Source organism: Bradyrhizobium sp. JR4.1 (genome assembly GCF_040548605.1).
GTDB classification, from domain to species: Bacteria; Pseudomonadota; Alphaproteobacteria; order Rhizobiales; family Xanthobacteraceae; genus Bradyrhizobium; species Bradyrhizobium canariense.
In genome coordinates this window covers 1-112,477 of the sequence record NZ_JBEPRY010000024.1, presented here as the reverse complement: position 1 = coordinate 112,477, position 112,477 = coordinate 1, and the positions used below count along the sequence as shown (strand labels likewise).

General features: G+C 64.3%; 105 protein-coding genes and 2 pseudogenes. 50 read left to right on the top strand and 57 right to left on the bottom strand.

What is annotated here, in order from left to right:
- Positions 1-90: 90 nt before the first annotated feature.
- The 3 genes from ABIB90_RS33275 (at position 91) to ABIB90_RS33265 (ending at position 5,039) form a co-directional block, all read left to right on the top strand.
- Positions 91-1,677, top strand: coding sequence for a B12-binding domain-containing radical SAM protein (locus tag ABIB90_RS33275; RefSeq protein ID WP_354169557.1), 1,587 nt, complete (start codon positions 91-93; stop codon positions 1,675-1,677).
- 6 nt (positions 1,678-1,683) lie between these two features.
- Positions 1,684-2,469, top strand: a complete 786-nt coding sequence (eutC, locus tag ABIB90_RS33270) for an ethanolamine ammonia-lyase subunit EutC (protein ID WP_354202193.1) — start codon at positions 1,684-1,686, stop codon at positions 2,467-2,469.
- A 206-nt stretch (positions 2,470-2,675) separates the two neighbouring features.
- Positions 2,676-5,039, top strand: a complete 2,364-nt coding sequence (locus tag ABIB90_RS33265) for an efflux RND transporter permease subunit (protein WP_007593629.1) — start codon at positions 2,676-2,678, stop codon at positions 5,037-5,039.
- 123 nt (positions 5,040-5,162) lie between these two features.
- Here the strand turns inward: ABIB90_RS33265 and ABIB90_RS33260 are convergent, their stop codons facing one another.
- A complete protein-coding gene (locus ABIB90_RS33260) occupies positions 5,163-5,660 on the bottom strand; it encodes a hypothetical protein (protein WP_354169553.1) in 498 nt (165 codons plus the stop codon).
- Positions 5,661-6,122: 462 nt separating this feature from the next.
- Here ABIB90_RS33260 and ABIB90_RS33255 point away from each other — a divergent pair, with 462 nt between their 5' ends.
- The 6 genes from ABIB90_RS33255 to ABIB90_RS33230 all read left to right on the top strand — a co-directional run bounded on the left by ABIB90_RS33255 (position 6,123) and on the right by ABIB90_RS33230 (position 12,307).
- Entirely contained in the window at positions 6,123-6,356 is a 234-nt protein-coding gene (locus ABIB90_RS33255) for a hypothetical protein (protein ID WP_007593627.1), read from the top strand.
- Positions 6,357-6,550: 194 nt separating this feature from the next.
- Positions 6,551-7,435 (top strand): squalene synthase HpnC, encoded by an 885-nt coding sequence (gene hpnC / locus ABIB90_RS33250; RefSeq protein WP_354169551.1) that lies wholly within the window; start codon positions 6,551-6,553, stop codon positions 7,433-7,435.
- A complete protein-coding gene (gene hpnD, locus ABIB90_RS33245; RefSeq protein WP_354169549.1) occupies positions 7,425-8,264 on the top strand; it encodes a presqualene diphosphate synthase HpnD in 840 nt (279 codons plus the stop codon). The genes hpnC and hpnD overlap by 11 nt, the downstream gene beginning before the upstream one ends.
- A complete protein-coding gene (gene hpnE / locus ABIB90_RS33240; RefSeq protein ID WP_007593622.1) occupies positions 8,264-9,517 on the top strand; it encodes a hydroxysqualene dehydroxylase HpnE in 1,254 nt (417 codons plus the stop codon). The genes hpnD and hpnE overlap by 1 nt, the downstream gene beginning before the upstream one ends.
- Before the next feature lie 76 nt (positions 9,518-9,593).
- On the top strand, positions 9,594-11,561 hold the full coding sequence (gene shc / locus ABIB90_RS33235) for a squalene--hopene cyclase (protein ID WP_354169546.1): 1,968 nt from the start codon (positions 9,594-9,596) through the stop codon (positions 11,559-11,561).
- Positions 11,558-12,307, top strand: a complete 750-nt coding sequence (locus ABIB90_RS33230; RefSeq protein WP_007593620.1) for a phosphorylase — start codon at positions 11,558-11,560, stop codon at positions 12,305-12,307. Before shc ends, ABIB90_RS33230 begins: the two co-directional genes overlap by 4 nt.
- A gap of 170 nt (positions 12,308-12,477) precedes the next feature.
- On the opposite strand, the gene hpnH is transcribed toward ABIB90_RS33230, so the two are convergent.
- Both hpnH and ispH read right to left on the bottom strand, forming a co-directional pair.
- Complete coding sequence (gene hpnH, locus ABIB90_RS33225; RefSeq protein WP_007593619.1) at positions 12,478-13,638, bottom strand: adenosyl-hopene transferase HpnH; 1,161 nt, start codon at positions 13,636-13,638, stop codon at positions 12,478-12,480.
- A gap of 35 nt (positions 13,639-13,673) precedes the next feature.
- On the bottom strand, positions 13,674-14,600 hold the full coding sequence (gene ispH / locus ABIB90_RS33220; protein WP_354169544.1) for a 4-hydroxy-3-methylbut-2-enyl diphosphate reductase: 927 nt from the start codon (positions 14,598-14,600) through the stop codon (positions 13,674-13,676).
- Between the two features lie 461 nt (positions 14,601-15,061).
- Here ispH and hpnN point away from each other — a divergent pair, with 461 nt between their 5' ends.
- On the top strand, positions 15,062-17,650 hold the full coding sequence (gene hpnN, locus ABIB90_RS33215) for a hopanoid transporter HpnN (protein WP_354169541.1): 2,589 nt from the start codon (positions 15,062-15,064) through the stop codon (positions 17,648-17,650).
- Here the strand turns inward: hpnN and ABIB90_RS33210 are convergent.
- On the bottom strand, positions 17,618-18,250 hold the full coding sequence (locus tag ABIB90_RS33210) for a DUF2147 domain-containing protein (RefSeq protein WP_354169539.1): 633 nt from the start codon (positions 18,248-18,250) through the stop codon (positions 17,618-17,620). The two genes, hpnN and ABIB90_RS33210, sit on opposite strands and share 33 nt — an antisense overlap.
- A 141-nt stretch (positions 18,251-18,391) precedes the next feature.
- Between ABIB90_RS33210 and hpnO the strand changes: the two genes are divergently transcribed.
- The gene (gene hpnO, locus ABIB90_RS33205; protein WP_026233264.1) at positions 18,392-19,783 is read left to right on the top strand and encodes an aminobacteriohopanetriol synthase HpnO; all 1,392 of its coding nucleotides are present in this window, start codon (positions 18,392-18,394) and stop codon (positions 19,781-19,783) included.
- Positions 19,784-19,856: 73 nt separating this feature from the next.
- On the opposite strand, the gene ABIB90_RS33200 is transcribed toward hpnO, so the two are convergent.
- The 6 genes from ABIB90_RS33200 to ABIB90_RS33175 form a co-directional block, all read right to left on the bottom strand.
- Complete coding sequence (locus ABIB90_RS33200; protein ID WP_354202192.1) at positions 19,857-20,465, bottom strand: hypothetical protein; 609 nt, start codon at positions 20,463-20,465, stop codon at positions 19,857-19,859.
- A 71-nt stretch (positions 20,466-20,536) separates the two neighbouring features.
- Entirely contained in the window at positions 20,537-21,304 is a 768-nt protein-coding gene (locus tag ABIB90_RS33195) for an anti-sigma factor family protein (protein WP_354169535.1), read from the bottom strand.
- On the bottom strand, positions 21,301-21,849 hold the full coding sequence (locus ABIB90_RS33190; protein WP_007608103.1) for a sigma-70 family RNA polymerase sigma factor: 549 nt from the start codon (positions 21,847-21,849) through the stop codon (positions 21,301-21,303). Before ABIB90_RS33190 ends, ABIB90_RS33195 begins: the two co-directional genes overlap by 4 nt.
- Before the next feature lie 157 nt (positions 21,850-22,006).
- Positions 22,007-22,330, bottom strand: coding sequence for a cupredoxin domain-containing protein (locus tag ABIB90_RS33185; protein ID WP_354169532.1), 324 nt, complete (start codon positions 22,328-22,330; stop codon positions 22,007-22,009).
- A gap of 23 nt (positions 22,331-22,353) precedes the next feature.
- Complete coding sequence (locus ABIB90_RS33180; RefSeq protein ID WP_354169530.1) at positions 22,354-23,298, bottom strand: metallophosphoesterase family protein; 945 nt, start codon at positions 23,296-23,298, stop codon at positions 22,354-22,356.
- A 187-nt stretch (positions 23,299-23,485) separates the two neighbouring features.
- On the bottom strand, positions 23,486-25,105 hold the full coding sequence (locus ABIB90_RS33175) for a GMC family oxidoreductase (protein ID WP_354169528.1): 1,620 nt from the start codon (positions 25,103-25,105) through the stop codon (positions 23,486-23,488).
- A gap of 201 nt (positions 25,106-25,306) precedes the next feature.
- Here ABIB90_RS33175 and ABIB90_RS33170 point away from each other — a divergent pair, with 201 nt between their 5' ends.
- Both ABIB90_RS33170 and ABIB90_RS33165 read left to right on the top strand, forming a co-directional pair.
- Positions 25,307-26,476: a M20 aminoacylase family protein gene (locus ABIB90_RS33170; RefSeq protein WP_007593609.1), complete on the top strand. Its 1,170-nt coding sequence runs from the start codon at positions 25,307-25,309 to the stop codon at positions 26,474-26,476.
- Positions 26,477-26,703: 227 nt separating this feature from the next.
- Positions 26,704-27,876: a M20 aminoacylase family protein gene (locus ABIB90_RS33165; protein WP_354169526.1), complete on the top strand. Its 1,173-nt coding sequence runs from the start codon at positions 26,704-26,706 to the stop codon at positions 27,874-27,876.
- A gap of 170 nt (positions 27,877-28,046) precedes the next feature.
- On the opposite strand, the gene ABIB90_RS33160 is transcribed toward ABIB90_RS33165, so the two are convergent.
- From ABIB90_RS33160 to ABIB90_RS33150, 3 genes are all read right to left on the bottom strand, one after another.
- The gene (locus ABIB90_RS33160) at positions 28,047-29,675 is read right to left on the bottom strand and encodes an inorganic phosphate transporter (RefSeq protein WP_354202191.1); all 1,629 of its coding nucleotides are present in this window, start codon (positions 29,673-29,675) and stop codon (positions 28,047-28,049) included.
- Positions 29,676-29,773: 98 nt separating this feature from the next.
- Positions 29,774-31,216 (bottom strand): UdgX family uracil-DNA binding protein, encoded by a 1,443-nt coding sequence (locus ABIB90_RS33155; RefSeq protein ID WP_354202190.1) that lies wholly within the window; start codon positions 31,214-31,216, stop codon positions 29,774-29,776.
- Positions 31,216-32,451, bottom strand: a complete 1,236-nt coding sequence (locus tag ABIB90_RS33150) for a putative DNA modification/repair radical SAM protein (protein WP_354202189.1) — start codon at positions 32,449-32,451, stop codon at positions 31,216-31,218. The genes ABIB90_RS33155 and ABIB90_RS33150 overlap by 1 nt, the downstream gene beginning before the upstream one ends.
- Before the next feature lie 161 nt (positions 32,452-32,612).
- Between ABIB90_RS33150 and ABIB90_RS33145 the strand changes: the two genes are divergently transcribed.
- The 3 genes from ABIB90_RS33145 to ABIB90_RS33135 are packed head-to-tail and all read left to right on the top strand — an operon-like array spanning position 32,613 to position 38,255.
- The gene (locus ABIB90_RS33145) at positions 32,613-33,401 is read left to right on the top strand and encodes an ImuA family protein (protein WP_354202188.1); all 789 of its coding nucleotides are present in this window, start codon (positions 32,613-32,615) and stop codon (positions 33,399-33,401) included.
- Positions 33,298-34,890, top strand: coding sequence for a Y-family DNA polymerase (locus ABIB90_RS33140; RefSeq protein ID WP_035993090.1), 1,593 nt, complete (start codon positions 33,298-33,300; stop codon positions 34,888-34,890). The genes ABIB90_RS33145 and ABIB90_RS33140 overlap by 104 nt, the downstream gene beginning before the upstream one ends.
- On the top strand, positions 34,887-38,255 hold the full coding sequence (locus ABIB90_RS33135; protein ID WP_354202187.1) for an error-prone DNA polymerase: 3,369 nt from the start codon (positions 34,887-34,889) through the stop codon (positions 38,253-38,255). Before ABIB90_RS33140 ends, ABIB90_RS33135 begins: the two co-directional genes overlap by 4 nt.
- A gap of 171 nt (positions 38,256-38,426) precedes the next feature.
- On the opposite strand, the gene ABIB90_RS33130 is transcribed toward ABIB90_RS33135, so the two are convergent.
- Positions 38,427-39,197 (bottom strand): SDR family NAD(P)-dependent oxidoreductase, encoded by a 771-nt coding sequence (locus tag ABIB90_RS33130; protein ID WP_354169515.1) that lies wholly within the window; start codon positions 39,195-39,197, stop codon positions 38,427-38,429.
- A 106-nt stretch (positions 39,198-39,303) separates the two neighbouring features.
- Positions 39,304-39,591 carry a hypothetical protein gene (locus ABIB90_RS33125; protein ID WP_007593600.1) on the bottom strand — a complete coding sequence of 96 codons (288 nt, stop codon included), beginning with the start codon at positions 39,589-39,591 and terminating at the stop codon, positions 39,304-39,306.
- Positions 39,592-39,645: 54 nt separating this feature from the next.
- Here ABIB90_RS33125 and ABIB90_RS33120 point away from each other — a divergent pair, with 54 nt between their 5' ends.
- From ABIB90_RS33120 to ABIB90_RS33110, 3 genes are all read left to right on the top strand, one after another.
- Positions 39,646-41,058, top strand: a complete 1,413-nt coding sequence (locus ABIB90_RS33120; RefSeq protein ID WP_354202186.1) for a CoA transferase — start codon at positions 39,646-39,648, stop codon at positions 41,056-41,058.
- Between the two features lie 145 nt (positions 41,059-41,203).
- Positions 41,204-42,448, top strand: a complete 1,245-nt coding sequence (locus ABIB90_RS33115) for an efflux RND transporter periplasmic adaptor subunit (RefSeq protein WP_007593598.1) — start codon at positions 41,204-41,206, stop codon at positions 42,446-42,448.
- 35 nt (positions 42,449-42,483) lie between these two features.
- Positions 42,484-45,600, top strand: coding sequence for an efflux RND transporter permease subunit (locus ABIB90_RS33110; protein WP_354202185.1), 3,117 nt, complete (start codon positions 42,484-42,486; stop codon positions 45,598-45,600).
- A 6-nt stretch (positions 45,601-45,606) separates the two neighbouring features.
- Here the strand turns inward: ABIB90_RS33110 and ABIB90_RS33105 are convergent, their stop codons facing one another.
- The 8 genes from ABIB90_RS33105 to ABIB90_RS33070 all read right to left on the bottom strand — a co-directional run bounded on the left by ABIB90_RS33105 (position 45,607) and on the right by ABIB90_RS33070 (position 51,987).
- The gene (locus ABIB90_RS33105) at positions 45,607-46,233 is read right to left on the bottom strand and encodes a LysE family translocator (RefSeq protein ID WP_354202184.1); all 627 of its coding nucleotides are present in this window, start codon (positions 46,231-46,233) and stop codon (positions 45,607-45,609) included.
- Between the two features lie 201 nt (positions 46,234-46,434).
- Positions 46,435-47,397: an amidohydrolase family protein gene (locus tag ABIB90_RS33100; RefSeq protein ID WP_354202183.1), complete on the bottom strand. Its 963-nt coding sequence runs from the start codon at positions 47,395-47,397 to the stop codon at positions 46,435-46,437.
- Between the two features lie 51 nt (positions 47,398-47,448).
- Positions 47,449-48,006, bottom strand: coding sequence for a P-loop NTPase family protein (locus ABIB90_RS33095; protein ID WP_354202182.1), 558 nt, complete (start codon positions 48,004-48,006; stop codon positions 47,449-47,451).
- A gap of 51 nt (positions 48,007-48,057) precedes the next feature.
- Positions 48,058-48,408, bottom strand: a complete 351-nt coding sequence (locus ABIB90_RS33090) for an addiction module antidote protein (protein WP_354202181.1) — start codon at positions 48,406-48,408, stop codon at positions 48,058-48,060.
- Entirely contained in the window at positions 48,408-48,608 is a 201-nt protein-coding gene (locus ABIB90_RS33085; protein ID WP_354202180.1) for a type II toxin-antitoxin system RelE/ParE family toxin, read from the bottom strand. Before ABIB90_RS33085 ends, ABIB90_RS33090 begins: the two co-directional genes overlap by 1 nt.
- Before the next feature lie 153 nt (positions 48,609-48,761).
- On the bottom strand, positions 48,762-50,159 hold the full coding sequence (locus tag ABIB90_RS33080; protein ID WP_007593592.1) for a TolC family outer membrane protein: 1,398 nt from the start codon (positions 50,157-50,159) through the stop codon (positions 48,762-48,764).
- A gap of 220 nt (positions 50,160-50,379) precedes the next feature.
- Positions 50,380-51,159, bottom strand: a complete 780-nt coding sequence (locus ABIB90_RS33075; RefSeq protein ID WP_027516881.1) for an enoyl-CoA hydratase — start codon at positions 51,157-51,159, stop codon at positions 50,380-50,382.
- A 162-nt stretch (positions 51,160-51,321) separates the two neighbouring features.
- Positions 51,322-51,987 (bottom strand): hypothetical protein, encoded by a 666-nt coding sequence (locus tag ABIB90_RS33070; protein ID WP_219684885.1) that lies wholly within the window; start codon positions 51,985-51,987, stop codon positions 51,322-51,324.
- 290 nt (positions 51,988-52,277) lie between these two features.
- Between ABIB90_RS33070 and ABIB90_RS33065 the strand changes: the two genes are divergently transcribed.
- Together ABIB90_RS33065 and ABIB90_RS33060 are read left to right on the top strand one after the other, a co-directional pair.
- Positions 52,278-52,823 (top strand): sigma-70 family RNA polymerase sigma factor, encoded by a 546-nt coding sequence (locus ABIB90_RS33065; protein ID WP_354169500.1) that lies wholly within the window; start codon positions 52,278-52,280, stop codon positions 52,821-52,823.
- Between the two features lie 2 nt (positions 52,824-52,825).
- Entirely contained in the window at positions 52,826-53,464 is a 639-nt protein-coding gene (locus ABIB90_RS33060; RefSeq protein WP_354169498.1) for an NrsF family protein, read from the top strand.
- Between the two features lie 10 nt (positions 53,465-53,474).
- On the opposite strand, the gene ABIB90_RS33055 is transcribed toward ABIB90_RS33060, so the two are convergent.
- Positions 53,475-54,578 (bottom strand): DUF2336 domain-containing protein, encoded by a 1,104-nt coding sequence (locus ABIB90_RS33055; protein ID WP_354202179.1) that lies wholly within the window; start codon positions 54,576-54,578, stop codon positions 53,475-53,477.
- 63 nt (positions 54,579-54,641) lie between these two features.
- Positions 54,642-55,799: a GGDEF domain-containing protein gene (locus ABIB90_RS33050; RefSeq protein WP_007593584.1), complete on the bottom strand. Its 1,158-nt coding sequence runs from the start codon at positions 55,797-55,799 to the stop codon at positions 54,642-54,644.
- Between the two features lie 434 nt (positions 55,800-56,233).
- Here ABIB90_RS33050 and ABIB90_RS33045 point away from each other — a divergent pair, with 434 nt between their 5' ends.
- The 4 genes from ABIB90_RS33045 (at position 56,234) to ABIB90_RS33030 (ending at position 60,367) form a co-directional block, all read left to right on the top strand.
- Positions 56,234-56,803, top strand: a complete 570-nt coding sequence (locus tag ABIB90_RS33045; protein ID WP_007593582.1) for a sigma-70 family RNA polymerase sigma factor — start codon at positions 56,234-56,236, stop codon at positions 56,801-56,803.
- On the top strand, positions 56,800-57,495 hold the full coding sequence (locus tag ABIB90_RS33040; RefSeq protein ID WP_354202178.1) for a hypothetical protein: 696 nt from the start codon (positions 56,800-56,802) through the stop codon (positions 57,493-57,495). The genes ABIB90_RS33045 and ABIB90_RS33040 overlap by 4 nt, the downstream gene beginning before the upstream one ends.
- Before the next feature lie 15 nt (positions 57,496-57,510).
- Entirely contained in the window at positions 57,511-59,217 is a 1,707-nt protein-coding gene (locus ABIB90_RS33035; protein ID WP_354202177.1) for a S8 family serine peptidase, read from the top strand.
- Between the two features lie 508 nt (positions 59,218-59,725).
- Entirely contained in the window at positions 59,726-60,367 is a 642-nt protein-coding gene (locus ABIB90_RS33030) for a TIGR03809 family protein (RefSeq protein WP_354202176.1), read from the top strand.
- A gap of 30 nt (positions 60,368-60,397) precedes the next feature.
- Here the strand turns inward: ABIB90_RS33030 and ABIB90_RS33025 are convergent, their stop codons facing one another.
- From ABIB90_RS33025 to ABIB90_RS32955, 15 genes are all read right to left on the bottom strand, one after another.
- Positions 60,398-61,768, bottom strand: coding sequence for a TIGR03808 family TAT-translocated repetitive protein (locus tag ABIB90_RS33025; RefSeq protein WP_354202175.1), 1,371 nt, complete (start codon positions 61,766-61,768; stop codon positions 60,398-60,400).
- A 200-nt stretch (positions 61,769-61,968) separates the two neighbouring features.
- Complete coding sequence (locus ABIB90_RS33020; protein ID WP_354202174.1) at positions 61,969-62,625, bottom strand: pyroglutamyl-peptidase I; 657 nt, start codon at positions 62,623-62,625, stop codon at positions 61,969-61,971.
- A complete protein-coding gene (meaB, locus tag ABIB90_RS33015) occupies positions 62,622-63,611 on the bottom strand; it encodes a methylmalonyl Co-A mutase-associated GTPase MeaB (protein WP_354202173.1) in 990 nt (329 codons plus the stop codon). The genes ABIB90_RS33020 and meaB overlap by 4 nt, the downstream gene beginning before the upstream one ends.
- Positions 63,612-63,662: 51 nt before the next feature.
- Positions 63,663-65,177: a tripartite tricarboxylate transporter permease gene (locus tag ABIB90_RS33010; protein ID WP_354169482.1), complete on the bottom strand. Its 1,515-nt coding sequence runs from the start codon at positions 65,175-65,177 to the stop codon at positions 63,663-63,665.
- 4 nt (positions 65,178-65,181) lie between these two features.
- Complete coding sequence (locus tag ABIB90_RS33005) at positions 65,182-65,673, bottom strand: tripartite tricarboxylate transporter TctB family protein (RefSeq protein WP_354169480.1); 492 nt, start codon at positions 65,671-65,673, stop codon at positions 65,182-65,184.
- A 174-nt stretch (positions 65,674-65,847) separates the two neighbouring features.
- A complete protein-coding gene (locus ABIB90_RS33000) occupies positions 65,848-66,840 on the bottom strand; it encodes a tripartite tricarboxylate transporter substrate binding protein (RefSeq protein WP_354169478.1) in 993 nt (330 codons plus the stop codon).
- A 131-nt stretch (positions 66,841-66,971) separates the two neighbouring features.
- Positions 66,972-67,742: an RsiV family protein gene (locus ABIB90_RS32995; RefSeq protein ID WP_354202196.1), complete on the bottom strand. Its 771-nt coding sequence runs from the start codon at positions 67,740-67,742 to the stop codon at positions 66,972-66,974.
- A 53-nt stretch (positions 67,743-67,795) separates the two neighbouring features.
- Positions 67,796-69,952, bottom strand: coding sequence for a methylmalonyl-CoA mutase (gene scpA / locus ABIB90_RS32990; RefSeq protein WP_354169476.1), 2,157 nt, complete (start codon positions 69,950-69,952; stop codon positions 67,796-67,798).
- Positions 69,953-69,975: 23 nt separating this feature from the next.
- A complete protein-coding gene (locus tag ABIB90_RS32985; RefSeq protein WP_027516898.1) occupies positions 69,976-70,440 on the bottom strand; it encodes a GFA family protein in 465 nt (154 codons plus the stop codon).
- The gene (locus ABIB90_RS32980; RefSeq protein WP_354202172.1) at positions 70,437-72,308 is read right to left on the bottom strand and encodes a methylmalonyl-CoA mutase family protein; all 1,872 of its coding nucleotides are present in this window, start codon (positions 72,306-72,308) and stop codon (positions 70,437-70,439) included. Before ABIB90_RS32980 ends, ABIB90_RS32985 begins: the two co-directional genes overlap by 4 nt.
- An 81-nt stretch (positions 72,309-72,389) precedes the next feature.
- Positions 72,390-72,881: a 2-amino-4-hydroxy-6-hydroxymethyldihydropteridine diphosphokinase gene (folK, locus tag ABIB90_RS32975; protein WP_007593548.1), complete on the bottom strand. Its 492-nt coding sequence runs from the start codon at positions 72,879-72,881 to the stop codon at positions 72,390-72,392.
- Between the two features lies 1 nt (position 72,882).
- Positions 72,883-73,251 (bottom strand): dihydroneopterin aldolase, encoded by a 369-nt coding sequence (gene folB / locus ABIB90_RS32970; protein WP_007593547.1) that lies wholly within the window; start codon positions 73,249-73,251, stop codon positions 72,883-72,885.
- Positions 73,248-74,108: a dihydropteroate synthase gene (gene folP / locus ABIB90_RS32965; RefSeq protein ID WP_354202171.1), complete on the bottom strand. Its 861-nt coding sequence runs from the start codon at positions 74,106-74,108 to the stop codon at positions 73,248-73,250. Before folP ends, folB begins: the two co-directional genes overlap by 4 nt.
- Positions 74,109-74,381: 273 nt before the next feature.
- Positions 74,382-74,789, bottom strand: a complete 408-nt coding sequence (locus ABIB90_RS32960) for a DUF4332 domain-containing protein (RefSeq protein WP_007593543.1) — start codon at positions 74,787-74,789, stop codon at positions 74,382-74,384.
- Positions 74,790-74,815: 26 nt separating this feature from the next.
- On the bottom strand, positions 74,816-75,181 hold the full coding sequence (locus tag ABIB90_RS32955; protein WP_354169468.1) for a DUF2267 domain-containing protein: 366 nt from the start codon (positions 75,179-75,181) through the stop codon (positions 74,816-74,818).
- A 345-nt stretch (positions 75,182-75,526) separates the two neighbouring features.
- Here ABIB90_RS32955 and ABIB90_RS32950 point away from each other — a divergent pair, with 345 nt between their 5' ends.
- The 3 genes from ABIB90_RS32950 to ABIB90_RS32940 all read left to right on the top strand — a co-directional run bounded on the left by ABIB90_RS32950 (position 75,527) and on the right by ABIB90_RS32940 (position 80,060).
- Positions 75,527-77,149, top strand: a complete 1,623-nt coding sequence (locus tag ABIB90_RS32950; protein WP_354202170.1) for a helicase HerA-like domain-containing protein — start codon at positions 75,527-75,529, stop codon at positions 77,147-77,149.
- Between the two features lie 133 nt (positions 77,150-77,282).
- On the top strand, positions 77,283-78,611 hold the full coding sequence (locus tag ABIB90_RS32945) for a glycosyltransferase family 87 protein (RefSeq protein WP_007593538.1): 1,329 nt from the start codon (positions 77,283-77,285) through the stop codon (positions 78,609-78,611).
- A 54-nt stretch (positions 78,612-78,665) separates the two neighbouring features.
- On the top strand, positions 78,666-80,060 hold the full coding sequence (locus tag ABIB90_RS32940) for a M20/M25/M40 family metallo-hydrolase (protein ID WP_354202169.1): 1,395 nt from the start codon (positions 78,666-78,668) through the stop codon (positions 80,058-80,060).
- Between the two features lie 223 nt (positions 80,061-80,283).
- Here the strand turns inward: ABIB90_RS32940 and ABIB90_RS32935 are convergent, their stop codons facing one another.
- Both ABIB90_RS32935 and ABIB90_RS32930 read right to left on the bottom strand, forming a co-directional pair.
- Positions 80,284-81,063 carry a class II aldolase/adducin family protein gene (locus tag ABIB90_RS32935; RefSeq protein ID WP_007593534.1) on the bottom strand — a complete coding sequence of 260 codons (780 nt, stop codon included), beginning with the start codon at positions 81,061-81,063 and terminating at the stop codon, positions 80,284-80,286.
- A 180-nt stretch (positions 81,064-81,243) separates the two neighbouring features.
- The gene (locus tag ABIB90_RS32930; RefSeq protein ID WP_354169462.1) at positions 81,244-82,893 is read right to left on the bottom strand and encodes an ArnT family glycosyltransferase; all 1,650 of its coding nucleotides are present in this window, start codon (positions 82,891-82,893) and stop codon (positions 81,244-81,246) included.
- Positions 82,894-83,205: 312 nt separating this feature from the next.
- Here ABIB90_RS32930 and ABIB90_RS32925 point away from each other — a divergent pair, with 312 nt between their 5' ends.
- Together ABIB90_RS32925 and ABIB90_RS32920 are read left to right on the top strand one after the other, a co-directional pair.
- Positions 83,206-84,078, top strand: a complete 873-nt coding sequence (locus ABIB90_RS32925; protein WP_354202168.1) for a DUF308 domain-containing protein — start codon at positions 83,206-83,208, stop codon at positions 84,076-84,078.
- A gap of 161 nt (positions 84,079-84,239) precedes the next feature.
- Positions 84,240-84,656 (top strand): Ros/MucR family transcriptional regulator, encoded by a 417-nt coding sequence (locus ABIB90_RS32920; RefSeq protein WP_018456864.1) that lies wholly within the window; start codon positions 84,240-84,242, stop codon positions 84,654-84,656.
- Between the two features lie 5 nt (positions 84,657-84,661).
- Here ABIB90_RS32920 and ABIB90_RS32915 read toward each other — a convergent pair whose 3' ends face one another.
- A complete protein-coding gene (locus ABIB90_RS32915) occupies positions 84,662-85,093 on the bottom strand; it encodes a SufE family protein (protein ID WP_354169458.1) in 432 nt (143 codons plus the stop codon).
- 68 nt (positions 85,094-85,161) lie between these two features.
- The gene (locus tag ABIB90_RS32910) at positions 85,162-85,587 is read right to left on the bottom strand and encodes a DUF5330 domain-containing protein (protein WP_219684869.1); all 426 of its coding nucleotides are present in this window, start codon (positions 85,585-85,587) and stop codon (positions 85,162-85,164) included.
- A 385-nt stretch (positions 85,588-85,972) separates the two neighbouring features.
- Between ABIB90_RS32910 and ABIB90_RS32905 the strand changes: the two genes are divergently transcribed.
- From ABIB90_RS32905 to ABIB90_RS32895, 3 genes are read left to right on the top strand one after another with little or no spacing between them, the layout of a single operon-like run.
- Positions 85,973-87,919 carry a PAS domain-containing sensor histidine kinase gene (locus ABIB90_RS32905; RefSeq protein ID WP_354202167.1) on the top strand — a complete coding sequence of 649 codons (1,947 nt, stop codon included), beginning with the start codon at positions 85,973-85,975 and terminating at the stop codon, positions 87,917-87,919.
- Complete coding sequence (locus ABIB90_RS32900; RefSeq protein WP_354202166.1) at positions 87,912-88,607, top strand: peptidoglycan-binding protein; 696 nt, start codon at positions 87,912-87,914, stop codon at positions 88,605-88,607. The genes ABIB90_RS32905 and ABIB90_RS32900 overlap by 8 nt, the downstream gene beginning before the upstream one ends.
- 57 nt (positions 88,608-88,664) lie before the next feature.
- Complete coding sequence (locus ABIB90_RS32895) at positions 88,665-89,009, top strand: DUF1491 family protein (protein ID WP_007593522.1); 345 nt, start codon at positions 88,665-88,667, stop codon at positions 89,007-89,009.
- Here the strand turns inward: ABIB90_RS32895 and ABIB90_RS32890 are convergent.
- A complete protein-coding gene (locus tag ABIB90_RS32890; protein WP_354202165.1) occupies positions 89,006-89,992 on the bottom strand; it encodes a DUF2336 domain-containing protein in 987 nt (328 codons plus the stop codon). The genes ABIB90_RS32895 and ABIB90_RS32890 overlap by 4 nt on opposite strands.
- A gap of 253 nt (positions 89,993-90,245) precedes the next feature.
- Here ABIB90_RS32890 and ABIB90_RS32885 point away from each other — a divergent pair, with 253 nt between their 5' ends.
- Both ABIB90_RS32885 and ABIB90_RS32880 read left to right on the top strand, forming a co-directional pair.
- Positions 90,246-90,434: a hypothetical protein gene (locus ABIB90_RS32885; RefSeq protein WP_007593508.1), complete on the top strand. Its 189-nt coding sequence runs from the start codon at positions 90,246-90,248 to the stop codon at positions 90,432-90,434.
- Between the two features lie 15 nt (positions 90,435-90,449).
- Positions 90,450-91,211 carry a hypothetical protein gene (locus ABIB90_RS32880; protein WP_219684865.1) on the top strand — a complete coding sequence of 254 codons (762 nt, stop codon included), beginning with the start codon at positions 90,450-90,452 and terminating at the stop codon, positions 91,209-91,211.
- Between the two features lie 111 nt (positions 91,212-91,322).
- On the opposite strand, the gene ABIB90_RS32875 is transcribed toward ABIB90_RS32880, so the two are convergent.
- The 3 genes from ABIB90_RS32875 to ABIB90_RS32865 form a co-directional block, all read right to left on the bottom strand.
- The gene (locus tag ABIB90_RS32875; RefSeq protein WP_354202164.1) at positions 91,323-91,943 is read right to left on the bottom strand and encodes an amino acid synthesis family protein; all 621 of its coding nucleotides are present in this window, start codon (positions 91,941-91,943) and stop codon (positions 91,323-91,325) included.
- A 9-nt stretch (positions 91,944-91,952) separates the two neighbouring features.
- Complete coding sequence (locus ABIB90_RS32870) at positions 91,953-92,816, bottom strand: fumarylacetoacetate hydrolase family protein (RefSeq protein WP_035995055.1); 864 nt, start codon at positions 92,814-92,816, stop codon at positions 91,953-91,955.
- 94 nt (positions 92,817-92,910) lie between these two features.
- The gene (locus tag ABIB90_RS32865) at positions 92,911-93,612 is read right to left on the bottom strand and encodes a GntR family transcriptional regulator (RefSeq protein ID WP_219684863.1); all 702 of its coding nucleotides are present in this window, start codon (positions 93,610-93,612) and stop codon (positions 92,911-92,913) included.
- Between the two features lie 111 nt (positions 93,613-93,723).
- Between ABIB90_RS32865 and ABIB90_RS32860 the strand changes: the two genes are divergently transcribed.
- The 4 genes from ABIB90_RS32860 to ABIB90_RS32845 all read left to right on the top strand — a co-directional run bounded on the left by ABIB90_RS32860 (position 93,724) and on the right by ABIB90_RS32845 (position 98,250).
- Positions 93,724-94,716: a zinc-dependent alcohol dehydrogenase family protein gene (locus ABIB90_RS32860; RefSeq protein ID WP_354202163.1), complete on the top strand. Its 993-nt coding sequence runs from the start codon at positions 93,724-93,726 to the stop codon at positions 94,714-94,716.
- Between the two features lie 16 nt (positions 94,717-94,732).
- Positions 94,733-95,638: a VOC family protein gene (locus ABIB90_RS32855; protein WP_354202162.1), complete on the top strand. Its 906-nt coding sequence runs from the start codon at positions 94,733-94,735 to the stop codon at positions 95,636-95,638.
- A 76-nt stretch (positions 95,639-95,714) separates the two neighbouring features.
- Positions 95,715-96,692, top strand: coding sequence for a tripartite tricarboxylate transporter substrate binding protein (locus ABIB90_RS32850; protein WP_219684860.1), 978 nt, complete (start codon positions 95,715-95,717; stop codon positions 96,690-96,692).
- A gap of 151 nt (positions 96,693-96,843) precedes the next feature.
- A complete protein-coding gene (locus tag ABIB90_RS32845) occupies positions 96,844-98,250 on the top strand; it encodes a carbohydrate porin (protein WP_502917021.1) in 1,407 nt (468 codons plus the stop codon).
- Between the two features lie 34 nt (positions 98,251-98,284).
- Here the strand turns inward: ABIB90_RS32845 and arsC are convergent, their stop codons facing one another.
- The 3 genes from arsC to ABIB90_RS32830 are packed head-to-tail and all read right to left on the bottom strand — an operon-like array spanning position 98,285 to position 99,742.
- Positions 98,285-98,686, bottom strand: coding sequence for an arsenate reductase (glutaredoxin) (arsC, locus tag ABIB90_RS32840; RefSeq protein WP_354169443.1), 402 nt, complete (start codon positions 98,684-98,686; stop codon positions 98,285-98,287).
- On the bottom strand, positions 98,683-99,387 hold the full coding sequence (locus ABIB90_RS32835; protein WP_354202161.1) for an aquaporin: 705 nt from the start codon (positions 99,385-99,387) through the stop codon (positions 98,683-98,685). The genes arsC and ABIB90_RS32835 overlap by 4 nt, the downstream gene beginning before the upstream one ends.
- The gene (locus tag ABIB90_RS32830; protein WP_354169439.1) at positions 99,380-99,742 is read right to left on the bottom strand and encodes an ArsR/SmtB family transcription factor; all 363 of its coding nucleotides are present in this window, start codon (positions 99,740-99,742) and stop codon (positions 99,380-99,382) included. The genes ABIB90_RS32835 and ABIB90_RS32830 overlap by 8 nt, the downstream gene beginning before the upstream one ends.
- 129 nt (positions 99,743-99,871) lie before the next feature.
- On the opposite strand from ABIB90_RS32830, the gene ABIB90_RS32825 reads away from it, so the two are divergent.
- The 3 genes and pseudogenes from ABIB90_RS32825 (at position 99,872) to ABIB90_RS32815 (ending at position 102,899) form a co-directional block, all read left to right on the top strand.
- Entirely contained in the window at positions 99,872-100,189 is a 318-nt protein-coding gene (locus ABIB90_RS32825; RefSeq protein ID WP_007593490.1) for an ArsR/SmtB family transcription factor, read from the top strand.
- A 51-nt stretch (positions 100,190-100,240) separates the two neighbouring features.
- Positions 100,241-101,605, top strand: coding sequence for an NAD(P)-binding domain-containing protein (locus ABIB90_RS32820; RefSeq protein ID WP_354169437.1), 1,365 nt, complete (start codon positions 100,241-100,243; stop codon positions 101,603-101,605).
- Positions 101,606-101,717: 112 nt separating this feature from the next.
- A pseudogene (locus ABIB90_RS32815) lies at positions 101,718-102,899 on the top strand (MFS transporter).
- Positions 102,900-102,911: 12 nt separating this feature from the next.
- Here ABIB90_RS32815 and ABIB90_RS32810 read toward each other — a convergent pair.
- From ABIB90_RS32810 to ABIB90_RS32800, 3 genes are read right to left on the bottom strand one after another with little or no spacing between them, the layout of a single operon-like run.
- Positions 102,912-103,712 carry an ABC transporter permease gene (locus tag ABIB90_RS32810; RefSeq protein ID WP_007593487.1) on the bottom strand — a complete coding sequence of 267 codons (801 nt, stop codon included), beginning with the start codon at positions 103,710-103,712 and terminating at the stop codon, positions 102,912-102,914.
- Entirely contained in the window at positions 103,709-104,305 is a 597-nt protein-coding gene (locus ABIB90_RS32805) for an ABC transporter ATP-binding protein (protein ID WP_354127460.1), read from the bottom strand. The genes ABIB90_RS32810 and ABIB90_RS32805 overlap by 4 nt, the downstream gene beginning before the upstream one ends.
- A 3-nt stretch (positions 104,306-104,308) precedes the next feature.
- Positions 104,309-105,343 (bottom strand): Cj0069 family protein, encoded by a 1,035-nt coding sequence (locus ABIB90_RS32800; protein WP_354169434.1) that lies wholly within the window; start codon positions 105,341-105,343, stop codon positions 104,309-104,311.
- A 479-nt stretch (positions 105,344-105,822) separates the two neighbouring features.
- Between ABIB90_RS32800 and ABIB90_RS32795 the strand changes: the two genes are divergently transcribed.
- From ABIB90_RS32795 to ABIB90_RS32780, 4 genes and pseudogenes are all read left to right on the top strand, one after another.
- Positions 105,823-106,056 carry a hypothetical protein gene (locus tag ABIB90_RS32795; RefSeq protein WP_007593473.1) on the top strand — a complete coding sequence of 78 codons (234 nt, stop codon included), beginning with the start codon at positions 105,823-105,825 and terminating at the stop codon, positions 106,054-106,056.
- A gap of 17 nt (positions 106,057-106,073) precedes the next feature.
- Positions 106,074-106,982: a DUF1259 domain-containing protein gene (locus ABIB90_RS32790; RefSeq protein ID WP_354202160.1), complete on the top strand. Its 909-nt coding sequence runs from the start codon at positions 106,074-106,076 to the stop codon at positions 106,980-106,982.
- Positions 106,983-106,997: 15 nt separating this feature from the next.
- Positions 106,998-107,657 (top strand): hypothetical protein, encoded by a 660-nt coding sequence (locus ABIB90_RS32785; protein ID WP_354169430.1) that lies wholly within the window; start codon positions 106,998-107,000, stop codon positions 107,655-107,657.
- Positions 107,658-107,686: 29 nt separating this feature from the next.
- Positions 107,687-108,187, top strand: a pseudogene (locus tag ABIB90_RS32780) (GlcG/HbpS family heme-binding protein).
- Positions 108,188-108,317: 130 nt separating this feature from the next.
- On the opposite strand, the gene ABIB90_RS32775 reads toward ABIB90_RS32780, so the two are convergent.
- Positions 108,318-108,557 carry a YjiS-like domain-containing protein gene (locus ABIB90_RS32775; protein WP_219684855.1) on the bottom strand — a complete coding sequence of 80 codons (240 nt, stop codon included), beginning with the start codon at positions 108,555-108,557 and terminating at the stop codon, positions 108,318-108,320.
- Here ABIB90_RS32775 and ABIB90_RS32770 point away from each other — a divergent pair.
- Together ABIB90_RS32770 and ABIB90_RS32765 are read left to right on the top strand one after the other, a co-directional pair.
- A complete protein-coding gene (locus tag ABIB90_RS32770; protein WP_219684902.1) occupies positions 108,469-108,756 on the top strand; it encodes a hypothetical protein in 288 nt (95 codons plus the stop codon). The two genes, ABIB90_RS32775 and ABIB90_RS32770, sit on opposite strands and share 89 nt — an antisense overlap.
- Positions 108,743-109,129: a hypothetical protein gene (locus ABIB90_RS32765; protein ID WP_245285890.1), complete on the top strand. Its 387-nt coding sequence runs from the start codon at positions 108,743-108,745 to the stop codon at positions 109,127-109,129. The genes ABIB90_RS32770 and ABIB90_RS32765 overlap by 14 nt, the downstream gene beginning before the upstream one ends.
- 147 nt (positions 109,130-109,276) lie before the next feature.
- Here ABIB90_RS32765 and ABIB90_RS32760 read toward each other — a convergent pair whose 3' ends face one another.
- A complete protein-coding gene (locus ABIB90_RS32760) occupies positions 109,277-109,552 on the bottom strand; it encodes a hypothetical protein (protein WP_354169427.1) in 276 nt (91 codons plus the stop codon).
- Between the two features lie 494 nt (positions 109,553-110,046).
- Here ABIB90_RS32760 and ABIB90_RS32755 point away from each other — a divergent pair, with 494 nt between their 5' ends.
- On the top strand, positions 110,047-110,805 hold the full coding sequence (locus ABIB90_RS32755; RefSeq protein ID WP_354169425.1) for an alpha/beta fold hydrolase: 759 nt from the start codon (positions 110,047-110,049) through the stop codon (positions 110,803-110,805).
- A 632-nt stretch (positions 110,806-111,437) separates the two neighbouring features.
- On the opposite strand, the gene ABIB90_RS32750 is transcribed toward ABIB90_RS32755, so the two are convergent.
- Complete coding sequence (locus ABIB90_RS32750) at positions 111,438-111,632, bottom strand: hypothetical protein (protein WP_007593453.1); 195 nt, start codon at positions 111,630-111,632, stop codon at positions 111,438-111,440.
- A gap of 626 nt (positions 111,633-112,258) precedes the next feature.
- Here ABIB90_RS32750 and ABIB90_RS32745 point away from each other — a divergent pair.
- Positions 112,259-112,477, top strand: a 219-nt coding sequence (locus tag ABIB90_RS32745) for a transposase (protein WP_502918252.1), incomplete at its 3' end; no start/stop codon positions are given.

Here is a 112,477-nt window from a genome sequence, read left to right as displayed (position 1 = left end):
CACAATATTGAGAAATTCCGGCGGCAGCATTACGCTATGTGGCTGTCTGGCAATTTCCGCAGCTAAGTCGAGCGTGGCGGGGGAGCTTTGATGCGAGCTGAAAGTAACGGGACGTCCCGGCGGATTCTCTGCGTGTTTCCGCGATACACATCGTCTTTCGGGACGTTCGAGCATTCCTACCCCCTGACCGATGGCGTCCGCGCCTTCATGCCGCCGCAGGGACTTTTGCTGCTTGCCGCCTATCTGCCGGAGGAGTGGCAGGTCAAATTCGTCGATGAGAACCTTCGCCGTACGACAAGGGAAGAGTTCGAATGGGCGGAGGCGGTCTTCGTCAGCGGCATGCACATCCAGCGCCAGCAGATGAACGATATCTGCCGGCGCGCCCATGAGTTCGACCTACCGGTCGCGCTCGGCGGTCCTTCCGTCAGCGCCTGCCCGGATTACTATCCGTCGTTCGACTATCTCCATGTCGGTGAGCTCGGCGACGCCACCAATCAGCTGCTCGAAATACTGTCGCGCGACATCTCGCGTCCCGAGACCCAGGTGGTTCTGACCACCAAAGACCGCGTGCCGATGACGGAGTTTCCGATCCCGGCCTACGAGCTCGCCGACGTGAAGAAATACTTCCTCGGCAGCATCCAGTATTCCAGCGGCTGTCCGTATCAGTGCGAGTTCTGCGACATCCCCGGGCTGTACGGCCGCAATCCGCGCATCAAATCGCCGGAGCAGATCATCGCCGAACTCGACCGCCTGCGCGAATGCGGCATGACCGACACGGTCTATTTCGTCGACGACAATTTCATCGGCAACCGCAAGGCGGCGCTGGACCTCCTGCCGCATCTGATCGAATGGCAGAAGAGGACCGGCTACATGGTGCGGCTCGCCTGCGAGGCGACGCTCAACATCGCCAAGCGGCCGGAAATCCTCGAGAAGATGCGCGAGGCCTATTTCGTCACCATCTTCTGCGGCATCGAGACGCCCGATCCCGATGCGCTGAAGGCGATGCACAAGGACCACAACATGATGGTCCCGATCCTCGAGGGCGTGCAAACCATCAACTCCTACGGCATGGAGGTCGTGTCCGGCATCATCATGGGGCTCGACACCGATAAGCCGAACACTTCGGAGGCGCTGCTCGCCTTCGTCGAGGACTCCCGGATTCCGCTGCTCACGATCAACCTGCTTCAGGCGCTGCCGAAGACGCCGCTATGGGACCGTCTGGAGCGCGAGGGACGCCTGGTCGAGGACGACGGCCGCGATTCCAATGTCAACTTCCTGTTGCCCTACGACGACGTCGTCGCATCCTGGAAGCACGCCATGGCCGTCGCCTACGAGCCCGAAAAGGTCTACGCGCGCTTCCAGTATCAATGCGAGCACGTTTACGTGCACCGCCTGAAGATGCCGACGCCGGACGAGATGAAGACCTGGCCCAACATCAGGCGCGGCCTCGTCATGCTGCGAAACATCTTCTGGAAGGTCGGCGTGCTCGGCGACTACAAGCGCGTGTTCTGGAAGTTCGCGCTGGGCCGCATCAAGCGCGGCGACCTCGAAGGTCTGATCGGCTGCACTCTGATCGCGCACCATCTCATCACCTTTGCGCGGGCGGCCTCGACCGGCCAGCAGAACGCCTCGAACTATTCGATCCGGCTACGCGAGGCCTCCGTCCCCGCCGAATGACACAACATGTCTGATCCGGCCATCCCGCGTCGTCCGACCCTCGATCTGCGGTCGCTTACGCCCGCGCGCGTCGCGCTCGGGCGCAGCGGCGCGAGCCTGCCGACGCGGGCACTGCTCGATTTCACGCTGGACCATGCCCGCGCCCGCGATGCCGTACATGCCGTGTTCGATGCGCCGCGGCTGGTCGCGGATCTCCGCGCGCTCGGCCTCGTCGTCACCGAGGCGAACAGCCGGGCGGTCGACCGCAGGGACTATTTGCGGCGGCCCGATCTGGGCAGACTGCTGGATGCCGGATCAGTCGAGGCTCTGGCGCGGAGCGCCTCGGAGCCGTGCCAACTCGCGGTCGTGATTGGCGATGGGCTGTCGGCTGCCGCGGTCCACGCCCATGCGGCCGCGCTGGTGATGCGCCTGCTGCCGTTGCTCGCAGCCGATGATGGTGTCGCGATCGGCCATGTCGTCGTCGCCTCAGGCGCGCGCGTCGCGCTCGGCGACGAGATCGGCGCCATTCTCGGCGCGCGCATGGTCGTCACGCTGATCGGCGAGCGGCCGGGCCTGTCGGCGCCCGACAGTCTCGGCGCCTATCTGACTTTCGCCCCGAAGCCGGGCCGCACCGATGCCGAGCGCAATTGCGTGTCGAACATCCACAAGGCCGGGTTGAGCTATGACGAGGCTGCTTTCAAGATCGCCTGGCTGGTCCGCGAGGGGCTCGCGCGGGAAGTGAGCGGTGTGGCGCTGAAGGACGAGAGCGCGGACCGCGCGCCGCGTCGAATTGGCACGGCTTTGCCCGAATGAAGGGCATTAAGGCAAAATCGCCACATCTTGATCGATTCGGCCACACTCCGCCTGCTTGCGAGAAGGGCGATTGACCTGCTAAACCCCTCGCGGCGATTTTCTGCGCATTTTCAAAGGGCAAGCCTCCCATTGGTATGGCATTTTCAAGCCGTTCGCGGGGCGCGACAAGCTCACAGACCCGAGCCGATTTAGGAACTGGACAAGGCATGCTCGAAAAGCACAGCGAGAGTGAGGTTCATGTCGACAAGGTCGAGCAGGGACCTGCGTCCTCGATCGCCTTCGGGCTGGAGCGCATCGGGCTGTTCGCCGTCCGGGCGCCCATCGTCTCCTGCATCGTCCTGCTCGTCCTGATCGTCGGCGCCGTGTTCGGCATCCACCGGATCAAGATCGACGATTCGCTGTCGCAGCTGTTCCGGTCCAACACGCCGGAATTCCGCCAGTACGAAGCGGTGACCAAGAAGTTCCCGGCCGAGGAATTCGACGTCCTCGTCGTAGTCGAGGGCAAGACCCTGCTGGCGCGGAACAACCTCGAGAAGCTGCGCGACTTCGTCACCGACATGCAGCTGGTCGAGGGTACGCGCGGACTGGTCTCGCTGTTCTCCGCGCGTCAGGCGCCGGCGCCGGGCAAGCTTCCCGCCGCGCTGTTCCCGCCCGAGCTGCCCGAGGGCGCGGCCTATGACAAGTTCATCGAGGGCGTCAAAGCCAACGAGATCATCCGCGGCAAGCTGTTGTCCGAGGACGGCACGCTGGCGCTGATCGTGCTTTCGCTCGATCCGGAGGTGGTCGCCTCCAACAAGCTGACCAAGACCGTCGCCGATATCCGCGCGCTCATGAAGGAAGACCTCGGCGATACCGGCCTCAACGTGCAGCTTTCCGGCGTGCCGGTGATGCAGCTCGAGATCCGCAACGCGGTCGAGCGCGACGGGCTCACCTACAACATCCTCGGCATTCTCGCCGGCTGTGTCATCGCCATCATCTTCTTCCGCAAGATCTCGTTCATGGTGGCGGCGGCGTTCCCGCCGATGATTGCGATCCTGCTGGCGCTCGGCGCGCTCGGCTGGGCCAATTTCAACCTCAACATGTTCCTGAACGTGATGACGCCGCTCATCATGGTCATCAGCTTCTCGGACTCGATGCAGCTCACCTTCGCCGCGCGCGACCGGCTGATCGCGGGCCAGGACAAGTTCACCGCGTTCAAGAACGCGGTGCTGGTGGTGGGACCGGCCTGCGTGCTGACGCACGGCACCGCCGGCATTTCCTTCATCGCGCTCCAGTTCTCCGACTCCGATCTGATCCGCAAGTTTGGCGAGGCGGGTCTCGCCGCCACCATCATCGCGCTGGTCGCGGTGTTGTCGCTGGTGCCGGTGTTCGGCGTGCTGCTGGTGCGCAACGAGAAGGTCTTTGCGACCAAGTTCCAGAGCGCGGATGCCGGCGTGCAGGCGCTGCGTAATTTCTGCTACTGGATCGCGGTGCGCATGGTGGGCCGTCCTGGCCTGTTCAGCCTGATCGCGGTGGTGTTCGTGGCGGGCCTCGGCGTCATCTACGCAAATCTGGAGCCGCGCTACCGGCTCGCCGACCAGGTGCCGGACAAGCGCCAGGCGGTCGCCGCCAGCGACCGGCTCGACGCCAAGCTCACCGGCGCCAACCCGGTCAACGTTCTGATCCAGTTCCCCAAGGGTGAATCGCTCTATTCGCCGGAGACGCTGCAGACCATCGCGGATGTGCACGCGACGGTGGAGAAGGCAGCCGGTGTCGGCAATGTCTGGTCGGTCGAGACCCTGCGCCGCTGGCTCGCGGACAAGGCCGGCAGCGCCGACGTCGCGACCCTGAAGGAATATGTCAGCGTCATTCCGGAGCATCTGGTACGCCGGTTCATCGATGCCGAGCAGGACGCCGTGGTGGTCGCAGGTCGCGTGCCGGACAAGGATTCCAGCCAGCTCCTTCCGATCGTCGACAAGCTCGATACCGAGCTCGACGCCGTTCGCAAGAAGCATCCCGGCTATGAAGTGGCGGTCACGGGTCTTGCCGCGATTGCCGCGCGCAACTCGGCCGGCATGATCGAGAAGCTCAACCGCGGGCTGACCGTCGAATTCGCGCTGGTCGCGATCTTCATCGGCCTGGCCTTCCGCTCCTGGGTGGTGATGTTCGCCTGCATCCTGCCGGGCATCTTCCCCGTTGTGATGTCGGGAACGGTGCTGTGGGCGATGGGTGAGGGACTGCAATTCGCCAGCGTCGTGGCTCTGACCGTTTCGTTCGGCCTCGGCTTAAGCGCCACCATCCATTTCCTCAACCGCCTCAGGCTCGAGAGCAAGCCGGGCGTCGGCTCGGCGCTCGCGGTGGAGCGCGCCACCGTGCTGGTCGGCCCGGCCTTGATCCTGACCACGCTGGTGCTGGCCTGCGGTCTCGTCGTCACGGTGTTCTCCGACCTGCCGTCGCTACGGCTGTTCGGCTGGCTCAGCGCCTTCTCGATGGTGATGGCGCTCGTCGCCGACCTCTTCATCCTGCGGCCGACGGCGATGTGGTTGATCAATCTGCACGCCAAGCTTCAGGGCGACAAGCCGGCGATCTGAACGGCTTCGTTCATCAGACACTCGAATCGGCGCGGTCCGGGCGATTGCGCCGCGTCTCCCGAAAACAACAAAGCCCCGGTTCGCGAGAACCGGGGCTTGTTGCTTTCGAAGCGGTAAGAGCCGTCAGCCCTTCGTCATCGTGATGTTGACGCCGCGAATCTCGCCCTTGGATGAGATCTGCACCGTTTGCTTGGTGCCGTTGGTGCGCAGCGACAAATTGGCGGCAAAGCCGTTGGCCTCGACGAACACCTCGATCTGGCCGCCACCGGCGGTGCCTTGCAGATTGCCGAAGATGTTGCGGTTGGTCTCGCTCCAATTGCCGGAGATCCGCTCGCCCTGGCTGGTCACGTCGCTGGTGAGGTCGAACTTGTAGCTGTCGGACGCGCAGTGCAACGCCTGCTTGAGGCTGAGACCGGTGCCGGCAACTTTGTAATCGGCCTTGCAACGGATGCGCTCGGTGGAGCCGTCGGACAGCGACACCGTACCCGTGCCGGTCCATGCGCCCTCGAAACCTGCAAACGGTCCGGACGACTGAGCCTGACTTGTCGAAACCGAGAAGAGCAGCACAGCGCCGATGCCGGCCGCCTTGATTGCCAGTTCAGATCGCCCAAAAAAATTCATCTTCAAAATATCCCGTTTTGGAACGACGTCCGCTTGTCACCAAGGACGTCTCGCCACATCGAAGGTTTAGTGTTCCGAGCCTGTGTCAGGTTCAATGGCCGGCCGCCCACATGTCGGCATCGCGAAGCGCACTTGCCATGATCGGCCTCCGGATTCTCTGCGTTTCGGCATGTTTCTGGGGCCCATGGCGGGATGTAGAGATGCAGCTCTGCAACAGGTGCGCAGCAAAACGCGACGTACCTGAATTATGACGTAGTATCAGTCTCTTACATTTGTCACAGAAGGCGCAGGGAAGACCTCATTTGGTGGACGTGGCGCCAATTTGGCCGCATTTGCCAGTGCTTGTGCCTTCTCCGAGGCCGCTACTCCCGCGGCGACTTGCCCATCAGAACAATCCGCTCCGGTCGTCGCCCTGTGCTGTCCGGGATTGGTGCGATTCTGCCGTCAGAATGAAGGAATACAATGCGTAAGCTTCTCGTCGCTCTCACCCTGCTGTCGGCCTCCCTCTCGACCGCAGCGTTCGCCCAGCAAGGGCGCGGCACGGACGCCGAGCAGAAGGCCTGCTCGCGCGATGTGCAGAAGCTCTGCCGTCCGGTCATCGACCAGGGCGATTTCACCATCCTGGCCTGCCTCAAGGAGAACCGGGCCAAGATTTCGCAGGCCTGTGACCAGGTCCTGAAGAACCACAACCAGTAAGCTCGGCCACTGGCCCACAAAAGGCGGCCTTCGGGGCCGCCTTTTCGGGCCTGATCCGCAAAGGGCAGCCATCGAGAGACAGGATTGGTTTTGCGGCCGTATTCCCCTATATGGGGGCCGCGGCGGCATCGCCCGCACGGGCTAGCGCGAGCGAAAAAGCCCTTCCTGTCCAAACGATTGTAGACCAGCCCTCGATGACCTCTGCGAGCGAATTGCGATCCGGCAAGGGTGAGCGCGACGAGAATTTTCCCGTCGCGTCCTGGATCATTCATCCGCGTCATCGCGCGCTGATCCTGGCGTATTACAATTTCGTTCGCACCGCCGACGACATCGCCGACCACGCCACGCTGCCGCCGGACGAGAAGCTCGCTTATCTCGACCTGCTCGAGGCGGAATTGCTCGGCAAAGGCGACACCCAGGCCGAGGCCGTCAGCCTGCGGCACGCACTGGCCGAACGCGGTATGGCGCCGCGCCACGCGCTCGACGTGCTCATCGCGTTCCGCATGGACGTGACCAAGTTGCGCTACGAGAATTGGGACGAGGTCATCCATTATTGCCGCTACTCGGCGATGCCGGTCGGCCGCTTCATGCTCGACGTCCATGGTGAGAGCACCTCGACCTGGGCCGCGTCCGATGCGCTCTGTGCAGCGCTGCAGATCAACAACCATCTTCAGGATTGCGGCAAGGATTTCCGCGAGCTCAACCGCGTCTATCTGCCGCGCGATGCGCTGGCTGCGAGTGGCGCCTCGGTCGAGCAGCTCGGAGAGGCGCAATCGCCACCGGCGATGCTGGCCTGCCTTCAGGCTCTCGCCGTGCGCAACGAAGCGCTGCTCGACGAGGGCAGGTCGCTAGCTGTGGAGATCAGGGATTTCCGCCTCGGCATCGAGGTCTCGGTGATCCAGGCTTATGCCGACCGCATTGTGCGCCTGTTGAAGGTGCGCGATCCCCTGCGCGAGCGCGTGCACCTGAACAAGCTCGAGCTCCTCACCTTCAGCCTCGCCGGCATGATCGGCGAAGTCGGCCGCCGCGCGGTCGGACGCAAGGCCATTTCCAGACCGGGGACTGCACATGACGCTTGAGGCGACCTCGCCCGGCGCCAATTATGGCTCGACCGCATCCGGCAGTTCGTTCTACGCCGCGATGCGCATCCTGCCGCACGACCAGCGCGAAGCGATGTTCCAGATCTACAGCTTCTGCCGCCAGGTCGACGACATCGCCGATTCCGACGGTCCGCGCGACGAGCGGCTCGCCGCCCTTCAGGCGTGGCGCAACGACATCGATGCGCTCTACCAGGGCAATCCGCCGCCACGGCTGAAGGACTACGTCGCCTCGGTGAAGACCTTCGGCCTCAAGCGCGAGGATTTCCTCGCGATCGTCGACGGCATGGAGATGGACGTGCCGCAGGACATCCGCGCGCCCGACATGGCGACGCTGGATCTCTACTGCGATCGCGTCGCGAGTGCCGTGGGGCGGCTGTCGGTCCGCGTCTTCGGCCTGCCGGAAGAAGACGGCATCGAGCTCGCCCATCATCTCGGCCGCGCGCTCCAGCTCACCAACATCCTGCGCGACATCGACGAGGACGCGGGCCTCGGCCGGCTCTATCTGCCGCGCGAAGCGCTGCTGCATGCCGGCATCACCTCCAACGATCCGGACCGCGTGATCGTCGAGCGCGCGCTGCCGAAGGTCTGCCTGCCGCTGGCGCAACGCGCAAAGGTGTATTTCGAGAAGTCGGACGAGATCATGAACCGCAATCGGCGCCGCGCGGTGCGCGCGCCCCGCATGATGTCGAAATACTATCATGCCATTCTGGATCTTCTGATCGCGCGCGGGTTCAACGCGCCGCGTGAGCCGGTGCGTGTGTCGAAGGTCACACGCATCGCCATCCTGCTCCGATACGCTCTCATCTGATGCAAAAAACAGCTCACATCATTGGCGCTGGAATTTCCGGCCTCTCCGCCGCCGTGCGGCTTGCCAATGCCGGCTTCAAGGTCGCCGTGCACGAGGCGACCCAGCAGGCCGGCGGCCGCTGCCGTTCTTATTTCGACGGCGCCACCAATCTCACTATCGACAACGGCAACCATCTGCTGCTGTCCGGCAACAGCCATGCGCGCGCCTACGCGCGCTCGATCGGCACTGAAGCGGGCCTCGTCGGTCCGGAGCGCGCGCAGTTTCCCTTTGTCGACCTCACGACCGGGCAGCGCTGGCAGATTGACCTCGGCGACGGCCGGCTCCCGACCTGGGTGCTCGACGAGAGCCGCCGCGTCCCCGACACCGGGTTGACCGATTACCTGAAGCTGGCGCCGCTGATCTGGGCATCGGAAGAGACGCTGGTCGGCAAGTCCATTCCCTGCGAGGGCGTGCTCTATCAGCGCTTGGTGCAGCCGCTGCTGCTGGCGGCGCTCAACGTCGATCCACCCGAAGGCTCGGCGGGGCTGGCCGGCGCGATCGTGCGCGAGACGCTGCTCGCCGGCGGGCAGGCCTGCCGTCCCCTGATCGCGCGCGACGGGCTCAGCGCGGTGCTGATCGAGCCTGCCGTGACGTTCCTGCAGGAGCGCGGGCACAGCGTTCAGCTCGGCCATGAGCTGCGCTCGTTTGCGACCCATGACGGCAAGGTCGGCGCGCTGAATTTCGGCGGCGAAGATGTGATCCAGATCGGCGAGGGCGACGTCGTCGTGATGGCGGTACCGCCGCGCGCTGCCTCCAACCTGCTGCCGGGCCTGAAGACGCCGACCGAATTCCGCGCCATCGTGAATGCGCATTTCCGCGTTGAGCCGCCAGCGGGATCGGCTCCGATCCTCGGCGTGATCGGCGGCGTCGTGGAATGGCTGTTTGCGTTCCCGAACCGGCTGTCCGTCACCATCAGCAACGGCGACCGTCTGGTCGAGATGCCGCGCGAGGAACTCGCGCAGGCGATCTGGAACGACGTGTGCAAGGCGGGCGGTGTGTCCGGCGAGCTGCCCCCTTGGCAGATCGTGCGCGAGCGCCGTGCCACATTCGCGGCGACGCCGGCGCAGAATGCCCTGCGTCCAGGGCCGGTCACTGCGCTGAAAAACCTGTTTCTTGCAGGCGATTGGACTGCTACGGGATTGCCTGCAACCATCGAGGGATCGGTCCGATCCGGTGATCGCGCCGCCGATCTGGTTCTGGCCGCCAAGGGATAGTGACAGGCGGCCCTGACGGGTATTTGTCCCGGTCAATTTCGGCCAATTCAATCGACTATCGGAGCAATCGAGCGAGATGGATTCCGTGAACGCGACCAGCCGCGAAGCCCAAGAATTCGGGAACTTGGAATCGAGCATTGCGTCGGCCACCGAAGGCGTCCTCGGCTTCCAGCAATCCGACGGCCATTGGGTGTTCGAGCTCGAGGCCGATTGCACGATTCCGGCCGAATACGTGCTGCTGCGCCATTATCTCGCCGAGCCGGTCGATGCCGTGCTCGAAGCCAAGATCGCCAATTATCTTCGCCGCGTTCAGGGCGTCCATGGCGGCTGGCCGCTGGTGCATGATGGCGAGTTCGAAATGAGCGCCAGCGTGAAGGCGTATTTCGCGTTGAAGATGATCGGGGATTCCATCGACGCGCCGCACATGGTGCGTGCGCGCGAGGCGATCCATTCCCGCGGCGGCGCCATTCACAGCAACGTCTTCACGCGCTTCATGCTTGCGATGTTTGGCGTCGTGACCTGGCGCGCGGTACCGGTGCTGCCGATCGAGATCGTGCTGCTGCCGTTCTGGTCGCCGTTCCACATCAACAAGATCTCCTACTGGGCACGCACCACCATGGTGCCGCTGATGGTCATCGCCGCGCTGAAGCCACGGGCGAAGAATCCCAAGGGTGTCGGCATCGACGAGCTGTTCCTGCAGGATCCGCGCTCGATTGGCATGACGGCCAAGGCGCCGCACCAGAGCATGGCCTGGTTCGTGCTGTTCCGCGCGCTCGACGGCATTTTGCGCGTGGTCGAGCCGATGTTTCCCAAGAGCCTGCGCAAGCGCGCGATCGATGCCGCGCTCGCCTTCACCGAGGAGCGGTTGAACGGCGAGGACGGCATGGGCGCGATCTATCCGCCGATGGCCAACATCGTCATGATGTACGACGCGCTCGGCAAGGATGAGACCTATCCGCCGCGCGCGATCACGCGCCGGGGTATCGACAAGCTGCTCGTGATCAAGGACGACGAGGCCTATTGCCAGCCCTGCGTCTCGCCGGTGTGGGACACGACGCTGACCGCCCACGCGCTGCTCGAAGCCGGCGGTGACAGAGCGGTGCCCGCGGCCAAGCAGGGTCTCGACTGGCTGATCCCGAAGCAGGAGCTCGAGGTGAAGGGCGACTGGGCGGTGAAGCGGCCCGAAGTGCGCCCGGGCGGCTGGGCCTTCCAGTACAACAACGCCCATTATCCCGATCTCGACGACACCGCGGTGGTGGTGATGTCGATGGACCGGATGCGCCGGGAGCACGGTGCGACCGGCTATGACGCCGCGATCGACCGTGCCCGGGAGTGGATCGAGGGCATGCAGAGCGACGACGGCGGCTGGGCCGCCTTCGACGTCAACAACCTCGAATATTATCTGAACAACATCCCGTTCTCCGACCATGGCGCGCTGCTCGACCCGCCGACCGAGGACGTCACCGCGCGCTGCATCTCGATGCTGGCCCAGCTCGGCGAGACCGCGAACACCAGCAAGCATGTCGCCGAGGGCGTCGCCTACCTCCGCAAGACCCAGCACCCGGAAGGGTCCTGGTACGGCCGCTGGGGCATGAATTTCATCTATGGAACCTGGTCGGTGCTGTGCGCCCTCAACATGGCCGGCGTCCGCCATGACGACCCCATGATCCGGAAAGCCGCCGGCTGGCTGGCCTCGATCCAGAATCAGGACGGCGGCTGGGGCGAGGATGCCGTCAGCTACCGGCTGGACTACCGAGGCTGGGAAGCCGCCCCCTCGACCGCATCGCAAACGGCATGGGCCTTGCTTGCCTTGATGGCTGCTGGCGAGGTTGATCACCCGGCCGTCGCCCGCGGGGTGGAGTACCTGATTGCAACACAGAACGAAAAAGGACTGTGGGACGAACAGCGGTACACCGCCACAGGCTTTCCCCGTGTATTCTATCTACGGTACCATGGTTACCCGAAGTTCTTCCCGCTGTGGGCGTTGGCGCGGTATCGGAACTTGCGGAACACCAACAGCAGGGTGGTAGGGGTCGGAATGTGACTTTGGGGACGGGGGACTATCTTACCGCGGGTCAAACCGTTGATCCGAGGCCGATATTGATCGTGACTGGATTGGTTCAGGAGGCCCGCATCGCGGCCGGGCCCGGAATGGCGGTGATCTGTTCGTCGAGCAGCCCGACCCAGTTGCGGGCGCTGTTGACGGTGCTGGATCCCGAGACGATTCGCGGTGTGATCTCCTTTGGCGTGGCCGGCGGGCTCGACCCGACGCTGCGCTCCGGCGACGTCGTGCTGGCGACCGAGGTGCTCGCGGGCGACACGCGCTGGGCCGCCGGCCTCTCGCTCGGCGACGACCTGATCGACCGCCTGACGTCGGGCCGCCGCCGCGTGGTGCGCGGCAGCCTCGCCGGTGCCGAGGAAGTGGTCACGAGGCGCTCCTGCAAGGCGGCGCTGCATTCGGAGACCGGAGCTGCCGCCGTCGACATGGAAAGCCACATCGCGGCCGCCTACGCCGCCGAAGCCGGCTTGCCGTTCGCCGCGGTCCGCGTCATCAGCGATCCCGCCCATCGCGCGCTGCCGGCGCTCGCCCGCGCCGCCATCAAGCCGAACGGCCAGATCGACGTGCTGGCCGTGCTGCGCGGCATCGTGCGCAATCCGACCGCGCTGCATGGACTGGTCTCGACCGGCCTCGACTTCAACCGCGCGCTGCGCAGCTTGCGCGGTTGCCGCGACTATTTGATTGGTACCGAGCTCGTGGAGAGCGAGGCGCTGGTCTCTGAGGCAGCCTGAGCGGTTTCTGCGATCACTAAAAACAAAAGGCCCGGTCGCCATTGGCGATCGGGCCTTTTCTATTTCGGTGTGCGTAGCTCGGATGGAGCGGAGCGCAATCCGACGTCTTCAAAGCGGAGGGGCCGTCCCGGATTTCGCTTGCGCTCCATCCGGGCTACAGGGCGTCGCGCTTACGCGGCGGTGGAAGCCTTCCGCGCCGCCTTCTCCTGCGCGGCGGCGGCCTCGTCCTTGCGGATCTCCGACAGGCGCTTCTGCACTTCCGCCGAGAAGATGTACTGCGCCGGTCGCTGCTTGCTCATGTCGATCTCCGGGGCCATCGGACCCGTGGTCCTGATCCCGCGCAGCGACACCCACATCGCCTTCAGCGGGTTGTTGATGGCTGCGGTCGCCGCCGTCGGTTCGTAGCCGCAATGGGCCATACAGTCGGCGCACTTCTCGTACTTGCCGGTGCCGTAGGTCTCCCAGTCGGTGGTGTCCATCAGCTCCTTGAAGGTTTTTGCGTAGCCTTCACCGAGCAAATAGCAGGGCTTCTGCCAGCCGAAGATGTTGCGCGCCGGCATGCCCCAGGGCGTGCACTCGTATTCCTGGTTGCCGGCGAGGAAGTCCAGGAACAGGCCGGAATGCATGAAATTCCACTTCTTGCCCTTGCCCATCGCAAAGACGTCGCGGAACAGCTTCTTGGTCTTGGTGCGGTTGAGGAAGTGCTCCTGGTCCGGCGCGCGCTCATAGGCGTAGCCCGGAGACATCGAGACGCCGACGCCGAGCTCGACGGTGAGATCCAAGAACTTGGCGATCTCCTCGGCCGGATGGCCGTCGAAGATGGTGGCGTTGACGTTGACGGTGAAGCCGCGGGCCTTGGCCGCCTTGATCGCGGAGACGGCGCGGTCGAACACGCCCTTCTGCGACACCGCCTTGTCGTGGTGCTCCTTCAGGCCGTCGAGGTGCACGGAGAAGAACAGGTAGGGCGAGGGCTCGAACAGATCGAGCTTCTTCTCGAGCAGCAGAGCGTTGGTGCAGAGCGAGACGAACTTCTTGCGCGCCACGAGGCCGCGCACGATCTCGCCGATCTCCTTGTGGATCAGCGGCTCGCCGCCGGGGATGGCGACCATCGGCGCGCCGCACTCGTCGGCCGCGTCCCAGCACTCCTGTGCGGTCATGCGGCGGTTGAGGATCGCATCCGGATAGTCGATCTTGCCGCAGCCGACGCAGGCGAGGTTGCAGCGGAACAGCGGCTCCAGCATCAGCACGAGCGGATAGCGCTTGCGGCCAAGCAGCTTCTGCTTGATCAAATAGCCGCCGATACGCATTTCCTTGAAGAAGGGGATAGCCATTACAAGTTTCTTTCTGGGCTTGAAATTCGGGTGGGTCAGCTCGCAGCCAGTTGGGCCGGAAGCCGGAATTCGATGTTTTCCTCGCGGCCCGGAAGCACCGAGACCTTGACCGGTCTGATCCGCCGCATCGCTTCGATCACGTCATCCACGAGTACCTCGGGCGCCGAAGCGCCGGCCGTGACACCGACGGTTCTGGCATCTTTCAACCACTCCGGATTGAGCGCGCTGCCGTCGGCAATCAGATAACTCGCGACACCGGCCTCAGTGCCGATTTCGCGGAGCCGGTTCGAATTCGAGCTATTGGCAGCGCCCACCACCAAGATCACGTCGACCAGCTTGCTCAAGTCCCTTACCGCAGATTGGCGGTTCTGTGTCGCATAGCAGATATCCCGGATATCCGGGCCTTGAATATCTGTAAAGCGGGCCTGCAGGGCTGAAATGATGTCCTTTGTGTCATCCACAGACAGGGTGGTCTGGGTGATGTAGGCCACTGGCGTATCCGCCGGCAGCTCAAGGGCCTTAACCTCTTCAACGCTTTGGACCAGCAGTACGGGGGCGGGAACCTGGCCCATCGTACCTTCGACCTCGGGGTGGCCGGCATGGCCGATCAGGATCAGGGTGCGGCCCCTGGCGATGTAGCGCTTCCCCTGATTGTGAACTTTCGTGACCAGGGGGCAGGTGGCATTGAGCACCGGAAGGTCGCGCGCGGCCGCTTCTTCCTCGACGCTGCGGGCGACGCCATGAGCGCTGAAGACCGTCACAGCCTTCGGCGGCACCTCCGACAGTTCCTCGACGAAGATCGCGCCTTTGTGTTTCAGGCTCTCGACGACATACTTGTTGTGCACGATCTCATGGCGCACGTAGACGGGCGGGCCGTACTTCTCCAGCGCCCGCTCCACGATCTCGATCGCACGTACCACCCCCGCGCAAAAGCCGCGCGGTTGCGCCAGATAAACTTCCATTGGACGCCCATCACGCAAGTTGCACCAATCCGCTCTCAAGTTCAGGGGACACCCCGATACGAACCAATGAGTTGCAATATCCGCACCACCGGTTTCGCTCACGCGGTAGCCGCCCACCCCTGTCGGGGCCCCGTGCATGGAGGCGCAATACTTTGTGTCAAAAAATCGGCAGCAAGGAAAGGTGGAATGGACTTTGGTTCCTCTGGGATCACTTTTACGGTATTATAGTAGAGGGATGTTTGGTCAGAAAAGCGGTGACATCGGTGTTTGCGCCTTCGTCACTTTCCCGCCTCAACTCCCCGGCTATACCGACCGCCCCGCATGATTTCGCCATGGTCCTCCGCCGTTTACCTCGAACCTTCTGACGGCGATAACCACTCAAAACAGCAATAGGTTTCGGCCGGGAACTCCGTTAAACAGCGGGCGTTTCCGGCAAGCTGTTAACCGCAGAAAGAAAAGTAGTGCTGCAAAGCGTCGTCGTTGCCATCGTCAGGGCCTGCACCCGGTTTGCCTCCCTCGTCGTCATTCTCGGGCTCCTGCTGGCGGTGGGGGCGGGCTATTACACGTCCCGGCATTTCGCCATCAACACCGATATCAATTCGCTGATTGCCCAAAATCTGGACTGGCGCCAACGCGACCAGCAGTTCGATCGCGCCTTCGACCGCGATGCGACGATTACGGCGGTGGTCGAAGCCAAAACGCCGGAGATGGCGACCGCGGCCTCGGACGCGCTCTATGCCAAGCTGAAGGACAACAAGACAGACTTCCAGTCGGTGCAGCAGCTCGGCACCGGCGAGTTCTTCGAGAAGAATGGCCTGTTGTTCCTGCCGACAGAGGAAGTCGCAAAGGTCACCAGCCAGTTCGAATCCGCCGCGCCTCTGATCGAGATCATGGCAGGCGATCCCTCGATCCGCGGCCTGACCGGGGCGCTGGAAACGGGACTTGCCGGCGTCAAGCGCGGGCAGGTCAAGCTCGACAACACCGAGCGGCCCTTCAACCAGATCGCGCAAACGGTCGAGACCGTGCTCAACAAGGGCAATGCGACCTTCTCCTGGCGTGAGCTCGTCAGTGACGAGCCGCTGACGGATTCGGACAAGCGCGCCTTCATCGAGTTCAAACCGATCCTCGACTACAACGCGCTGGAGCCCGGTAAGGGCGCAACCGACGCGATCCGCAAGGCCGCAGCCGATCTGGACTTTGCCACCAAATACCAGGCGCGGGTCCGGCTGACCGGGCCGGTCCCGATCGCCAACGAGGAATACGCAACCGTCCAGGAAGGCGCCGTCGTCAACGGCATCGGCACGGTTCTCGTCGTGCTGCTCATCCTGTGGCTGGCGCTGCATTCGGCGAAGATCATCTTCGCCGTGTTCGTCAATCTCTTCGTCGGTCTTGCGCTGACAACCGCCGCCGGCCTGATGATGGTGGGTTCGCTCAATTTGCTGTCGATCGCGTTCGCCGTGCTGTTCGTCGGTCTCGGCGTCGATTTCGGCATTCAGTACAGCGTCCGCTATCGCTCCGAGCGCTACAAGCACAACGACCTTTCGGGCGCGCTGATCCTGGCTGCCAAGCGCTCGGCAATTCCGTTGTCGCTGGCGGCAATGGCGACCGCGGCCGGCTTCCTCTGCTTCATCCCCACCGACTACAAGGGTATTGCCGAACTCGGGCAGATCGCCGGCGTCGGCATGCTGGTCGCGTTCGTCACCAGCATCACCGTGCTGCCGGCGATGCTGAAGCTGTTGAACCCGCCCGGCGAGAAGGAGCCGGTCGGCTACGCCTTCCTGGCGCCGCTCGATCACTTCCTGGAGAAGCACCGGGTGCTGGTCGTCGGCGGTACGATGTTTCTGGCGGTCGCCGGCCTGCCGCTGCTCTATTACATGAAGTTCGACTTCAACCCGATGAACCTGCGCAACCCGAAGGCGGAGTCGATCGCGACCTTCCTCGATTTGCGCAAGGATCCCAACACCGGCGCCAATGCCATCAACGTGATGACCACGTCGGAAGAGCAGGCGAGGCAGGTGGAGGCGAAGCTGGAGAAGGTGCCGGAGGTGTTGCGCGTGATGTCGCTCAACAGCTTCGTTCCCGAAGACCAGGCGCCGAAGCTGAAGCTGATCGCGCAGGGCGCCAAGGTGCTGAACCCCGCGCTCAATCCCGACCAGATCGACGCCGCGCCGACGGACAAGGAAAACGCCGATGCGCTGAAATCCTCGGTCGACAATCTGCGCCGGACCGCAGGCGATGCGAAGGGCCCGGGTGCGGTCGCCTCGCGTCGGCTCGCTGACGCGCTGGAAAAGCTCGCCAATGGCGATGAAGCCACGCGGAACAAGGCGCAGGACGTGTTCGTCGCGCCGATGAAGATCGTGTTCGACCAGCTCCGGAACGCGATGCAAGCCGAGCCGGTTACCCTGAAGTCATTGCCGGCAGATCTCGTCAGCGCCTGGAAGAGCAAGGACGGCATCATCCGGGTCGAGGCGCTGCCGAAGGGCGATCCCAACGACAACGACACGCTGCGCAAATTTGCGGCGGCGGTGCTCGTTGCCGAGCCGACCGCGATCGGCGGTCCGGTCTCGATCCTGAAATCCGGCGACACCGTGGTGAAGGCGTTCATCCATGCGGGAATCTACGCGCTGCTGGTGATCGGCCTGCTGCTGTGGATCACGCTGCGCCGGTTCGTCGACGTGTTGATGACGCTGGTGCCGCTGCTGGTGGCCGGCGCGGTGACGCTCGAGATCTGCGTGCTGATCGGCTTGCCGCTCAACTTCGCCAATATCGTCGCGTTTCCGCTGCTGCTCGGCGTCGGCGTGGCCTTCAAGATCTACTATGTCGTGGCCTGGCGCTCGGGCAGGACAAACCTGCTCCAGACCAGCCTGACGCGCGCGATCTTTTTCAGCGCGCTGACAACGGCGACCGCGTTCGGCAGCCTCTGGCTGTCGAGCCATCCCGGCACGTCCAGCATGGGCAAGCTGCTCGCGCTGTCGCTGGTGACGACGCTCGCCGCCGTGCTGCTGTTTCAGCCCGCCCTAATGGGCAAACCCCGCAATCTCAGGGAGTAGGCAGATGTCGCCGACCTGGTCGGCGGCGCCCTTCTGACCGGGTTTGGCACTGCCGGCGGCCTTCGGGGCTGCGGGCGCGGGCTGCGCCGCCGTAGCGCCCGTCGTTCCCGGGGCTTTCGGCGCCGCGCCGGCGGGCTTCGGCGCGCCCTTGGCCATGGCGTTGGCGGAGCTCAAGGGAATCGGGGGGCTGACCCGGGTCCAGGTCTCGCCACCGCACAGGAACCCCATCACGCAGCCCTTGATCTCGAGCTGGTCGGTGCCAACCGGCGTGATGGTCGCGCTGTAGAGCTGGCCGTCCTTGGCGTTGTAGACCTGACCTTCCCACTGCTCGGCGCCGGGCTTTTTCTTCATGTCGATCAGGGTCGCCATGCCCAGCGTGGGCCGGGTCTTTTTCGACGCGTCCGGATTGTTCTCGTCGCGGCCGCCGGGCTGTTTTTCCCAGGAAACCGCGCCCCACATGCTGCCATTGCATTGGGCGACACGAATGTTGGCAACGCCGTCGGCAACCCGCCAGTCGCCGGTCGGATCGGCGGCGAGCGCCGGGGCCAGGCAGGTGTAACCGCCAGCCAGTATTAGTCCGGTGTAAACGGCTAAACGCATGATAGTTCCTTGGCAGTGCAACATGGTCTAAAGCTCTGCTTGCGAAGATGGTCCGAAAAAGGGCAAAAGGCCGCACAGACCGTTTTCAGCGACGTTCCGTTTTCAGTTGACGAGACGGCCCTCAACCGAAGTATGTAGCGGATGCACAGCCCAAATCCAGACATGTCTCAGCTGTTCGCGGACCGCCAGGCCCAGCGCAGCGCCCTGCATAATCGGCATCTGAACGAGCAGTTCGTTCGGGTTCTGAAGACCATCGGCTACGATGTCGGCTTCCAGAAGGGGCAGGGGCAGTACCTCTACGACCGCGACGGGGCGCGCTATCTCGACCTCTTGTCCGGTTTTGGCGTGTTTGCGATCGGGCGCAATCATCCTGTCATGCGTGAGGCGCTCAAGAGCGTGCTCGATGCCGACCTGCCGAACCTCGTCCAATTCGACGTCTCGGTGCTTGCCGGCGTGCTCGCTGAGCGGCTTTTGAAGTACGTCCCCTATCTCGACAAGGCGTTCTTCGCCAATTCCGGCGCCGAATGCGTCGAAGCCGCGATCAAGTTCGCCCGCGGCGCCACCGGCCGTCCGGGGATCGTCTATTGTGCCCACGGCTATCACGGCCTGACCTATGGCGCGCTGTCGCTGACCGGTGATTCGAACTTCCGCACCGGCTTCGAGCCGTTGCTGCCGGGCTGCACCTCGATCCCGTTCAACGATCTCGCCGCTCTTGAAAAGGCGCTGGCCTCGCGCGAGGTGGCGGCCTTCGTCGTCGAGCCGATCCAGGGCAAGGGCGTCAACATGCCCACCGACGAGTTCCTGCCGGGTGCGGCTGCGCTCTGCAAGAAATACGGGACGCTGTTCGTCGCCGACGAGATCCAGACCGGCATGGGCCGCACCGGCCGCTTCCTCGCGGTCGAGCACTGGAACGTCGAGCCCGACATGGTGCTGCTCTCGAAGTCGCTGTCCGGCGGCCACGTGCCGGTCGGCGCGGTGCTGACGCGCAAGAGCATCTTCGACAAGATCTTCAACCAGATGGACCGTGCAGTCGTGCACGGCTCAACTTTCTCCAAGAACGACCTGGCGATGGCTGCGGGCATCGCCACGCTTGACATCATGGAGTCCGAGAAGCTGATCGAGTCCGCCGCCAAGCGCGGTGCCGAGCTGCGCCTCGCGCTCACGCGCATGGTGCCCGGCTACGAGCTGTTGAAGGAAGTCCGCGGCAAGGGCCTGATGATCGGCGTCGAGTTCGGCCCGCCCAAATCGCTGCGGCTGCGGGCGTCCTGGAACGTGCTGGAGGCGGCCAATAAGGGCCTGTTCTGCCAGCTCATCACCGTGCCGCTGTTCAAGGACCACAAGATCCTCACGCAGGTCGCCGGCCATGGCAGCCACACCATCAAGCTTCTGCCGCCGCTCACCATCACCGAGGAAGATTGCGGCTGGATCGAGCGCGCTTTCGACGACGTCATCGCCGGCAGCCACAAGGTCCCCGGCGCGATCTGGTCGCTCGGCAAGACGCTGGTCGACAACGCGGTGCGGCGGTCGGCGTAAGGCCGAGGCGCTCAGGCGGCTTCAATCTTGTTCGCCACTTCGATGTGATCGAGGGCCGCGGGAGGTGCCCGCCTCAATGGGCAAACACCGTATTGAAGAGCGCCAGGACGTTGCCGTCCTTCTCGACCGCAAGAATGGCGCGGCGTTGCGTCGCGTAGACGATCGGGATGTCCATCCAGGCTCTACTTCGGATCAGAAGCGAATTGTTTGCCGCGTCCTGCGGCACAGCGGACAGGCCGATCAGGAAATGCGTGTCGTCGACCTTCACCGACAGCGCGGCAATGGGCGCTCCCTTGGCCTGCTCGTTGGCCTTCATCAGGAGGCCCATGACCTGTTTGATCCTGCCGGCGGCGAAGTCCGGGGCGAAATCGATCTGCACCGTGTGGGTGGCTGGCAGTGCGGGGTCGAAATTGCGCCGGATGGAGAGCGTCATCTGCAGGTTCCGCGAAGGCACCTCGACATTCCCGCGTATCGTAACATCGCCTGATGGTGCGGAGGCATCGGTCGTCGGTTCTATCCGCCAAGTGATCTTTCCTTCTGCGCGATCACCCTTCGGGTTGCTCACGTCTTCCTCGTAGAGGACGGCCCGCATCGTGGTGGCGAGTCCGTCGCGGGCTGCTGCCGGCCCGTAAGCGGCGATCGTCCAGGCAAGCGTTGCGGCAAGAACGAGAGGGCGCATCATGGTGCTTGAATTAGCAGCGCTCTCCCGAGCTCGCAATCAAAAGTTGTGAGTCTGACTTGCGGGATGCGCCGCTATCCCTCCGCATTCGCCTTCATCGCCGCCTCGAACTTGTCGACGAACTCGGCGAGCTCGTCTGCGCCGAGATCGCTGACGGCCCAGAAGTTCAGGCCGCGATTGCCCCAGCGCCGGCAGTTGAAGCCCTGCATGGTTTCGGTCTTGGGCGCCCGGTATTCCGCGTTCGATGTCTGCGACACGAACAGATTGACCACGTGCTGCCGGCGCTTGTAGACGACCGCGCCGATGGCACGGGCGTCGATATAGTCGAGCCTGCCGCCGACCAGCGTAAAACCTTGCGCGGTGAGGTCGATCACGGGCGGGGCGACGTCGAGCTTGCCGTTGAACCACGGCTTGACCGTGTGCTGGTCGGTGGAGACCACGTCAATGAGGTGGCCGGCCTGGAGCGAGCGCAGATGCGCGGAGACGACCTCCGACAGGATGCGCTGCTGGTCGTCCTGGCGCAGCACCAATGCGACGACGCCGGAGGCGGCGAGCGCGGAGACTGCCGAGCCCATCGCAAAGCCGCGCAGCACGGAGCGGCGGCTCGGCTGTTGACGCTGCGGCTGCGGCAGCGAAGCCTCGATACGCGCACGCAGGCTCGCCGGTGCGGTGTAGCGCAAATCGGCATCCGCAAGCACGCGCTGCATGTCGCGTTGGGCCGAAAACTCCGCAGCGCAGGCCGGGCAGCTGGCGATATGGGCTTCGACCTCGCGCGCGTGGCCGGCATCGAGCTCATTGTCGAGCAGCGCGTGAAGCAGGATTCTTGCTTCGTCGCAGGTCATCTTGCTTGCTCCTCATCCGCCGTCCAGGCCGCGCGCAGCATGGCGCGGGCGCGGGCGAGGCGGGACATCACGGTGCCGACGGGTGCACCGACGGCCTCTGCGATTTCACGATAAGACAGGTTGTTGATCTCCCGCAGCACGAATGTTTCCTTGAACGGTTCGGCGAGCGCGTCGATCAGCTTGCGGATCGCGCCCGCATCGCGGCTGCGCAGCACTTCGGTTTCCGGGCTTGCCTCGGTCTCTTGCCAGATCGGCGTCTGCTCGGCAGCGCCGGGGGTATCCTCGATCGCGCTGTGCCTGTGTGCGCGGCGTGCATATTCGGCATTGCAGACGTTACGCAGGATCGCGAACAGCCAGGGCTTCATCGCCGGCCCGCGATAGCTATCGAAATGCTTCAGAGCGCGCAGATAGCACTCCTGCACCGCGTCCTCGGCATCGGAGGCGTCACGCAAGAGATAGCGCGCGAGCGTGTAGACGTCGTCGAGATAGGGCAGCGCCGCCTCGCGGAAGCGTTGCGCCTTCTGCAAATCGTCGTTAGCGGGCATCGCTCCTCGCTTTGCCTCTTGTTCTGCGCGTTGAGTCGTGTCGTCGCTGTTCGTCTCGTCCCTGCTCGTTTTGTCTCTGTGTGTGACCGAAGGCACACGAGCCCGGCCGGCGTGGGACCACCGGCCGGGCAAGACGTTGATGCCTTGGTTCGAGATGTTACTCAACCTTGATCATCCCCGTCATGTGCGGGTGCAGAGAACAAAAATATTTGTAGTCGCCCGCATTGGTGAAGGTGAACGAGAACTTGTCGTCAGTGTCCAGGGTCTTGGACCTGAATTTGCCGGCCGACACCACGGTGTGCGGGATGTCGTCCCGGTTGGTCCAGGTCACGGTGGTGCCGACCTTGATCTTGAGCTCGGCCGGCTGGAAGACGAAATTGTCGATATGCACCTCCGTGTCGTCGGCACGGGCGGTTGTGGCGGGCAACAGCATGGCCGCGGCCAAAGCGACACCGAAGTCGCGGCGATTGAGTGTCTTCATTGTCAGCTTCCGTTAGCCCTGCATCAACCCTGGAGCGGCGTGTCGATGATCGCGAGCCGCTGCTCGTTCTGCTTGAAGTTGATGCTGGCAACGCCGAGCATCGCGCGGAGCTTTGTGTCCTCGACCTTCATCGGTCCGGGCGAGGGGGCAGCCCCGGGTGCCGGCTGCGGGAAGGCGGTGGAGCGGGCGGTGTGGAAGGTGACGTTGCCCTCCACCTTCTGCATCACCTGGTGAATATGCCCGTTCAGCACGGTGACCGAACCGAAGCCTTTCACGTGTTCCAGCGCGCGGGCGCCGTCCTCGGTGCCCCAGCCCCATTCGGGGTAGACCGTCCAGAGCGGGATGTGGGCGAACAGCACGATCGGCGTCGATTTCGACTTGCCGCGCAGATCGTCCTCGAGCCAGGCGAGCTGCTCGGCGCCGAGATTGCCGAGGCCTCCGGCCTTGAGGTCGACGACATTGACGAGGCCGATGAAGTGCACGCCGCCAGCGTCGAACGAATACCAGCCTGCGCCCTTTGTGCCGCGGCCGTAGCGCTCGCGATAGAATTTCACCTCCTCGTCGAGGAAGTCATGCTCGCCGGGCACGTAATGCACGTCGAGCTTGCTCTGCGAGATGATGCGATCGGCATTGTCGAATTCGGCGGCCTTCGACAGATGCGTGATGTCGCCAGTGTGGATCATGAACGACGGCTTGACCGGCATCGCGTTGATCTTGTTGATGGCTTCCTCGAGCGTGCCGAGCGCGTTGGGATTGGCCGGCTTGTCGAAGCCGACATGGCTGTCGCTGATCTGGAGGAAGGTCATTCCGGGCGCGGCCGCGGTCGCAGCTTGCGCGGAATCGATGATGCCGAGCGAGCGCGGCACGCCACCGGTGATGGTCCAAAGCACCCCGGTGCCGGCCCAGGTCATGCATTCAAGCACCTTGCGGCGGCTTAAGCCGTCCTCGCCGTGATCGTGTCCGCTCATCGCGCAGCTCCACTTCGCCCGGAATTGGGCTTCGGGGAGGTGATTGGGGGAGCGGGGGTCTTATTCCCGGACGCGATGACGTTTTCGTGAGGTGGTGGGACGCGTAGCCCGTATGGAGCGCAGCGGAATACGGGTCCAGACTTACGATACTCCCCGGATTTCGCTACGCCCCATCGGGGCTACGCATTCACTTCGCATCCTCCAAAATCATCGTCGCGCCTTTTTCGGCGATCATCGCGGTCGGCGTGTTGGTGTTGCCCGACGTGATGGTCGGCATGATCGAGGCATCGACAATGCGAAGGCCGCCGAGACCGTAGAAGCGCAGGCGTTCGTCGACCACCGCCATCGGATCGCTCACCGCGCCCATCTTCGCGGTGCCGACGGGATGGAAGATGGTGGTGCCGATGTCGCCGGCGGCCTTGGCGAGCGAGGCATCGTCGTCGCCGACGGCGGGGCCGGGCAGATATTCGCTCGGGCGATATTTTGCCAGCGCCTTCTGCTGCATCAGGCGGCGGGTGGTGCGGATGGCATCGGCGCCGACCTGGCGGTCGTCATCCGTTGAAAGATAATTCGGCGCGATGATGGGCTTCTCGTCCGGCGCCGCCGAACGCAGACGTAAGGTGCCGCGCGATGTCGGCTGGAGATTGCAGGCGCTCACCGTGATCGCGGGGAAGCGGTGCAGAGGATCGCCGAACTTGTCGAGCGACAGCGGCTGGACGTGGAACTGGATGTTGGCGCGTGCGCGCGTCGCATCGGAGCGGGTGAAGATGCCGAGCTGCGACGGCGCCATGGTCAACGGCCCGCGGCGACGGAACGCGTAATCGAGCCCCATCAGGCCGCGGCGGAGCAGATTGTAATAAGTCTCGTTCAGTGTGCGCACGCCCTCGACCTTGTAGATCGCGCGCTGCTGGAGATGATCCTGTAAATTACGGCCGACGCCGGGCTTGTCCATCACGATATCGATGCCGAGCGGCGACAGCCAGTCGGCCGGCCCGAGGCCGGAGCGATGCAGCACCTGCACTGAGCCGATCGCGCCTGCCGAGAGGATCACCTCGCGCCTCGCACGCGCCTCGACGATCTCGCCATTCTGGATGAAGCGCACGCCGACGGCGCGGCCCTGTTCGACGATCAGCCGATCAACCAGCACATGCTTTTCGAGCCGCAGATTGGGCCGGTTCAGGACCGGCTTGAGGAAGCCGCGCGCCGACGACCAGCGCCGGCCGCGCTTCTGATTGACGTGGAAATAGCTGGTGCCTTCGTTGTCGCCGGTATTGAAATCCGGGATGCGCTTGATGCCCATCTCCTCGGCCGCGTCGCCCACGGCATCGAGGATGTCCCAGGACAGCCGCGGCGCCTCGATGCGCCAGCCGCCGCCGGCGCCGTGGTGCTCGCTCGCGCCGAGGAAGTGATCCTCGAGCCGTTTGAACAGCGGCAGCACGTCGTCATAACCCCAGCCGGTCATGCCGAGCTGGCGCCAGTGATCGTAATCGGCGGCCTGCCCGCGCATCGAGATCATGGCGTTGATCGCCGAAGAGCCGCCGATCACCTTGCCACGAGGATAGGCGAGCGAGCGGCCGTTCAGGCCGGGCTCGGCCTCGGTCCTGAACATCCAGTCCGAGCGCGGATTGCCGATGGCGAAGAGATAGCCGACGGGAATGTGGAACCAGATCCAGTTGTCGTCGCCGCCGGCTTCGAGGACGAGGACGCGATTGCTGGAAACGGCCGACAGCCGGTTGGCGACGATGCAGCCCGCCGTGCCGGCCCCAACGACAATGTAGTCAAACTCACCTTCGAGCCGCCTTGGCATTCTTCTTCCACCCAACAGGAATCGTGCCCTGGCTTGTCCCAGGCATCCACGAGCTTTCCGTTCTAATAGTCAGACGTGGATGGCCGGGACAAGTCCGGCCATGCCTGTGAGTCAGGGCTACACCCCGATCCGCGCCAGTTGGGTGGACTGGTGCTTGCATGGTAGACAGGCCTGCATTTTCAACAAAGCTTGAGACCCTCCATGCCCATCGTGAACCGCGTCGCCGACCTTCAACCCGATATTCAGGCCTGGCGCCGGGACATCCACCAGCATCCGGAGCTGCTCTATGACGTCCACCGCACTGCAGCATTCGTCGCGGACCGCCTGCGCGAGTTCGGCTGCGATGAGGTCGTGACGGGCATCGGCCAGACCGGCGTGGTCGGCGTGATCAAGGGCAGCAAGCCGGCCGGCGAGGGCCTCAAGGCCATCGGCCTACGCGCCGATATGGATGCGCTCCCGGTCGAGGAGCAGACCAACCTGCCTTATGCTTCGAAGACTCCCGGCAAGATGCACGCCTGCGGCCATGACGGCCACACCGCGATGCTGCTCGGTGCTGCGCGTTATCTCGCCGAGACCCGCAACTTCGCCGGCGATGCGGTGGTGATCTTCCAGCCGGCCGAGGAGGGCGGCGCGGGTGGAGCGGCCATGGTCAAGGACGGCCTGATGGAGCGCTTCGGCATCGAGCAAGTCTATGGCATGCACAACGGTCCGGGCATTCCGGTGGGCTCGTTCGCGATCCGGCCGGGTCCGATCATGGCGGCGACCGACGAGGTCGATATCATGATCGAGGGTCTCGGCGGCCACGCCGCGCGGCCGCACAAATGTGTCGATTCCGTTCTGGTCGGCGCGCAAGTCATCACGGCGCTGCAGTCGATCGTCGCGCGCAGCGTCGATCCGCTGGAATCGGCCGTGATCTCGATCTGCGAGTTCCACGCGGGCAATGCCCGCAACGTGATTCCACAAACCGCGACACTGAGGGGCACCATCCGCACGCTGTCGCCGGAGGTGCGCAAGCTGGTCGAGAAGCGCGTACGCGAGGTCGTCGCGGGCGTGGCGCAGATCACCGGCGCCAAGATCGACCTGCGCTACCAGCGCAATTATCCGGTAGTGGTCAATCACGCCGCGGAGACCGAGGTGGCGAAGCGCATTGCCAAGCAAGTTGCGGGCGAAGCCAATGTGCTCGAGATGCCGCCGCTGATGGGCGGCGAGGATTTCGCCTATATGCTGGAAGCGCGCCCCGGCGCCTTCATCTTCTGCGGCAACGGCGACAGCGCCGGCCTGCATCACCCCGCCTACAATTTCGACGACGAGGCGATCGTCTTCGGCACGTCGTACTGGGTCAAGCTGGTGGAGGGCCAACTCGCGGCGTGAGGTCATTCCCGTCCATCCCTTCGTTGCCCGGGCTTGCCCCGGGCATTTTTCTTGATCCGTCACATCCATTTCAATTTTGACACTGTCAAGATTTGGCTTGACGATGCCCCTGTCCGACCCTTAGATATCTTTACGTTGTAAAGATCTCCTTCTGGTGGGCCTGTCGAAATTGCCAGCGCTCTTGCCTGCTCCACCGAGGGAGGTGTCAGTCAGGATCCAGGAAAGCCATGCCCGTCGTGAACCGCGTCGTCGACTTTCGACCCGACATCCAGACCTGGCGGCGGGACATTCACCAGCATCCGGAGCTGCTGTACGACGTTCACCGGACCGCAGCCTTCGTGGCGGAATGCCTGCGCGACTTCCGCTGCGACGAGGTCGTGACCGGCATCGGCCAGACCGGCGTCGTCGGCGTGATCAAGGGCAAGCGGCCGGCGAGCGCCGATATCAAGGTGATCGGTCTGCGCGCCGACATGGACGCGCTGCCGATCCAGGAGCAGACCAGCCTGCCTTACGCCTCGAAGATTCCGGGCAAGATGCACGCCTGCGGCCACGACGGCCACACCGCGATGCTGCTGGGTGCAGCCCGTTACCTGGCCGAGACCCGCAACTTCGCCGGCGATGCGATCGTGATCTTTCAGCCCGCCGAGGAGGGCGGTGCCGGCGGCGCGGCCATGGTCAAGGATGGACTCATGGAGCGTTTCGCCATCGATCAGGTCTACGGCATGCACAACGCCCCCGGCATTCCGATCGGGGCGTTCGCGATCCGGCAGGGCCCGATCATGGCGGCGACCGATGCGGTCGACATTAGGATCGAGGGCCTCGGCGGCCACGCGGCGCGTCCGCACAATTGCGTCGATCCCGTTCTGGTCGGCGCGCAGGTGATCACGGCCCTGCAGTCGATCGTCGCGCGCAGCGTCGATCCGTTGGACGCGGCCGTCATCTCGATCTGCGAATTTCACGCCGGCAACACCCGCAACGTCATTCCGCAAACGGCGGAGTTGAAAGGCACGATCCGCCTGCTGACCGCGGAGGCGCGCAAGCTCGTGGAGAAGCGCGTGCGCGAAATCGTGGCCGGCGTGGCCCAGATCAGTGGCGCCAAGATCGACCTGCGCTACAACAACAGTTATCCCGTGACCAACAACCACGCGGCACCGACCGAGGTGGCGCGTCGGATCGCCAAACAGGTCGTCGGAGACGCCAAAGTGTACGAGATGCCGCCGCAAATGGCCGGCGAGGACTTCGCCTACATGCTGGAAGCGCGGCCCGGCGCCCTTATCTTCTGCGGCAATGGCGACAGCGCCGGCCTGCATCACCCCGCCTATGATTTCAACGACGAGGCGATCGTTTACGGTACGTCGTACTGGGTCAAGCTGGTCGAGGAAGCGCTCGCGGCATCGTAAGACTCTTACTTCACCTCGCCCGGCTTGCTGGGAGAGGTCGGAATTCAAGCGCAGCTTGAATTCCGGGTGAGGGGACTCTCCGCGAGTCCGTCTCTCACCGTGATCGCGGAAGCGGCCCCTCACCCGAACCCTCTCCCCGTAAGAACGGGGAGAGGGAGTGGAGAGATCTTTCAGAAGATCCGCGAGAAGATCACGTACAGTGTGCCCGACAGCAGGATGGCGACCGGCAGGGTCAGCACCCAGGCCATCACCATGTTCCTGATGGTGGCGACCTGGAGACCCGAACCGTTCGCGGCCATGGTGCCGGCGACGCCGGACGACAGCACGTGGGTGGTCGAGACCGGCAGGCCGAACACGTCGGCGGCGCCGATCGTGGCGGCGGCGACCAACTCGGCGGAGGCACCCTGCGCGTAGGTGAGATGGGTCTTGCCGATCTTCTCGCCGACGGTCACGACGATGCGCTTCCAGCCGATCATGGTGCCGAGGCCGAGCGCGATGGCGACCGCGACCTTCACCCAGGTCGGGATGAACTTGGTCGCGCTGTCGAGTCCGCCTTTGTAGGCGTTCAAGGTCGCGACCTCTTCCTTGCTGAGGTCGTTTTCCTTGTCCTTCATCAGGAAGCGGATCGCTTCCGAGGTCAGGTACATGTCGTTGCGGGTGTTGCCGACCACCTCTGCCGGCACCTTGTTGAGCGAGCCGTACTTCGCGACCTGATCGCCGACATCCTTCACCAGCACCGACAGCGAGGGATAGGTGCCTTCGCTGATGTGGTGCGAGGTGATGTACTGCGTCACCGCAGGACGGGGATCGCCGATGATCGCATGGCCGGCGCCCTTGGCGGCAACCACCTTGGAGGCGGCTTCCGAAACCTTCTGGAACTGGGCGACCTGGCTCTCGGGCAGCGCGCGGTTCAGCGCATAGGCGGTCGGCACGGTGCCGATCAGGATCAGCATGATCAGGCCCATGCCCTTCTGGCCGTCGTTCGAACCATGGGCGAAGCTGACGCCGGTGCAGGTCAGGATCAGCAGGCCGCGGATCCAGATCGGCGGGGCCTTGTTACCCTCGGGGGCGGCGTAGAGCGCCGGGTTCTTGACGATCACCTTGAGCAGCAGCAGCAGGCCGGCGGCGCAGACGAAGCCGACCAGCGGCGACAGCAGCAGCGCATAGCCGATCTCGGTGGCCTTGCCCCAGTCCACGCCCGATGTGCCGTCGCGGCCGCGCATCAGCGCGTTCGCAACGCCGACGCCGATGATCGAGCCGATCAGCGTGTGCGAGGAGGAGGCCGGCAGGCCGAAATACCAGGTGCCGAGGTTCCAAAGGATCGCGGCGATCAGCAGCGCGAACACCATCGCGAAACCGGCGCTCGAGCCGACCTGCAGGATCAGCTCCACCGGCAGCAGCGAAACGATGCCGAAGGCGACCGCTCCGGAGGACATGAGCACGCCGAGGAAGTTGAAGAAGCCCGACCACATCACCGCGACTTCAGCCGGCAACGAGTGGGTGTAGATCACGGTCGCAACCGCGTTTGCGGTGTCGTGGAAGCCGTTGACGAATTCGAAGCCGAGCGCGATCAAAAGCGCGACGAACAGAAGGATGAAGGGCAAGTAGCTCGTGACCCTGGCGCCGGTCGCATCGACGTCGGCATAGATGCTGTAGGCCACGTAGAGCAGGCCCGCAGCCAGGATGCCGAAGAACAGGATCAGTGTCAGCGGATTGAAGCCCTTGTCGAGATTTGGCCGCGAGGCCGGCTGGATCGGCGCGGGATCGGCTACCGCGCGGTCGAATGCAACATCGGTCATGTCTGGACGCCCCTTAACTTTCTGTAAGGGCTATTGTCCCCGATGGATTTGAAGGCTGGATGACAAGCAGCGGTTGAAAGCCGTTTTCCCGCCGTTATTTACGCGGCGCGCGCGGCTTTCTTCTGCAACCCGGCGGCGATCTTCAGGTCTTCGACAAAGCGCTGATATTCCAGCACCTTGGCTTCCGGATCGGGCAACCGCAGCAGATAGGACGGGTGCACCGTCACCAGCGCCTTGTGACCGTCGGGAAGGTCGATCAGCCGGCCGCGGGTCTTGCCTACAGGGGTGATCTTGCCGAACACGCTCTGCGCGGCGGTCGCGCCCATCGCGACGATGAGATCGGGCTGGATGACGGAGACTTCCCGCTCATACCACTGCCGGCAGGCCTTTATCTCCGGCGTATTCGGCTTCTGATGCAGGCGGATCTTGCCGCGCGGCACGAACTTGAAGTGTTTCACGGCGTTGGTGACATAGACCTTCTTGCGGTCGACGCCGGCCTCCTGCAGCGCCCGGTCGAGCATCTGGCCGGCCGGACCGACGAAGGGATGTCCGGCGAGGTCTTCCTTGTCGCCGGGTTGCTCGCCGACCAGCATGATATTGGCAGACTTCGGGCCTTCGCCGAATACGGTCTGGGTCGCGTCCTTGTACAGATGGCAGGCGCGGCAATGGGCGGCCTCCTCGCGGAGCGCATCGAGGTCGTCGGCTGCGGTCTTGCGTTTCATCGGAGCCTCCGGCCGCCTTTGAGGCTTGTGCGGATCGGTTGCGGCATTGGCGATCATGGCGCCGGTCATGCGCTCGGCGTCCTCGATCAAGGGCTTAATGATCGAAGCCTCGGGCAGGTTCCTCCAATATTTCTTCGGCATCTCCGTTTGCATCGCCTTCACCTTCAGGCGGGCCGGATTGAAGGTGCTGGCGTAGTAACGCCGCCAGGTTTCCTCGAGCCGGTCTTCGCCCGGCGCCTCGCTCTTGTCGACGCCAGACGTGAACGAGAGCGCGTGGCCGTCCCAATGCGCGCAGAGGTCCGGCGTCAGGATCGACCAGGGCATGTCGGCAAAGCGCTTGGCGAAGAACGGCGCGGCGAGCTCGACGATATGATGCTCGGGCTCGAACCAGGCGACGTAGTGTGCTTCGCGTTCCCTGCCGATCTCGCGGAAGCGCACGAAAGCATGCATCTTGTGCTCGTCGCGGTAGACCGTCTTTGCCATGGCCGTGACTTGCGCGACATCGGGATCGGTCGCGACCTCTATGAGGTCGTGATTGTCCTTCAGCCGAAACAGCAGGCGATAGAGGACCGCGAAACGCTCGGGATCGCGATGCAGGATCGCGGCCTTGGCGAGCTCGACGAATCTTGCAGGCACGTTGAAGGTGCCATCGCCACCCGCCGGCAGCGGTGCCGGCGACAGTGGCGCGAACAGTTCCGCTTCGCCGCCCTGTACGGCCCAGGTGATGTCGGCCGGATTCACCTGGTGAAGCACGAGGCTACGCGCGGCTTTACGCCAGCCATCGAAATCGGTTTCGTTCTCGAGGGTGATGTACTGCATCAGAAGCCAAATCCCAGTTGTGTTGCCTTCGGCTTGAACCGTTCGATCAGCCGTGCCTCGTCGAGGCGATGCGGCGTGGGCCGGTGATCGCTGAGGACGATGAACGGCAGCGCCTTGTTGCGGGGCACATGCAGCCGCGCGAGATCGGCGACGCGGATGGTGGTCGTGCGGCGCGCCGCGATGATGCGCTCGACCGCCTTGGTGCCGAAGCCTGGCACGCGCAACAATTCCTCGCGGCTGGCGCGGTTGACGTCGAGCGGGAAACGGTCGCGGTGGCGTAATGCCCAGGCGAGTTTTGGATCGATGTCGAGCGGCAGCATCGCACTGTCGTCGACGATCTCGCCGACGTCGAAGCCGTAGAACCGCATCAGCCAGTCGGCCTGGTAGAGACGGTGCTCGCGCAGCAAGGGCGGCGCGCGCAGAGGTAGCGCGCGGCTGGCATCGGGGATCGGGCTGAATGCGGAATAATAGACGCGCCTCAGCCGGTATGAACCGTAGAGATTGGCGCTGGTGTGGAGGATGGTGTGGTCGGAGGCTGCGTCGGCGCCGACGATCATCTGCGTGCTCTGGCCGGCCGGCGCAAAGCGCTGCGGCTTGGCTTTCGTCTTCGCGCTGCGGCTTTCCTCGGCCTCGTCCAGCTTCAGCCGCAGCCGGCCCATGGTGCGGCGGATCGCGCGCACGTCTTTCTCGGGCGCGAATTGCTGCAGGCTCGTCTCCTGCGGCATCTCGATGTTGATGGAGAGACGGTCGGCATATTTGCCGGCCTCGGAGATCAATGCATCGTCGGCCTCAGGGATAGTCTTGAGATGGATGTAGCCGCGGAAGTGATGCTCCTCGCGCAGTTTGCGCGCGACGCTCACCACCTGCTCCATGGTGTAGTCGGGGTTGCGGATGATGCCGGAGGAGAGAAACAGCCCTTCGATGTAATTGCGCCGGTAGAAGTCGAGCGTCAGCTTGACCACTTCGTCGACAGTGAAGCGGGCGCGCGGCACGTTGGAGGAGGCGCGGTTGACGCAATAGAGGCAGTCGTAATTGCAAGCGTTGGTCAGCAGCACCTTGAGCAGCGAGATGCAGCGGCCGTCCGGCGCGTAGGAGTGGCAAATGCCCATGCCGGGCGCGGTCGAGCCCATGCCCTTGCCATCGCTGGAATCCCGCCTCTCGGTGCCGCTGGAGGCGCAGGACGCGTCATACTTGGCGGCGTCCGCCAGGATCTCCAGCTTGCGTTGCACGTCCATATTGAATCCCTTTGATTCCGCTCATGAATCCCAAGGCCCGCCAATTCGATTGACTCCCGGGGCGTCGTTAGCTTTATATTAGAACATATCATGAACAAATGAGCTAGCTGCTGGTTCTCTTTTTGAAAGCCACCGGCAATCACCCTTGAGGAGCGGCGTATATGAGCGGCGCACGAACAAGCGCGCTTGCAGCCTTGCGCGGCCAGATCGAGCGCATCGAGACGGCGGAGGTCGTGCATCATCGCGACCGTGTCGCGCTCGGCCATAGCGAGGCCGACAGCGCGCTGAAAGGTGGGCTCGCGCGCGCGGCAATCCACGAGGTGTTTTGCGAAGGACGTCAGGGGGCGGCCGCGACCGGCTTCGTCACGGGACTTGCGGGGCGCATGACAGCACGCAAACCGCTGCTGTGGGTGCGGCAGGATTTTTCGGAAATTGAAACCGGCGCGCTGTCGATGAGCGGGTTCGCCGAACTCGGTCTCGATCCGCGCCGCATGGTGATGGTGCGCGCCGCCGACGTGGAGAGTGCGCTAAGGACTTCGGCCGATGCGCTCGCCTGCGACGCGCTGGGTGCCGTCGTGCTCGAGCTCTGGGGTGAGACCAGGCAGTTCGATCTCGTGGCGAGCCGCAAGCTGACGCTGGCTGCGCAATCTTCCGGTGTCACCGGCCTGTTGCTGAGGATGGCCGCGCAACCTTTGCCCTCGACCGCGGAGACCAGATGGATGCTTCGCGCGGCGCATTCGCCGCCGGGCGCGATGTGGAGTGCCTGGGGCGCGCCGCGCTTCGATGCCGAGCTCCTGCGCAATCGTCATGGCCCGTGTGGCCGGTGGATCATGGAATGGAAATGTGATGAGTGCCAGTTCTCTGAATCGTCGGCGTATCCTCAGCCTGTGGCTGCCGCGCCTGCCCATCGACCGGATCCAGCGGTTCTTCGACGGCGTCGGGCTGGGTAGAACCAATGATCCGAGCATTGTCGTCATCAAGGACAGCAACGCGCTGGTGATCCATGCGCTGGACGAGGCGGCCGAGCGCCTCGGTCTGCATATCGGCCAGCCGCTGGCCAATGCCCGGGCGATGTGTCCTGATTTAAAGGTGTTCGACGCCGATGCCGTGGCCGATGCCAAGACGATCGGCGACATCGCCGACTGGTGCGACCGCTTCACGCCGCTGGTGGCGCTCGATCCGCCGCACGGGCTGTTCCTCGACATCACCGGCTGCGCGCATCTGTTCGGCGGCGAGGCTGCGCTGTTGCAAACCCTTGTCCGTGCCCTCGATCGCCAGGGCTTTGCCGTCAGCGCGGCGGTCGCCGGCACCTCGGTCTGCGCGCGCACGCTGACGCGGCAGGCATCCGGTAGCATCGTTGCCGATGACGGGGAGGCGGCGGCAATCAGCCGGTTTCCGGTGTCCGCGCTTGGTGCGGGTGAGGCCATCACCACCGGCCTGCGCCGCGCCGGCTTGAAGACCATCGGGGATGTGGCCTCGCGAACGCCGAGCGAAATCACGGCGCGGTTTGGTGCACGATTCTCCACACTGCTCGCGCATGCGCTGGGGCAGGGCGATGCGCCGATCAATCCACGAAAGCCGCTGCCCGATTACATCGTGGAGAAACGCTTTGCCGAGCCGATCGCGACCGACACCATGATCGCGATGACGCTGTCGCGCCTGGCGGACACGTTGATCGCGTCGATGGAGAAGCAGGGCAAGGGCGCGCGCCGGCTTGAGGCCACCTTCTTCCGTACCGACGGCGCAGTGCGTGCGATCATGGTCGAGACCGGACGTCCCGTGACGCGGAGCGCGGTCGTCGACCGGCTGTTCCGCGAGCGTCTCGATGCACTCGCCGATCCGCTCGATCCCGGCTTCGGCTTCGACATGGTGCGGCTGTCGGCAAGCCGCACCGAGATCGTGGTGCAGGAGCAGCGCGATCTCGATGCCCATGTCCACGACAATGACGAGCTTGCTGCGCTGATCGACCGCATCGCCGCGCGTATCGGCGGAAAGCGCGTCGTCGTGCACCTGCCTGAGGATACCCATATCCCCGAATGTGCGGTGCTGGCGGCGCCTGCCCAGCATCATCTCGCCGTGGCCATGCAGGCCGAATGGCCCGCGCGCACTGAAAGTGAGCCGCCGCTGCGTCCGTTGCGGCTGTTCGACAAGCCTGAGCCGATCAATGTGCCGTTCGCGACCGTGCCCGACGGCCCGCCGCATCAATTCACCTGGCGCCGCGCGCAGCATGCGGTGGTGCGGGTGGAAGGCCCCGAGCGCATCGCCATGGAATGGTGGCGGCAGGACGGCAAGCAACTGACGCGGGATTATTTCCGTATCGAGGATGCCGAAGGCCTGCGCTTCTGGATCTTTCGCGATGGTCTTTACGAGGGGGAGTGCTTCGACGGCGACGGCAAGCCCGTTCCTCCCGGTTGGTATGTGCACGGTCTCTTCGCATGACTACGCCAGCTTATGCCGAGATCGGCATCACCACGAATTTTTCCTTCCTGCGCGGCGGCTCGGATCCGCGCGCCTATGTGCATCAGGCCAGCAAACTCGGCATTCCCGTGATCGGCATCGCCGACCACAACACGCTCGCCGGCGTGGTGCGCGCCTACAAGGAGCTCGACAATGACGAGGTGCTGCACAAGCCAAAACCTCTGATCGGCGCGCGCATCGTCTTCATCGATGGTACGCCCGATATCCTGGTCTATCCGCGCGACCGCGCCGCCTATGGCCGGCTATGCCAGCTTCTCACCAGGGGCAAGCGCGGCGACGACATCACGCGGATCGCGAAGGGCGAGTGCCATCTCACCTTCGCCGATCTCCTTGCGTTTTCCGAAGGCCAGCTCCTGATCCTGACGCTGCCGCATCGCTTCGATACGGCGCAAGCGCAGGACATCCTCGCCAAGCTGAAGGCAAGTCGCGCCGAGGGCGTGTGGCTGGCGGCGAGCCTGGTCTATCGCGGCGACGATCGCCGTCGCCTCGCGCAGCTCGATGATCTCGCCTCAAAAGAAAAAGTGCCGCTGCTTGCGACCAACGAGGTGCTCTATCACCACCCCGCGCGCCGTCCCCTCCAGGACGTGCTGACCTGCATCCGGGAAAAAACCACGATCGAGGCGGTCGGCCGCAAGCTGGAAGCCAATGCGGAACGATTTCTGAAGACGCCCAGGGAGATGGCGCGGCTATTCCGCGATTTCCCTGAGGCTATCGCAGAGACTATGCGCTTTGCGGACAAGGTCACCTTCTCGCTCGACCAGCTCAAATATCAGTATCCGGACGAGCCGGTGCCGCGGGGCAAGACCGCGCAAGGGCATCTCGAGGATCTGACCTGGGCCGGTGTCGACAAATATTTTGGCGGCAAGATCGACGACAAGCTGCTCGCCACCCTGAAGAAAGAACTCGCGCTGATCGCCGAACTGAAATACGCACATTACTTCCTCACCGTGCACGACATCGTGCATTACGCGCGCAGCCAGAACATTTTGTGCCAGGGGCGGGGATCGGCGGCGAATTCGGCGGTCTGTTACGTGCTCGGCATCACCTCGGTCGACCCGACCAAGGTCGATCTGCTGTTCGAGCGCTTCATCTCCAAGGAGCGGCTGGAGCCGCCTGACATCGACGTCGATTTCGAGCATTCGCGGCGCGAGGAGGTGATGCAATATGTCTATCGGCGTTACGGCCGCCATCGTGCCGCGATCATCGCCACCGTCATTCATTATCGCCCGCGCAGCGCCATCCGCGACGTCGGCAAGGCGCTGGGCCTGACCGAGGACGTCACCGCCGCCCTCGCCGACACCGTCTGGGGAAGCTGGGGCAAGGGCCTCAACGACATGCAGGTCAGGCAGGCCGGCCTCGATCCGCAAAATTCCATGATCAACCTCGCGGTCGAGCTCGCGACCGAGTTGATCGAATTCCCGCGTCATCTGTCCCAACATGTCGGCGGCTATGTGCTCACGCAAGACCGGCTCGACACCTATGTGCCGATCGGCAATGCGGCGATGGATGATCGCACCTTCATCGAATGGGACAAGGACGATGTCGACGCGCTCAGCATGATGAAGGTCGACGTGCTTGCGCTGGGCATGCTGACTTGCATCCGCAAGTGCTTTGATCTGATCGAGCAGCACAAGGGCGAACGCTGGATGCTGGCGAGCGTCCCGCAGGATGATTCCAAAGTCTACGACATGCTGTGCGATGGGGAGTCGCTCGGCGTATTCCAGGTCGAGAGCCGCGCCCAGATGAACATGCTGCCGCGCCTGAAGCCGCGGACCTTCTACGATCTCGTCATTGAGGTCGCGATCGTGCGGCCGGGACCGATCCAGGGCGACATGGTGCATCCGTATTTGCGGCGGCGGAACGGCCTGGAAAAAGTGAGTTATCCGTCGCCGTCACCGGATCATGGCGACAAGGACGAACTTTACAATGTGCTGCACAAAACATTGGGCGTGCCGCTGTTCCAGGAGCAAGCGATGCGCATCGCGATCGAGGCGGCAAAATTCACCTCCGAGGAAGCCAACGGTCTGCGCCGCTCCATGGCGACCTTCCGCAATGTCGGCACCATCGGCCAATACGAGGAGAAGCTGATCGGCAACATGGTCGCGCGCGGCTACGATCCGAACTTCGCCAGGAGCTGCTTCGACCAGATCAAGGGCTTTGGCTCCTACGGTTTTCCGGAGAGCCATGCCGCAAGCTTCGCGCAACTCGTCTACATATCTTCATGGTTGAAATATCATCATCCCGATGCCTTCTGCTGTGGTCTGCTGAACTCGCAGCCGATGGGCTTCTACGCGCCGGCGCAGATCGTCGGCGATGCCCGCAAGAACGGCGTCGAGGTGCGCGAGATCGATGTGTCCTACAGTTTTGCGCAGAGCACGCTGGAGCAGGGAAATGGCGGGTATTGCGCGGTACGTCTCGGCTTCCGCCAGATCGACGGTTTCCACTGGCTGGACGAGGATGAGGAAAGGCTGAAAAGAGCCGCATCCCGGAATGACCATGTGGAGAGAGCGCCCGACTGGGCCGACCGCATCGTCGCCGCCCGCAACCGCCGGCCCTTCACCTCGCTGGAAGACTTCGCCCGCGACACCGGACTGCCCAAGCGCGCGCTGATCCTGCTCGCCGATGCCGACGCCTTCCGCTCGCTCCGGCTCGACCGCCGCGAGGCGCTGTGGCAGGTGCGGCGCCTGCCCGACGATGTGCCGCTGCCGCTGTTCGAGGTGGCTACCGCGCGCGAGCAGCCGGACGAGCACGCCAGGCCGTTGCCGGTGATGCCGCGCGCCGAACAGGTGGTCGCGGACTACCAAACCATTCGCCTTTCGCTCAAAGGCCATCCGATGGAATTTTTGCGCGAGATGTTTACGCGCGAGCGCATCATCGCCTGCAAGGACATCAATCATGACAACGAGCGGCGCCGCGTTCGCTGTGCCGGCGTCGTTCTGGTACGACAGCGGCCGGGCAGCGCCAGCGGCGTCGTGTTCATGACACTGGAGGACGAAACCGGCATCGCCAATGTCGTGGTGTGGCCGAAGATCATGGAGCAGTACCGGAAAGAGGTAATGGGCGCGCGCCTCATCCTGGTCGAGGGCTACATCCAGAGCAGCCCAGAAAAGGTGACGCACCTTATCGCCCAGCGCATGATCGACCGTTCACACGACCTGATCGGGCTTGCCAACGATGCCTTGACCCGCAAGCATCCGGTGCCGGCAGGCGCCGATCTGATCGAACCGCTCAATGACGACCCCCGCGCCCACACGGATGCGCCCGCGCAAAAACTTCGCCACCCCCGCAACGTTCGCATCCTGCCGCCGTCGCGGGATTTCCATTGAAGAATGTAGAGCACTCTGCTGCCACGAGATTGTTGCGACGAGTGCGCGTCACACTCTCGGTGTCATACCCCGCGGAGGCGGGGTATCCAGTACGCCGCGGCTTCACGATTCAACTTCTGTCGCATCGGAATACTGGATCGCCCGGTCAAGCCGGGCGATGACAGCGTGGCCTCAAAAATTCACCCGGTTCGAGATCGCGCCGTCCACCACCAGATTGGAGCCCGTGGTGAACCCCGACACCGGGCTCGCCAGAAATACCGCCGCGCTCGCGATCTCCTGTGGCGTGGCCATGCGGCCGGTGGGGTTACGCTTCATCGCATCATTGTAACGCTCGGGCATGTTCTGCTCGATGGTATTCCAGACGCCGCCCTTGAAATAGACCGTGCCAGGCGAGACCACGTTAACGCGAATCTTCTTCTTCGCATATTGCCGCGCCAGTCCCTTGGCCATGTGGATCAATGCCGCCTTGATCGGGCCGTAGGAGCTCGCCGTGTCCGCTTGCGCCGCGGAGATCGATGAGATGATCACGAAGGCGGCGTCACCGCTGCTCGCACCGCTGGCCTCGAGGAACGGCCGCGCGGCGTCGAACGCATGCACGGCGCCGAGCAGGTCGAGCCGAAAATTCTGTTCCCACGACGCGGCATCATGGCCTTGCGCCATCGCGCCCGCGTTGGAGAACAGCATGTCGATGCCGCCAAGCTCCTTTGCCGCGCCCTCGATCCAGGATTTCAGTGCCGCGCCGTCGGTGACGTCGACCGGGCCGCCGGCCGCGCGGATCCCGCTGGCTTTCAATTCCGTAACGGTGGCGGCAACCTGATCGGCGTTGCGTGCACACACCGCGACATTGCTGCCCTCGCCGGCCAACGTCGCCGCAATCGCTCGCCCGATGCCGCGCGTGCCGCCGAGCACGACGGCGTTCTTGCCCTTGAGACCGAGATCCATTGTTGGTTTTCCTTGTTGTTGGTCGCGCGCTGTCGTCGCGAATAAAGCGGGTGCCTCTCCAACGTCGTCCTGCGTGCGTTTGATTGCGTCGTTCAATCGATCACCCTCACTCCGGTGCCGCGCCCACCGGTGGGCCGCCGGGCGGGCGATGCAGGAATGTCAGTGAGACGTAGGCGCCGGCCCAGGAGCCGATCGCCGCGAAAGCCACATAGAACGCATTTTCGGTGTAGCTGATCACGGCGTAGGAGGAGAGCATGTACCAGACCGCGCTCCAGTTCGCCGCGGGCACGCGCTTGCGCGCGATCACCGCCGAGGTGAACATGACATAGACCGCGTCGGTGGCTGCCGTTGCGATGAACACGGCGCCTGCGGTGAGGGGATCGATGGCGGCCATTGCATGTCCTTGTGTGCTAATGCGATGATCGCAAACTAAGGGGAGAGAAGGGTCATGCAAAGCCCCACAGAGATTCTCAGTGGCATCTGGACCTCCGCCGGCGGTGACGCCGCCGCGCTCGCGCGCGTGCGGCTGACGGGCGAGGAGCCGCAAATCCCGTCCTCGTTTCGCGTCGCAATTGCCGGCCAAACGACGATCGCAGCCGCCGGCCTTGCTGCCGCCGAAATCTGGAGATTGCGCAGCGGCGAGGCGCAGGACGTTAGCGTCGACCTGCGCCATGCCGTCGCCGAATGCCGCTCCGAGCGCTACTTGCGCGTCGACGACAGGCCGCCGCCGCCGGCCTGGGACGCCATCGCCGGCGTCTACAGAACCGGCGACAACCGCTTCGTCCGCTGCCACACCAATTTTCCGCATCATCGCGACGCCGTCTGCAAGGTCCTCGGCTCCGAGCCCGAGCGCGAGAAGGTGCAGGCCGCATTGATGCAATGGAAAGGCGAAGATTTCGAGACCGCGGCCTACGCTGCGGGCGGCGTCGTTGCCCTGATGCGCTCCTACGACGAATGGTCGACGCTGCCGCAGGCCCGCGCGCTCGCTGAATTGCCGCTGGTTTCGATCGAGAAGATCGGCGAGGCCCCGCCAAAGCCGTGGCCGCAACGACCGCCAAAAGGCGATCGCCCGCTCGCAGGTCTGCGCGTGCTCGATCTCTCGCGCGTCATCGCGGGCCCCGTCGCCGGCCGCACGCTTGCCGCGCACGGCGCGGATGTGCTGCTCGTGTCAGGCCCCGCGCTGCCGGCCATTCCGTGGCTGACCATCGACACCGGCCGCGGCAAGCTCACCACCTTCATCGAGCTGAAGAGCGAGGCCGGACGTGCGCGGTTGCGCGAGCTCTTGAGAGACGCCGACATCTTCTCACAAGGCTATCGCCCGCGCGCGCTTGCTGCTCTCGGCTTTACGCCGGAGGACGCGGCGACAATCAACCCCGGCATCGTCTACGTGACGCTGTCGGCCTATGGCCATGCCGGCCCCTGGGCGGAACGGCGCGGCTTCGATTCGCTGGTGCAGACTACGACCGGCTTCAACCACGCCGAGGGACAGGCTGCCGGCATCGATGGACCGAAGGAATTGCCGGCGCAGATGCTCGACCACGCCACCGGCTATCTGATGGCGTTCGGCGCGATGATGGCCAAGGCCCGCCAGGTCCACGAAGGCGGCAGCTGGCACGTGCGCGTGTCGCTGGCGCAGACCGGGCGCTGGCTGTGGAATCTCGGACGGCTCGAAAATGGCCTGAACACCCCGGATATTACGGGCGAGGCCGTACATGCTGCATTCATCGAGAGCATGCCATCTGGCTTCGGCACGTTGAAGGCGGTGCGCCATTCAGCGCTGCTGTCGAAGACGCCGGCGCGATGGAGCCGTCCGGCGATGCCGCTCGGCAGTCATCCGGCAGAGTGGCCGGTGACAAGCTGACGTGAAGCTGACGTGTCGCAAATTTTTAACGCAAACCGAAAGGCGCCCGGCGTTTTTTAGGTTGTTTGAAATCACAATTCGGCACTATTAGCGCGATCGATGAAGCGGGCATCCGCCGGTATCATCGCAGACAAGACCGGGCCCCATGGTAGTTGAAAATACCAAGCGATTGCAGGTGCTTACAAAACAACGGGTGATTACATCCGTAGTTTTACTAGCTCTTGCCGGTGCCGGGGCCTACGGCTTCCTCTATGCGGGAGCCAAGGAGAAGAGCCACTCCGAGATCTCCAGCCAGTCGCGCAGGAATGCGCAGAACTTCACGCCGACGCCGTCGGAATGGGCGACGCTGACGATCGAGCCGGTCAAGGCCAAGACCTTCCGCGCCGAGTATGTCACCGAGGGCAAGGTCGCAGTCGACGAGGACCGTTCGACGCCGGTGTTCTCGCCTTATGCGGGCCGGGTGACCAAGCTGCTCGCCAAGCCCGGCGAGGTGCTGAAGCAAGGTCAGCCGCTGTTCACAATCGAGGCCGCCGACACCGTGCAGGCCCAGAACGATTTCATTGCGGCGATGAGCTCGCAGAACAAGGCGAAGTCGGCGATCGATCTTGCCGACATCCAGTTCAAGCGCGCCAAGGACCTCTACGAGGGCCATGCCATCCCCCTGAAGGATTATCAGCAGGCGGAAGCGACCCAGGTTCAGGCGCAGAACGACATGCGCTCCTCGGCGACCGCGCTGGAAGCCGCGCGCAACAAGCTGCGGATCCTCGGCTTCACCGACGAGACCATCAAGGCGTTCCAGGACAAGGGCGTCATCAATCCGGAAGTCACGATCTATTCGCCGATCGCGGGCACGGTCGTGCAGCGTAAGATCGGCCCCGGCCAGTACGTTAATTCGGGCGCCAGCGATCCGGTCTTCGTGGTCGGTGACCTCTCCTCGGTCTGGCTCACCGCCTTCGTGCGCGAGAGCGATGCGGCTGCCGTGTGCGTCGGGCAGGACATCAGCGTCAACGTGATGGCGCTGCCGGGCCGCCCCTTGACCGCCAAGGTCAACTACGTCGCCGCCGCGATCGATCCGAGTACCCGCCGCCTGCTGGTCCGCGCCACCATCGACAACAAGGACGGTCTGCTGAAGCCGGAGATGTTCGCCAACGTCACGATCTATTCGTCCGGCGACCGCGCCGCGCCGGCGGTACCGAAGCAGGCCTTGATCTACGAAGCCGACAAGGTCCGCCTTTGGGTCGCGCGCGAGGACAAGTCGGTGGAGCTGCGCGAGATCAAGATCGGTCTCATCAATGGCAACCTCGTCGAGGTCACCAGCAATCTCAAGCCCGGCGAGCAGGTGGTCACCAAAGGCAGCCTGTTCATCGACCGCGCCGCGTCCGGCAGCTGATTGACGGGCCGGAAAAAGACAAGCTGAAGACCTGAATGGATCGCCTCGTCGCCCTTGCCGTCAACCGGCGCTTCCTGATGGTCGGGATGTTCGTCGCCGTGCTCATCGGCGGCCTGATCGCGTTCAACCAGCTCAACATCGAGGCTTATCCCGATCCGACCCCGCCGATGGTCGACATCGTGACGCAGAGTCCGGGGCTGTCGGCGGAGGAGATCGAGCGCTACATCACGATTCCGATCGAGACCCAGGTCGCGGGTCTGAAGAACCTGACGACCATTCGCACCATCTCGCTCTACGGCCTCTCCGACGTCAAACTGCAGTTCTCCTTCGCCTACACTTATGACGAGGCGTTGCAGCAGGTCTTGAACCGCCTGGCGCAGCTCGCTCCGCTGCCCGGCAACGTGCAGCCGCAGATCTCGCCGCTCAGCCCGATTGGCGAGATCTTCCGCTACCGTCTCGTCGGTCCGCCGAACTACAGCGTGCTCGACCTCAAGACCATCCAGGACTGGATCCTCCAGCGGCGCTTCCGTGCCGTGCCCGGCGTGATCGACGTCACCGGGTGGGGCGGCAAGAGCAAGACCTACGAGCTCCAGGTCGACTTCAACAAGCTGGTCGCCAACGGCCTGACGCTGCCGCAATTGCTCCAGGCGGTCGGCAATTCCAACGTCAATGTCGGCGGCAACACCGTCAATATCGGTCAGCAATCGGCGGTGGTGCGCGGCGTCGGCCTGATCCGCTCGATCGACGACCTCGCCAACACGATGGTCTCGCAGACCAACGGCAATCCGGTGCTGGTCAAGGACGTCGCCACCGTCACCGTCGGGCAGAAGCCCCGTCTCGGCATTGCCGGCCTCGACGAGGCCGACGACATCGTGCAAGGCATCGTCCTGATGCGCCGTGGCGAGCAGAGCTCGCCAACCATCAAGCGCGTCCACCAGCTCGTTCAAACCATCAACGAGTCCAGCATCCTGCCGCCCGGCGTGCGCATCGAGCGCATCTACGACCGCGGTGACCTGATTGAGCTCACCACCCACACCGTGCTGCACAACATGGTGGTCGGCATCTTGCTGATCGTGCTGTTGCAGTGGATCTTCCTCGGCGATCTCCGCAGTGCGCTGATCGTCGGCGCCACCATCCCGTTCGCGCTGTTCTTCGCGGTGATCATCCTGGTGCTGCGCGGGGAATCGGCGAACCTGCTGTCGGTCGGCGCGATCGATTTCGGTTTGATCGTCGATGCCACCGTCATCATGGTGGAGGCGATCTTCCGGCGCCTGACGCAGACGACGCCGATGTCGGAATCCGAGCAGATGTCGTCCGAGACGCTGTTCGGAATGAAAAGCCACGCCATCCTCAGCGCGGCGGCCGATGTCTCCCGTTCGATCTTCTTCGCCGCGGCGATCATCATCGCGGCGTTCCTGCCGCTGTTCACGCTCTCCGGCGTCGAGGGCAACATCTTCGGACCGATGGCGCGCACCTATGCCTACGCGCTGGCCGGCGGACTGCTTGCGACCTTCACCGTCACCCCGGCGCTGTCCGCGATCATCCTGCCCGCGCATGTCAGGGAGACCGAGACCAGGGTGATGCTTATCCTGCATCGGATCTACATGCCGGTGCTGCATTGGGCAGTCGCCAACCGCGGCATCATGCTCGGGGGCGCGTTCGGCCTTGTGCTGATGACGGTTGCGCTCAGCCGCTTGCTTGGCCTCGAATTCCTGCCGAAGCTGGAGGAGGGCAATCTCTGGATCCGCGCCACGCTGCCGCCGACCATCTCGCTCCAGGAAGGCAACTCCTACGTCAACGAGATGCGCAAGGTGATCCGCGCGCGGCCTGAAGTGGAATCCGTGGTGTCGCAGCACGGCCGCCCCGATGACGGCACTGACGCCGCCGGCTTCTTCAACGCCGAGTTCTTCGCGCCGCTCAAGCCCGCGAGCCAATGGCCCGGCACCCGCGACAAGGAAGAGCTGACTGCGCAGCTGCTCAAGCAGCTCGACGATCGCTTCCCCGGCGTCGAGTTCAACTTCTCGCAATATCTCCAGGACAACGTCTCCGAAGCCGTCTCCGGCGTGAAGGGCGAGAACTCGATCAAGCTGTTCGGCAGCGATCTCCAGGCGCTGACCGACACCGCCAACAAGATCAAGTCGGTGCTGGCAACCGTGCAGGGCGTCACCGATCTTGCGGTGTTCACCTCACTCGGGCAGCCGACCATCCAGATCGACATCAACCGTGCCAAGGCCGCGCGCTACGGCCTCGCGCCGGGCGATATCAACGCCACCATCAAGGTCGCGATCGGCGGCGACACCGCCGGCGACATCTACGAGGCCGGAAGCGACCGCCACTTCCCGATCATCGTTCGTCTTGCGCCGGAATTCCGCAGGAGCGCCGAGGCGATCCAGAATTTGCGGATCGGCGCGCCCGGACCGAACGGCACCGTCACGCAGATCCCCCTGAGCGAGGTCGCCACCATCAGCCTCGTCTCGGGTGCGGCCTACATTTATCGCGAGCAGCAGGAACGCTATCTGCCGATCAAGTTCTCGGTGCGTGAGCGCGACCTCGGCAGTGCGATCCGAGAGGCGCAGCAGAAGATCGCCGATCAGGTGCAGCTGCCGCCCGGCGCGCACATGGATTGGGTCGGCGAATTCGGCAATCTCCAGGACGCGATCCGGCGATTGTCGATCGTGGTGCCGATCTCGCTCGCGCTGATCGGCGTCCTGCTCTGGTTCAATTTCGGCTCGATGACCGACACGCTGCTCGCCATGAGCGTGATCCCGATGGCGATCTTCGGCGGCGTGCTCGGTCTCTTGATCACCGGCACCGCCTTCAGTGTCTCGGCAGCGATCGGCTTCATCGCGCTGTTCGGCATTGCCGTGATGGACGGCATCATCATCCTGTCGCAGTTCAACCAGCTCATCGAAGAGGGCATGGACCGCATGAGCGCGGTGATACGCACCGGCGAATTGCAGCTTCGGCCGGTGCTGATGACCTGCGTCGTCGCCGGCATCGGTTTGTTGCCGGCCGCGCTGTCGGAAGGCATCGGCTCGCAGGTGCAGAAGCCGCTCGCGGTGGTCGTAGTGACAGGCATGATGCTCGCGCCGATCGTGATCCTGGTGACGCTGCCGGTGCTGATCTCCTTCTTCTCCCGCCGCGCACGCTGACGCCAATCACAGCATTCGCTGCGCGATCCGCACCAGCATCATGGTGCCGAGGCCCAGCAGCATCAGGCTGGCCAACCGGCTGCTCATCGACAGCATGCGCGGCGTCAGCCGTGACCGCGCCGTTGCCACGATCGTGCTGAGCACGGTCCACCAGATCGCGGAACCGACGAAGACACCGGCGATCAACGGGGCTGCCGCGGCTTGCATTGAAAAGGCGTGCAGCGCAGCCAGAAACAGGATGACGGTCAGCGGATTGGTGAACCCAAGCGCGATGGCGCTGAGATAGGCGCGCGCCAGACGTACGTTGTCGACGTCGTCGGTCGTCTGGAGCGCGACCGAGCCGCGATGGGTCCGGATCGCGAACCACAGCAGCGTGAGCGCCGAGACGATGCCGAAGCCGGCGGCATTGGCCTCGACCCAGGGCTGTGCCAGTGAGTCTAGTCCCAAAACCGCGAGGGCGCTGTAGGTGAGATGCACGGTCGCGGCGCCGAAGCCGGTTGCGAGGCCCGTGGCCATGCCTGATGCCAATGTGCGCTGAATGCACAGCATGCCCATCGGGCCGATGGGGGCGGCGACGGTGAAACCAATTCCAATGCCGGAAAAAAGCGCGGCAAGATAATGCGATAAAGGCATGCACCCGCACGAACAAATGAAATCTGTGCGTGTGCGTAGCCCCGAAAAAGAATCACCGCCTCAACCAGAAGGGTGAGAAACGAACGAGGGCACAAACACGTTCGTGTGAGTCCAACGAGTTTGTGCCTTCGCCGACAACAGTTCCACGCCTCACTATGGAACCGTGTCGCGGTCGTTGAACCGAATTGCGCCTGTCGCGACTCAGAATCCGTAGAGTTGCGCCGGGTTGTCGACCAGGATCTTCTTGCGCACATCCGCATCCGGCGCCCATACCGGAAGCTGGTTGAGCAGGCGGCCGTCGTCGATCTGGTAGAGCGGTGCGATGTCGGTGGCTTTGCGTCCCTCGACACGGCTCGAATCCGGGTGCGGCCAGTCCGTACCCCAGACGACGCGGTCCGCATTCGCTGCGATCAGTGCGCGCGCATAGGGCGCCATGTCCTGATAGTCGGGCGCGAGCTTCGAGGAGCGATAGGCGCCGGAAATCTTGACATGGGCCTTGCCGGATTTCACCAGCGCGACCAGGTCGGCAAATCCCGGTTGCTCCAGCCCAAGCGAAGCCTCGAGGCCGCCGAAATGGTCGAATACAACGGGTACCGGTGCCGTCTCGACGAGGTCCTTGATCGCCGAGATCATGGGCAGCGTGGTGTAGAGCTGCACGTGCCAGCCGCGCGCCTTCATGCGCTCGACGGCGGCGGTGAAGCGCGGCCGGCCGACATTGGGATCATTGACGCCGCCGGTCGCGAGATTGAGGCGGACACCGCGAAAGCCGTCTGCATGCATCGTGTCAAGCTGGGCCTCGGTCGTTTTGTCGTCGATCACGGCCACCCCGCGCGCGGCCGCGCCACGCGCCTTCATGCCGAACAGCGTCGAGGAATTATCGGTGCCGTAGACACTCGGCGTCACGATCACCACGCGCTCGATATGCAGCGCATTGTGCAGCGCAGCCATTTCTTCCGGCGAAGCCGGCTCTGGCGTGTAAACGCGGCCGGCAAAAAATGGAAACTTCTCGACATCGCCATGGATGTGGGTGTGGCAGTCGCAGGCATGCGCCGGGACGTCGAAATTAACCGGCGTCGCGGGCTGCGCCGCGCGGGCGTGGACTTTGCTGGTCATGGCTACTCCGGCGGCAAGAGAGGCAAGCAGAACGCTGCGTCGATTGAGCATGGTTTCTCCCCCTATTTTATTATTTGGCAGTGGCCTCGCGACAATATCACATCAACTTGGCAGCCGCTGCGCTTCGCTGCATAGCTGCTTGACGAGGTCTGCAAGCGGGCGTGAGCCGTCGACGCGCACGACCGGGCAGGGCAGCCTCGCGAGCCACGCCTCATCTTTTGCGAGACTGCGGCCCCCGCGATCGCCGGCTTCGTAGTGCGAGGCCCAATCGACGAACGACTCCGCCTCCTCATGACGCCAGCCGCCCGGTGCGACGGCATCCGCTCCGAAATGCATAGCCTCGCGGCCACGCAGGCGCTGCAAGCGGAGCTCGCGCGGCGTCGTCACAAAGACGACGAGATCGAAGAATGGGACGAGCTCGTCGCCCCAACCGGTGACGGTTCCGCTCAGCACCCAATCGAGCCGCGGCAAGAACATCTCGCGCATCAGCCGCAAACGTTCGGCGGCAGGGCGTGTCGTCTGGTAGGGCGGCGCGGTTGGCAGCCAGAAATAATCATCGGTGTCGTGATGCGGCAGTGCAAGCCGGCCGGCGAGCGTGCGGCCGATCGTCGTCACGCCGGAGCCTGAAGCTCCCATCAGATGGATGCGGCGGCTTTTCATGTTCAGATCCTGAGACTGCCCGAACCGATTGCGCGGGTGCGGCGCGCTCCCTCACGCCGCTCGACGGCGCTTCGACATTCGCCCGCTTGTCGCGGGTTGGGCGGACAATGTCAGGCCTAACGCTCCGACAATGCGCATGACCGTGCCAAACTCAGGATTTCCGGTCTCTCCGAGCGCCTTGTACAGACTCTCGCGGTTCAACCCGGCTTTCTTCGCGATCGCGCTCATCCCGCGCGCGCGAGCGACAAGGCCGAGTGCGTCGCGCACGAAATCAGGATCGCCGGTCTCTAATGCGGCCGCAATATAGGCGGCCTGACGTTCTTCTGTGTTGAGATGGTCGGCAGCGTCGAAACGCGTCGTCCTGGATGCCGCCTTGACCGTCGTTTTCGCTGCTTTTGGCATCACAATGTCTCCGCCAGTTGCTGGGCTAGCTTGATGTCGTGTCGCTGCGTGCGCTTGTCCCCGCCACACAGCAGGATCACAATCTGCGTTCCGCGCTGCACATAGTAGATCCGATAGCCCGGTCCGTAGTCGATGCGCATTTCCCGGACGTTGCGACCGACGCTCTTGCTGTCGGCGAACGCGGGCAGTGATCCGGGCAACCGCGCTGGCGTCCTTGAGGCGGGTCAGCCACTCCGAAAAATGCTCGGTTTGCCTCACCTCGATCATGAGGTGCAAATGTAGCCCATGGGCTACAAAATGTCAAAGGAGGGTGGCGTGCCTGGGCGGTGGAGAGCCCAAAGGCGTTGCGGAAACTACTGCCCGGACGGCGTGCGCAGGCCGTGCCAGGCGTCACGGACCTGCTGGTAGTGCACCTCGGGCAGATAGTCCGGCGTGTTCAGGCTCAAGGTCTTGACGTCGAGATGGCCGACGGCGCTGAGCAGCGTATAGGACGCGATCACGCGGTCGCGGTTGGCGCCGATCAGGCGGGCCTTGGCCTGGATCAGATCGGCCTGCGAGTTCAGCACATCCACCGTCGTCCGCTGTCCGCCGGCGGCCTCGCGCTGCACGCCCTGGAGCGCGACGGTCGCCGCCTTCACTTCGGACTCCGATGCCGAGACCGCGATCTTGGCGCCTTCATGGACAACCCACGCGCTGACCGCCGCCGTGCGCGCCTGGTTGCGCACCTGGTCGAGCACGAGCCGGCTCTGCGCCGTGATCTCCTTGGCCTGCCGGGTCTGTGCGGCGGCTTGGCCACCGTCGTAGATCGGCACGGTGACATTGGCGACGATCGAGGCCTGATCTTCGGCGAAGGTGCCGAGCGTCGGGTCGTTGTTACGGCTCTTGCTGGCGCTGCCCTGGACGCTGGCGCTCGGCAGCAGCGCGCCTTCGGCGACGCGGATGTTGGTGGAAGCGACATCGACGTCGAAGCCGGCGGCCATCACTGCCGGGTGCTGGCGGATCGCCATCGTCAACGCGTCTTCACGGCTCTTCGGCAGATAGCGGTCGACGACTTCGGCAGCGCGAAGCTGCGACGGTGCATTGCCGATCACCTGTGCGTATATCGCCTGGCTCACCGCGAGCGCGACTTCGGCGGCGTTGAGATCGGAGAGCCCGCGGTTGAGCCGCGCCTCGGCCTGGGCGCTGTCGGTCGGCGTGACGTCGCCGGCGTTGAGGCGCCGTTGAGTGACCGAGAGCGTTTCGCGCAGGAAGGCGACGTTGGAGCGCTGCGCCTCGACCAGCGATTGGTTGGCGAGCACGTTGGTGTAGGCGGTGACCGCGTCGAGCAGCACGCCCTGGCCGACGTTGCGCAGCGCCTCGCGGCCCGACTGCACCTGGAGTTCGGCGGCGCGCACGTTGTTGGCGGTGCGGAAGCCGTTGAACAGGGTCTGCGTCACGGTGACGCCGATGATCCACGGCTTCAGATTGGCGGTCTGGATGGTGTTGTCGGGCAGCAGGTTGCGCACCGATTGCAGCCCGGCGCTGAGGCTTGCCACGATCTGTGGCCGGTAGCCCGCGAGCGCCTGCGGCACGTTCTCGTCAGTGGCGCGTTGCCGCGCGCGCTCGGCATTGAGCTGCGGATTGGTCTGGTAGGCCTTGGCGAGCGCCTCCGGCAGCGCTTCCGCCCGTGCGGCGGAGGGCAGGGCGCAACAGAGTGCCAGCGTGGTCCATGTCGCGAGCACAGGAGCCACGCCCGATCGATGCCGCGTCATCACGTGACCAGCTCTGGCGGCACGCCCAATCATGTAATCCCGCAAATCCCGGCTGTCCGCCCCCGCCGACGGCGGCTCTCTTAACTGTTTAACCAGCCGAGGTCCCGCAGGCAAACTGCCGCGGGGGAAACCCCCATCTATTCCGTGCTTGTTGCAGGTACATCACAGGGATTCTGCGGGAAAGCGGCAGAGCCTTACACCAGCCTGACCGTTCGCCTCCTTACCGGTTCTTGTTCACCGGCTTGCGCTTCTCGATGAACGCCGCCATGCCCTCGGAGCGGTCCTCCAGCGCGAAGGTCGAGTGGAACAGGTTGCGCTCGACGCTCATGCCCTCGGCGAGCGTGGTCTCGAAGGCGCGGTTGACCGCTTCCTTGGCCATCGCGACCGCGGGCCGCGACATCGCGGCGATCTTCTCGGCCGCGGCCATCACCTCTTCCATCAGCTTGTCGGCCGGAACGATGCGGCTGACGAGGCCGCTGCGCTCGGCTTCGGCTGCGTCCATCATGCGGCCGGTGAGGCAAAGGTCCATCGCCTTGGACTTGCCGATCGCGCGGGTCAGGCGCTGGGTGCCGCCGATGCCGGGGATGGTGCCGAGCGTAATTTCGGGTTGGCCAAATTTGGCGGTGTCGGCGGCGATGATGAAGTCGCACATCATCGCGAGCTCGCAGCCGCCGCCGAGGGCATAGCCCGCGACCGCGGCGATCGTCGGCTTGCGGCAGCGCGCGACCCGATCGCCGCCGATCGCGGCAAAATCCTCCGAGAACATGTCGATGAAGCCTTTCGGCTGCATCTCCTTGATGTCGGCGCCGGCGGCGAACGCCTTCTCGCTGCCGGTCACGACGATGCAGCCGATGGCGTCATCGGCTTCGAGATCGTCCACTGCCGCGGCGATCTCGCGGAAGACGCCGAAGGAGAGTGCGTTGAGCAGCTTCGGCCGGTTCAGCTTGATGATGCCGACCGCGCCTTTGCTTTCGACGATGATGTGTTCGAACGTGCTCATGCTCCACCCACGCTTTTGGTTGAGCGGGCAATGTGCCCGCTGACGCGGTGGGCTTCAAGAGGCGCCAAAGCCACCGGAGCAGGAACGGCCGGAACACGCGGCGAGATGCGCGTTCCGGACGAGGTCCCGCGGGTCGGCGATTAGGCCAAAATCAAGCCAAAGTCACGCCATGAACATGCGCGCGGCGGAGGCCAGCGTCAGCAGCGTGCCGACGCCGATGAAGATTTTTCCGATCAGGGAGCTCTGGTCCCAGGCCGAACTCTGTTGGCTGCTTGCCATCACCGGCGCCGGACGCGGCTGCGCGTCGGTTGCGGCGATCACCGCCTTCTGTGCCGGCGCGCTGTCCTGTTGCAGGGCGCGGTCGATGTCGTTGAGCTGATCGGGTGGGACGACCTGGCTCTCGGCGTTCGGGGCGGCGGTATTATCGGCCGCGGCCTGGACGTTGTCGTTGGCCCGGCCCGTCATTGCGGAGGCGGCCGCCGCGGTCGGCGTATCGGCGGCGGCGAGCTGCGCATTGGCGTTGGCGACTTCCGGCGGCATCTGGCTCGAGGCCGGCGCGTCACGGTTGTCGGCCTTCGCCTCGTCGGCCGTTGCCGTAGCGTCCTTCTTGTCGGCCTTGTCGTCGGATTTTTGCGCCGTCTTGGCGCTGTCGCGGTGGCGCGACGTGTGACGCCGCTGCTTGCTCGGCTTGACCTCGTCCGCCTGTTTGCCTGCGCTGTCCGACTTGCTGCTAGCGGCTGAACTCGGCGCCGCCTGTGCAACGCCCCCAAACAGCACGAAAAGCCCGGCCAGGAGAATCAGGGCCGCGCGCCCGCTGGCTTTCATCATGTTGACATCTCCCCAAGTCCGCCCGTCCCGGGAGCGAACAGAAACCCTGGGGCGTGACCACAGCGGGGCAGAAAATGGGAATCTTCGGGCCACACTGGGCAAAAGCGCGGCAAACGATTGCCTTCCCGATCGGCCACGGGGTGCGGACGGGACCGATCGGTGTTATGAGCCGTCCCGGAACTTGATGGCCGTATAGGTCGCGTGGCCGAGTATAGATCACGAATTCGTGATCGTGCAGCTGCCGGCGTAACAAACTGAAAGAGCGGCCGAATTGCTTGGTGAGGGCGCGCGTGCGCGGACGTGAGGACGAGTGGACCGGCCTGATGCGGTCGGCCATGGCAGGCGATGACGCGGCGTATCATCGCCTGTTGAAGGCGGTCACGCCTGTGCTGCGCGTTGCCGCGAGGCGCGGCCTGGCGCGGGCCGGGCAGCCTCCCGACCAGGCCGAGGATATCGTGCAGGAGATTCTGTTGGCGGTGCATCTGAAGCGGCACACTTGGGACAGCGAAGCCCCCTTCGCCCCGTGGCTGTTTGCGATCGGCCGCAACAAGCTGATCGACATGCTGCGGCGACGCGGGAGGCGGATCTTCGTCAACATCGACGATTTCGCCGAGACCCTGCCGGGCGAGGTGCCGCAGGAGACGGCTTCGGCCGGCGAAGTTGCCAGCCAGCTCAATACGCTGCCGCAACGCCAGCGCGACGTGTTGCAGTCGATCGCGGTCGACAGCAGCTCGATCAAGGACACGGCGGCGAAATATTCGATGAGCGAGGGCGCGGTGCGGGTGGCGCTGCATCGCGGACTTGCGGCGCTGACTGCCAAACTGCGGGACCACTAGTCATGGACACCGATCAACTCATTCGCTCGCTCGCGGCCGATAACGCCCATCGCCCGCCGCGCGTCGGCGCGGTGCTGACCATGGCGCTGCTGGTCGCCGCGCCCCTGTCGATTCTGATCTTCGCCACCTTCCTCGGTGTGCGTCACGACGTGATGAGCGCGATGCACAACCCGTTCTTCGACATGAAGTTCGCGGTCACGCTGTCGCTCGCGATACCCGCGATCATCGTCAGCCTGCATCTGTCGCGTCCCGAAGCCTTGCTGCGTGGCTGGGGCTGGCTGCTGCTGCTGCCCGTCGGGCTGCTCGCGGTGGCGATCGGCAGCGAGGCGATGATGGCGCCGGCCATGCCGATGACGATGCGATTGATGGGCAAGAATTCCAGGGTGTGCCTGTTGGCAATCCCTGCGATGTCGCTGCCGCTGCTTGCGGGGGCCCTGTTCGGCCTGCGCCACGGCGCGCCGTCCCACCCCGCGCTCGCCGGCGCGCTCGCCGGCCTGGTGTCGGCGGGCCTTGCCGCGACGCTGTACGCCTCGCACTGCACCGATGACTCGCCGCTGTTCGTCGCGACCTGGTACACGCTCGCGACCGCGTTGGTGACGGCAATTGGCGCGCTGGTGGGGGCGAAGGTCCTACGCTACTAGCTCGCCGGCTTCACGCCGCCGGCGTCGCGCCCTGCTGCATGCGGTGGAAGCGCAGCACCTGCTGCGCGGTCGAACTGCGCAGCGCCTCGTAAGCGTCGCGCAGCGTCACCATGTCGGTCTGCGAGCCGCCTGAGAGCTTCTCGCGCAGGGCGATGATGGCGCGGACGCTCGACCATTGCATGGCGGCGACCTTGGCGAGGATCATCACGCCCTCGACCCGGCTTTCGATCATCATGGTCTCGGCGGTCTCGACTGCGACGCCCGCAAGCGCGGCAAGCCCTGCGTTGGTTTCGTCGAACTTGCCCTGCTCCGCGAAGGTGGCGACCTGGAGCTCGGTGAGGCGGCCGTCCTCGTGCAGCGACTTCACCAGCGCGCGCGCCCTCTCGGTCTGCCTGGTCATGCTGGCGGCGCGGATCCGCTGCGCCGCTTCCTGGACCACGCTGGACACGTCGTCCGCGAGCTCCGGATGCGCGGCCTCCAGCTTCCTGCGCACGGCCAAGGAGGCCTTCGCGACCAGCTTCAAATAATGATGGCGGGGCAGGTCGGCCCGCAGGCCGATGGAGCTGGCGAGGTCGTCGTCACGTTCGGCGCGGGTCACGAGGTCGGCGAGACTTCCCTCCGACAGTTGCGCGCCCGGATTGTTGACGGTCGATTGCACCACGTCCTCGTCGCCGCGGGTCACCAGCACGTCGCTCAGCGCTTCCGACAGCACCCGCCGCAGCGAGATCGCCTTGAGATGGGCTTGGCCCCTGGTGCGCGCGATCTCGATCAGGGTCGCCTCGTCCAGCCGTTCGGATTTCGACAGCACCGGGCCGGAAACCTCGATCACCTCGTCGAGCGCGAGCGTGCGGATGATCTTCGGCGGCGCAGCCGCGATCGGTGCGAGGCGTTCGGCGAGCAGCGCCCTGGCGGACGTCTCGATCTGCTCCATCAGGCATTGGAACACGTCATCGAACACACGAACGTGGTCGTCGGAATAGTCCAAGGCGTTGCCCACGAAGAGATCGGTGACGCGGCGCAGCGTCTCGACCCGGTGCGCGACGGTGCCGTGCGAGAGCGCAGTTTGCAATTCCTCGAGCAGACTTTCGGATGATTTTACGGCTTTGGATCTCATTGCCCTGTCCTGGAGCGTTCGGCCCGGCCGCGGCTTCTGTCGCGCCGGGAGAAAATGGATTGGTCAGCTGGTTGCAATGCGGTTGCGCCCCTGTGCCTTGGCGGAATAGAGCGCGCTATCGGCGCGCACGAGAAACGTGTCGGCAGTATCGTTGTCGCGTAGTGTCACGACGCCCGCGGAAATGGTCACGCGCATGCCCGGGGAGAATGCGCTCCAGTCCAGATCGGCGACGATCCCGCGCAGGCGATCGAGCATGCGCGACGCCGCATCGCCGTCCATCCCAGGTAGCAGCAGCAAGAATTCCTCGCCGCCGTAGCGGCCGAAGCAGTCGGCCGGGCGGATATTGGCGAACATGGTGATCGCGAAGGTGCGCAGCACCTCGTCGCCGACGGGATGGCCGTGGGCGTCGTTGATGCGCTTGAACCAGTCGAGGTCGATCAGCGCGATCGCGCAAGGCCTCGATGTCTGCCGCGATTTTTCGATCTCGGCGTCGAGAAGCCGCATGATGCAGCGGCGGTTGTAGGAGCCGGTGAGCTCGTCGAGCTCCGCCAACTCCTCGATGCGCTGATAGGCGGCCTTCAGCTCGATGCTGCGCCGGTACAGGATCTTGCGCAGCGTGGCGCCGAACAGGCCAAGGAAGGCGCACTGGCCGATCACCAGCACGAAGCACAGCATCGAGGCGGCCCGTTGCAGCTGAGTCGTAACCGGCAGTCCGATTGGCAAGTCTGAGGCGAGGAAAACCAAGGCGAGCCCGCACGTCGCAAGGCCCCAGGTGAGCATCGCCTGACTAGAGGTCATACGAAGCGTGCCGAAGGCGAAGATCAGAAACAGCACGGCAAGGAACGCAACTCCGACTGTCGGCACCGCGAGCAGGAATAGCAGCTGCAGCGTCATATGCGCCGAGATCTGGAAGACGGTGAGGTAATGATCCTCAAACCGGTCGCCGAAGCCCGCTTCCGACAGCACGGTGAAGGTCCCGATGATCAGAAGGCCGCCGAGCCAGAACAGTGACGGAACGCCCATGGAGATCACGCCGTCAAAGGCGTAGAGCAGCAGGACGGAGGCGCCGAGCGAGTAGCTCGCCACCTGGCCGACATACATCTGGCGCCGCTGCCGGATCCGGCGCGCCAGGACTTCGGGTGCCGCCGCTTCGGTGGTCAGGGCGAGATCCGCGGCCTCAGCGGCATTCCTCTCGGGAAAGGACGTCGCAGCCGTGCTCATGGTCCCGCCAATCGTGGATGTCAGCCCAAAAATCTACGTGGCAAGCCTTTAGGTTTGGTATCCTTCGAAACCGAATCCACGCTGTACTGCGCGGCAGCGCGGGACGTCGACCGCTCCAGGAATTTGCCGGCGATTAGGCATCGTGTGCGACGCGGTCAAGCCAAAGCAGGGCTTCGGAAGACATATGTCGTGCTAGGCTGCTAAGGTTCGATGCACGTCGGGGCCGTCTATGCGGGATGGCATTGCGCAGGAAAGTGCTTCATTACTATGTTACCGTTCTTGAGCGAGGCGCCCAGCCGCGGGTGGCAACAGGAAATTTCGCGTCTGTGGGGTAGATCACACAGCTTCCCGTACGACTGCGGTAGGTTGAACAATTTTACCCCTCCCGTCGAACCGTCTGCCGCATCCACCCGACCAACCTTGCGAGACGGTCTTTGAGCGTGACACAAGCGGCTTCGGACGAGATCCTGATCGCCAGGATCGCTCAAGGCGACCGGCTCGCCATGCAGGTGCTGTACGGGCGGCACCATGTCAGGGTGTATCGGTTCGGCCTCCGGCTCGTGCGGGACGAGCAGGCGGCGGAAGACCTCATCAGTGAGGTATTTCTCGATGTCTGGCGTCAAGCCGGCAAGTTCGAGGGCCGATCCGCCGTTTCGACCTGGCTGCTGGCCATTACCCGATTCAAGGCCCTGTCTGCGCTCCGGCGCAGGAAGGATTTTGAGTTGGACGACGACGCCGCGAACGCGATCGAGGATACGTCCGACAATCCGGAAACGGCAGTGCAGAAGAAGGATACCAGTGAAGCGTTGCGGGAGTGTCTGACGGGTCTCTCGCCGGATCATCGGGAAATCGTCGATCTCGTCTACTACCACGAGAAATCCGTGGAAGAGGTGGCCGAAATCGTAGGCATCCCGGAGAACACTGTGAAGACGCGCTTGTTCTATGCGCGCAAGAAATTGGCCGAACTGCTGAAAGCAGCCGGCATTGAGCGAGGCTGGCCATGATGGCTTTGAGCAAGAAGATGCTGGAGCAAGAGCCCGGTGAAATTGAACTGCTGCTGCCGTGGCACGCCGCCGGCACGCTGAACCCGCGCGATGCGCGCCGCGTCGACGAGGCGCTGGCGCGCGATCCCGAGCTCGCGAAGCAATATGCCGCGATCCGCGGCGAGTATGAAGAGACCATCCATCTGAACGAGAGCCTGGGTGCTCCGTCGGCGCGCGCGATGCAGAAGCTGTTCGCCGCGATCGACGCCGAGCCTGCGCGGGCGGCCGGTTCGCTGCCGCTGTCGGCGCGCATCGCCACCTTCTTTGCGAGCCTGTCGCCGCGCACGCTGGCCTGGTCGGCGAGCCTTGGCGCCATGGCGCTCGTGCTGCAAGCCGGAATCATCGGCGCCGTGTTGACGAAGACCCAGACTGCGACCTTCCAGACTGCTTCGCTCTCGACCAGCGCTCCGATCACACGCGACCTCGGCACGAGCGTGCCGCCAGCGCGCGCGCTGGTACGCTTCACGCCTGAGGCGCGCGTCGCCGACATCACGGCATTGCTCGACGGCTACCAGGCTTCGATCATCGGTGATGCCAAGGGCGGCATGTTCCGCCTCCAGTTCGACAAGGCGATGAGCCGTGACGAACTCACCTCGCTGCTCGGCAAGATGCAGCGCGAGAAGTTCGTCAACCTCGCCGTCGCGGCGCCATAAGGCGCTTCCAAGCCGATGACGCGCAAGTCCGAAAGTGGAGTAAGAGCCGGGGCCTGCGCTTCGTCGGTCGGAGCCGCGCTTTTGCTCGCCGCCTGTCTCGGCGTCGAGGTTGCGCAGGCGCAGGCGATCATGCGCACGCCGACGATCAGCGTCCCCTCCCGAATGCCCGCGATTTCTCCCGGCGTCGCCGCACGCGTCAGTCCCGGTGTTGCCGCCAGAGCGGTGGCCGTCGGCCGCGGTCCGGGTCCGACCGTGACGACCAGGATTTCGGCGCGGATGGGGCCGACGCCGGTGCTGCCTTATGCGCGCTACTCCCCGAACCTCTATCCCGCCTGTACCGCGACCGATCGCGACGCCGCCGGCGAATGCCTGGCGCAGCAGAACGCAGGCGGCGATGGCTCGGGCAAATCGGGCAACAAGACCGCCGGAAAGGGGCGCGGCAACAACACGCCGGTCGCTGCGGATCTGCGCATCTTCGCCGGCGAATTCGTCGCCGAGATCGACGGCGGGCTGTCGTTGACCCAGGCCGACGAGCTTGCGCGCCGCCATGGCCTGACCCGCGTGTCTTCCGAGAACTTTCCGCTGATCGGGTCGACGTTCGGACTGTTTCGCATCACCGACGGCCGGCCCTCCGCGACGGTGCGGCGTGAATTCGCGGCGGACGGTAGCGTGCGCTCGGTCCAGCCGAACTTCCGCTATCTGCTCCAGGATCAGAAATCGTCGGTGCCGACCGAGGGAGATCCCGCGCAATATGCGCTGGCCAAGCTCCGCCTGCCGCAGGCACATACGCTGGCGCATGGTGCCAATGTGACGGTAGCCGTGATCGACTCCGGCATCGACGCCCAGCATCCGGAACTTGCCAATTCCATTGCCGACAATTTCGATGCGCTCGGCAGCGCCGAAGGCCCGCACATTCATGGCACCGGCATTGCCGGCGCTATCGTGGCGCATGGCAAGCTGATGGGCAGCGCGCCCGAGGCGCGCCTCATCGCCATCCGCGCCTTCGGCGGCACCACCGGCGGGGCCGAGAGCTCGTCCTACATCATCCTGCGCTCTCTGAACTATGCCGCCGAGCACGGCGCGCAGATCGTCAACATGAGCTTTGCCGGTCCCAAAGACGCGGTGATCGAGCGGGCCATCGCGGCGACCGCCGCGCGTGGCCTGGTGCTGATCGCAGCCGCCGGCAATGCCGGCGCGAAGTCGCCGCCGCTCTATCCGGCCGCCAATCCCAACGTGATCGCGGTCAGCGCGACCGACCAGCAGGACAGGCTGTTCACCGCCTCCAACCGCGGCAATTGCATCGCGGTCGCGGCCCCCGGCGTCGATATCTTCCTGCCGGCGCCTGACGGCAAATATCAGATGACGTCGGGCACCTCGTTCTCTGCCGCCTATGTCTCCGGCGTCGCGGCGCTGCTGCTCGAGCGCAACTACGCCTTGAAGCCGGAAGCACTGCGCACGACGCTGGCGAAGACGGCGCGCGACCTCGGTTCACCGGGCCGTGATGATCTGTTCGGCGACGGCGAGGCCGACGCGTTTGCCGCGGTCATGGCCGTTCCCGCCGCCGGCGCGACGCCGGTCGCGGCCGCGTCCGGTACAACAAAACGTGAAGATATCGAGAAGCGTCGCGACGAGCCTGGCATCCGCGCATTAGAGCAACCTTCGTTGTCGAGCACTGAGGATAAAGCCACGGTTTCTCAGGCGGATAAGCCGACGACGCGATAGCGGCTGCGACAACTTTGCGCGCAGCGCGAAGGTCGAAAAATCAAACGCCGCATTGAACGTTCGGCCCGCTGCCACGACCAAATTATGTGGGAGCGGTTATCCCTCCCCATAAGTCATATTAGGCGCGAGCGCCCATCCACCCCAAGCGCCCATATGGCTCGACCCGTCCGGTTGTCCCCCCGGACGGGTCTTTTCTTTTTGGACGTCCCATTCCTCGAAGCCCTGCGCGAGATCAGCTTCCGGTTGGAGATCGTGGTTCACCCATCGCCACCGCTCCGCCGGCACGCCGCAAGCGCGCTATGCTTGTGCGAAGCTTGACTCCAAAACGCCTTGAATCTCCGCACGACTACGGAGTTTGGCGACGAAAACATCGTCGTTGCTGGACAAGTCAAAACTTTTCCACAAAATATTCACGTCGCGTCTAAATTGATTCGTGTGCGTTGCGTCGCGTCCGTATTTTCTCCTGACGGGCTGATTTATGACACATCGCCAAGAGGCTATTCGCGACGTGGCTATTGGCCGCGACGTTGCGGCACGCTGGTGCGCTCTCGCCGAGCAGCGGCTGGTGCATCTCTCCGAGATGTTCGAGACCGGACGCTGGCGCCGCTATCACTCCGAGATCGCATTTCTCGAAAACATCCAGGAAGCCAAGCTCGCCGTCCAGACCTGGCGCGCGCTTGCCACCGGCGCCGACGTCGCCACGGCGGCCGCGAGCGTGTCGCCCGCATTCGGCTGGTCGCCGGCGACGATGCCCCGCATGTTTCCGCGCGAGCAGCAGGCGCAGACCGTGCAACCGAAGGCCGTGCACATCGTCCCGGAGACCGCCGTGCCGGTCAGGCTCGACCCGAAGCCGGGCGTTCTCGCCGAAATCTCCGAAGCCCCGACCGCGCCGGTCGCCGCGCCTGCCCCGATGGCACCGCTCAAGGTGCCGGCTGCCATGGCGCCACCCACCGCGCCCGTGGCAATGACAGGGCCCAAGGTGCCGGCCGCGACCGCAGCGCCCAAGGCGCTGGCTGCGATGGCAGCGCTTCTGCCGCAGTTCTCTCCGCCGGCAGCCGAAATTGTCGCAGCCCCCGAGCGCCTGGTTGAGTTCACATTCAGCCTCGACGGCCTCGAAGCGAAGTACCCGCTGCTGCGGAACGCGTTCTAGCTTTCGGAAGCCAGAGGCGAGGAACGGCAGCTACCGCCGCACCGCATTCCCGCCGACCATCAATTGCGCAAAGCGCTGGGCGCCGTCCACCGACAGATCGGACGTCACGGCGCGCGCGTGATCGAGCCCGACCACGGCGCCACGCGGGGTTTCCGAGATCATGTTGTTGTTGACGAGCGCGGTGCCGGCGCCGGACACGACGGACACCCCGATGCCGGCCAGTGCCTTGCGGATCACGTTGCCCGTGATCGCGACGTCGCGGAGGTATTTGCCCCAGCCGGCGACGATGCCGTAGGACGGCGCATTCTCGATGACGTTGCCGGTGACCGATGAATCCGCCTCGATGTAGATGCCGATGCCGGCATCGTCATCCGGCGCGGTGCCGATCGGCCGCTTCGGGATCAAATTGCGGATGATGTTGCCCTGGACCACGGCGATGCGGCCGCCTTCGTTGAAATTGCAGACGGAGACGCCGACGGCGGCGCCGTCCACAATATTGTTGGCGATCACTGCCGCCTCGAACGCGAATTCCGAATAGAGCGCGACCTCGCGCACGTCGCTGACGCTGTTGCCGGTGATGTGGATGTTCGAGGCCGAGTTGCCGCGCACGGCGGAGTAATCGCAGTTTTTGATGCGATTGCCGCGCACGATGACGTTGCCGGCGCGGAACGCGTTGATGGCGTTGCCGTACTGGCCGGAGCCGCCGGGGCCGGCCTTGATGTCCTCGATGCGGTTATCAGTGACCAGCGTGCCGTCATCGCCGATAGCCGTGCGCAGGATCTCGATGCCGTTGTCGTTGGTACCGGTGATGGTGTTGCGGGAGACGCTGAGACCCCTGGCGTCGAACGACACCACCGCCGTCACCGCGATGTTGGTAAAGATGTTGCCCGAGATGTCGCCGGAGACCTGCTCGAGCCAGATACCGCTGCCGCCGGACCCCGTGATCTCGCAACCGGTGATGCGGATGTCGCGTCCGCCGAGGATCTGGATCAGCCCGCGCCGCGTCGGCAGCGGAATGCCGCCGCCGTCGAAGCTGATGCCGGAAAGGCCGATTGCATCGGAGCCGTCGCTCTGGATCGCCGAGGTCCCGCCGGTGAAGACGAATTTGGTCGCGCCGCGCACGCCGATCAGTTGCGCGCCATTTGGCAAGCGTAGCAGCCCACTGCGGTAGATGCCGGGTGGCAGCGCCAGCGGCATCTGCGCCCGCGCGGCCTCGTCGATCGCACGCTGGAGCACTCGGGTCTGATCCTCGCTGCTGCCGGGCCGCACGCCATATTGCGTGGCGTCGCGGCCGAGCAGCGACGTCAGCGGCGCCGCACGCGCGGCGTCGGCTGGTATCGCGAGCGCGCCGGCGATGCCTGCGGTTGAAGCTCCGATGAGATGGCGGCGATTGAGGTCCATGGATGCGTCCTCCGGCGGACGCGGGGGTCCGCAGCGGTTAGGTAGCGCAGGGCCGCTGGTTGCGTGAGGATTGTTCGCGGTAGGGTTAAATGTTTACCGGAGAGACGGTCCGTAGGGTGGGCAAAGCGGAAGCGTGCCCACCATTCAGCGGCAGATCGGAACAAGTTGGTGGGCACGGCGCAAGCGCGCCTTTGCCCACCCTACGAAGTCGGTGTGTTGCGCCCCTTCCGTGCCAACTGCACCATCTCCATCAGCATCGCTTCCCCGGCGTCCACCAGTTCCTCGAGCGTGATCCGCGGCGCGCCCTTGCGGCGCACGGCGCCACTGCGCGCGAGCAGGGGAATATGGATGAACGCGGCGAGCTTTGGCCCGCCGGCCCTGACGTTTTCGATCGCGCGCCAGCTCAGGTAATTGCAGAGATAGGCGCCGGCGTCGCGCGAGGGGCGCGCGTCGATGCCGGTGAGGCGGGCGGCGCGCAGCAGCCTTGCGGTGTGCGGTCCGAAAATCATCGCGTCCGCATTGCCGGCGATGCCGCGCTTGCTCGATCGGGTGTTGGCGGCATCGGGCCACAGCATGGTGACGGCGTTGCGCGCGCGGCTCTCGATGCGCAGATAGGGCGTGCGTGCGGCAAGGCCGAACATCAGCAGTGCATCCGGCTTCTCTTTCGTAAGCACCTCCGGCAATTGCCGGTCCACCGCGGCATAGGTGACCGGGAAGATGTGGCTGGAGATCGCGGCATCGTCGAGTGCGGGACGGCGCAATTGCGCCAGCCGGGCGACCAGCGGCTGGGTCGGATTGTAGGGCGCGCCGGGAAACGGGCCGAAGCCGGTGAGGAGAATGCGGAGCTTGTCGCTCATTGCAGCAACTCCAGGATCTTTTCGGCGGCGAGCGCCGGCGTGAGATGGCCGTCGGCGACCTCAGTCTCGATCTTCCGGACCTTGGTCCGCACCGATGCCTCGCTGCGCAACCGCGCCAGCATGCGCTGCTCCAGCATCGACCACATCCATTTCACCTGCTGCTCGCGCCGCCGTGCGGCGAAGTCGCCGGATGCAATCATCGTCTTGCGGTGATCGAGGACTTTCTGCCAGATCTTTGCGATACCGTCACCGGTCAGCGCCGAATAGGTCTCGACCGGCGGATGCCAGTGCTCGGAGCGCGGCGTCAGGATATGCAGCGCGCCGCGATAATCGGCGGCAGTGATGTTGGCGCGCTTGAGATTGTCGCCGTCGGCCTTGTTGATCGCGATCATGTCGGCGAGCTCGACCAATCCCTTCTTGATGCCCTGCAATTCGTCGCCGCCGCCCGGCAGCATCAAGGCCAGGAAGAAATCGGTCATGTCGCAGACCGCGGTCTCGGACTGGCCGATGCCGACGGTCTCGACCAGCACGACGTCGAAGCCGGCCGCCTCGCACAGCAGCATGGCCTCGCGCGTCTTGGCCGCGACGCCGCCGAGCGTGCCCGAGGACGGCGAGGGGCGGATGAAGGCGTCGTCGGAGGCTGAGAGGCGGGCCATCCTCGTCTTGTCGCCGAGGATCGAGCCGCCGCTCCGCGCCGAAGACGGATCGACCGCGAGCACCGCGACCTTGTGGCCTTGCTCGATGAGATGGGTTCCGAGCGCGTCGATCGTGGTGGATTTGCCGACGCCGGGCGAGCCGGTGATACCGACGCGCACTGCCCTGCCGGTATCGGGCAAGAGCATCTGCACCAGCTCGCGCGCCAGCGCCTGATGATCGCTGCGCCGGCTCTCGACCAGCGTGATGGCCCGCGCCAGCGCCGCGCGGCTACCGGCGCGGAGGTCATGGGCGAGGGATTTGATGTCCAGTGAAGGCTTTTTCTCAACCATGCCCTGCTTTACAACGCCCGCGCAGGGCAGGCGAGGGCCGCCCGCCCGATATCACCGGGATGTCGCCGCCACCCCGGTCCGCACCGGTTTCACCTTGCGCCACGCCCAGACCAGCACCGGCCACAGCAGCGCCCCGATCGCCATGGCGGCGAGGATCGCGGCCACGGGGCGCTCGAAAAACGGCAGGATGCTGCCGTCGGACTTGATCAGCGAGGTCACAAAAGCCTGCTCGACCATAGTGCCCATGACGATGCCGAGCACCATCGCGGCGACGGGATAGCCGTTTGCTTCCATGACATAGCCGATCACGCCGAAGGCGGCGACGGTGACGATGCCGAACATGTTGTTGCCGATCGCGAACGAGCCGACCGCGCAGCACAGCATGATGATCGGCATGATGGCGGAGCGCGGTGCCAGCAGGATGTAGGCGGCAACCCGGATCATGGCGATGCCGAGCGGGATCATCAGGATGTTCGCGATGATGAACATCAGATAGATCGCGTACATGCTCGACGCTTTCTCGGTGAACAGCGTCGGCCCCGGATTGAGCCCCTTCATGTAGAGCACGCCGATCGCGATCGCGGCGATGGTGTCGCCGGGGATGCCGAACAGCAGCGACGGCACCCAGCCCGAGGCGATGCTGGCATTGTTGCTGGCGCCGGCCTCGACCAGGCCTTCGACATGGCCGGTGCCGAATTTCTCCGGTTCCTTGGAGAAGCGCTTCGACATCGCATAGGACACCCAGGCGGCCATGTCGGCGCCGGCCCCGGGCAGCACGCCGATGATGATCCCGACGATGTTTCCGCGCGTCATCTGCCAATGGTATTTCTTGGTCAGCTTCCACTGGCCGGCCATGATGCTTCCGAATTTGCGCCGCGGCAGCGGTGGAGGTTCGGGCGTCAGCATCGCGCGCATCACCTGGGCCACCGCGAACACGCCGACTAGCGCGGGGATCGGCTCGATGCCGCCGAACAGATCGGTGAGGCCGAAGGTGAAGCGCGGCACACCGCCCGGATTTTCGATGCCGATGCAGGAGACCAGCAAGCCGAGGAACATGCCGGCGATCGCCTTCACCGGCGAGGAGCGCGCCACCAGCGTCGCGCACATCAGGCCGAGCAGCGCCAGCCAGAAATACTCGAAGGTCGAGAAAGACAGCGCGATCTCGGCCAGCGGCGGCGCCAGGATCATCAGCGACAGCACGCCGGCGATGCCGCCGACGGCCGAGAACCACACGCCGGCCCCGAGCGCCAGCTCGGCCTGTCCCTTGCGGGTCATGGCGTAAGCCTCGTCGGCATAGGCGGCGGACGCTGGCGTGCCGGGGATGCGCAGCAGCGCCCCGGGGATGTCGCCGGAGAAGATCGCCATCGAGGACGCGGCGACGATGGTCGCGATCGCCGCGATCGGCGAGAGATAGAAGGTGACGGGGACGAGCAAGGCGGTTGCCATCGTCGCCGACAAGCCCGGCAGCGAGCCGATCACGAGCCCGTACACCGAGGCTGCGAACATCGCGATGATGACCTCCCAGGTGGAGATCAGTGCGAACGCTTCAATCAGGGTTTTCAGCATGGGATCACCAAGGCGTCGGCAACAAGCCGGCCGGAAGCGGCACGCGCAGCAGCTTGCCGAAGATCAGGTGGATAGCGAACGGCGACAGCGCTGCGAGCGGCAGCGCCAGCTTCCACTTCGCCCCCAACGCGGTCGAGGTGACGTAGACCATGATCGCCGCGGTTATGATGAAGCCGAGCCGGTCGGCCGCCACCACGTAGAACAGCAGCAGCGCCGGCGGCAGCAGCGCGCGCAGGCCGTACAACTTTCCCGGCGGCGGCGCAGCCGCTGCCTGGCCATCCTCGAGCGGGATCAGCTCTTCCGCCTCCTCGAAGGTGTGGCCGATCCCGAACACGATCGCGAGCCCGCACAGCGCAAGCCCGATGCCGATCACGAGCGGAAATACGTTGGGGCCGACCGGCTGCCCGGGCACCGGCGGCAGCAGCCAGCCGCCATAGGCGGCTGCTGTGCCGAGCACGACGAGAAACGATCCCGTGACGGAGTCGGGAAGGCGCATGGGAGAATCCTATGAGATTTCTTCTCCCTCGCCCCGTTCTTACGGGGAGAGGGGTGGGGTGAGGGGCTGCGTCCACGATGGAGGTGAAAGCCGGACTCGCGGAGCCGCGTCCTCACCCGAATTTGCGCTGCGCTCAAATCGACCTCTCCCCCGCAAGCGGGGAGAGGTGACAAATCACGCCTTGCTCAGACCCGCCGCCTTCATCGCTTCGCCCATCTGGGCGTCGCCCTTGTCCATGAAGCTTGCGAACTGGCCGGCATCGCCCCACACGGTGCCGAAGCCCCGATTGCCCATGAAGTCCTTGAACTCGGCGGAGTCATAAACCTTCTGCAGCGCCGCGGTGAGCTTCGTTGCGATCTCCGGCGGCAGGTCCTTCGGCGCGCCGATGCCGCGCCAGGCGCCGGTCGCGTAGTCGATGCCCATCGCCTCCTTCAGCGTCGGCACGTCCTTGAAGATCGGATTGCGCGCCGGCGCCATGATGGCAAGGCTCCTGGCCTTACCGGCCTCGATGATGGCGCGGGCTTCCGGCACCGAGCAGGTGGTGAGGTCGAGGCCGCCGGCGGCGAGGTCCTGCATCGCGGGTGCGGCGCCGTTCGACGGAACCCAGGCGACCTGGTTGGCGGGCAGGCCCATCGCCTGCATCCAGCCGACCAGCGCAAGATGCCAGATGCCGCCCTGGCCGGTGCCGGAGGCCTTGAACTTGCCGGGAGGGGCCGCCTTGATGGCTTCCGCGAGTTCCTTCACCGTCTTGTAAGGCGAGGAGGAGGAGACCTGGATGCCCGGGGGATCTTCGTTCATCAGCGCGAGCGGGGTGTAGCTCTTCGGCGCCAGCTCGGTCAGCCCTTGCCAGTGCATCATCGAGATTTCGACGGTGAGCATGCCGATGGTGTAGCCGTCGGGCTGCGCGGTCGCGATCGCGGTATGGCCGACGACGCCGGAGCCGCCGGTGCGATTGACCACGTTGAAGGGCTGGCCGAGATCCTTCTCCAGCAGCGCTGCGACAATGCGCGCAGTCGCGTCGGTGCCGCCGCCCGCGCCCCAGGGCACGATCACGGTGACGGGCCGCGCCGGATAGGCTTGTGCAAGTGCGGGTGTGAGGCCGAATGCGGCGGATGCCGCAACCGCAGCGGAAGAGGCCGCAAAGGTGCGGCGCGTAATCTTGGACATCAATGCCTCCCAGCGGCGCCCATGACGTCAGGCGCTCTTGTCAATGGCGACATTCTAGTCGGCTTTGCAGCGCGGCTGCAAGGCAACGCGACCAGCGCTTAGAGAGCTACGCGGCGTTGCTCACGACGGGATCACTGCGGCTCGTCCGCGTCGCCCTTTGGCCGTGCGCCACCGAAGATGCGGGTGCCTTCCCCGCTGAGATAAGGCTTCAGCGTTTCCCACGGCACGAATGCGACATATTCGCCCTCGGCGTAGGGGCCGACTGCGTAGGGCGGGTAGTGGAAAGTGAGGCCGGAACTCTTGCCCGCGTCGGTTGAAGGCGCGAGCGTCACCGCGCCGATCTTGAGCAGGCTCGGCTCCACGCTCTTGAACCATTCGTCGGTCGCGGTCTCGCTGGTATCGCGCTTCTTCTTCTCGATCTTCAACGATGCGATCACCGCCTTCACCATTGCCTTCATGGCCGCGCCGTTGTCGGCGGTCTCGGTGAAGAACGGGCGGATGGAAATGCGCTTGTTCTCGGCCTTGTCCCACAGGATCGTGTTCACGTCGGAGTTGGGATGGGCGCCGTGGGTGTCCGTGTAGTCGTTGCGGAGAATGCTGACATAGCGGTCGGCGACGACGGAGCGGATCGCATATTTGCGCTCGAAGTCCCAGCCGCCTTCCTTGAATAACTGCGGATCCTCTTTGCGCGAGGCGGCGGCTTCTGCCGCGTTCTTGTCGATCCACTTCTTGCCTTCAATCAGGCAGTCGGCCGCCAGCGCCGCATCGACCTTGACCTTGTCGTCGAGGAAGACGCGGGCTTCGATGCTCTTGGTCTTGATGACCGCGTCGGGCTTGGGGTCGGCAGCATGGGCAGTAGCCAACAACGCGCTGCAGGCTGCGACCAAAGTTAGCGCGCGCATCAACGCTGGCGCGGAAAATATCACGCACTGTCCTTTCGAAGATCGATGGCGACCTACTCCGCCGCCTCGCTATGCCCGAGCCGGGCGTTCAGCTTGCGGATCAGCTCCTCGGCCGCGTCCGCGATCACCGTGCCCGGCGGGAAGATGGCTTCGGCGCCGGCCGCGTAGAGCGCGTCGTAATCCTGCGGCGGCACCACGCCGCCGACGATGATCATGATGTCGTCGCGGCCCTGCTTCTTCAGCGCGGCCTTCAATTCCGGTACGGCTGTGAGATGGGCAGCGGCGAGCGAGGAGACGCCGAGGATGTGGACGTCGTTCTCGACCGCTTGGCGCGCGGCTTCGTCGGCGGTCGCGAACAGCGGCCCGATGTCGACGTCGAAGCCGATATCGGCGAATGCCGACGCGATCACCTTCTGGCCGCGGTCGTGGCCGTCCTGGCCTATTTTTGCGACCAGGATGCGCGGGCGGCGGCCTTCCGCCTCCTCGAAGGCGTCGATCAGCGCCTGAACCTTCTCGACCCGGTTACCCATGCTGGACGCCTCCCGCTTGTAGACGCCGGTGATGGATTTGATTTCGGCGCGGTGCCGGCCGAACACCTTCTCCATCGCGTCGGAAATCTCGCCGACGGTTGCCTTCGCGCGCGCAGCGTCGATGGCGAGCGCCAACAGATTGCCGTTGCCTTCGCCGGCCGAGCGCGTCAGCGCGGCGAGCGCGGCCTCGACGTCCTTCTGGTTGCGTTCGGATTTCAGCCGCGTCAGCTTGTCGATCTGGAGTCGGCGGACATTGGTATTGTCGACCTTGAGAATATCGATCGGAGCTTCGTCGGTCGGCTTGTATTTGTTGACCCCGATCACCGCCTGCTTGCCGGCATCGATGCGGGCCTGGGTCTTGGCCGAGGCTTCCTCGATGCGCAGCTTCGGTACGCCGGCCTCGATCGCCTTGGCCATGCCCCCGAGCTCCTCGACCTCCTGGATGTGGCTCCAGGCCTTGGCTGCGAGGTCACGCGTGAGACGCTCGACATAATACGAGCCGCCCCAGGGGTCGATGATGCGGGTGGTGCCGCTCTCCTGCTGCAGGAAGAGCTGGGTGTTGCGGGCGATGCGCGCGGAGAAATCGGTCGGCAGCGCCAGCGCTTCGTCGAGCGCGTTGGTGTGCAGCGACTGGGTGTGGCCCTGCGTCGCCGCCATCGCTTCCACCGTCGTGCGCATCACGTTGTTGAAGACGTCCTGCGCGGTCAGCGACCAGCCGGAGGTCTGGCAATGCGTGCGCAGTGACAGCGAGCGCGGGTCCTTCGGGTTGAAGGGCCTCAAGAGCTTCGCCCAGAGCAGTCGCGCGGCGCGCATCTTGGCGACTTCCATGAAGAAGTTCATCCCGGTCGCCCAGAAGAACGACAGGCGCGGCGCGAAGCGGTCGACGTCGAGGCCCGCCGCAAGGCCGGCACGAAGATATTCGACGCCGTCGGCCAGCGTATAGGCGAGCTCGAGGTCCTGCGTCGCCCCGGCCTCCTGCATGTGATAGCCGGAGATCGAGATCGAATTGTATTTCGGCATCTTCTGCGAGGTGTAGGCGAAGATGTCCGAGATGATCCGCATCGAGGGCGCGGGCGGGTAGATATAGGTGTTGCGCACCATGAACTCTTTCAGAATGTCGTTCTGAATGGTCCCTGAAAGCTTCTCCGGCGGGACGCCCTGTTCCTCGGCGGCCGCAACGTAGAGCGCGAGGATCGGCAGCACCGCGCCGTTCATGGTCATGGACACGCTCATCTGGTCGAGCGGAATGCCCGCAAACAGCGTGCGCATGTCGTAGATGGAATCGATGGCAACGCCGGCCATGCCGACGTCGCCGCCGACACGCGGATGGTCGCTGTCATAGCCGCGATGGGTGGCGAGATCGAACGCGACCGAGAGGCCCTTCTGTCCGGCAGCGAGATTGCGGCGGTAGAACGCGTTGGAATCCTCCGCCGTGGAGAAGCCGGCATATTGCCGCACAGTCCAGGGCTGGTTGACATACATGGTGGGGTAGGGGCCGCGCAGATAAGGCGCGATGCCCGGGTAGGTCTCGAGGAAATCGAGTCCGGCGAGATCGGCTTCACCATAGGCGGGCTTCACCAGAATGCCCTCAGGCGTCAGCCACGGCTCGGCGCTGCCGGTCGGGGCGCCGGTGGCGGCGCGCTCGAAGGCGACGTCGGCGAAATTGGGGATGCGGCTCATGCTTTCAACCATATCATAGGCGCTCAATCATGATCCGGATGCTGATGGCTGACGATGGTTGCCATCTTCTCCGGTCCGTAATTCTGCTGCGTGGTCTGGCTTGGTAGATTGGCGATCCCGACCACCCAGCCGAGACGGGACTCGGTGCCGAACTGCCGCGTCGGCACCACGTGGTCGGGGCGGTCGAACGCGCCGGTCATGATCTCGATGCGGTCGCCGTCGATGCGGCCAAAGCTCAGCGGCGTGCCGCAAGCGGCGCAATAGCCGCGCTCGGCGATGGAGGAGGAGCGGAAGAACGAGGGCTTCCCCTTGGTCCAGGCAAAGTCCGTCTTGTTGATGTCGGCAAAAGAGGCGAACGGCGCGCCGCTGGCCTTCTGGCACATCCGGCAGTGGCAGATCGAAACCCTGTTCGGCGCCGTCATGACTCCGAAGCGCACTGCCCCGCATTGGCAGCCGCCGGTGAGAACGGGTTTGCCTGCTTCCGTCATGGCTGCTCCATCCGTCGATACGTGTCTTGCAGCGTCGCAAGCGCATCACCACCGGCAAAGACGAAGCCGGTGACGCCGGCTGCACGCAGCGCCGCCTCGGCATCGGTCGGGCGGCCTGCCAGATAGATAAGTCGGGCCCCGGCGGTTTGCAGGGCCTTCGCCGCGGCTTCTGCGTGTTCCGCATACACCTTGTCGCTGGAACAAAGGCAAGCGAGCCCGGCACCGGAGGCTTTAAAGGCTGCAGCTAACTGGGCCGGATCGGCGAAGCCCTCGCTGTCGACGGCCTGGATGCCGCCGGTCTCGAACAAGCTCTTGGCAAAGGTCGCGCGCGCCGTGAAATCGGCGGGCGTGCCGAGATTGGCCAAGAACACTTTCGGCCGCGCGCCGCGCGCCTTCAAGGCCGCATCGGATTTGTCCCGCAGCGCCTCGAACGGTTCCGCTAGCCGGATCGGCGGCAGCGCGTCGAACTTGTATTTTTGCTCGCCATAAGGCGCCAGCGCGATCGGGGTCGCCTTCAGCACCGTCGTCTCGTTCTCGTGCAGGTTCGGAAACTCGCTGGCGCCGGTCAGCACGTCGCGGCGTTTTGCGATGTTGGCGTCGCGGGCTTTTCGCGCGGCCGCGACCTTGCTCTGGAACAGGCCCTGCTGAAGCGCAGCGAAGGCGCCGCCGGCTTTCTCGCTCTCCTGGAACAGCGCCCAGGCCGCGTCGCAGAGCTGCGCGGTCAGCGTCTCGATGCCGCCTGCGCCTGCCGCGGGATCGCTGACCTTGGCGAGATTGCTCTCTTCCAGCAGCACGGCTTGCGTATTGCGCGCCACGCGCCGCGCGAACGGATCGGGCAGGCCGAGCGCCAGCGTATGCGGCAGCACGGTGATCGCGTTCGCGCCGGCGAGTCCGGCCGCAAACGTCGCCATGGTCGCGCGCAGCATGTTCACATAGGGATCGCGTTGCGTCAGCATGCGCCAGGCGGTATCGGCGGCGATGAACAGCGGTCTTGGCGTGAGCCCGCACGCCGTCTCGATACGCGCCCACAGCAGCCGCAAGGCGCGGAACTTTGCCATGGTGAGGAACTGATCTGCATCCGCCGTAAGCCGCGCATAGACCATGCCCTGCGCCTGCTCCAGCGGAACGCCCGCGCTCTCGATCGCGCGCAAATAGGCGATGCCGCAGGCGAGCACGAAGGCGAGCTCCTGCGCCTCCGAGCCACCGGCATCGTGGATCACGCGTCCGTCGGCCGATGCGAACGGACCCTTGAAGCCGAGCGCGGCCAGGCCCTTGATGCCGCCGGTGACGGCCGGAACGATCTCATCCCAGGTATAGGGGCTGTGGCCCCACACCGCGGCGGCCGCGAGCGGGTCGAGGCCGAAGCGGATGTCGCAGGCGGCGGGATCGATGCCGTTGCTCTTCACATATTCCGCGACGTGGATCGCCGCCATCCGCGATTGCGGACCGATCTCAAGCTCCAGCCCGATGCCGGCATCGAGATGGATGTTCTTCAAGATCTTTGCGACTGCGTCCGCGGTCGGTTCCAGCCCGAAACCGTGAGCGGCATTGCCGCCGGCGAACACCAGCGCAAGCCCTGTCGCGCCATTTTCGAGATCGGTCAGTGCCTGCGCATTCGCCGCACTTGCATCGGGATGGTCGATCCGCTGCATGATCTGCCAGGGCGCCGCCGCCGGCCGCCCCACCACGGGCGCAACACCTTTGGCGCGCGGATAGAGCGGCTCGATCTTGAGTCCGTCATAGGTCTTGCCGACCAGCTTCTCGAACGGCGCGCCCTTCAGCACGCCATCGACCAGCTTGCGCCAGTCTTCGACGGTCGCCTTGGGAAAATCCGCCGCCAGCGGCAGGTCGTCAGTCGCGGAGGTCATGCGGCGAGGGGCTCCCGAAAATCTTGTTGTTCGCAGGCGAAATTGCCACGGCCGGCCGTCCCTGCAAACGGTTGTTTTTGGTTAACCGGTATCCGGAAGCCGCTCAATGCCTTGTGTCGAGACGCTGGCGAGACCGTCATGGACACGAATGCCTGCGATCACGCGGTCGGGCGCGATCTCGGCCAGCGGCACCAGCACAAAGGCGCGCTCGAACAGGCGCGGATGCGGCAGGGTCAGATCGGGTTTCTGCATCGAGACGTCGTCATACGCGATCATGTCGAGATCGAGCGTGCGCGGGCCCCAGCGCCGCTCCTTATCGCGCATGCGGCCGAATTTCTGCTCGACCTTCTGCATCACGAACAGCAGCGCATGCGGATCGAGATCGGTCTCGATCTCGACGCAGGCGTTGATGAAGGGAGCCTGGTCCTCGTCGCCCCAGGGCGGCGTCGCATAGTCCGACGAGCGCGCGATCAACGCCGCCTGCGCCATGCCGCAGATATGGGCGATCGCCTTCTGGAAGGTCGCGCGGACATCGCCGACATTGCCGCCGAGCGCGATCAGGACGCTTGCCATGTCAGGGGTGCCGCGAGCGCGTCAGCATGACGCCGACGTCGTCGAAGATCGCGGCGATCGGCGCATGCGGCTTGTGCACGGTGATCTTGACCGCACGGATGCGCGGAAAGTGCGACAGGATGGCGTCGGCGACCGCGCCGGCCGCGCGCTCCAGCAGCTTGTAGTTGGTGTTCTTGAAGGCCGCGGTGGTGGTCGCCACGACGTCGGCGTAGGACACGGTGTCGGCGAGCCGGTCGCTGCGGGAAGGCTCCGACAGGTCGGTATAGAGCTCGAGGTCGATGACGAAGCGCTGGCCGACTTCCGTTTCGTGCTCCATCACGCCGTGGCGGGCATGGATCGACAGGCCGCTCACGAAGATCGTATCGGTCATGGCTTGCTCTCGATTGCGTGCGCCACTCGCAGGGCCTGCAAGGTCTCGGCGACGTCATGGGTGCGGATGATTTTCGCGCCGCGCTGCGCGGCGATCAGATGCGCGGCGATCGAGCCGGCGAGCCGCTCTGTCGGCTCCGACGGCGACACCGAGGCGATGAAGCGTTTTCGCGAGGCACCAACGAGGATCGGCAGGCCGAACATGTCGAATTCACGCAGCCGCGCTAGCGCGGTCATGCTCTGTTCGGCCGTCTTGCCGAAGCCGATGCCGGGATCGAGCACGATCTTGTCGCGGGCGATGCCGGCTTGTGCCGCGATATCCAGCGAACGCTGAAAGAACGCCTTCATGTCCGCAATGATGTCGATGGCGGGATCGACGTTGTCGCGGTTGTGCATGACGATGACGGGGACGCCCTTCGCGGCCACCGTCGGCGCCATGCCGGCATCGCGCTGCAGGCCCCAGACGTCGTTGGCGATCGCCGCACCCTGGGCGAGCGCGAAGGCCACCACCTCCGCCTTCATGCTGTCGATCGAGACCGGCACGCCGAGCGCCACGATGTCCGATAGCACCGGCCTCAGCCGCGCCAGTTCGTCTTCCGCCGTGACCGGCCGCGCGCCCTTGTAGGGCCGGGTGGACTCGGCACCGATATCGATGATGTCGACCCCGGCCTCGATCATCGCCCGTGCCCGCGCGAGCGCCTGCTCGGGCGCGATGAATTCGCCGCCGTCGGAGAATGAATCCGGGGTGACGTTGAGCACGCCCATCACCGCCGGGATCGGCCGCTCCAGCAGCGTCCGCAGCACGTCAGGCCCGACTGAACCGGCCGCCGGGACGGATGGGGAGGGCGAGGCATTCATGCGGCCCGCTTTAGCGGTCGGGGAGGGGGAGTCAAGACGGGAAGGCGTGGGTTGCCAGCGTTGGGCAGGGCGTCGCACACCCTCGCTGTCATTGCCCGCGAAGGCGGGCAATCCAGTATTCCAGTGACAGCACCGCGATACGGAGGAGCCGCGGCGTACTGGATACCCCGCTTTCGCGGGGTATGACGGCGGAGTTGGGGGATGCATCGTTGCCCATCGGGCAAAACGATGCCGAGAGAGTAGCGCCCACTCCGTATGCGGAGAGGGGCAACCCTAATACGAAATCTTAGGCGGCAGCTTCTTCGCTTTGGCGATGATGTCGCCGACCGACTTCTCCGAGGGCAGGATGCGGAGCAGCTTTTTCTTCTCGTTGGCGTCCCGCATGCTCTGGGCGAGCCTTGCCGGATTTCGGTAGGCGAGCTCGCGCACGGTGGTGACGCCGGCGGCGCGGACTAGGCCGACCTTGGCCCTGCCCATGCCGGGAATGCGCATGTAGTCGGAGACGTTGGCCCATTCCAGCAGCAACTGCTCGCTGATGCCGGTCTTGGCGGAGAGCGCCTTGCGGCCCTTTACGGTCGAGGCCGCCTCGAGCAGCGCATCGGTGGTGCGGATACCGTGCGCCTTCAACTTGTTGGCGGCAAAGGCCGACAGGCCCTCAATCTCGGAGATCGGATATGTCATGATACTCGATGTGAAATGCGCAGGCGTCAGGCGAACTGGCTGAGGCCCGGGGTCCCCGCGATGATCTTGCTCATCTGATCCGCTCCGATTTTGTCTCGGCCGAAGCGAAAAAGTTCACGGGCGACGTTCTGAATCTCGGACATGCCGAGTCCCATGCCCATCAGGCGCGTGCCGACCGCCATCAGGCCGCCGCCCATCAGCCGCGACAGTCCTCCGCCGCTGCGGGATGCCTCGATTGCCGCTTCTGCACCTGGAATCTGGTCGATGAGTACCTGGACGCTGTCGGAAGGACCCTCGTTGCGGAGGAAGCCCAGGATAATGCCGACGGTCTTTTCAGCGACAGCACTATCTATGCTGGCGTTTGTCGCCAGCCGCCCGATTAGCTCGTCCATATGGCCGCCCCTCAGCCGGTTCACATGCCGGAGTATTGCTTTCGAAAATGATCTTGAGCCGGTGTGATGTGAAATACAAGCGATGAACGCCATCAACGTTCCGATTCAGTTCGAACGCGCGAGAAGTGTTGCAGCGATGCAAGAGCGGAGATGAAATCGGCAAAAAAATGCCGCGATGCGAATGCGTCGTTCCTACTTTCGGCGGATGTCACCCGCATGTTTCCGACGATGTCGCATGCCCGGAGTGCGTTGAATGGTTTCAATCAGCGCGCGATATGCGTTAAACTACGGAACTGGTGCATTCGAGTTTCGATATGCGAAACAGGGCAGAGAGATCAGGGAATAATGACCGCACAGGACAGCAAGCTCGGTGATACCGACGAGAAGATCTTCGTCGGTAAAGGAAACGAGCAGGCATGGCTGACGTTGGCATTCGCCAATCGCCATGGCCTCGTCACGGGTGCAACCGGAACCGGCAAGACGGTCTCGCTGCAAGTGATGGCGGAAGGATTTGCGCGCGCCGGTGTTCCGGTCTTCGCGGCCGATATCAAGGGCGACCTCTCGGGCATCTCGGAGGTCGGCGAAGCCAAAGATTTCATCGTCAAGCGCGCCACCGAGATGGGACTGACGTTCGAGCCCGACCAGTTCTCGACGGTGTTCTGGGACGTGTTCGGCGAGCAGGGCCACCCGGTGCGGGCGACCGTCACCGAAATGGGCCCGCTGCTGCTCGCACGTATGCTCGACCTGAACGACGTGCAGGAAGGCGTGCTCAACGTCGCCTTCCGTGTCGCCGACGACAACGGGCTGACGCTGATCGACATGAAGGATCTGCGCGCGCTGCTCGATGCCATCGTGCCCGATGCCGGCAAGAAGGGGGCGGATGCCGAGGAGAGTCCGCTTGCCGAGATCAAGAAGGCGGCGCAGGGTTTTGGCAACGTCACCAAGGCCACGGTCGGCACCATCCAGCGCCAGCTTCTGGTGCTGGAGAACCAGGGCGCCACCAAATTCTTCGGCGAGCCGGCGCTGACGCTGAAAGACTTCATGAAGACCGACCGCGACGGCCGCGGCATGATCAACATCCTCGTCGCCGACAAGCTGCTGCAGAGCCCACGGCTTTACGCGACATTCCTGCTGTGGATGCTGTCGGAGCTGTTCGAGGAACTGCCCGAGGCCGGTGACCTGCCCAAGCCGAAGCTGGTCTTCTTCTTTGACGAGGCGCATCTGTTGTTCAACGACGCGCCCAAGGGGTTGATGGACAAGATCGAGCAGGTGGTGCGCCTGATCCGCTCCAAAGGCGTCGGCGTCTATTTCGTGACGCAAAACCCGGTCGACGTGCCCGACCGCGTGCTCGGACAATTGGGCAACCGGGTGCAGCACGCGCTCCGCGCCTTCACCCCGCGCGACCAGAAGGCGGTTGCCGCCGCGGCCCAGACCTTCCGTCCCAACCCGAAACTCGACACCGCCAAGGTGATCATGGAGCTCGGCAAGGGCGAGGCGCTGGTGTCCTTTCTCGAAGGCAACGGCACGCCGGCGATGGTCGAGCGGGTGATGATCCGGCCGCCATCGGCCCGGATCGGACCGATCACGTCCGAAGAGCGCAAGGCGATCATGGATGCAAGCCCGGTGAAGGGCAAATACGACACCGCCGTCGATGCAGAGTCCGCCTACGAGATGATCCAGAAGCGCATTGCCGGCACGGCTGCGACTGTGGATGCTTCGGCGGGCGGCGGAGGCGGCGGCATCCTCGGCCAGATCGGCTCGATCGTCGGCACCATCTTTGGCACCAACGTCAAGCGCGGCCGCCTGTCGACGGGCCAGGTCATCGCGCGCGACATGACCCGATCGGTCACCAATCAGGTGATCGGGGGGATGGCCGCCAATATCGGCAAGTCGGTCGCCGGCCAGCTTGGTGGCTCGATCGGCCGCACGCTGGTCCGCGGCGCGCTCGGCGGCTTGCTGCGCAGGTAGGCAGAAAGCCTCGTTTGAGGCAATTCCTCCGCAAACCCGCCGCTTGTGCGCGGTGGGTACAAATTCGGGTGATCAGGACTCTCCAAGCGTCCGTCGGTCTGCTAGGTGCTATGGCCCCTGACTGGACCACACCGTGACCTCACCTGAATCTTTCGTTCGACCCGGCACATTCCGAAGACTGTCGCTACGTGCGCCGCTCGACCTGCTCTTCCTGCTCTGCTGCTTCATCCTGGCTGCCGATGTCCTTGGTCCCGAGATCTTCGGGCACGGCAAAACCAAGGACTACGGCCTGTGGTACTGGGCCGGGCAGCAGGTCTTGAAGGGTGGGCCGCTCTATCCCGGCGACATCCACCAGTACTTCGAGTTCATCTACCCACCGCTGCCGGCGATCCTGCTGGCAGTCCCGAGCTGGTTCGGCAAGATCGCGCTCTACAGCGTGCTGTCGGTCCTGAATATTGCGGCGTGGTGGTACACCGGGATGCTCTCCAATGCCATGACCGGTTCGGGCCGCACGCCTGGCCCCTGGCTGGAGGCACTACCAGCTGCCGTGACCGTGACCTTCGTGTTTGACATGTTCGATCTTGGACAGCCGAACCTCGTCCTGCTGGCGATCATGCTCTACGGCTTCTGGAGCTTGCAGCATCAGCGCTCCTGGCTCGCAGGCTTCATGTTCGCGCTCGCCACCGCGATCAAGGTGTTTCCCATTGCGGTGCTGCCCTATCTGGTCTGGCGGCGAAAGTGGGGAGCCGCCGTCGCTACGGTCGCCTTCACCGGCATACTTCTCTACATCGTGCCGGCTCCCATTCGCGGCTTCGAGCGCAACGCCGCCGAGGTCAAGACCTGGTATCAGGGCATGGTCGGGTCGAGCTCGGAAAAAGGATTTGGCCAACGCGACGAGCAGAACTGGTCGTGGGTGAACCAGTCACTCATTGCTGTCACGCACCGGCTGGTCCGGCCAATCAACTACAATCAGGAGGATCCCAACAAGCCGCCGCGCACGATGAATGTCATCGACGTCGATTACAGGACGGCGAACTGGATCGTGCTGGCGCTGTCGGCGTTGCTTGGACTCGGCTTCGTCGCGGTCATGCCAGGGCGAGCGCGGCGTACGGCGCGCTCGGACGCCGAGGAGCTCGGCATCCTGTTCTGCCTGATGACGGTGGCATCGCCGCTGGCGCGACAATACTATTTCATGTGGCTGTTCTTCCCGATGACGGTGCTGATGCATCGTGCCGCCTTCGACGAGCGGGCGAACGTACGCCTGGGAACCTGGCTCGCCCTTGGCGCCGCCGGCATCCTCATGCTGCTGGCGCTGCCGTGGTTTCCCAATGTCTTCCAGGCCTGGGGCAATAACCTCGTCGCCACGGCGATCCTCGCAGCTAGTCTCGCATGGCACATCCGGCATCCGCCGGTTGCGGCTGGCCCCGACGCCGCGGCAGCGCTAAAAGCCGATAGTTCTTGAGAAGACATCTTTGAGTCCCGACGTCTTGGGATTCGAACGCAGGGAATACGACCAATGGCAAATGCGCAGCTTCAATCCGTGCTCGACCACATCGACAAGGAGTTCGACAACAGCCTGGAGCGTCTGTTCTCGCTGTTGCGGATCAAGTCGATCTCCGCCGATCCGGCCTTCGCGGCCGATTGCAAAGCGGCGGCCGAGCATCTTGCCAGGGACATCGCGAGCCTCGGCGTTGCGACTGAAGTGAGGCCGACCGCCGGCCATCCCGCGGTCGTCGGCAAGAGCGTCGCGGGCGGCCGGCCGCATGTGCTGTTCTACGGCCACTATGATGTGCAGCCGGTCGATCCGCTCGAACTCTGGCACCGTCCGCCATTCGAGCCTGTTGTCACCGACCATGCCGACGGCCGCAAGATCATCGTGGCGCGCGGCGCCGAGGACGACAAGGGCCAGGTCATGACCTTCGTCGAGGCCTGCCGCGCCTGGAAGAAAGTGACGGGGTCACTGCCGATCGACGTCACGTTCCTGATCGAAGGCGAGGAAGAAGTCGGCTCGAAGAACTTCGTGCCCTTCATCGAAGCCAACAAGGACGAGTTTAGGGCGGACTACGTGCTGGTCTGCGACACCGGCATGTGGGACCGCAACACGCCGGCGATCACGACCTCGCTACGCGGTCTGCTCTATGAGGAGCTCAAGATCACCGCCGCCAATCGCGACCTGCATTCCGGCGTGTTCGGCGGCAGCGCGATGAACCCGATCCGGGTGCTGACCAAAATTCTCGGCGGGCTGTTCGACGACGACAATCGCATCACCATTCCGGGCTTCTACGATGGGTTAAAGGACACGCCGCCGGACATTCTCGCGCAGTGGAAGAAGCTCGACTTCACGCCGGACACGTTCCTCAAGCCCGTTGGGCTATCGATACCGGCCGGCGAGAAGGGCAGGCTCCTGGTCGAGCAGGCTTCCACACGTCCGACCTGTGACGTCAACGGCATCTGGGGCGGTTATATCGGTGAGGGCTCGAAGACGGTGATCCCGTCGCACGCGTCGGCCAAGGTCTCGTTCCGGCTGGTCCAAGGGCAGGATCCTGCGAAGATCCGCAAGGCTTTCCGTGAGTACGTGACGGCGCGCATTCCGGGAGACTGCAAGGTCGAGTTCGGCGATCACTCTGCCGGGCCTGCGATTGCGCTCGACTGGAACATGAAGCCGCTCGCCGCGGCCAAAACCGCGCTGACCGAGGAATGGGGCAAGGAGACCGTGCTGATGGGCTCGGGCGCCTCGATCCCGATCGTCGCCGACTTCAAGCGCGCGCTGGGGCTGGATTCGCTGCTCGTCGGTTTTGGCCTCGACGACGACAACATCCACTCGCCGAACGAGAAGTACGACCTCCGCAGCTTCCAGAAAGGCATCCGTTCCTGGGCGCGCATCCTCGCGGCGCTGGCGGAGGTGAAGTAGGGCGCTCTTTATCCTCGTCGTTGCGAGTGCGTAGGGTGGGCAAAGGCGCAAAGCGCCGTGCCCACCATCTGTCCCGGATCGCGATCGGCAATGGTGGGCACGCTTCGCTTTGCCCACCCTACGAGACCTTACAAATAAAAACGCCGCCCGGAATTGGGCGGCGTTTCATTCCAAAAGGCGTAGAGGTTCGTTGAACGCTACCCTACACCAAATCTCGAAAATTTCAAGACCGGTAGCCCGGCAGCTCGCGGTCCAGCTTGCGCAGCAGCGGCGGCCACACGAGGTTGGTGGCGCGCAACTCGGCGCGGTCGCGGTTGGCGAGCAGCTCGGTATTCTTGTCGATCGCGACATCGTCGACCGGGTAGACCGGCGTGCCCAGCGCGCGCGTACGCACCTGCATCGAGCAGGCGCGCTCAAGGTGATACATGCGCTCGAAGGCCGAGGCCACCGAACGGCCGACCGTCATCGTGCCGTGGTTGCGCAGCAGCATGTGGTTGTGGTCGCCGAGGTCCTTCTGCAGCCGCGGCCGCTCGTCGTGGTCGAGCGCGATGCCCTCGTAGTCGTGATAGGCGAGGTCGTGGGTGACGAGCTGGGCGGTCTGGTTCAGCGGCAGCAGGCCTTCGGCGCTGCTCGAGACTGCGGTGCCGTCGAGGGTGTGGAGATGCAGCACGCAGATGGCGTCCTCGCGCACCTCGTGGATCGCCGAATGGATGGTGAAGCCGGCGGGGTTGATGCTGTACTCGCTCTCGGAGAGCTGGTTGCCGTGCAGATCGACCTTGACCAGGCTCGACGCCGTGATCTCGTCGAACATCAGCCCGTAGGGGTTGATGAGGAAATGATGGTCAGGGCCGGGCACGCGCGCGGAGATATGGGTGTCGACCAAATCGTCCCAGCCGTAGAGCGAGACGAGACGATAGCATGCGGCGAGATTGACCCGTTGCTGCCACTCGGCCTCCGTCATGTTCGACGGCACTTCCTTCAGGCGCGCTTCCGCTGGCGACATGGTCGATCTCTCCGAACATCGTTGTTGCGGGGAGGGAGCGTAGTCCTGCCGCGAGCTGCCAGCAAGGCACACAAAGCGCGGCAGTCCAGCGTAGCCCGCATGAGCGAAGCGACATGCGGGGCTGCCTGATCGGCCCCGGATGTCGTTGCGCTCATCCGGGCTACGGTCCGGAGGAATTTACTACGGCGCCGGGATCGAGAGCAGGCTCGAAATGCTGCTGCCGCGGATGTCGTAGACGCGGGCGAACACCACGTCGTCGCGCTTGATCTCGACCAGCACGGGCGCGGTGAGGCCCTTGCAGTAGAACTCGCCGAGAGTCATGGCGAAATCGGCGGCATTGGAATCCCAGCCGATGGTGAAGTCGGGCCCGAGCGCGACCTGGGCGGGGCGCTGCGGACCGCACACCGCGACCTTCCATTTGCGGTTTCGCGGCGGCACTTCCTGGCGTTCGACCAGCTGCTCGCGCAATTCGTCCGAGGCCTGCTTCAGCGCCAGACCCCAATAATCCAGCATGAAGCGGTCGTCGGCGCCGCGCACGGTGCCGGCGATGTGGTTGAAGTGGGTGTATTGATAGGGATGCAGGCGGATCATCTCGGCGAGCGAGAGCGCCAAGCCAAAGCAGAAGGTGGCGAGCACGACCGGCTGCCAGGTGCGGTGATTGGCGCGCAGGCGCTCCATGGCCCAGCCAAAGGCGACGCCGCCGAGCACCGCCATCGGCGGGATCACGAAGACGAAATGGCGAATGCCGTTGTACAGCGCCGGGCGCTTCACCATCGCAATCGCGAGCGGCAGCGTCGCGGCGAGCGTGAGCATCAGCAGGATGGTCTTGCGGCGGGCTGGAACCTCGCGGCGCGGCAGCAGTGCGAAGGTGCCGATCACGGCGCCGAACATCAGCACCAGCATCACCTCGGGCAACTGAAGCGCGAACAGCGTCGGCAGATAGGACCAGGGCATGTCGGGCACGGAAACGATCGCGCCGTCGAACATCTCCTTCCAGGGTTTCTCGAAGAAGTGCGAGAAGTAGGTCAGCGCCTCGAAGGGATTGCCGGGCTCCATGATCGACCACGGCCAGATCAGCCCCATCACGAGATAGCCGAGCACGAGGCCGGGCAACAGCACGTAGACGACATAAGCGAAGCGTCGGACCGATTCACGCAGGCCCTCGGTGCGCAGTTCCTCCAGGAACAGCGGCATGAAGCCGATCACGGCATAGACCAGCGCAAGGCCGCCGAGGACGCGGGTGCCGAGCGAGAGGCCGGCGCCAAGGCCGACGATCAGGATCGTGCGCGGCGACGGCTGCGGATATTCCTCGGCAAGGCGGACGAGGCCCAGCATCAGGATGATCATGGCCACCGCGAAGGGCGCATCCTTCGGGTTCATGAACATGTGGCCGTAGAAGATCGGGCAGAGCGCGAGCAGCAAGAGTGAGGCAAGTCCCGCAAGGGGACCACCGACACGGCGGCCAAGCCGCCACGTCACCGCAAGTCCGATCACGCCGACTACGGCGCCGAGCAGCCGGCGCGTCTCGAACAGCTCGAGCGGAATCACCTTGTGCAGGAGGGCCGCGACCATGTCGAAGCCGCCGCCATACATGTAGAGGTTGGCAAAGGAGAGGGCCGCGGTGTCCTTGAAACCGGAACCGAACATGCGCAGCAGCAGATCGGCGTATTCGGCGTGGGTGTAGTCGTCCCAGCCGAGCCCGTAGTCGCGGAAGGTCAAGCCTGCAATGACGGCGACCGCAGCCAGCACCAGCATGGCGAGATCGTCGCAAGTCCGTTCAACCGAGCGCCGCAGAGGCGTGTCGATCGCCGAAGTCGTGATGGATGTCATGGCTATTGGTGACCCGGAATCCCCTCTTGGCCCTGCTGGTGCGCGCGGGCCTGCTCCCCGGAATCCCTATAGCGCAGTTCCATTAGCAAGTAATTGGGCATTATGGCTAATTCCTGATGCGACGCAGCAAATCCGGCCAAACTTGAGAGCGGCCTAAAGTAGCGAGCCGTAGCTGAAGGGAATGTGAATAAGTCCCTGATTTCCTTTCCTTTAGGAACGCAGGTTATAATTCGACGTTGGCGTGGAACACCGGATGACGGTATCGTGGCGTGACGAGGGTCGCGTGTGGCTGCGCGGCCAGGGGTGAGTTCGATGGCGTTGGCATTGTTGATCGCGGGGATTTTCGCCATTTTGGCGGGCCTCCTTGCGATCCTGTTCGGCTTCACCGTCAGGGAATTCAGTCTCGGCAGTACCCTCATAATCGCCGGTACCATCGGCGTCTGCTCCGGAATGTTACTGGCCGGCCTCTACGTCGTGGTCGCGGAATTGAAGGGCATGGCCCGCCGGCTGGCTGGATCCATCGCACCGTCCGACGTTCGGGTCAGGCCCGTGCTGCCGGGTCTCGGGATGGCTGGAACGCCTGGCCCCGCGCCTGAGCCGGGCGCAGAGAAGATCGAGCCGGCGCCGCCATTGCCGGCCGCAGGACCGCCGCCCTGGCAGAACGAAGCAGCCGCGCGCGAGCGTCCGCGCGCCGAGCCTCCGCCACCGCCGGAAGCTCCGAGCCCGCCGGAGGTTCCGGAACCGCCGCGCCGGCGCAACCTGATGTTCGCCTCGACCTCCCGCAAGGAGCGCGAGCGCGCCGAGGCGAAGACCGGCGAGGGCTTGCCGCCGCTGCCGCATGCCGAGCCGTCGGCGGAGCCTGCCGCCCCGGAGACGCCGCCTGCGAGCTTTGACGACGCCTGGCCGAAGCCGGACCGTATGAGGCCTCCGGAGGCGCCGGCCGCCTCGCGGCGCCCGCCGCCGCGCTCGCCGTCGACCTTCGCGGAGACTGCTCCGCCGCCCGCACCGGAGCCGGCGGCCTCGGCCGAACAGGCGCCCGTGACCGTGCTCAAATCCGGCATCGTCGACGGCATGGCCTATTCGCTCTACTCCGATGGCTCGATCGAAGCCCAGATGCCGGAGGGGATGATGCGCTTTGCCTCGATCGACGAGCTGCGCTCCCACCTCGACCAGCGTGGGGCCTGAGAAAGCTGGCGCAGGCAAAGTAAAGCGCTGGCGTTCTTGTTGCTTCGTCAGTAAATCAGCCGATACTCCTCAGTCATTCCATTCAGCCGAACGTATTGTTGACACGGAATACTCTGACGTCGTCTCTCCCGTGAGAGGCAAGGTGGAGAAAGGCGGGGCCGATGTCGGATGCTGGGGCTAAGAATTTCGTTGAGCTGACGGCGGGCATCGTGTCGGCCTATCTCAGCAACAATCCAACGCCTGCGGCTGAGATTCCGAACCTGATCAGCCAGGTGCATGGCGCGCTGGTGCGCGTTTCGTCAGGCCGCACCGAGACGGCGCCGCTCGAGCCCGCGAAGCCGGCGGTCTCGCTGAAGAAGTCGATCGCGCCCGACTATCTGGTCTGTCTGGAAGACGGCAAGCGCTTCAAGTCGCTGAAGCGCCATCTGCGCACCCAATACAACATGACGCCGGAGCAATATCGCGAGAAATGGGGCCTGCCGGCCGACTATCCCATGGTCGCGCCGAACTATGCGGTGGCCCGCTCGCAGCTTGCGAAGCAGATGGGACTGGGACAGCAGCAGCGGAAGCGGAAGTAGAGTTTCTACGACGCTTCCGCGAGCGCCTCTTTCGCGTCGGTCTTGATGCGCTCGACCATCGAGCGCAGGCCGTTGGAACGCTGCGGCGTCAGATGATCGCGAAAGCCGAACTCGTCGAATACGGCAATGGCATCGGTCGCAAGAATCTCCTGCGGCGTGCGGCCGGAGTAAAGCGACAGCACGATCGCGACCAGCCCGCGCACGATGTGGGCGTCACTGTCGCCGCGATATGTCAGGACCGGCGGCCCGCCATCGCGACGATCGATCAGCTTCTGAAGCCAGACCTGGCTGACGCAGCCATTCACCTTGTTCTCGGCCGAATGCTCCGCCTCGGACATCGGTTCCAGGGTGCGGCCGAGCTCGATGACGTACCGATAGCGGTCGTCCCACTCGTCCAGAATCTCGAAATTAGCCCTGATTTCGTCGATCGTCGTCATGCTGGCCCAAAGTTCCCGTTCAGGCCAATATAGGGACGCAAAGCGCCGAAATCGATAGGGTTTGGGCGCTAATTCGCCGTCGCGGGCGCCGGACCGCGCCATTCCAGCGCGAGGTCGTCCTGGGACAGGGTGTCGCGCGGCGCCTCGCTGGTTGCGGTGTCGCCTTCACCGGCCAGCGCGATCGAGCCGGTGTGGTCGGGCGCCTTCTTGTCGGGCTTCTCGAGCTGCTCTTTTTTGTCGTTGATGATCTGGTAGATCTTCTTCGCGCCGTCCTGCGCGCGCTGGCCGATGATGGTCGCGGCCTGTCCGCCGACCTCGCAAGCCGCCGGCTGGCGCTTGCAGAACTGGGTCATGTCGGAAACAGCCGCGGTCGCAGCCTGCACCGCGTCGGCAGCGCCGATCTGCGGCAGCTTGTCCGATTCGGGCGTCTTGTCTCGCGGCAGGAGCACCAGCACCAGCCCGAGCCAGAATGTGATGCGAAGCAGAAAGCGCATCTTGCGACCTGTATGTTAGATCCCGCCGCGGCGATCTCCGCGGATGTCGGACCTAGCAACTCTCGATAAATCGCAAGTGATTGCCTTCCGCTTAATTCGCGGAAAATTGACGCAAGAATCTTCGCAATCGACGGTCTCGTAAATTTTCGATTGACGTCCACGCGCCGTGATTCTGCCGCCGCGCCCGTCCACCATTTCGAAACCATGCGGATCGCAGTGAAACCCTGTGTTCACCATCCTCGCCGATGACGTCGTCAAATCGCCTAAAAAGCCCTGCGATGACACCGCGTCCGGCGGCGCGCCGCGCTGCCTTAGTGTTCGTTTAAGGTCGCTCTGACACGGTGGCTCAACGATAAGGAGGCGTTCCGGCGCGTCTTCCCGACGAATGAGCCGAAGCGCGAGACCCGTGACAGTTTTGAGTATCATCCGCGATTGTCTCGATGCGCTGCTGCATCCCTCCGCGCGTTACGACGCGCTGACGCGAGCGCGCCATCGTGCTTTCATGGCCCCGCGGCTGCTCGGCAGCCTGGCCGCCTTCGCCGCATTCCCGGTCTATCTCGCCATGCGCGGCGCGCCGAGCGCGATCGAGGTCGCTGCCTTCGCCTGGCTGATTGCGCCGATCCTGTTGTCCTGGTTCCTGTCGCGCACCGGCCGCTACGAAGGCGCGCATGTGCTGTCGTCGCTGGCGCTCACGGGCCTGATCATGGCGGTTGCGGTGACGACCGGCGGCATCGAATCATTCGCCGCGATCTGGCTGGTCGTGGTTCCCCTCGAAGCTGCGCTGTCGGCCTCGCGCCGCGTCGCGGCCTTTGCATCGCTGCTGGCGCTGTCCTGCGCCGGCATTCTCATCCTCGTCAGCCAGCTCGGCTGGCTGCCGATTGGCGACACCAGCGCTGCGGAACGCGGCGTGCTGATGGCGTTCGGCGTCGCCTCGGCGACGCTCTATGCGGCAGGTCTGGCCTTCGGTGCGGAATCGCTCGCGCGCACCAGCGTTGCGCTGCTGTCGCGTGAGGAAGAGCGTTACCGTCTCCTGGCGCGGAATATGAGCGACGTCATCTCGCGGCATCAGCGCAACGGCGCGGTGCAGTTCATTTCACCGGCGGTGGAAGCCATGCTCGGTGTGCCCGTCGCGCAACTGCTCGGCCATGGCCTGTTCGATCGCGTCCATGTCGCGGATCGCCCGGCGTATCTGACGGCGCTGTCCGATGCCGCGCGCGGCGAGGTGCGCAGCGTCGAGTTCCGGTTGCGCCGGGAGCGTGCCGGCTCGGAGCGCGGCCAGGTTGATTTCATCTGGGTCGAGATGCGCTGCCGCCCGCTCGATCGGGATATGGGCCGTGATACCACGCGCGAGGCCGATGTTGTCGCCGTGATGCGCGATGTCACCGACCGCAAGCTCGGAGAGCAGGCGTTCGATCAGGCGCGCAGCGCTGCAGAGGCGGCCGACGCCGCCAAGACGCGCTTCCTTGCCACCATGAGCCATGAGCTGCGCACGCCGCTCAACGCCATCATCGGCTTCTCCGAGATGATCACGCAGGAGCAGACCTTGATGCTGGGCGCGGCCCAGCGGAGGGAATACGCCCAGCTCATCAACGATTCCGGCAAGCATCTGCTCTCGGTCGTCAACGGCATCCTGGACATGTCCAAGATGGAATCGGGTAATTTCGAGATGGCGTCGGAACCGTTCGCGCCGCGTGCATCATTGATGCACTGCTGCAATCTGCTGGCGCTGAAGGCGCGGGAGAACGGCGTCGATCTCGTCACCGATGCGCCGCAGGACCTGCCTGTGATGACCGGCGATCCGCGCGCTTTCAAGCAGATCGTGCTCAACCTCGTCGCCAACGCCGTCAAGTTCACCGAGCGCGGCGGTCAGGTCACTGTAACAGCGGCGGTCTCGGGCTCGCAGCTTGCGCTACGCGTCAGCGACACCGGAATCGGCATCGCACCTGACGATCTCAAGCGCATCGGCGCGCCATTCTTCCAGGCCGGAAAAACCTATCAGCGTCGTCACGAAGGCACCGGCCTCGGACTTTCGATCGTGAAGAGCCTCGTGGCGTTGCATCTCGGCGAATTGACGGTACAAAGCAGGCTCGGCGAGGGAACTGCCGTCACCGTCAAGCTGCCGCTCGTCTACACGCCGCAGGCCAAGATTTCTGATGCCAAAACTTCTGATACCAAGATTTCTGAGGCCAAGATGTCCGACAGCAAGGCGAGCGAGAGCAAGATCGCGACCTTGACGCCGGTGCTGCGCCAGGAACTTCAGCACCAGGAACTGCAGGACCATCCTCACGACCAAGTTCAGGACCAACCCGCTTTGGTGAAGAAAAGTGCCTAAGAAGTCTGCCAAGGACCAAGCCGCGCCGCGCCGCCGTGGCGCCAAGGTCGCAGTCATCGATGTCGAGACCGAGCGCAATCTCGTGCTGCGCGTGCTGCTGCATAGCCCCAAGGATACGCTCGCCGGTTTCGTCGCCGTGGCCGCTATCGGCGCGATCGTTGCCAACGCGCTGTTCCTCCAGACCGGGCGGCATCCGGCGCCGATGTTCGGCACCGTGATCAATCTTCCCGCGCCCTCGTCCCTGCCGCTGTCGAACCCCTTGCCCCGTTCGCGTCCGGTCGGGGCCGATACCTCGCCGCTCGAGCCGAGAGCGACGGAGTTTCGTGCCGAGCCCAGACCTGCGGACAAGCCGCCGGAGAGGCCTGTCGAGGCGACCGCATCGACGCCGCGCTCAGGCGATCCCATGACCAATCTGGTCAAGCAAACGATTTCGGCGCCGCCCTCCGTTGCGCGTCCGCCGGCGCCGATCCCCGTGCAGCAGAGCGCGGCGGCGCGGCGCATCGCCGGCGTGCAGCGCGCGCTGTCCGAATATGGCTACGGGAACTTGAAGATCACGGGCGCGATGGGTGGCGAGACCCAGTCCGCGATCCAGAAATTCGAGCGCGAGCACAAGATGCAGGTCACCGGCCAGCTGTCCGACCGCCTGCTCCGCGAGCTCGGCGCCGCGATCGGCCACCCCGTCGAATAGTCGTTGCTGTTGTGCGAAGGCTGGTGCTGATTGCAGCGCTGTCCTATCGTGGCCACCATGCGTTTGAAATCAAACATCTGGGTCTCAGCCTATCTGCGCCGGTGCCAGACCGAGGGCGTGTACGGCGCGGTGCGTCGTCGCGGTGCGGAGGAGGCGGGTGCGGTGTTCGTGAAGATCTCGCTGCTTGACGGCAATGCGATGCTCTATGTGCCGGCGCCGCAGACCTCTTATGACGACGGCCGGCCGGTCGATCGCTTCTTCGTGCCGTTTGCGCCGCAGCCGATGCCGGAGCCTGCGGTGGAGGAGCGCCTGACCAAGGAGATCCGCTTCGACTCCGACATCTGGATCGTCGAGACCGAAGACCGCGCCGGGCGGCATTTTCTCGAGCTGGCGAAGACCTAACGATCCGATCCGTCAGTCCCCGTCCGCACCGCAGGCGCGGAGCCGGGCTGCACGCCCGGGCGTGTCTGGCTTGCGCCCGCACGCGCGCGCTGGCGCTCGCTGTCATGCAGCGACGGCTGGTACTTGGCGCGGGTGACGGCGAGCGTCGAGCCGCGCCAGGCAGCCAGCATCACCAGCGCTGCGCGGTCGCTGAGGCGATCGTAAAGACGCGACAGCCGGTACACGTCGGTCACGGAGTTGCCGATCTCCGGCTTGAAGAACAGCAGGATGCGCTGAAACACCGGGCTCGGCATATCGAGCGCGCGCGCGGCGACCGCGAGCGCTTCGCCGCTTGCATCGTCGACGATCTGGGCTGCGACGCGCGAGGGCAGGATCAGGCTGTCGCCGAGCTCGAAGCTGAAATTCTCGACATCGCCCGCGATCGCCGCCATCTCGAGGATCTGGATCGCGCGCTTGGCGCGCACGGTCGGAATCCGCGGCGCGGCCTTCAGCGGGGTCTCCGCCAGATTGTGCAGGATCAGCGCGCGCTCGGCGGTGCCGGCGCGGAAGAACATGTCGTAGATCTCGGCCGCGTCCTTTGGCTGCATCGCCATGTTCGAGGCCATGCGCAGCTCGGCGTCGGTTGGCGTGCGAACCGGCAAGGGGGCGGGAGGCGGGGCAGCGGCGGGCGCCGGGATTTCGCGCGCGAGCGGAACCCTGCGGCCCTCCTGCGCGGCCGACAGTCCGAGCTTCTGCATGATCGGGGCGGGCGTCGACGGATAGATCGCAAGCCGGGCCTTGACGGCCGCGCGCGTCGCGTCGTCGACCTGGTCGATCAGTCGTGTGGCGAGCTCGACGAACTGGCGCTGCTCGTCGTCGCTATGGGTGCTCGACTGGACATAGAGGTCGGTCAGCACGCGCAGCAGTGTCGGACGAACATCGACGCCTTCGCGACGGGAGAGGGTCATCAGCCCGTCGAATCCTGGAAACAACGACTTGGTCATGGAGAGATACGCGACCTGGAAGAGATACTCGCCGCCAGCCTATCGCGGGCTCCTTTAAAGGCTCGTTAAGGAAAACGAGGCGTGAAGCCGAACGCTTGCTTTGAAGCGTTCTCGTGCCGCAACGGGACGGCGGGTCGCGCCCGTGCGGTTACGGTCCCGCCGGCACGTTTACACCCCGTTAACCATGAACTGATCTTAATGAATGCATGTTGCAGAGGCGCGCCGGGTCGCGCGGCAATTGAAGAGAGCTGATATGGGGACCATCATCGAATTTCCGGCCGGTCGCCGGGTGAGCGCGTCGGGGGACGTGGCTCCGCGCGCGGACATGGGCACGATTTTGATCCTTCCCGTGATCCGCATCGAGCGCGAGAGCGACGAGCCAAGCGGCGATCACGGGCCGGAGCAGGGCACAGCGCCGGGGCGCCGTCGTCGTCGCCGTTAGCCTTCGGCCTTTGTAATGCCGGAGAACCTCCGCCAGATCCGGCCCGTCGTAACGGCCATCATGCTCGCAGTGCTGGGTGCGACGCTTGCCGCCTGTAGCGGCGGCGATTTCGGCCGCACCCGCGCCGACATGCGCAGCGACGACATGCATCGCTGGCTGGGCGCGGAAGTCACCTCCAGCGTTGGCCTGAAGCCATCCCAATTCCAGCTCACCGACGAGGAGCGCCAGCTTCGCGACCTCGCCTATCCCCTGATAGAGCCGCCATTGTCGCGGCCCGCCTGGAAGAGCGTGTTCGGCGACTACAAGGCGCTGCCCTCGCCCTGGCGGCAAAAGATCGTGTTCGACCGCACCATGTACGGTCGCACGCTGATCGACGAGCCGCACCGTTCGCATTCTTCGCGCTATACACAGCTGATGGAGGACGTGCGCAACGACATCACCCGCTTCGAGCCGTTCTTCGCCTCCGCGATCCGCGTCATCGACCTCGACAAGAAGCGCAATGCCAGCATGGCGCGTGTCTCTTCCCTCTCGCCGCAGGAGAAAGAGGACGCGATCGAGCGCATGCAGGAGAATTCGCTGATCATCCAGTGGGTGCAGCAGTGCCTCGAGCAGCGCGTCTCATCCTATCGCTGGGGTCTGGAGCGGCTGGTGATCCAGGCGCCCGACGGCATGGCCGCCGATGCCGACCGCCTCATCGGCGAGCTCGCCGCCCAGACCGCCAACCCGCCGGTCGCGGGTCAGCCGCCCTACGGCCGCGCGGTCGTCTCCAAAGGCTGATCGTTTCAAGGGTTGATCGTTTTACGGCAGCGCGCCGGCCCTTGATTGCGTCGGTCAAGCGCGCTGCTTCGGCAGGTTGCCGACAAAATCCTTCAGCGCATCGTGCGCCCGTCAGCGCTGTCCGTCGTGCACGGAGATCGCGGATGCCGCAAGGCCGCCGATGCGCGCGTGAGGCCGGCCGCCGGTCGCCATCACGAGCCCGAAGGCGATCTCGTCGCGCCGTGATGAATCCCACAGCGTCATCTCCGCGGTGCCGAAATGGCTGCGGACATAGGCGGCGTGAATGTGCCCGAGCGGAACCATGAGCCGCGTGCCCGGACCGCCGATGGTCTTCGCCGCCGGAACGATCGCCTTGGGCTGACCGAGCACCTCGCGCATGCCCTGGCCGCCGGCCTCGTGCCAGACCGCGCCGTGCTCGAGCTCGCCATCCTCGCCGACGATGATGCCCTTGCCATAGGCTTCGATCTGCGCGGCACCGCCGAGCTGCGCGATCAGCCGTGTCGCGAGCTCGCGCCCGAGCTCGCGCAAGGATGCCTGAAACGGCATCAGGTCGGGTTCGAAGCGGCCCGAAAACGGATTGCGGATGACCGCGATGGCCGTTCCGACCAGCAGCGGCTTCTCCAGGCGGGGGCCGCGCTCGTGCCAGATCGTCTCGACGCTGAGCGCGGTCTTGCGGATGTCATGGGAGATGTCTTGGGACGCGTCTTGAGGCGACAAATCTTGGGACGACATGCGCTGGCTCTATGCTTCGTCGACGACGGGATTGCGCAGCACGCCGATGTTCTCGATCTCGACCTCGACCACGTCGCCGGGCTTGAGGAAGACCGGCGGCTTGCGGGTGAAGCCGACGCCGGCCGGCGTGCCGGTGGCAATGACGTCGCCGGGGACGAGGTCGAAGATGGTCGAGCTGTACTCGATCAGCCGCGGGATCGAGAAGATCAGCATCGAGGTGTCGGAGGATTGCACCACCGCACCGTTGACGCGCGTCTCGAGCTTCAATTTGGTGGGATCGCCGATCTCGTCCGGCGTGACCAGCCAGGGACCGAACGGGCCGGTGCCGACGAAGTTCTTGCCGGAGGCGATCTGCTGGGCGTGACGCTGCCAGTCACGCACGCTGACGTCGTTGTAGATCGAATAGCCCGCCACGTGATCCCAGGCGTCGGCCTGGCTGATGTGACGGCCACCCTTGCCGATGACGACGGCCAGCTCGCCCTCCCAGTCGAAATTGTCCGAGACTTTTGGCCGGACTACCGGCGCGTTGTGCGCGACCTGGGAGCGCCAGACCCGGAGGAAGATCGGCGGAAACTCCGTGATCTCACGCTTCATCCCGAACGCCACGGCTTCATTGTGGTGGTCGAGATAATTGCGCACGGCGCAGACGATCTTCTCCGGACGCGGGATCACCGGCAGATATTTGACGTCACTGAGCGCCATCGTGGGCTTGTGCCCGGCGACGATGGCCTCGCGCCGCGCATAATCATCGCTGCCGAGGAAGTCCGCGAGAACAGGGTATTGGGGCAGGGCGCGGCCGAGATCCACGACGCCATTTTCGACAACGGCGCCCCAGCTTTCCCGATTTCCGTCCAGAAATGACAGTAGTTTCATGGTTTCGCCCCAAAGGTTGGCATTTTCGATTTTATCTATTATTTTCGAAAATACGTCGTGACGCAAGCCCAGGGCGATAAAAAGCCGGTGCAGCCTATTCGGTATCGAGCAGGTGCGCGGCGTACGTCGCGACGTTGTCGGCGGTCGAGCGGATATGTGCCTCGATCAGTTGCACCGCGAGATCCGGATTGCGCGAGATGGCGGCCTGCATGATCGCCTGGTGCTCGCCGGCCTTGTCACGTGGGCGCGGCCGGAAATTGGCCGACAGATGCCGATAGCGCTCGGCGCGATCGAACAGATCGGCGCGAATGGCGAGCAGTGTCGCGGAGCCGCAGGCGGACACCAGCGCCTGGTGGAATTGGCGGTGGGCGATCTTCCATTCGGGATCGCGCAACGGATGTTCGGGATCGCGCTGCTCGATTCGCTTCAATCTGTGGAGGGTCGAGATGACGGCGATCTCCCAGTCGTCGTCGCCCCTCTCGATCGCGCGGCGGATCAATTCCACCTCGATCAGCACCCGCGCATCGGTGACTTCTACCAGGTCCTGACGGCTGACCGGCGCCACGCGAAACCCGCGCTGCTCCTGCGCGTCGACCAGACCTTCGGCGGTAAGCGCCGTCAGTGCCTCGCGCAGCGTCGTGAAACTGACGCCGAATCGTTCGCGCAGCACGTCGAATCGCAGCGGCTCGCCCGGCGCCAGGCCGCAGGCAATGATCTCCTCGCGCAGCCGATGAGTGATGTCGGCGGCAACGGTCTTTCCGAATTCCTTGCGGGGGCGAATGGCGCTTTCGGACATGGTTTCTGTCATTGAATCGATGGCTCAACATGCCGCGCCAACGACCATCTTGCAATAATTTTCGTAAACGGTATTATTTTCGAAAATATGGCTTGGGAGGCGTGTGACATCATGAGAGCGGTGCTGGTGCGTCAGCCGGGTGGGCCGGATGCACTCGAACTGGTCGAGCTTCCGGTGCCTATGCCCGGACCCGGCCAGGTGCAGATCCGCGCCGAAGCATTCGGGGTGGGGCAGCCCGATGTGCTGATCCGGCGTGGCGTCTACAAATGGATGCCGCCGCTGCCGGCTAATCCCGGCAACGACGTCGCCGGCCGCATTGCCGCGCTCGGGTCTGGCGTCGAGGGGTTTGCGGTCGGCCAGAAGGTGCTGCTGAGCGCACGCGACCTGTCGCAGCGCGGCGGCTGCTACGCCGACTATGTGGTCGCGCCCGCCGACGCCATTCATGCGCTGCCCGACAATGTCGATCTGCAAGCGGCCGTGTGCCTGTCGAACTACCAGGTCGCCTACGCGCTGCTGCACGAGTGCCGCCATCCGCGCGCACCGGCGAGCGTGCTGGTGATCGGGGCGGCGGGTGGTGTCGGTACCGCGCTGGTGCAGCTCGCCAAGCTCGCGCAGATGAAAGTCATCGGCACGGTCTCCACCGAAGAGAAGGCCGCATTTGCGCGGGGCAACGGCGCCGATCATGTCATCTACTACCGCCGCGAAGACGTGGTGGCGCGGACCCGCGAGCTGACCAATGGCGAGGGCGTTGGCCTCGTGCTCGATCACGTCTGTGGGCCCGAGTTCACCGGCTATCTCGGCGCGCTCGGCAAATGGGGGACGCTGCTGTCGTACAACGCCTTCGCCGGATTGCCGGAGGAAAACCTGATGGCGGCGATGCGCGACCATCTCGACATCTGCCCGGCGATACGCTGCTTCTCCTTCCACATCTACGACCACGATCGCGACGAGCGTCGCGCGCTCATGCGCAGCGTGATCGATGCGCTGAGCCGCAATGCGATCAAGCCCGCGATCTCGGCGGTCGTGAAGCTCGACGAGGTCAGGCAGGCCCACACGCTGCTCGAGCAGGGCTCGGCGCTCGGCAAGATAATCATGACGCCATGAGGGGGTGGATTGCACGATGACGACACAAGCACCCATTGCACGTTTCACCCGGCTCCGGCACGCGAGCTTTGCCTCGCCCGATCCCGAGCGGCTGCTCGACTATTACCGCGCCGTGATCGGTCTTGGCCTCGTCGGCCGCGACGGCAGCCGCATCTTCCTCGCCAACGATTCCGAGCAGCTTTTGCTGGTGATCGAACCCGGCGCCCCGGCACTGACGAGCATCGCCTTCGAGATATCTCCTGATGTCCAGATCGAGGCGCTCGGCGCCGCGCTGAAGCAGGCCGATCTGCGGCCGGAACTTCAGAGCGATCCACTGCCTGGCGTTTCGAGGCGGCTATCGTTCAGCGATCCCGAAGGCACGCGCTTCGAGCTGATCCAGGGCTGGACGCCGACACCCGCGCAGGAGCGGATCGGAGCGCTTGCCGTCAGCAAGCTCGGCCATGTCGCGCTTGGTACGCCCGATCCGCGCGCGGCCTCTGAGTTCTACGCGAACATGATGGGCCTGCGGGTTTCCGACTGGATCGAGGATCGCTTCGTCTTCATGCGCAGCGGCTTCGAACATCACACGCTGAACTTCGCCCGCGCGCCCGTCCGTGGCCTGCATCATATCGCGTTCGAGCTGCGTGGTGCCGCCCATATGCACGAAGCCTGCGATCATCTTGCGCGACACAAGCTGCCGGTTCTCTGGGGGCCGGTTCGTCATGGCCCCGGCCATAACACGGCGATCTATCACCGCAATCCCGACGGGCATGTGGTCGAGCTGTTCTTCGATCTCGACCGCATGACCGACGAGGCGCTCGGCTATTTCGAGCCGCGTCCCTGGCATCGCGATCGACCGCAGCGGCCAAAAGTCTGGGTCGGCCTGCCGCGCGACGTCTGGGGCATGCCGCCATCGCCTGAATGCACGGAGTTCGCCCGCTAGCGGATTCGAGTTCGACTTGAAGAACGCCGCCTCGTCGCGGCCAACGATAGAATAATCCAAAAGGGAGGACGCATTCATGCGACGGATGAAGCGGCTTGCTGCGGCGATTTTTCTGTTTGGCGGTTTTTTAGCAATCACTTCGGCGTCGGCGGACAATTATCCGTCGCGCCCGATCCGGCTGCTGCATGGATTTGCCGCCGGCGGCGCGGCCGACACGCTGTCGCGCATCATCGCCGACGGGCTCTCGAAGAAGCTCGGACAACCGATCATCGTCGAGGCCAAGCCCGGTGCCGGCGGCAACATCGCCGCGGATGCCATCGCGAAAGCGGCGCCCGACGGCTACACGCTCGGGCTCGTCACCGGCGCCCACGCGATTTCCGCGGCGACCTACAAGAGCCTCGCCTACCAGCCGGCCGAGAGCTTCGAGATGATCTCGACGCTGGTCTATTACGCGCTCGTCATTGCCGTGCGTAGCGATTATCCGGCAAAATCGCTGGGCGAGCTCGTCGCCATGGCAAAGCAGAAGCCGGGCGCGCTCTCCTTCGGATCGGTCGGTTTCGGCAGCACGCATCATCTGGCAGGAGAGCTGTTGAACGCAGCCGCCGGCGTCGAGATCGTGCACGTGCCCTATCGCGGCGATTCTCAAGCGGTCACCGCGCTGCTCGGCGGAGAGGTTCCGGTGATCGTCGGCACCCCGGTCCTGCTCGCCGCGCAGATCCAGGGCGGTGCGATCCGCGGCCTGGCGGTGACCTCGCCGACGCGCACCGCATTGCTGCCCGACGTGCCGACGGTTCAGGAAGCCGGGATCAAGGGATATGACGTGCGCACCTGGGCCGGCCTGCTGGCGCCGAAGGGAACGCCGACTGCCATCATGGCCGCACTCAATGCGGCGACGTTGGACGCTCTTAGGGATCCCGACCTCAAGCAACGTCTGGAGACCGCCGTCGGCGGCGAGGTTCGCGGCAGCTCGCCGCAGGAGATGAAGACGCTGATCGAGACCGAGATCAGCAAATGGACCGGCGTGGTGGAGCGGGCGAAGATCCCGAAGATCTGACGATCGAAAGTGCAAAAGTGAACATAGTGCCGCCCTCAGCCTGCGGTACTTCACAGCGCAGGAACAGGATTGCCGCGCCGGCTCACATTGGTCGACGACCGGCTTGAATGTCGGGCTGCGGCGTGCGTCATTGATTGCTCGGGAGGTGAGCGTGGCCGCCAAAGCAATCAGGCATTCGATGCGGGCGTTGATCGTTGCGGCTTGCCTGGTCGCGGCTGCCCAGTCCTCGGCTCAGGAAGACAAGAAAACCGACGACGACAAGCCGGCCGATCCCGACACCGGCGAGAGCACGGTCGAGGAGAAAACGCTCGGGCTGCTGCCGAACCCCTGGCAAAAGTACGGGGTGAAGTTTGCGGCCACCTATATCGGCGAGGTGCTCGGAAATCCGACCGGCGGTCTGAAGAAAGGTGCGGTCTACGAAGGCAGGCTCAATCTCGCTGTCGATCTGGACTTCGAAAAGCTAGTCGGCATCGACAAGCTGACCTTTCACGCCAACATGTTTCAGATCCACGGCGACGGCCTCTCGCGCTCGAATCTGCAGAATTTCTTCGTCGTCAGCGGGATCGAAGCGTTGCCCTCAACGCGACTCTACGAGGCCTATTTCGAGAAGCAGTGGGGCGACAAGAAACTATCGCTCAAGCTCGGGCAGCTGGCGGCCGACAGCGAGTTCTTCAATACCAAGTACACGGATGTTTTCACCAACGCCTCGATGGGCTGGCCGGCGATCACGTCGCTTGCTTTGCCAAGCGGCGGGCCGTCGCCGCCCTTGGCGGCCGTGGGCGCGCGCCTCCTGTTGAACGTGACGGACCAGTTGTCCGTCCTTGGCGCGATTTTCGACGGCGACCAGGCCGGTCCCGGTCCCGGCGATCCGCAGGAGCGTAACCGGTATGGCGTGAATTTCCGGATCAACGATCCGCCGCTTCTGCTCGGCCAGGTCCAATATGCCTGGAACAACAGGAAGGGTGACCCGAACTTGACCGGCCAGTTCAAGGTCGGTGGCTGGCGTCATTTCGGATCGTTCGGGGATCAGCGCTTCGCATCCAACGGCGTCTCGCTGGCCGCGCCAATGAGCAGCGGGGAACCACGGCTCTTGTCGGGCGATATTGGAGCCTGGGCGGTCTTCGAGCAGCAGATTTATCGAGTGCCGAACAGCGACGATCGGGGCATCGGCATTTTCGCACGCGTGTCGGGCGCGCCGGCTGACCGTAATCTGGTCGATGTCTATGCAGATGGCGGCGTCGAGCTGATCGGGCTTAGCAATGCGCGCCCCGACGACAAGTTCGGCATTGCCGCCGGATATGCGCATGTCTCAAAGCGGGCCCAGACGCTCGACGCCGATTATGCCAGGTTGGTCGACCCGCGCTGGCCGGTGCGAAGCTTCGAGGGGCTGCTCACGGCCGTCTATCAATACCAGATCAAGGATGGCTGGACCGTTCAGCCGAACTTTCAATACATCGTCCATCCCGGTGGCGGCGCGACGGCTCCGGCGAGTCCGCTGCCGGGAAGGGCATTGCGAAATGCCTCGGTTTTCGGATTGCGCACGACCCTGAAATTTTAAGTCGAGGCAAACGCGAGCGAGGCCATGTCGGCAATCATCGCGCTTCGACCACCTCGCCATCCTCCTTCACGAACCGGCCGACGGGGTTGTCCAGGAGATCGATGACGGCTTCCGAGGGACGACACAGGCGTGTGCCCTTAGGCGTCACCACGATCGGACGGTTGATCAGGATGGGATGCGCGAGCATCTGGTCGATCAGCTCGTCGTCGGACCATTTGGGGTCGTCGAGGCCGAGCTCCTTGTAGGGCGTGCCTTTCTCGCGCAGCAGCGCGCGAGCGGAGATGCCCAGGGCCTTGATGAGCTCGACAAGCGTTTGGCGGGATGGTGGCGTCTTCAGATATTCGACGACGACGGGCTCGGTGCCGCTCTGCCGGATCATCGCCAGCGTGTTGCGCGAGGTGCCGCAGGCGGGGTTGTGATAGATCGTGACGCTCATCGGGTTGTCTCCGCGATTGGGATGGGGCCTCGCGCCTGGGGCCGTCCGAGCAGCCAGTTCATCAACAGCATGGCGGCAAAGGCTCCGCAGAGCTCCGCGAGGATGAATCCGGGCAGGTCGGTGGGACGTATGCCCGAGAACGTGTTTGTCAGCGACCTCGCAATGGCCACGGCCGGATTGGCGAACGACGTGGAGGCCGTGAACCAATAGGCCGCGGTGATGTAGAGGCCCACCAGCCAAGGGATCGCAGTCCGCTGAAACCGGATGCCGGCCAGGATCGTCGCGACCAGACCGAAAGCGGCGACGGCTTCGGCGAACCATTGCGGTCCTCCGGTTCGCATCTTCGTCGAGAGATCGATCAGCGGCAGTCCGAACATCAGATGCGCCGCCATCGTTCCCGCAATGCCGCCGGCGATCTGCGCCGCCACATAAAGTCCAGCCTCGTTAACCGGGAGCTCGCGCTTGCCGGTGAAGACCAGCGTGACCGCCGGATTGAAGTGCGCGCCGGAGATCGGGCCCAACACCGTGATCAGGACAACCAGAATGGCTCCCGTCGGCAGCGTGTTGCAGAGAAGCGCAAGCGCGACATCCTTGGTCAAGGATTCCGCCATAATGCCGGAGCCGACCACCGTGGCGACGAGAATGCCCGTACCGAGCGCCTCGGCCGCGAGGCGGCGCGGAAGATCGAATTGATCAGGCACGGCTTCGCTCCTTGCGTCTTGGCTTGCAGCAGGCTTGCAGGGTTTCGACGACCGGCTCGCAGACTTCCGGCCGCCCGCCGCAGCAATCCCGCAGCAGGAAAACCGCAACGTCGCGGAATTCGGTGAGGTTGGCGCGGTAGACAATCGAACGGCTGTGCCGCTCGGAGGTGACGAGGCGCGCGCGCGTCAGGATCGACAAATGCGCCGAGAGCGTGTTCTGAGGGACCTCCAACAGCCGTGCGAGATCGCCCGCAGCGAGACCATCAGGCTCGTGCCTGACCAGTGCGCGGAAGGCCTCCAGACGGGTCGACTGGGCCAGGGCGGCGAGCGCGAGGACAGCTTCTTCCCTTTCCATATATCCAGACTTATGGAAATAATTGAAGCGCGTCAATCCGGAATTCCCCCTGGGCGACCCAGCCCGTATTTCGAACATTCCAGAAATATGGTTTGACAGTTTGGCATCCGCCGGCACATCGTGGCACGCATGAAGATCGATGACGCAGCAGCACGCCTTGAAGCCCTGGGCAACCGGACGCGACTCCAGATTTATCGTGCCCTGGTCCGGGCCGGACACTCCGGCATGCCCGTCGGTCGGTTGCAGGACAAGCTGAAGATCCCGGCATCGACGCTGTCGCATCACATCAAGACCCTGGTCTCGGTCGGGCTCGTCAGTCAGGTCCGGGAATCGACGACGCTGATCTGCCACGCAAACTTCGACGCGATGCGGGGTCTGGTCGATTTCCTGGCGGCGGAGTGCTGCGCAGACGAAGTCGGATGCAAGACGACGCAAACGGCGGCGTGATCTTTGTTGGCTGAGATTATTCGATGATTCTAGAAATATGGGATAAGCCAAATGAACGCTAAGACGGTCGCCATCGTCGGGGCAGGGCCTGTCGGCCTCGCAGCAGCTGCGCACGTCCTGGAGCGTGGCATGTCACCCGTCGTGCTGGAGGCAGGATCCGAAGCGGGGCACGCGGTGCGCCAGTGGCAGCAGGTCCAGCTCTTCTCACCGTGGGAATATAACATCGACAAGGCCGCGGCGCGCCTGCTGGCGCCGACGGGATGGAATTCGCCGGACCCGGGCTCCTATCCGACTGGTGTCGAACTGCTCGATCGATATCTGACGCCGCTTGCGACGCGAACGCCACTGCGCGAGGTGATCCGGACATCCAGCCGCGTCTCGGCCATCAGCCGCGTCGGCTTCGACAAGGCGAAGACGAAGGGACGTGAGCAGGCGCCGTTTGAAATCCGCTACCAGAACGGCAAAGGTCCTGAAGTGCTGCGCGCGGATGCCGTGATTGATACGTCAGGCACATGGTTCTCGCCCAATCCCGCCGGAGGTAATGGTCTGCCCGCGATCGGCGAGCGTGAATGCGCCGGCCACATCGCCTATGGCATGCCCGATGTCCGGGGTGCCGGTCGCGCCAGATATGCCGGCAAGACCGTTGCGGTGCTCGGCGCCGGTCATTCCGCGGTGGGCACACTGATCGAGCTCGTGCATCTCGCCGAGGAAGTGCCGGGGACGCAAGCTATCTGGCTGTTGCGGGGCGCCGATCCCGCCAAGTCTTTTGGCGGCGGCCGGAATGACAAGCTCGCTGCACGCGGCGAGCTCGGCAGCGCCTTCGCTGCGCTCGTTGCCTCCGGGAAGATCAGGATCGAAACCGAATTCGTCGTCACGCAACTGTCGGACTCCGAAGGCCGCCTCGAGATCGCGGCCGGCGCGGGCTGCGGCGGACGGAGCGTGATCGTTGACGACCTGATCGTCTCGACGGGCTTTCGTCCCGACTTTTCATTCCTGTCCGAATTGCGCCTGCGGCTCGATCCCGCCATCGAAGCGCCGGTCGCCCTGGCGCCGCTGATCGATCCCAACGAGCACAGCTGCGGCACGGTGCGCCCGCACGGCGCGCGCGAGCTCGCCCACGATGAGCCGGGGTTCTACATGGCGGGCATGAAGTCGTATGGCCGCGCGCCGACCTTTCTTATGATGACGGGGTATGAGCAGGTGCGCTCGATCGCGGCCGATCTCGCCGGCGACAAGGAGGCCGCCGCGAGGTTGGAGCTCGTGCTGCCGGAGACCGGCGTTTGCACGCGCGGTGGCCTCGAAGCCGCCGGCGGATCAGGATGTTGCGGTGGGCCGGCGAAGCAGGAACCAACGGCGTGTTGCGCCGCCGACGAAGCGGCGAAGAAGGCCGGCGCTTCGGGGTGCGGTTGTTCATGAATTTGGGTCTTGCAGGAGAAGCCGGAGAGTTGCCCATTGTGGTTGGTACGCCGTGTCGAGCTGGGGGGAGGACAGCATTCGTAAGCTGAGCGGCCGGTCCCTGATCGCGGTGATGTGCATCGGCCAGGTCGGCAATCTGCTGCCGCATGTGACGCTCTCCGCGAACTTGGCGCAGCATCTGATGCCGGCGTGGGGCCTGTCGACGTCCGAAGGCGGCTTGATGGCAAGCGGTTACGCGTTCGGCTACATGCTCGCCGTGCCCGTGCTGACGACGTTGACCGACCGGATCGACGCACGGCTCGTCCTGATCTGGGGCTCAATCGTCAGCGGGCTGGCGACCGCAGCGTTCGGAATCTTCGCGGAAGGATTCTGGTCCGCGACCGCGATCTGGTCCCTGGCAGGGCTTGGATTTGCCGGCGCCTACATGCCGGGCCTGAAGGCGCTGACAGACCGGCTTCCGGCTGGCGACACCTCGCGCGCCGTCACGCTGTACACGTCGAGCTTCTCGGTCGGGGTCGGCCTCTCGTTCCTGGTCGCGCAAGTGATCGCCGACCGTTGGGGATGGCGGACCGCTTTCCTTGTCACCGGCTTCGGTCCTATCGCAATGGTCGTCGCGTGCCTTCTGATGCAGGCGCAGCGGCCCGCGCCGAAGGCGGGACGTCTGTTGAACTTCGCGCCTGTCTTCGCCAACCGCGAGGCGCTCGGATACATCTTCGGCTACGGCGCCCATTGCTTCGAGCTCTAAGGCATCCGCACCTGGCTGGTCGGGTTCTGGACCTTCGTCGTCGCGCATCAAGGTGCGCCGTCGTGGTTGAGCCCCGTCGTGTTGAGCTTCTGCTTTGCGGTGATCTCGATGCCGGCCAGCATCCTCGGCAACGAGGCCGCGCTGAAATTCGGCCGCCATCGCGCGATCACGGTCGTGATGATCGCGTCGGCCTGCGTGGCGCTGGTTATCGGCCTCAACACGACGGCGCCGGCATGGGTGCTCGCACTGCTGCTGCTCGTCTATGGCCTGACCGTGCCGGCGGATTCCGGCGCGTTGACCGCCGGCATGTCGGCCGCGGCTGTGTCCGAACATCGCGGCGCGACCCTGGCCCTGCATTCGACGGTCGGCTTCGGCCTGTCGGCCGTCGGCGCCTGGGGAACCGGCGCCGCGCTCGACGCAGCCGGCGGTCCGCAGAGCGCGACCGGGTGGCTGCTCGCGTTCAGTGTTCTTGCGGCCGGAATTGCGTTGGGGCCGTTGGCGCTGCTGTGGGCTCGGAGGGTGCAGCTTGGTGGCGCGAAGTCGATGTGAGGTCGCGCAATTCTACTCGGCAGTGAGAATTCGATCGAGGCGCAATCGATGTCGATGATCGGTGAGAAGGCGAGCGCCTCCCGTCACGGCGGCGAGAGTTCCCAATCCCGTTCCGCCGGCGATCAAGAACATAATCAAGAGCTGATACTTGACGGCGTCGATCGGTTCGACGCCTGCAAGGATTTGACCGGTCATCATCCCCGGCAAAGAGACAAGGCCGATCGCGGCCATGCTGTTCATGATTGGCGTGAAGCCGCTTCTCAATGCGTCCCGCAGGACCGGCAGCAACGCCTGATAGCGGGTACCGCCAAGAGCAAGGCAAGCTTCGACGGCGGCTCGTTCGCGCACCAGGCTATTCGTCAGCACGTCCAGGCCCAGGCTTATTCCCGTCATGGTGTTGCCCAGGATCATGCCCAACAATGGCAGCGCATAGCGCGGATGATACCACGGATCCGGGCGTAGCTCCGTCAGAAGCGCGAACATCGTGACGGTCCCGGCCGCGAGCAACATGCATCCCGCCCCTAAGCCATAGCTCCAGATACCCGGCAGGCGTCGCTTTTGCCGAGCGACGATTTCCCGTGATGCGAAGAGAACCATGGCGACGGCGGCGAGGGCGGTCCAGAGCGGCGAGACCACGGCAAACAGGAACGTCAATACGTATCCGACGAGTATCAGCTGAAGCACCATCCGCACGGTGGCGATGGCCAGCTGCTTTTCAAGCTTGAGGCGGAGAGCAAGCGAGAGCGCGCCATCCATGACGACAAGGAGCGCGGGCAGAACCAAATCGCCGTATGCCAAATGAATGTAACTCACGGCCGATTTTCCTCGATTCCACCGTCGGCATTCATCACAAGGACCCGCGACCCGACGCGGCGGGCCTGAGCGTTGTCGTGAGTGCTCCAAACGACACTCGTTCCATTCGAAATGCGTTCCGCGATCAAGGATTCAACGGCCGCCGTCGATGCCGAATCGAGGGCCGATGTCGGCTCGTCCAGGAGAAGAACCCGCGACCTCAGCATCAGCGCCCGCACCAGCCCCAGCCGTTGTCGCTCGCCGGTCGAAAGTCTTTGGATCGGCCAGGGACCGCAACTGCGCGGCAACCCCAGTCTCGTGACCAACGGTAAGGCATCATCCCAGCCGCTGAAGTGGTCTTGCACGATGTCGGACCACCAGCCCGGTTCGGCGGCGAGATAGGTCACTCGCTTGCGCCAGGCCGGGGCAGGCATCGCCTCCCTGAGCGTTCCGTCCAGTTTGACCATTCCTTCGTTGGGATCGAGATCCGCGATCGAGCGAAGGAGTTGGGTCTTCCCTACGCCAGAGGGCCCTTGCAGGGCGACGCATTCGCCGTCCTGCAAGTCGAATGAAACGGAGATGTGCAAGCGCTTGAGCGCGCGGACCGTGAGCATGTGTCAAAGCTTGCGCCGGAGCCGATCGGCAACCCGCACTGCAATTTCCGCCGGCGCCTCGTCCGGATAAGGATGCACCGAGCTGACATTGATCTCGCCCAGGACATAGCTGTCGGTCCCGTCGGGACGGACCGGGCCAAGCATGAAGTCGGCGTCCCAAATCACAGGCAGGTCAAGTTGCGCAATATCCAGCAACGACGTCAGCTGCGGCGTCCACTCGTCCTCCATCAACCGACGCAGCCGCTGGAAGCGCGGGTCTGCGTTGGACGCATAGAGCCGTGGTCCGGCCTCGGAACGCGCGGCCGGCGACTCCACCAGGGCTTTGACCTTGTGATAGCCGAAGCCGGCACAGCGATCGCCCGCCATGTAGCAACGCAACACGCCTTCGCTCAAGCGAGGCTGGAATGGTTGGTCGATCACGCTGCCGTTCTCGAAATACTCCGCGCAGCGACGGAGAAAATCATCCAGCGTCAGTTCCTCGGAGCCATCCCTGGTTGCGTCCAGCACCTTTATCATTGGAGAAGCCGGCAGCTTCTCGACCTTCCAGACGCCTTGGCCGCCATTGCCCCGGTTGCGCTTGATCACGCGCGGACCGGCGGCGAGCCGCGTCGGTAACTCGGCGCGCATCGCCGCAGCGGTTTGATATAGAGTGGTGTCGCTTCCCCAGCCCATCGAGCGGGTACGATACAGAACCTCCTTGGTGCCCATCTTGAGGATGACATCGGGATGAGCGCTGACCCACACGCCCCGTGCGGCGACGTCGCGCAGCAATGCGTCGAGACCAGCGCGATCCCGACCGTCTTGAATGGGGTTGACCCAGACGAGCACGCCGTCCACCCCGAGCAATTGTTCACGGACGTCCTCGGCGAAACTTTCATCATAGATCGCCGGGCGCGCCGCGATACCGACGGCGGCGAGGGCTTCGAAAAGCTGCGCGAAGCGGCTGTTTTGTGCCGTCGCGTCGCGGCGCGCGGCAGCGTCTCCGCGTGAGAGGATGGCGACGGTGTGTTGGTGAGAAGGGTGTCGTTCGGTGTCCATGCGCAAGCTCCACGAATGGCGTGCTGCGCAGAGCTTGGACCGAGGCCTCACGGGGAGTCTGCTTTGTCCCCACGCAAAGGACACTAGCGGGGCCGTCCGCGAGTTTCAAGATGTGGCTGGCGCGGTTCCGCGGAGCAGTGAATTCTTCGTGACGTTCGCCGGCGGCTTTGGTGGGCAGCCCGAAGCTCCCGCCGGTTGACAGCTCCCGCCCGGGGGCTTTTACTTGGGGCTCGGGGATATGCGATCTCCCCGTGAGGCGACATGCCCAAGCATCGCGTCCTGATCACCAAGGGCGCAGCATGTCATCATATACCCCCGATTTCATCCGTCAGAGCGGCTCGACTTTTCGGCACGGCGTCCGCGCCGGTCGCATCGCTGTGCGCATCGATGCCCGCCGCCTCTTGCGCCGTGTGGGTATCGCGTAGGGCAAGATCGCGAAACGGACTTCACCTGGGGCAGGACAAACCAGGAGAATGGTCATGCGAACACGAACAATCTTCCGCACGGTTCTGCTGCTTGCGGTCGCGGGCGGGCTGTCGAGCGTGCACGCTCTGACGCAGGAGGAACTCGTCGCCAGGATCCAGGCGGCCGGCTACGCGCAAGTCAGCGACATCAAGTCGACGGCCGAGGGTATCACCGCAAAGGCGGTGAAGAACGGCAAGGCGGTGACGCTGGTCGTCGACAGCAGCGGTCAGGTCAAAGAGCGAAACTAAGCCTAGGGAGCAGCACGATGAAAAGAATCATCTCGGCCGTGGTCGGCATTGGCATCTGTCTTCTTGCATTTCGCTTCGGTCCATTCGTCCCGGCATATGCCCAAGATGCCGACTGGCAGAAGGTGGACGAGACCCTGGGCCGCAAGCCCGCCGTCTCGGACGACGTCCGCCGTTACGGCTTTCCCCGCAGCGATCTCTCCGTGACGTTGGACGGGGTTGCGATCAAGCCGGCGCTGGCTCTTGGCGGCTGGATCGCGTTCAAGCCTGCGCATGGTGGCGCAATGATCATGGGCGACCTCGTGCTGCTCGAGACCGAGATCAATCCCGTGATGGCGAAAATGATTGCGAGCGGGCTCGAGATCACAGCCGTGCACAATCATCTGCTGCGCGCGAGCCCGGCCACGTTCTACATGCACGTCGCCGGACACGGCGATCCCGTCAAACTGGCCTCGGCGCTCCATGATGCCCTGGCCGAAAGCAAAACCCCGCTGACGGTCACGGCGCCGGCGAACCCGCCGCCCGCCATCGACCTCGACACGGCGAAACTTGACCAGATCATCGGAGTGAACGGGAAAGCGAATGGCGGCGTCTACCAGTTCAACGTGAAGCGGCGCGACCCCGTCACGGAAGACGGCATGTTGCTGACTCCCGTCGCCGCGATGGGCGTCGCGATCGCCATCAATTTCCAACCGACGGGCACGGGCAGGGCGGCCATCACCGGCGACTTCGTGCTGACCAGCGACGAGGTGAACCCGGTCATCCTGGCGCTTCGAACGCACGGAATCGAGGTAACCGCGCTGCACAGCCACATGCTGGACGAACAGCCGCGGCTCTTCTTCATGCACTTCTGGGCCAACGACGATGCCCTCAAGCTCGCAGAGGGCCTCCGTGCGGCGCTCGACAAGACGGCGAGCACGAAGGGCTGATGCATGGACACGCACATGAACAAGCTCATGGGCAAGCTTGCGCTGGCATCCATGCTGGTTTTATTCGTGGGAGGGAACGCCATGGCCGAGACCCTGAATTTCGACAACGCTGCTGCCGGAACGTCGCCCGACGGATGGACCTTGACGATGACCGGCAAAGGACAGCCGAAATGGACCGTGGAGGCCGAGGCGACGGCGCCCAGCAAGCCGAACGTTCTCAAGCAATCGGGACGGGCGACGTTTCCCCTCGCCATCAAGCGCGATACGGCCATCCGCGACGGCTTTGTCGAGGTGAAATTCAAGGCCGTCGCCGGCTCCGAGGATCGCGCCGCGGGAGTTATCTGGCGTGCGAAGGATGCCGATAATTACTACGTGGTCCGGGCTAACGCGCTGGAGGACAATGTCGTGCTGTACAAGACGATCAAGGGCGTTCGAATGTCGCTTGAGATCGTGGGTCGCAAAGGCGGCTATGGCGTCAGCGCGCCGGTGTCATCCGGGCAATGGCACGTGCTGCGCTGCGACTTCGCAGGACGTCGGTTCAAGGTGAGCTATGACGGAAAGCAATTGTTCGAGGTGGAAGACGCCACCATTCTGGACGCCGGCATGATCGGCCTGTGGACCAAGGCAGATAGCGTGACCCTGTTCGATGATCTGACATATGGTGAGACCAAATAGGCGTTTGGTCACCTATGCCGGAGATTGCCATGAACGTTCGATGCCTGTCGGTCGCGACGGCCCTGCTGATTGTGTCCATCTGCCCACTGCGGGCGGAGGAAGGTCTGGTCGCCTACAAATCGCTCGGTCCGGAACTGGCGCTCGATCTTGCGCGCGCTGCGTTGGCGAACTGCCGCACCCGTGGATACCAGGTTGCAGTTGCCGTCGTCGATCGCTTCGGCGTCACGCAAGTGATGTTGCGCGACCGCTTTGCAGGTCCTCACACGCCCTCGACGGCAGCAGGCAAGGCGTAGACAGCCGCCTCGTTCAAGACCAGCACGACCGAGCTGAACGCGATCAGCCAGCCGGGCATGATGCAGGCGGGCATTCGCAACCTTCCCGGAGCGGTCGTCATCGCCGGAGGACTGATCGTCGAAGCCGGCGGCTCCCTGGTCGGCGCGATCGGCGTGTCCGGCGCTCCGGGCGGCGACGCGGACGAAGCGTGCGCGAAAGCCGGAATTGACGCCGTACGCGACAAGCTGGACTTCTGAGGCGTAAAGATCGCGGTCAAAAAGTCCTTCAGCCTTTTCGCGAGCCTGGCGGCCGTCTGATCCGCAGGGATAAGCAGACGCGCCGCCTTCGCACGCTCAGGTGTGGCCGCTCATTGACAGGATTTGACGATCACCCATCGTCGCGCCAACCTGAGAAGTAACACCGTCGAGCCTCGCCAACGATTGTTCTCGATAAGCCGATGTCCGCGAGAAGCCGGTCGTCCAGTTCGAGAAGCTCGTCGTATTGGCGGCGCCGTGTGATGCCGTCCAGCAGTGCGAGCGTGAGTTTCCAGAACCATCCAGGGTTTGGAGAAGGAACGAAGGCTGAGCTGGATGTGCCGATTGAGCCAGTGGTGCTGTCGCAAGACATGTTTCACCTCCATAATGGAGCGAAACAACGCTTGGCTCGAAAGCTGGTCGGGCGGTTGTGTTTGACCCGATGGCCTTTGCTATCATGCTCGTCCTTGCCGCACAAGCGATCCGCTGATCTGGAAGCTGAAGGTGTCGCTGAAGTGCCGGTCATGCCAAAAGCGACGATCGGCGCCGCCCGTCCACATGATTCAAGCTGACGGCGATGCAAAGCATCGCACCCTGCAAATGAGTGCATCCGATCGAGGAGCGCTGATCGGAGCGCCGCCTGATGGTAGAGATCCTCGCTCCCTCAGTGGTACAACTGAGATGGGTATGCTGCCATTTGCAAGGCAGACCCTGTTCCCGCGAGATGGTTCTATGGACGCGAAATCAGCCGCACGATTTAAATGGCACATAGAGCGGGTCATTGAGGAGTTATCCTTGGCGCTCACGCTCGCTAAAGAGGCCTCTCCAGCAGATGAGTTTCTGAGCTTGAGGATGTCGGTGGGCGATATCATCTCTCAGATAGACGCCGTGCTTCAGGACAACATTTACAAAGATCATCCCGGTCTGGATGGCATGAAAGACTGACCGTTAACGTCCGCTTCGGGGCAAATGCGAAGAACTCAACCTGATCAAACCTGGTCCGCTATGCATCGCTTAGTGGACCTGAACGAGGTGCGCTGCTACTTCGCTGATGGGCCACGGGCTGACCTGCACTAGCAGCATCCCTTTGGCTCAAAATAGACTGCGAAACTCGGCGAGTGCCCTGGCTACGTCTTGCCGCCTGACGTCTTCGCGCGTTCGCTCCCCACCACGTTTGAAAGAGATCGTGACTTTGTCGGGATTCGTCCGGAGCCGACAGTCTGTCTTCCATGACAAATCGCCAAGCTTGATCTCCACCAATTCTTGATCATCATACGCGCGCTCGATCGATCGGAAGATTTGCCTGGTTTCATCGATCGAGAGCATCATCGACTGTATGACCTCGGAGCCTCCGGCACCAAATGACATCAGCCACACCTCGTCCGTCGGGAGTGAAACACGAAAGTATGTCAGTCGGGACAAATCGACTAGTTTGAAGGTGCTGAAGTACGATAACCTCCGCGACACAAGCTTGGAAATTTCATTCCGCAAGTACCGTACAAGTGTTCGCAGGTGGAGTTGGTCGCTCTGAAACACCACGAATAGGCTCCCTGAAAACAAATCGGCAACTTAGAACAATTCCCGAGACCCAGCCAAGCTAACGGCATCCTGAGGCTCGGACTTCCGCTCAGGGTCAAGAAGCGAAGAACTCGGCCTGAGCAAATCACGTGCACCATGCATCGCTGAGCGGACCTCTCTGAGCTGGGCGGTGCGCCCCCACGAGCCACCTTGCCGCTTTGGCGGATACTCTCTATGATCGACAACTCATAGTAGCGGATTGCCTCACGAGAGGGATACGCGTCGTGGCAGGAATTCACGTTAGTCGCCGCCGCTTGCTTCGCAGTGCTGCAGCAAGCGGTCTGATGGCAACAGCGGCATCCAGCGTGATTGGTGCCGCCCGCGCCCAATCGGCGCGAAAGACCTTCGTCTTTGTCAGCGGGGCTTTTTGCGGCGGCTGGATATGGCGCCGGATCATTGACCGGCTCGAACAGGGCGGCCACAAAGTGTTCGCTCCGTCGCTCACGGGTTTAGCCGAGCGCTCGCATTTGCTGAGCAAGGACGTCAATCTGGACACCCACATCGCCGACGTCGTCAACCTGATCAAATGGGAAAGTCTCGACAACGTCTGTCTTGTGGCGTGGTCCTACGCGGGCTTCGTAGGCTCGGGCGCGCTCGAAAGCATCGGCGATCGCGTCTCCTCGGTTGTATGGCTTGATGCCTACATTCCCGCAGATGGACAAAGGGTGGCGGACTTCGCAGCCGAGCCGGTTCGCAAAGGCATACAGGCGGCCATCGACAAGGGCGAGGCAGGCGTCCGTGGATCGCCGACGTATCCGCCCAGTGTCGTTGCCGAACGCGATCGGGTATTCGCCGAGTCCAAGGTTACTCCGCATCCGATCGGCACCTATCTCCAGCAGGTCAAGCTTTCCGGAGCGCTCCAAAAAGTGGCGAAGAAGACATACATCCGCCTGCCGAAATTTCCTCAGCCGGCCTTCGACAGGGCACTGGCAGACTGCAAAAGCGACAAATCGTGGGCCACGTTCGAATTGCCGGACATTGGGCACATGGCCATGCTCGATGCACCAGATCGCGTCAGCGAGTTGACAGTGCAAGCCGCGTGAGATCGACCTCCCCATGAGTTAAGGTGCAGACGTCGCGCCGGAGTGCGCTATGCCCGCTTGGGTCACAGGCGTCGGTTCGGTGCTCAGCGGCAAATTTCCGCGGTGGCCCCATCTACCAACACGTAGCTGCATCGCGTCAACGGAAGCGGCCGATTGGAGGTATTGCCGGCGCAACTGATCACCTCGTCCAGGGCGAACAGCTGGGCGGGCAGATCAAAGCGGGCACGCGGGCTCATCGTTCGCGCCCTGGCTGGTTTGCTTTCGGTTGCACGTCAATGGCACCGACGTTGGGGTGACGATTGTCGGCACGCCCTCGCTGCCTCATGCCGTCGCCTCGCATCCGTCCATCAAATAGGAAAGGCTGTGTTTCATACGCGCTGGCAGCGGCCGGCTCGTGCGATCGTCCGGACGCAGTATTTTGCGCGGTAGCAGAGGTCACAGAAAGTGCCGACACGAATACGATCGCTAGTCTCGACATGACGGGCTCCTTGGCGGAGAGCAGGAACGCGCAGTGGGATAACTCAGTCGAAATCGTCGAGAAGGAGCTGGGCGCCAAGATGGCGGCGAGACTATGCCGAGACTATGCAATGTCGAGAGCGGCCTGTTCAGCTACGCCATCCACCGAGGCAGCCTTAGTTCTTCGTCAAGGGCTTGGGCGGCTCTTCGGCCATGGCCTCGACATCAATGGCAGGAAGCTCGCCGGTGCGGTCTTTCAGGTCTGCCGCACGCTGTACCAAGCCAGCAGCGACCGTGGGATCCTTTGTTGTTTTTGCCATGCGCAGCAATGCCGCTGCGGCCTCACGGGCGAACTGATTTAAGCGCGACACGGTTGGACATCCGACACTTAGCTGACATGGAATGATTCAAGGGTCGAATATTTGTTCCGAATTCGGCTTAAAAATGCGCGCACGACACAGAAAGGACTTCAGCTCGGAGCTGGGCCAGCTGAGGTCCTTCGTGTGTCGGCACCACGTCATTTGAGGCGCGGTGGCGAATGGTGCCCAACTCAACAAGTGGTTCTTGGTTCCCGTTATCAGCCCAAATTTCGAGAAAAAACGGGCCCCAGCTCGCGGGGATGTTGGGGGGCATGGAGCTGGGGCCACTCGGGGTCGCCCTTGGGGAAGGGCATCGGGAAAACTTGGCAATCGCAGGAATGTTCCTGCCTTTTTCTAAAGAGTAAGTGTGTAGATCAACCGCACAAGCGGGGGACAATCTCGAACGAGCCCGCCATTCTAAGCGCGAGGTCGTCGCCTGAAGTTGTTGCCTATGTTCCGCCGATGGAACAATCAGGCCTTGTGAGGAACATCAATCTGATCTCTAGCCTGATGAACCCCTCCGGCTGAGGGTGCTCATAAATGTCGGCTCACCGACGGATTGTGTTGCAAAACTCCGGTTGAGACGACTCGCGAACCGTGATTCCGTTGGTGTGAGGCGGCATTTGCGGGAGCAGCGGATGTTAGGTCGGCAGGAGAGCGGTCAGGGCCAGTTCTTTTACTCCTTTGATCTCGACAAGGTGGTGCCGTTTGATCACCTGGTACGGCAAATCGACGGTTTTCTGGACCTGAGTTGGGTGCACGACGAGCTCGCTCCATTCTACTCCCACACTGGCCGGCCTTCGATTGATCCGGTGCTCATGATCCGGATGCTGGTCTTGGGCTACGTATTTGCACTT

What these genes read in the sequence shown, in the direction of transcription:
- ABIB90_RS33275 (WP_354169557.1), top strand. Translation starts at nt 91, where the DNA reads ATGCGAGCTGAAAGTAACGGGACGTCCCGGCGGATTCTCTGCGTGTTT.
- eutC (WP_354202193.1), top strand. Translation starts at nt 1,684, where the DNA reads ATGTCTGATCCGGCCATCCCGCGTCGTCCGACCCTCGATCTGCGGTCG.
- ABIB90_RS33265 (WP_007593629.1), top strand. Translation starts at nt 2,676, where the DNA reads ATGCTCGAAAAGCACAGCGAGAGTGAGGTTCATGTCGACAAGGTCGAG.
- ABIB90_RS33260 (WP_354169553.1), bottom strand. Translation starts at nt 5,660, where the DNA reads ATGAATTTTTTTGGGCGATCTGAACTGGCAATCAAGGCGGCCGGCATC.
- ABIB90_RS33255 (WP_007593627.1), top strand. Translation starts at nt 6,123, where the DNA reads ATGCGTAAGCTTCTCGTCGCTCTCACCCTGCTGTCGGCCTCCCTCTCG.
- hpnC (WP_354169551.1), top strand. Translation starts at nt 6,551, where the DNA reads ATGACCTCTGCGAGCGAATTGCGATCCGGCAAGGGTGAGCGCGACGAG.
- hpnD (WP_354169549.1), top strand. Translation starts at nt 7,425, where the DNA reads ATGACGCTTGAGGCGACCTCGCCCGGCGCCAATTATGGCTCGACCGCA.
- hpnE (WP_007593622.1), top strand. Translation starts at nt 8,264, where the DNA reads ATGCAAAAAACAGCTCACATCATTGGCGCTGGAATTTCCGGCCTCTCC.
- shc (WP_354169546.1), top strand. Translation starts at nt 9,594, where the DNA reads ATGGATTCCGTGAACGCGACCAGCCGCGAAGCCCAAGAATTCGGGAAC.
- hpnH (WP_007593619.1), bottom strand. Translation starts at nt 13,638, where the DNA reads ATGGCTATCCCCTTCTTCAAGGAAATGCGTATCGGCGGCTATTTGATC.
- ispH (WP_354169544.1), bottom strand. Translation starts at nt 14,600, where the DNA reads ATGGAAGTTTATCTGGCGCAACCGCGCGGCTTTTGCGCGGGGGTGGTA.
- ABIB90_RS33210 (WP_354169539.1), bottom strand. Translation starts at nt 18,250, where the DNA reads ATGCGTTTAGCCGTTTACACCGGACTAATACTGGCTGGCGGTTACACC.
- hpnO (WP_026233264.1), top strand. Translation starts at nt 18,392, where the DNA reads ATGCACAGCCCAAATCCAGACATGTCTCAGCTGTTCGCGGACCGCCAG.
- ABIB90_RS33200 (WP_354202192.1), bottom strand. Translation starts at nt 20,465, where the DNA reads ATGATGCGCCCTCTCGTTCTTGCCGCAACGCTTGCCTGGACGATCGCC.
- ABIB90_RS33195 (WP_354169535.1), bottom strand. Translation starts at nt 21,304, where the DNA reads ATGACCTGCGACGAAGCAAGAATCCTGCTTCACGCGCTGCTCGACAAT.
- ABIB90_RS33190 (WP_007608103.1), bottom strand. Translation starts at nt 21,849, where the DNA reads ATGCCCGCTAACGACGATTTGCAGAAGGCGCAACGCTTCCGCGAGGCG.
- ABIB90_RS33185 (WP_354169532.1), bottom strand. Translation starts at nt 22,330, where the DNA reads ATGAAGACACTCAATCGCCGCGACTTCGGTGTCGCTTTGGCCGCGGCC.
- ABIB90_RS33180 (WP_354169530.1), bottom strand. Translation starts at nt 23,298, where the DNA reads ATGAGCGGACACGATCACGGCGAGGACGGCTTAAGCCGCCGCAAGGTG.
- ABIB90_RS33175 (WP_354169528.1), bottom strand. Translation starts at nt 25,105, where the DNA reads ATGCCAAGGCGGCTCGAAGGTGAGTTTGACTACATTGTCGTTGGGGCC.
- ABIB90_RS33170 (WP_007593609.1), top strand. Translation starts at nt 25,307, where the DNA reads ATGCCCATCGTGAACCGCGTCGCCGACCTTCAACCCGATATTCAGGCC.
- ABIB90_RS33165 (WP_354169526.1), top strand. Translation starts at nt 26,704, where the DNA reads ATGCCCGTCGTGAACCGCGTCGTCGACTTTCGACCCGACATCCAGACC.
- ABIB90_RS33160 (WP_354202191.1), bottom strand. Translation starts at nt 29,675, where the DNA reads ATGACCGATGTTGCATTCGACCGCGCGGTAGCCGATCCCGCGCCGATC.
- ABIB90_RS33155 (WP_354202190.1), bottom strand. Translation starts at nt 31,216, where the DNA reads ATGCAGTACATCACCCTCGAGAACGAAACCGATTTCGATGGCTGGCGT.
- ABIB90_RS33150 (WP_354202189.1), bottom strand. Translation starts at nt 32,451, where the DNA reads ATGGACGTGCAACGCAAGCTGGAGATCCTGGCGGACGCCGCCAAGTAT.
- ABIB90_RS33145 (WP_354202188.1), top strand. Translation starts at nt 32,613, where the DNA reads ATGAGCGGCGCACGAACAAGCGCGCTTGCAGCCTTGCGCGGCCAGATC.
- ABIB90_RS33140 (WP_035993090.1), top strand. Translation starts at nt 33,298, where the DNA reads ATGAGTGCCAGTTCTCTGAATCGTCGGCGTATCCTCAGCCTGTGGCTG.
- ABIB90_RS33135 (WP_354202187.1), top strand. Translation starts at nt 34,887, where the DNA reads ATGACTACGCCAGCTTATGCCGAGATCGGCATCACCACGAATTTTTCC.
- ABIB90_RS33130 (WP_354169515.1), bottom strand. Translation starts at nt 39,197, where the DNA reads ATGGATCTCGGTCTCAAGGGCAAGAACGCCGTCGTGCTCGGCGGCACG.
- ABIB90_RS33125 (WP_007593600.1), bottom strand. Translation starts at nt 39,591, where the DNA reads ATGGCCGCCATCGATCCCCTCACCGCAGGCGCCGTGTTCATCGCAACG.
- ABIB90_RS33120 (WP_354202186.1), top strand. Translation starts at nt 39,646, where the DNA reads ATGCAAAGCCCCACAGAGATTCTCAGTGGCATCTGGACCTCCGCCGGC.
- ABIB90_RS33115 (WP_007593598.1), top strand. Translation starts at nt 41,204, where the DNA reads ATGGTAGTTGAAAATACCAAGCGATTGCAGGTGCTTACAAAACAACGG.
- ABIB90_RS33110 (WP_354202185.1), top strand. Translation starts at nt 42,484, where the DNA reads ATGGATCGCCTCGTCGCCCTTGCCGTCAACCGGCGCTTCCTGATGGTC.
- ABIB90_RS33105 (WP_354202184.1), bottom strand. Translation starts at nt 46,233, where the DNA reads ATGCCTTTATCGCATTATCTTGCCGCGCTTTTTTCCGGCATTGGAATT.
- ABIB90_RS33100 (WP_354202183.1), bottom strand. Translation starts at nt 47,397, where the DNA reads ATGCTCAATCGACGCAGCGTTCTGCTTGCCTCTCTTGCCGCCGGAGTA.
- ABIB90_RS33095 (WP_354202182.1), bottom strand. Translation starts at nt 48,006, where the DNA reads ATGAAAAGCCGCCGCATCCATCTGATGGGAGCTTCAGGCTCCGGCGTG.
- ABIB90_RS33090 (WP_354202181.1), bottom strand. Translation starts at nt 48,408, where the DNA reads ATGCCAAAAGCAGCGAAAACGACGGTCAAGGCGGCATCCAGGACGACG.
- ABIB90_RS33080 (WP_007593592.1), bottom strand. Translation starts at nt 50,159, where the DNA reads ATGACGCGGCATCGATCGGGCGTGGCTCCTGTGCTCGCGACATGGACC.
- ABIB90_RS33075 (WP_027516881.1), bottom strand. Translation starts at nt 51,159, where the DNA reads ATGAGCACGTTCGAACACATCATCGTCGAAAGCAAAGGCGCGGTCGGC.
- ABIB90_RS33070 (WP_219684885.1), bottom strand. Translation starts at nt 51,987, where the DNA reads ATGATGAAAGCCAGCGGGCGCGCGGCCCTGATTCTCCTGGCCGGGCTT.
- ABIB90_RS33060 (WP_354169498.1), top strand. Translation starts at nt 52,826, where the DNA reads ATGGACACCGATCAACTCATTCGCTCGCTCGCGGCCGATAACGCCCAT.
- ABIB90_RS33055 (WP_354202179.1), bottom strand. Translation starts at nt 54,578, where the DNA reads ATGAGATCCAAAGCCGTAAAATCATCCGAAAGTCTGCTCGAGGAATTG.
- ABIB90_RS33050 (WP_007593584.1), bottom strand. Translation starts at nt 55,799, where the DNA reads ATGAGCACGGCTGCGACGTCCTTTCCCGAGAGGAATGCCGCTGAGGCC.
- ABIB90_RS33040 (WP_354202178.1), top strand. Translation starts at nt 56,800, where the DNA reads ATGATGGCTTTGAGCAAGAAGATGCTGGAGCAAGAGCCCGGTGAAATT.
- ABIB90_RS33035 (WP_354202177.1), top strand. Translation starts at nt 57,511, where the DNA reads ATGACGCGCAAGTCCGAAAGTGGAGTAAGAGCCGGGGCCTGCGCTTCG.
- ABIB90_RS33025 (WP_354202175.1), bottom strand. Translation starts at nt 61,768, where the DNA reads ATGGACCTCAATCGCCGCCATCTCATCGGAGCTTCAACCGCAGGCATC.
- ABIB90_RS33020 (WP_354202174.1), bottom strand. Translation starts at nt 62,625, where the DNA reads ATGAGCGACAAGCTCCGCATTCTCCTCACCGGCTTCGGCCCGTTTCCC.
- meaB (WP_354202173.1), bottom strand. Translation starts at nt 63,611, where the DNA reads ATGGTTGAGAAAAAGCCTTCACTGGACATCAAATCCCTCGCCCATGAC.
- ABIB90_RS33010 (WP_354169482.1), bottom strand. Translation starts at nt 65,177, where the DNA reads ATGCTGAAAACCCTGATTGAAGCGTTCGCACTGATCTCCACCTGGGAG.
- ABIB90_RS33005 (WP_354169480.1), bottom strand. Translation starts at nt 65,673, where the DNA reads ATGCGCCTTCCCGACTCCGTCACGGGATCGTTTCTCGTCGTGCTCGGC.
- ABIB90_RS33000 (WP_354169478.1), bottom strand. Translation starts at nt 66,840, where the DNA reads ATGTCCAAGATTACGCGCCGCACCTTTGCGGCCTCTTCCGCTGCGGTT.
- ABIB90_RS32995 (WP_354202196.1), bottom strand. Translation starts at nt 67,742, where the DNA reads ATGCGCGCGCTAACTTTGGTCGCAGCCTGCAGCGCGTTGTTGGCTACT.
- scpA (WP_354169476.1), bottom strand. Translation starts at nt 69,952, where the DNA reads ATGAGCCGCATCCCCAATTTCGCCGACGTCGCCTTCGAGCGCGCCGCC.
- ABIB90_RS32985 (WP_027516898.1), bottom strand. Translation starts at nt 70,440, where the DNA reads ATGACGGAAGCAGGCAAACCCGTTCTCACCGGCGGCTGCCAATGCGGG.
- ABIB90_RS32980 (WP_354202172.1), bottom strand. Translation starts at nt 72,308, where the DNA reads ATGACCTCCGCGACTGACGACCTGCCGCTGGCGGCGGATTTTCCCAAG.
- folK (WP_007593548.1), bottom strand. Translation starts at nt 72,881, where the DNA reads ATGGCAAGCGTCCTGATCGCGCTCGGCGGCAATGTCGGCGATGTCCGC.
- folB (WP_007593547.1), bottom strand. Translation starts at nt 73,251, where the DNA reads ATGACCGATACGATCTTCGTGAGCGGCCTGTCGATCCATGCCCGCCAC.
- folP (WP_354202171.1), bottom strand. Translation starts at nt 74,108, where the DNA reads ATGAATGCCTCGCCCTCCCCATCCGTCCCGGCGGCCGGTTCAGTCGGG.
- ABIB90_RS32960 (WP_007593543.1), bottom strand. Translation starts at nt 74,789, where the DNA reads ATGACATATCCGATCTCCGAGATTGAGGGCCTGTCGGCCTTTGCCGCC.
- ABIB90_RS32955 (WP_354169468.1), bottom strand. Translation starts at nt 75,181, where the DNA reads ATGGACGAGCTAATCGGGCGGCTGGCGACAAACGCCAGCATAGATAGT.
- ABIB90_RS32950 (WP_354202170.1), top strand. Translation starts at nt 75,527, where the DNA reads ATGACCGCACAGGACAGCAAGCTCGGTGATACCGACGAGAAGATCTTC.
- ABIB90_RS32940 (WP_354202169.1), top strand. Translation starts at nt 78,666, where the DNA reads ATGGCAAATGCGCAGCTTCAATCCGTGCTCGACCACATCGACAAGGAG.
- ABIB90_RS32935 (WP_007593534.1), bottom strand. Translation starts at nt 81,063, where the DNA reads ATGTCGCCAGCGGAAGCGCGCCTGAAGGAAGTGCCGTCGAACATGACG.
- ABIB90_RS32930 (WP_354169462.1), bottom strand. Translation starts at nt 82,893, where the DNA reads ATGACATCCATCACGACTTCGGCGATCGACACGCCTCTGCGGCGCTCG.
- ABIB90_RS32925 (WP_354202168.1), top strand. Translation starts at nt 83,206, where the DNA reads ATGGCGTTGGCATTGTTGATCGCGGGGATTTTCGCCATTTTGGCGGGC.
- ABIB90_RS32920 (WP_018456864.1), top strand. Translation starts at nt 84,240, where the DNA reads ATGTCGGATGCTGGGGCTAAGAATTTCGTTGAGCTGACGGCGGGCATC.
- ABIB90_RS32915 (WP_354169458.1), bottom strand. Translation starts at nt 85,093, where the DNA reads ATGACGACGATCGACGAAATCAGGGCTAATTTCGAGATTCTGGACGAG.
- ABIB90_RS32910 (WP_219684869.1), bottom strand. Translation starts at nt 85,587, where the DNA reads ATGCGCTTTCTGCTTCGCATCACATTCTGGCTCGGGCTGGTGCTGGTG.
- ABIB90_RS32905 (WP_354202167.1), top strand. Translation starts at nt 85,973, where the DNA reads ATGAGCCGAAGCGCGAGACCCGTGACAGTTTTGAGTATCATCCGCGAT.
- ABIB90_RS32895 (WP_007593522.1), top strand. Translation starts at nt 88,665, where the DNA reads ATGCGTTTGAAATCAAACATCTGGGTCTCAGCCTATCTGCGCCGGTGC.
- ABIB90_RS32890 (WP_354202165.1), bottom strand. Translation starts at nt 89,992, where the DNA reads ATGACCAAGTCGTTGTTTCCAGGATTCGACGGGCTGATGACCCTCTCC.
- ABIB90_RS32885 (WP_007593508.1), top strand. Translation starts at nt 90,246, where the DNA reads ATGGGGACCATCATCGAATTTCCGGCCGGTCGCCGGGTGAGCGCGTCG.
- ABIB90_RS32880 (WP_219684865.1), top strand. Translation starts at nt 90,450, where the DNA reads ATGCCGGAGAACCTCCGCCAGATCCGGCCCGTCGTAACGGCCATCATG.
- ABIB90_RS32875 (WP_354202164.1), bottom strand. Translation starts at nt 91,943, where the DNA reads ATGTCGTCCCAAGATTTGTCGCCTCAAGACGCGTCCCAAGACATCTCC.
- ABIB90_RS32870 (WP_035995055.1), bottom strand. Translation starts at nt 92,816, where the DNA reads ATGAAACTACTGTCATTTCTGGACGGAAATCGGGAAAGCTGGGGCGCC.
- ABIB90_RS32865 (WP_219684863.1), bottom strand. Translation starts at nt 93,612, where the DNA reads ATGTCCGAAAGCGCCATTCGCCCCCGCAAGGAATTCGGAAAGACCGTT.
- ABIB90_RS32860 (WP_354202163.1), top strand. Translation starts at nt 93,724, where the DNA reads ATGAGAGCGGTGCTGGTGCGTCAGCCGGGTGGGCCGGATGCACTCGAA.
- ABIB90_RS32855 (WP_354202162.1), top strand. Translation starts at nt 94,733, where the DNA reads ATGACGACACAAGCACCCATTGCACGTTTCACCCGGCTCCGGCACGCG.
- ABIB90_RS32850 (WP_219684860.1), top strand. Translation starts at nt 95,715, where the DNA reads ATGCGACGGATGAAGCGGCTTGCTGCGGCGATTTTTCTGTTTGGCGGT.
- arsC (WP_354169443.1), bottom strand. Translation starts at nt 98,686, where the DNA reads ATGAGCGTCACGATCTATCACAACCCCGCCTGCGGCACCTCGCGCAAC.
- ABIB90_RS32830 (WP_354169439.1), bottom strand. Translation starts at nt 99,742, where the DNA reads ATGGAAAGGGAAGAAGCTGTCCTCGCGCTCGCCGCCCTGGCCCAGTCG.
- ABIB90_RS32825 (WP_007593490.1), top strand. Translation starts at nt 99,872, where the DNA reads ATGAAGATCGATGACGCAGCAGCACGCCTTGAAGCCCTGGGCAACCGG.
- ABIB90_RS32820 (WP_354169437.1), top strand. Translation starts at nt 100,241, where the DNA reads ATGAACGCTAAGACGGTCGCCATCGTCGGGGCAGGGCCTGTCGGCCTC.
- ABIB90_RS32805 (WP_354127460.1), bottom strand. Translation starts at nt 104,305, where the DNA reads ATGCTCACGGTCCGCGCGCTCAAGCGCTTGCACATCTCCGTTTCATTC.
- ABIB90_RS32800 (WP_354169434.1), bottom strand. Translation starts at nt 105,343, where the DNA reads ATGGACACCGAACGACACCCTTCTCACCAACACACCGTCGCCATCCTC.
- ABIB90_RS32795 (WP_007593473.1), top strand. Translation starts at nt 105,823, where the DNA reads ATGCGAACACGAACAATCTTCCGCACGGTTCTGCTGCTTGCGGTCGCG.
- ABIB90_RS32790 (WP_354202160.1), top strand. Translation starts at nt 106,074, where the DNA reads ATGAAAAGAATCATCTCGGCCGTGGTCGGCATTGGCATCTGTCTTCTT.
- ABIB90_RS32785 (WP_354169430.1), top strand. Translation starts at nt 106,998, where the DNA reads ATGAACAAGCTCATGGGCAAGCTTGCGCTGGCATCCATGCTGGTTTTA.
- ABIB90_RS32775 (WP_219684855.1), bottom strand. Translation starts at nt 108,557, where the DNA reads ATGTCTTGCGACAGCACCACTGGCTCAATCGGCACATCCAGCTCAGCC.
- ABIB90_RS32765 (WP_245285890.1), top strand. Translation starts at nt 108,743, where the DNA reads ATGATTCAAGCTGACGGCGATGCAAAGCATCGCACCCTGCAAATGAGT.
- ABIB90_RS32760 (WP_354169427.1), bottom strand. Translation starts at nt 109,552, where the DNA reads ATGTCATTTGGTGCCGGAGGCTCCGAGGTCATACAGTCGATGATGCTC.
- ABIB90_RS32755 (WP_354169425.1), top strand. Translation starts at nt 110,047, where the DNA reads ATGGCAACAGCGGCATCCAGCGTGATTGGTGCCGCCCGCGCCCAATCG.